This window comes from Pseudomonas sp. MWU15-20650, assembly GCF_023242475.1.
Taxonomy (GTDB): Bacteria; Pseudomonadota; Gammaproteobacteria; order Pseudomonadales; family Pseudomonadaceae; genus Aquipseudomonas.
Genome location: NZ_JALJFG010000023.1, coordinates 1 through 94,613 on the forward strand (window position 1 = coordinate 1; position 94,613 = coordinate 94,613).

88 protein-coding genes are annotated in these 94,613 nt (G+C 60.1%); 52 read left to right on the forward strand and 36 right to left on the reverse strand.

The window, feature by feature from the left end; translation table 11 throughout:
- The first annotated feature begins 30 nt into the window (after positions 1-30).
- Positions 31-951, forward strand: a complete 921-nt coding sequence (locus M5B43_RS17480; protein WP_248751261.1) for an LD-carboxypeptidase — start codon at positions 31-33, stop codon at positions 949-951.
- A 98-nt stretch (positions 952-1,049) separates the two neighbouring features.
- On the opposite strand, the gene M5B43_RS17485 is transcribed toward M5B43_RS17480, so the two are convergent.
- From M5B43_RS17485 to leuS, 5 genes are all read right to left on the reverse strand, one after another.
- Entirely contained in the window at positions 1,050-2,372 is a 1,323-nt protein-coding gene (locus M5B43_RS17485) for a lytic murein transglycosylase (protein WP_248751262.1), read from the reverse strand.
- Between the two features lie 61 nt (positions 2,373-2,433).
- The gene (gene arfA / locus M5B43_RS17490) at positions 2,434-2,598 is read right to left on the reverse strand and encodes an alternative ribosome rescue factor ArfA (RefSeq protein WP_003176285.1); all 165 of its coding nucleotides are present in this window, start codon (positions 2,596-2,598) and stop codon (positions 2,434-2,436) included.
- Positions 2,599-2,721: 123 nt separating this feature from the next.
- Positions 2,722-3,759 carry a DNA polymerase III subunit delta gene (gene holA, locus M5B43_RS17495; RefSeq protein WP_248751263.1) on the reverse strand — a complete coding sequence of 346 codons (1,038 nt, stop codon included), beginning with the start codon at positions 3,757-3,759 and terminating at the stop codon, positions 2,722-2,724.
- A gap of 39 nt (positions 3,760-3,798) precedes the next feature.
- Positions 3,799-4,404 (reverse strand): LPS assembly lipoprotein LptE, encoded by a 606-nt coding sequence (gene lptE, locus M5B43_RS17500; RefSeq protein ID WP_248751264.1) that lies wholly within the window; start codon positions 4,402-4,404, stop codon positions 3,799-3,801.
- Positions 4,405-4,492: 88 nt separating this feature from the next.
- The gene (leuS, locus tag M5B43_RS17505; RefSeq protein WP_248751265.1) at positions 4,493-7,099 is read right to left on the reverse strand and encodes a leucine--tRNA ligase; all 2,607 of its coding nucleotides are present in this window, start codon (positions 7,097-7,099) and stop codon (positions 4,493-4,495) included.
- A gap of 262 nt (positions 7,100-7,361) precedes the next feature.
- Here leuS and M5B43_RS17510 point away from each other — a divergent pair, with 262 nt between their 5' ends.
- The gene (locus M5B43_RS17510) at positions 7,362-7,679 is read left to right on the forward strand and encodes a hypothetical protein (RefSeq protein ID WP_248751266.1); all 318 of its coding nucleotides are present in this window, start codon (positions 7,362-7,364) and stop codon (positions 7,677-7,679) included.
- Positions 7,680-7,776: 97 nt separating this feature from the next.
- Positions 7,777-8,538: a YdcF family protein gene (locus M5B43_RS17515; RefSeq protein ID WP_248751267.1), complete on the forward strand. Its 762-nt coding sequence runs from the start codon at positions 7,777-7,779 to the stop codon at positions 8,536-8,538.
- Positions 8,539-8,937: 399 nt separating this feature from the next.
- Here the strand turns inward: M5B43_RS17515 and lnt are convergent, their stop codons facing one another.
- From lnt to miaB, 5 genes are all read right to left on the reverse strand, one after another.
- Positions 8,938-10,461, reverse strand: a complete 1,524-nt coding sequence (gene lnt, locus M5B43_RS17520; RefSeq protein ID WP_248751268.1) for an apolipoprotein N-acyltransferase — start codon at positions 10,459-10,461, stop codon at positions 8,938-8,940.
- Between the two features lie 8 nt (positions 10,462-10,469).
- Positions 10,470-11,309 (reverse strand): HlyC/CorC family transporter, encoded by an 840-nt coding sequence (locus M5B43_RS17525; RefSeq protein WP_015373027.1) that lies wholly within the window; start codon positions 11,307-11,309, stop codon positions 10,470-10,472.
- A 42-nt stretch (positions 11,310-11,351) separates the two neighbouring features.
- Positions 11,352-11,810: an rRNA maturation RNase YbeY gene (ybeY, locus tag M5B43_RS17530; protein ID WP_248751269.1), complete on the reverse strand. Its 459-nt coding sequence runs from the start codon at positions 11,808-11,810 to the stop codon at positions 11,352-11,354.
- Entirely contained in the window at positions 11,803-12,807 is a 1,005-nt protein-coding gene (locus tag M5B43_RS17535; protein WP_248751270.1) for a PhoH family protein, read from the reverse strand. The genes ybeY and M5B43_RS17535 overlap by 8 nt, the downstream gene beginning before the upstream one ends.
- 215 nt (positions 12,808-13,022) lie before the next feature.
- Entirely contained in the window at positions 13,023-14,351 is a 1,329-nt protein-coding gene (gene miaB, locus M5B43_RS17540; protein WP_248751271.1) for a tRNA (N6-isopentenyl adenosine(37)-C2)-methylthiotransferase MiaB, read from the reverse strand.
- A 131-nt stretch (positions 14,352-14,482) separates the two neighbouring features.
- Here miaB and M5B43_RS17545 point away from each other — a divergent pair, with 131 nt between their 5' ends.
- The 6 genes from M5B43_RS17545 to M5B43_RS17570 all read left to right on the forward strand — a co-directional run bounded on the left by M5B43_RS17545 (position 14,483) and on the right by M5B43_RS17570 (position 20,455).
- On the forward strand, positions 14,483-14,809 hold the full coding sequence (locus M5B43_RS17545) for a DUF1820 family protein (protein WP_003194436.1): 327 nt from the start codon (positions 14,483-14,485) through the stop codon (positions 14,807-14,809).
- A 217-nt stretch (positions 14,810-15,026) separates the two neighbouring features.
- Entirely contained in the window at positions 15,027-17,084 is a 2,058-nt protein-coding gene (locus M5B43_RS17550) for an FAD-dependent oxidoreductase (protein ID WP_248751272.1), read from the forward strand.
- Between the two features lie 35 nt (positions 17,085-17,119).
- Positions 17,120-17,878: a transporter substrate-binding domain-containing protein gene (locus M5B43_RS17555; RefSeq protein ID WP_248751273.1), complete on the forward strand. Its 759-nt coding sequence runs from the start codon at positions 17,120-17,122 to the stop codon at positions 17,876-17,878.
- A gap of 31 nt (positions 17,879-17,909) precedes the next feature.
- The gene (locus M5B43_RS17560) at positions 17,910-18,620 is read left to right on the forward strand and encodes an ABC transporter permease subunit (protein ID WP_248751274.1); all 711 of its coding nucleotides are present in this window, start codon (positions 17,910-17,912) and stop codon (positions 18,618-18,620) included.
- Between the two features lie 2 nt (positions 18,621-18,622).
- Positions 18,623-19,333: an ABC transporter permease gene (locus M5B43_RS17565; RefSeq protein WP_248751275.1), complete on the forward strand. Its 711-nt coding sequence runs from the start codon at positions 18,623-18,625 to the stop codon at positions 19,331-19,333.
- Between the two features lie 9 nt (positions 19,334-19,342).
- Positions 19,343-20,455 (forward strand): succinylglutamate desuccinylase/aspartoacylase family protein, encoded by a 1,113-nt coding sequence (locus M5B43_RS17570; RefSeq protein WP_248751276.1) that lies wholly within the window; start codon positions 19,343-19,345, stop codon positions 20,453-20,455.
- Here M5B43_RS17570 and M5B43_RS17575 read toward each other — a convergent pair.
- From M5B43_RS17575 to M5B43_RS17590, 4 genes are all read right to left on the reverse strand, one after another.
- The gene (locus tag M5B43_RS17575) at positions 20,437-21,021 is read right to left on the reverse strand and encodes a tetratricopeptide repeat protein (protein WP_248751277.1); all 585 of its coding nucleotides are present in this window, start codon (positions 21,019-21,021) and stop codon (positions 20,437-20,439) included. The two genes, M5B43_RS17570 and M5B43_RS17575, sit on opposite strands and share 19 nt — an antisense overlap.
- Before the next feature lie 226 nt (positions 21,022-21,247).
- Entirely contained in the window at positions 21,248-22,531 is a 1,284-nt protein-coding gene (gene hemL, locus M5B43_RS17580; protein WP_248751278.1) for a glutamate-1-semialdehyde 2,1-aminomutase, read from the reverse strand.
- An 11-nt stretch (positions 22,532-22,542) separates the two neighbouring features.
- The gene (thiE, locus tag M5B43_RS17585) at positions 22,543-23,172 is read right to left on the reverse strand and encodes a thiamine phosphate synthase (RefSeq protein ID WP_248751279.1); all 630 of its coding nucleotides are present in this window, start codon (positions 23,170-23,172) and stop codon (positions 22,543-22,545) included.
- 31 nt (positions 23,173-23,203) lie between these two features.
- Positions 23,204-24,001, reverse strand: coding sequence for a hydroxymethylpyrimidine/phosphomethylpyrimidine kinase (locus tag M5B43_RS17590; protein WP_248751280.1), 798 nt, complete (start codon positions 23,999-24,001; stop codon positions 23,204-23,206).
- Between the two features lie 276 nt (positions 24,002-24,277).
- Between M5B43_RS17590 and M5B43_RS17595 the strand changes: the two genes are divergently transcribed.
- The 4 genes from M5B43_RS17595 to M5B43_RS17610 all read left to right on the forward strand — a co-directional run bounded on the left by M5B43_RS17595 (position 24,278) and on the right by M5B43_RS17610 (position 30,696).
- A complete protein-coding gene (locus M5B43_RS17595; RefSeq protein ID WP_248751281.1) occupies positions 24,278-26,674 on the forward strand; it encodes a hybrid sensor histidine kinase/response regulator in 2,397 nt (798 codons plus the stop codon).
- A 69-nt stretch (positions 26,675-26,743) separates the two neighbouring features.
- A complete protein-coding gene (locus M5B43_RS17600; protein ID WP_248751282.1) occupies positions 26,744-28,399 on the forward strand; it encodes an acyl-CoA dehydrogenase family protein in 1,656 nt (551 codons plus the stop codon).
- A gap of 117 nt (positions 28,400-28,516) precedes the next feature.
- Complete coding sequence (amn, locus tag M5B43_RS17605) at positions 28,517-29,989, forward strand: AMP nucleosidase (protein ID WP_248751283.1); 1,473 nt, start codon at positions 28,517-28,519, stop codon at positions 29,987-29,989.
- Positions 29,990-30,060: 71 nt separating this feature from the next.
- Positions 30,061-30,696 (forward strand): pseudouridine synthase, encoded by a 636-nt coding sequence (locus M5B43_RS17610; protein ID WP_248751284.1) that lies wholly within the window; start codon positions 30,061-30,063, stop codon positions 30,694-30,696.
- On the opposite strand, the gene M5B43_RS17615 is transcribed toward M5B43_RS17610, so the two are convergent.
- On the reverse strand, positions 30,691-30,900 hold the full coding sequence (locus M5B43_RS17615; RefSeq protein WP_025858220.1) for a DUF2788 domain-containing protein: 210 nt from the start codon (positions 30,898-30,900) through the stop codon (positions 30,691-30,693). The two genes, M5B43_RS17610 and M5B43_RS17615, sit on opposite strands and share 6 nt — an antisense overlap.
- A 346-nt stretch (positions 30,901-31,246) precedes the next feature.
- Positions 31,247-31,726, reverse strand: coding sequence for an Lrp/AsnC family transcriptional regulator (locus M5B43_RS17620; RefSeq protein WP_003194418.1), 480 nt, complete (start codon positions 31,724-31,726; stop codon positions 31,247-31,249).
- A gap of 431 nt (positions 31,727-32,157) precedes the next feature.
- Here M5B43_RS17620 and M5B43_RS17625 point away from each other — a divergent pair, with 431 nt between their 5' ends.
- Positions 32,158-33,207 carry a DUF6515 family protein gene (locus M5B43_RS17625; protein ID WP_248751285.1) on the forward strand — a complete coding sequence of 350 codons (1,050 nt, stop codon included), beginning with the start codon at positions 32,158-32,160 and terminating at the stop codon, positions 33,205-33,207.
- Here M5B43_RS17625 and M5B43_RS17630 read toward each other — a convergent pair.
- Together M5B43_RS17630 and M5B43_RS17635 are read right to left on the reverse strand one after the other, a co-directional pair.
- The gene (locus tag M5B43_RS17630) at positions 33,204-34,097 is read right to left on the reverse strand and encodes a cation diffusion facilitator family transporter (protein WP_248751286.1); all 894 of its coding nucleotides are present in this window, start codon (positions 34,095-34,097) and stop codon (positions 33,204-33,206) included. The genes M5B43_RS17625 and M5B43_RS17630 overlap by 4 nt on opposite strands.
- 14 nt (positions 34,098-34,111) lie before the next feature.
- Positions 34,112-34,531: a polyribonucleotide nucleotidyltransferase gene (locus tag M5B43_RS17635; RefSeq protein ID WP_248751287.1), complete on the reverse strand. Its 420-nt coding sequence runs from the start codon at positions 34,529-34,531 to the stop codon at positions 34,112-34,114.
- 935 nt (positions 34,532-35,466) lie between these two features.
- Here M5B43_RS17635 and M5B43_RS17640 point away from each other — a divergent pair.
- The 16 genes from M5B43_RS17640 to hrpB all read left to right on the forward strand — a co-directional run bounded on the left by M5B43_RS17640 (position 35,467) and on the right by hrpB (position 54,408).
- Complete coding sequence (locus tag M5B43_RS17640) at positions 35,467-36,276, forward strand: ThiF family adenylyltransferase (protein WP_248751288.1); 810 nt, start codon at positions 35,467-35,469, stop codon at positions 36,274-36,276.
- On the forward strand, positions 36,273-37,556 hold the full coding sequence (locus tag M5B43_RS17645; RefSeq protein ID WP_248751289.1) for a beta-eliminating lyase-related protein: 1,284 nt from the start codon (positions 36,273-36,275) through the stop codon (positions 37,554-37,556). Before M5B43_RS17640 ends, M5B43_RS17645 begins: the two co-directional genes overlap by 4 nt.
- Positions 37,553-38,395, forward strand: coding sequence for an outer membrane lipoprotein-sorting protein (locus tag M5B43_RS17650; protein WP_248751290.1), 843 nt, complete (start codon positions 37,553-37,555; stop codon positions 38,393-38,395). Before M5B43_RS17645 ends, M5B43_RS17650 begins: the two co-directional genes overlap by 4 nt.
- Positions 38,392-39,744 carry a DUF1302 family protein gene (locus tag M5B43_RS17655; protein ID WP_248751291.1) on the forward strand — a complete coding sequence of 451 codons (1,353 nt, stop codon included), beginning with the start codon at positions 38,392-38,394 and terminating at the stop codon, positions 39,742-39,744. The genes M5B43_RS17650 and M5B43_RS17655 overlap by 4 nt, the downstream gene beginning before the upstream one ends.
- Before the next feature lie 159 nt (positions 39,745-39,903).
- Positions 39,904-40,680, forward strand: coding sequence for a hypothetical protein (locus M5B43_RS17660; protein WP_248751292.1), 777 nt, complete (start codon positions 39,904-39,906; stop codon positions 40,678-40,680).
- A 50-nt stretch (positions 40,681-40,730) separates the two neighbouring features.
- On the forward strand, positions 40,731-41,846 hold the full coding sequence (locus M5B43_RS17665) for a hypothetical protein (protein ID WP_248751293.1): 1,116 nt from the start codon (positions 40,731-40,733) through the stop codon (positions 41,844-41,846).
- 31 nt (positions 41,847-41,877) lie between these two features.
- Positions 41,878-42,717, forward strand: a complete 840-nt coding sequence (locus M5B43_RS17670; RefSeq protein ID WP_248751294.1) for a dienelactone hydrolase family protein — start codon at positions 41,878-41,880, stop codon at positions 42,715-42,717.
- On the forward strand, positions 42,704-43,606 hold the full coding sequence (locus M5B43_RS17675; RefSeq protein ID WP_248751295.1) for a bile acid:sodium symporter family protein: 903 nt from the start codon (positions 42,704-42,706) through the stop codon (positions 43,604-43,606). Before M5B43_RS17670 ends, M5B43_RS17675 begins: the two co-directional genes overlap by 14 nt.
- Positions 43,607-43,688: 82 nt before the next feature.
- Positions 43,689-44,984 carry a cation:proton antiporter gene (locus M5B43_RS17680; RefSeq protein ID WP_248751296.1) on the forward strand — a complete coding sequence of 432 codons (1,296 nt, stop codon included), beginning with the start codon at positions 43,689-43,691 and terminating at the stop codon, positions 44,982-44,984.
- A 68-nt stretch (positions 44,985-45,052) separates the two neighbouring features.
- The gene (locus M5B43_RS17685) at positions 45,053-46,198 is read left to right on the forward strand and encodes a hypothetical protein (RefSeq protein ID WP_248751297.1); all 1,146 of its coding nucleotides are present in this window, start codon (positions 45,053-45,055) and stop codon (positions 46,196-46,198) included.
- A gap of 53 nt (positions 46,199-46,251) precedes the next feature.
- Positions 46,252-47,397: a cupin-like domain-containing protein gene (locus tag M5B43_RS17690; RefSeq protein ID WP_248751298.1), complete on the forward strand. Its 1,146-nt coding sequence runs from the start codon at positions 46,252-46,254 to the stop codon at positions 47,395-47,397.
- A gap of 112 nt (positions 47,398-47,509) precedes the next feature.
- The gene (locus M5B43_RS17695; RefSeq protein WP_248751299.1) at positions 47,510-47,944 is read left to right on the forward strand and encodes an MAPEG family protein; all 435 of its coding nucleotides are present in this window, start codon (positions 47,510-47,512) and stop codon (positions 47,942-47,944) included.
- A gap of 49 nt (positions 47,945-47,993) precedes the next feature.
- Positions 47,994-50,288: an MMPL family transporter gene (locus M5B43_RS17700; protein ID WP_248751300.1), complete on the forward strand. Its 2,295-nt coding sequence runs from the start codon at positions 47,994-47,996 to the stop codon at positions 50,286-50,288.
- A 42-nt stretch (positions 50,289-50,330) separates the two neighbouring features.
- A complete protein-coding gene (locus M5B43_RS17705) occupies positions 50,331-51,038 on the forward strand; it encodes a glutathione S-transferase N-terminal domain-containing protein (protein ID WP_248751301.1) in 708 nt (235 codons plus the stop codon).
- A 125-nt stretch (positions 51,039-51,163) separates the two neighbouring features.
- Positions 51,164-51,844 (forward strand): TetR/AcrR family transcriptional regulator, encoded by a 681-nt coding sequence (locus M5B43_RS17710; protein WP_248751302.1) that lies wholly within the window; start codon positions 51,164-51,166, stop codon positions 51,842-51,844.
- Positions 51,845-51,900: 56 nt separating this feature from the next.
- Positions 51,901-54,408 carry an ATP-dependent helicase HrpB gene (gene hrpB / locus M5B43_RS17715; RefSeq protein ID WP_248751303.1) on the forward strand — a complete coding sequence of 836 codons (2,508 nt, stop codon included), beginning with the start codon at positions 51,901-51,903 and terminating at the stop codon, positions 54,406-54,408.
- On the opposite strand, the gene M5B43_RS17720 is transcribed toward hrpB, so the two are convergent.
- Together M5B43_RS17720 and M5B43_RS17725 are read right to left on the reverse strand one after the other, a co-directional pair.
- A complete protein-coding gene (locus tag M5B43_RS17720; protein ID WP_248751304.1) occupies positions 54,409-55,497 on the reverse strand; it encodes an endonuclease/exonuclease/phosphatase family protein in 1,089 nt (362 codons plus the stop codon).
- 39 nt (positions 55,498-55,536) lie between these two features.
- Positions 55,537-56,196: a YciC family protein gene (locus tag M5B43_RS17725; RefSeq protein ID WP_248751305.1), complete on the reverse strand. Its 660-nt coding sequence runs from the start codon at positions 56,194-56,196 to the stop codon at positions 55,537-55,539.
- Positions 56,197-56,391: 195 nt separating this feature from the next.
- Between M5B43_RS17725 and M5B43_RS17730 the strand changes: the two genes are divergently transcribed.
- The 3 genes from M5B43_RS17730 to M5B43_RS17740 all read left to right on the forward strand — a co-directional run bounded on the left by M5B43_RS17730 (position 56,392) and on the right by M5B43_RS17740 (position 58,397).
- Entirely contained in the window at positions 56,392-57,138 is a 747-nt protein-coding gene (locus M5B43_RS17730) for a DUF2076 domain-containing protein (RefSeq protein ID WP_248751306.1), read from the forward strand.
- Between the two features lie 128 nt (positions 57,139-57,266).
- Entirely contained in the window at positions 57,267-57,743 is a 477-nt protein-coding gene (locus M5B43_RS17735; RefSeq protein ID WP_024077544.1) for an NYN domain-containing protein, read from the forward strand.
- Between the two features lie 42 nt (positions 57,744-57,785).
- Entirely contained in the window at positions 57,786-58,397 is a 612-nt protein-coding gene (locus tag M5B43_RS17740; RefSeq protein ID WP_248751307.1) for a 3'-5' exonuclease, read from the forward strand.
- A gap of 343 nt (positions 58,398-58,740) precedes the next feature.
- Here M5B43_RS17740 and M5B43_RS17745 read toward each other — a convergent pair whose 3' ends face one another.
- Positions 58,741-59,202 carry an Lrp/AsnC family transcriptional regulator gene (locus tag M5B43_RS17745; protein ID WP_248751308.1) on the reverse strand — a complete coding sequence of 154 codons (462 nt, stop codon included), beginning with the start codon at positions 59,200-59,202 and terminating at the stop codon, positions 58,741-58,743.
- Between the two features lie 161 nt (positions 59,203-59,363).
- Between M5B43_RS17745 and yedA the strand changes: the two genes are divergently transcribed.
- Together yedA and M5B43_RS17755 are read left to right on the forward strand one after the other, a co-directional pair.
- The gene (gene yedA, locus M5B43_RS17750; protein WP_248751309.1) at positions 59,364-60,260 is read left to right on the forward strand and encodes a drug/metabolite exporter YedA; all 897 of its coding nucleotides are present in this window, start codon (positions 59,364-59,366) and stop codon (positions 60,258-60,260) included.
- 48 nt (positions 60,261-60,308) lie between these two features.
- Positions 60,309-61,643 carry a DEAD/DEAH box helicase gene (locus M5B43_RS17755; protein WP_248751310.1) on the forward strand — a complete coding sequence of 445 codons (1,335 nt, stop codon included), beginning with the start codon at positions 60,309-60,311 and terminating at the stop codon, positions 61,641-61,643.
- A gap of 119 nt (positions 61,644-61,762) precedes the next feature.
- On the opposite strand, the gene M5B43_RS17760 is transcribed toward M5B43_RS17755, so the two are convergent.
- Positions 61,763-62,989, reverse strand: coding sequence for a TIGR03862 family flavoprotein (locus M5B43_RS17760; protein WP_248751311.1), 1,227 nt, complete (start codon positions 62,987-62,989; stop codon positions 61,763-61,765).
- Positions 62,990-63,160: 171 nt separating this feature from the next.
- Positions 63,161-64,081 carry a histone deacetylase gene (locus M5B43_RS17765; RefSeq protein ID WP_248751312.1) on the reverse strand — a complete coding sequence of 307 codons (921 nt, stop codon included), beginning with the start codon at positions 64,079-64,081 and terminating at the stop codon, positions 63,161-63,163.
- A gap of 76 nt (positions 64,082-64,157) precedes the next feature.
- On the opposite strand from M5B43_RS17765, the gene M5B43_RS17770 reads away from it, so the two are divergent.
- From M5B43_RS17770 to M5B43_RS17780, 3 genes are read left to right on the forward strand one after another with little or no spacing between them, the layout of a single operon-like run.
- Positions 64,158-64,727, forward strand: a complete 570-nt coding sequence (locus tag M5B43_RS17770; RefSeq protein WP_248751313.1) for a GNAT family N-acetyltransferase — start codon at positions 64,158-64,160, stop codon at positions 64,725-64,727.
- A gap of 38 nt (positions 64,728-64,765) precedes the next feature.
- Positions 64,766-65,635 (forward strand): acyl-CoA thioesterase II, encoded by an 870-nt coding sequence (gene tesB, locus M5B43_RS17775; protein ID WP_248751314.1) that lies wholly within the window; start codon positions 64,766-64,768, stop codon positions 65,633-65,635.
- Positions 65,632-66,219, forward strand: a complete 588-nt coding sequence (locus M5B43_RS17780; protein WP_248751315.1) for an HAD family hydrolase — start codon at positions 65,632-65,634, stop codon at positions 66,217-66,219. Before tesB ends, M5B43_RS17780 begins: the two co-directional genes overlap by 4 nt.
- 63 nt (positions 66,220-66,282) lie before the next feature.
- On the opposite strand, the gene M5B43_RS17785 is transcribed toward M5B43_RS17780, so the two are convergent.
- From M5B43_RS17785 to M5B43_RS17795, 3 genes are read right to left on the reverse strand one after another with little or no spacing between them, the layout of a single operon-like run.
- Positions 66,283-67,269, reverse strand: coding sequence for an alpha/beta hydrolase (locus M5B43_RS17785; protein ID WP_248751316.1), 987 nt, complete (start codon positions 67,267-67,269; stop codon positions 66,283-66,285).
- Positions 67,270-68,157 (reverse strand): neutral zinc metallopeptidase, encoded by an 888-nt coding sequence (locus M5B43_RS17790; protein WP_248751317.1) that lies wholly within the window; start codon positions 68,155-68,157, stop codon positions 67,270-67,272. It abuts the gene before it with no gap.
- A gap of 45 nt (positions 68,158-68,202) precedes the next feature.
- Positions 68,203-68,616, reverse strand: a complete 414-nt coding sequence (locus tag M5B43_RS17795; protein WP_248751318.1) for a lipoprotein — start codon at positions 68,614-68,616, stop codon at positions 68,203-68,205.
- A gap of 198 nt (positions 68,617-68,814) precedes the next feature.
- Here M5B43_RS17795 and M5B43_RS17800 point away from each other — a divergent pair, with 198 nt between their 5' ends.
- Positions 68,815-69,693 (forward strand): DMT family transporter, encoded by an 879-nt coding sequence (locus tag M5B43_RS17800; RefSeq protein ID WP_248751319.1) that lies wholly within the window; start codon positions 68,815-68,817, stop codon positions 69,691-69,693.
- A gap of 1 nt (position 69,694) precedes the next feature.
- Here M5B43_RS17800 and M5B43_RS17805 read toward each other — a convergent pair whose 3' ends face one another.
- The gene (locus M5B43_RS17805) at positions 69,695-71,029 is read right to left on the reverse strand and encodes an MFS transporter (RefSeq protein ID WP_248751320.1); all 1,335 of its coding nucleotides are present in this window, start codon (positions 71,027-71,029) and stop codon (positions 69,695-69,697) included.
- 225 nt (positions 71,030-71,254) lie between these two features.
- On the opposite strand from M5B43_RS17805, the gene quiC reads away from it, so the two are divergent.
- Both quiC and M5B43_RS17815 read left to right on the forward strand, forming a co-directional pair.
- Positions 71,255-73,156, forward strand: coding sequence for a 3-dehydroshikimate dehydratase QuiC (gene quiC, locus M5B43_RS17810; protein WP_248751321.1), 1,902 nt, complete (start codon positions 71,255-71,257; stop codon positions 73,154-73,156).
- 76 nt (positions 73,157-73,232) lie between these two features.
- Positions 73,233-73,898: a TetR/AcrR family transcriptional regulator gene (locus M5B43_RS17815; RefSeq protein ID WP_248751322.1), complete on the forward strand. Its 666-nt coding sequence runs from the start codon at positions 73,233-73,235 to the stop codon at positions 73,896-73,898.
- 526 nt (positions 73,899-74,424) lie between these two features.
- On the opposite strand, the gene M5B43_RS17820 is transcribed toward M5B43_RS17815, so the two are convergent.
- The 4 genes from M5B43_RS17820 to M5B43_RS17835 form a co-directional block, all read right to left on the reverse strand.
- Positions 74,425-75,282: a shikimate dehydrogenase gene (locus M5B43_RS17820; RefSeq protein ID WP_248751340.1), complete on the reverse strand. Its 858-nt coding sequence runs from the start codon at positions 75,280-75,282 to the stop codon at positions 74,425-74,427.
- Positions 75,283-75,284: 2 nt separating this feature from the next.
- Positions 75,285-75,725, reverse strand: a complete 441-nt coding sequence (aroQ, locus tag M5B43_RS17825; protein ID WP_248751323.1) for a type II 3-dehydroquinate dehydratase — start codon at positions 75,723-75,725, stop codon at positions 75,285-75,287.
- Positions 75,726-75,882: 157 nt separating this feature from the next.
- A complete protein-coding gene (trmA, locus tag M5B43_RS17830; RefSeq protein ID WP_248751324.1) occupies positions 75,883-76,962 on the reverse strand; it encodes a tRNA (uridine(54)-C5)-methyltransferase TrmA in 1,080 nt (359 codons plus the stop codon).
- Positions 76,959-78,254 (reverse strand): NCS2 family permease, encoded by a 1,296-nt coding sequence (locus M5B43_RS17835; RefSeq protein ID WP_248751325.1) that lies wholly within the window; start codon positions 78,252-78,254, stop codon positions 76,959-76,961. Before M5B43_RS17835 ends, trmA begins: the two co-directional genes overlap by 4 nt.
- A gap of 189 nt (positions 78,255-78,443) precedes the next feature.
- On the opposite strand from M5B43_RS17835, the gene M5B43_RS17840 reads away from it, so the two are divergent.
- Positions 78,444-78,890, forward strand: a complete 447-nt coding sequence (locus M5B43_RS17840) for a DUF4879 domain-containing protein (RefSeq protein WP_248751326.1) — start codon at positions 78,444-78,446, stop codon at positions 78,888-78,890.
- A 1-nt stretch (position 78,891) separates the two neighbouring features.
- On the opposite strand, the gene M5B43_RS17845 is transcribed toward M5B43_RS17840, so the two are convergent.
- Positions 78,892-80,130 carry an MFS transporter gene (locus M5B43_RS17845; protein WP_248751327.1) on the reverse strand — a complete coding sequence of 413 codons (1,239 nt, stop codon included), beginning with the start codon at positions 80,128-80,130 and terminating at the stop codon, positions 78,892-78,894.
- Positions 80,131-80,463: 333 nt separating this feature from the next.
- Here M5B43_RS17845 and M5B43_RS17850 point away from each other — a divergent pair, with 333 nt between their 5' ends.
- Genes M5B43_RS17850 through M5B43_RS17860 form a run of 3 tightly spaced genes read left to right on the forward strand, consistent with a single transcriptional unit; the run spans position 80,464 to position 83,092 of the window.
- On the forward strand, positions 80,464-81,903 hold the full coding sequence (locus tag M5B43_RS17850) for a cytochrome ubiquinol oxidase subunit I (RefSeq protein WP_248751328.1): 1,440 nt from the start codon (positions 80,464-80,466) through the stop codon (positions 81,901-81,903).
- 1 nt (position 81,904) lies between these two features.
- Positions 81,905-82,912 (forward strand): cytochrome d ubiquinol oxidase subunit II, encoded by a 1,008-nt coding sequence (gene cydB, locus M5B43_RS17855; protein ID WP_110621842.1) that lies wholly within the window; start codon positions 81,905-81,907, stop codon positions 82,910-82,912.
- A gap of 12 nt (positions 82,913-82,924) precedes the next feature.
- The gene (locus tag M5B43_RS17860; protein WP_248751329.1) at positions 82,925-83,092 is read left to right on the forward strand and encodes a DUF2474 domain-containing protein; all 168 of its coding nucleotides are present in this window, start codon (positions 82,925-82,927) and stop codon (positions 83,090-83,092) included.
- A 56-nt stretch (positions 83,093-83,148) separates the two neighbouring features.
- Here the strand turns inward: M5B43_RS17860 and M5B43_RS17865 are convergent, their stop codons facing one another.
- Entirely contained in the window at positions 83,149-84,273 is a 1,125-nt protein-coding gene (locus tag M5B43_RS17865; protein ID WP_248751330.1) for a class I SAM-dependent methyltransferase, read from the reverse strand.
- A gap of 142 nt (positions 84,274-84,415) precedes the next feature.
- Positions 84,416-85,126: a LuxR family transcriptional regulator gene (locus M5B43_RS17870; protein WP_248751331.1), complete on the reverse strand. Its 711-nt coding sequence runs from the start codon at positions 85,124-85,126 to the stop codon at positions 84,416-84,418.
- Positions 85,127-85,571: 445 nt separating this feature from the next.
- Here M5B43_RS17870 and M5B43_RS17875 point away from each other — a divergent pair, with 445 nt between their 5' ends.
- Positions 85,572-86,348, forward strand: coding sequence for a ferredoxin--NADP reductase (locus M5B43_RS17875; protein WP_248751332.1), 777 nt, complete (start codon positions 85,572-85,574; stop codon positions 86,346-86,348).
- A gap of 40 nt (positions 86,349-86,388) precedes the next feature.
- Here M5B43_RS17875 and mscL read toward each other — a convergent pair whose 3' ends face one another.
- Positions 86,389-86,805: a large-conductance mechanosensitive channel protein MscL gene (gene mscL / locus M5B43_RS17880; RefSeq protein ID WP_248751333.1), complete on the reverse strand. Its 417-nt coding sequence runs from the start codon at positions 86,803-86,805 to the stop codon at positions 86,389-86,391.
- Between the two features lie 286 nt (positions 86,806-87,091).
- Here mscL and katB point away from each other — a divergent pair, with 286 nt between their 5' ends.
- From katB to radA, 3 genes are read left to right on the forward strand one after another with little or no spacing between them, the layout of a single operon-like run.
- Positions 87,092-88,633, forward strand: coding sequence for a catalase KatB (katB, locus tag M5B43_RS17885; RefSeq protein ID WP_248751334.1), 1,542 nt, complete (start codon positions 87,092-87,094; stop codon positions 88,631-88,633).
- A 60-nt stretch (positions 88,634-88,693) separates the two neighbouring features.
- Positions 88,694-89,233: an ankyrin repeat domain-containing protein gene (locus M5B43_RS17890; RefSeq protein ID WP_248751335.1), complete on the forward strand. Its 540-nt coding sequence runs from the start codon at positions 88,694-88,696 to the stop codon at positions 89,231-89,233.
- 35 nt (positions 89,234-89,268) lie between these two features.
- Positions 89,269-90,636, forward strand: coding sequence for a DNA repair protein RadA (gene radA / locus M5B43_RS17895; protein ID WP_248751336.1), 1,368 nt, complete (start codon positions 89,269-89,271; stop codon positions 90,634-90,636).
- A 48-nt stretch (positions 90,637-90,684) separates the two neighbouring features.
- Here radA and M5B43_RS17900 read toward each other — a convergent pair whose 3' ends face one another.
- On the reverse strand, positions 90,685-91,053 hold the full coding sequence (locus M5B43_RS17900) for a PilZ domain-containing protein (RefSeq protein ID WP_248751337.1): 369 nt from the start codon (positions 91,051-91,053) through the stop codon (positions 90,685-90,687).
- 173 nt (positions 91,054-91,226) lie between these two features.
- On the opposite strand from M5B43_RS17900, the gene M5B43_RS17905 reads away from it, so the two are divergent.
- The 3 genes from M5B43_RS17905 (at position 91,227) to yjiA (ending at position 94,547) form a co-directional block, all read left to right on the forward strand.
- On the forward strand, positions 91,227-93,293 hold the full coding sequence (locus M5B43_RS17905; RefSeq protein WP_248751338.1) for a carbon starvation CstA family protein: 2,067 nt from the start codon (positions 91,227-91,229) through the stop codon (positions 93,291-93,293).
- Between the two features lie 15 nt (positions 93,294-93,308).
- A complete protein-coding gene (locus M5B43_RS17910; RefSeq protein ID WP_003194308.1) occupies positions 93,309-93,506 on the forward strand; it encodes a YbdD/YjiX family protein in 198 nt (65 codons plus the stop codon).
- Between the two features lie 81 nt (positions 93,507-93,587).
- A complete protein-coding gene (yjiA, locus tag M5B43_RS17915; RefSeq protein ID WP_248751339.1) occupies positions 93,588-94,547 on the forward strand; it encodes a GTPase in 960 nt (319 codons plus the stop codon).
- The last annotated feature ends 66 nt before the right edge of the window (positions 94,548-94,613 follow it).

Consider the following 94,613-nt stretch of genomic DNA (forward strand, 5'->3'; position numbering starts at 1 on the left):
TCGTTGCGCGTTAATTAGGGAGAGTCGTGGATGACTGCCGCCGTACCTGCATTGCGCCTTGAAGGCACCATCGGCCTGATCGCACCCGCCGGCCCTGCCGCACTGGATGTTGAAAAGGCAGGGCAATGGATGCGTGCCCGTGGCTATGAGCTGCGGATCTTTCCAGGAGTGTACGAGCGCGACGGCTACCTGGCCGGCAGCGATGATGTGCGCCTGCGTGACCTGCATGCGGCGTTTGCCGACCCCGAGATCGATGCCATCTTCTGCCTGCGTGGTGGTTACGGCTCACCGCGTTTATTGGATCGACTCGATTTCGACCTGATTCGCGCCAATCCCAAACCGTTTGTGGGTTACAGCGATATCACGGCGCTGCACCTTGCCATCAACCGTTACGTCGGTTTCGTGACCTTTCACGGGCCGATGTTCAATGCCGACCTGCTCGGTGACAAGCAGCAGCCCACCGAGTCATCCTTGTTCAGCATGCTGCGGGGCCAACTGAGCACCGGTAGCGTCTTGGCGCACCCGGTGGCTTACCCGTTGACTACGATCGAGCCTGGTATCGCTTGTGGGCGTTTGCTGGGGGGCAACCTGTCGATGATCGCCGCAGTGATGGGCACGCCATACGACATCGATGCCGAAGGCATCATCCTGTTTATCGAAGACGTCAACGAGCCGATCTACCGTATCGACCGTCTGCTGACGCATCTGCGCCTGGCAGGCAAGCTGGCCCAGGTCGCGGGTGTGTTGGTGGGGGATGTGGCAGGGGTGGATAACGCTGTGCTGGAGCGGCTGCTCAAGCAAACCTTCGAGCCTCTGCGCATTCCCGTGTTGTGCGGCTGGCGCAGCGGGCATTGCGATCCGAACCTGACGCTGCCAATGGGCGCAAGGGTGCGCCTGGATGCGGGGGAGCAGCGGGTGGTGTTGGAGCAGGATGTGGTGTTCAAGCCCTGAATTTGTTGGCGTCTGCTGAGCCGCTATCGGGAGCAAGCCCCCTCTCAGATTTGACTGCACGCGCGGTCAAAGTGTGGGAGGGGGCCATAACAGATCTATCAGTTCTGCAGTGACTCGAGCAACTTCACCGTCGGATACCCATCCGCCGGCCACCCCAACGACTGCTGCGCCGCTCGAATCGCCTTGCGCGTGTTGGCGCCGATAATCCCGTCCGGGTTGCCAGCGTCATAACCCTTGGCACTGAGCGCTGTCTGCAGGTCGATACGTTGTGAGCGGCTCAACGGCAGTTCATCTTTTGGCCAGCTTCCCCGAATCACGCCACCGCCAGCAAACCGCTCCGACAGCAGGCCAACGGCCAATGCGTAGGACGATGAGTTGTTGTATTTAAGGATGGCGCGGAAGTTATCCAGCACCAGGAACGCCGGGCCACGGTAGCCGGCCGGCAGCAGCAACGCGGCGGACAGTTGGTCGACGTTGGCCGGCATGCTCGCGCCGGGCGGCAACTGGATACCCAGTTTCAGCCATTCGGCGACGGTCTTGCGGGTGCCACCGTCGGCGAGGGTGTAATCGAAGTTGGCCGGCAGTTGTTTCACTTCCAGGCCCCACGGCTGGCCTCTCTGCCAACCGGAGCTTTGCAGGTAGTGTGCGGTGGAGGCGAGGGCGTCAGCCGGGCTGTTCCAGATGTCACGACGACCATCACCGTCGAAGTCCACGGCATGAGTGTTGTAGGTGGTCGGGATGAACTGGGTCTGGCCCATCGCGCCGGCCCAGGAGCCTTTCATCTGGTCGGCGGAAATATCGCCATGCTGGATGATCTGCAGCGCCGCCAGCAACTGTGCCTGTGCAAATGCAGGGCGACGGCCCTCATAAGCCAGGGTTGCCAGGGAGCGGATCACCGAGTTATTGCCCTGGAACTGGCCAAAGTTGCTTTCCATGCCCCACACCGAGACCAGTGCTTGGCGATCAACGCCATAACGGTCCTCGATGCGTTGCAGGGTATCGGCGTACTTGACCAGCAACGCCTGGCCATTGCGCACGCGCAGCGGCGACAGGGCGCCATCGAGGTATTCCCAAACCGGGCGGGAAAACTCCGGCTGGCTGCGGTCGGCGCGAATCACCGCCATATCAGGGGTGACACCGGCAAAGGCGTTGTCGAAGACGGCAGGTGTGATCCCGGCTTTCAGGGCTTCGGCGCGAAAGCCAGCCATCCATTCGGCAAAGGTCTGGGTAGGTTGGATATCAAGATTGTCCACTGCCAATGGGGCAACCACGGCGGGCGCGACGGCCGGTGCGGTCTGGAGTTTAGGCAGGGGTTGAGCGTCCGCGGCGGTAGGTTTTTCCGCGCAGGCGACGAGCAGAATGAGGCTGGAGGCAGCGATCAATTGGCGAAGGTGCCAACGACGAGAAAGACTAGAGGGCATGCACAGGTCCAGGGATTACAAATCAGGTGCAGACCTTATCATGCCAGAGGGGCGCTTGCCTTCAGGCAGCCAGAAAGTAAGAAGCCTCCCAGCTATTAGACTGGAAGGCTTCGCGGCGGTAGCTGCCTTTGCCCTTGCCGGCGCGTTCCTGACGGCTGCGGAACAGTGGCTGGGCGATGATGGATTTGGCCTTGTTGGGGCCATGCTTGGATGGCTTTTTGCTCATGATCGGTTCTCTCGTCGGATGAAGTGGAGCGGGGCAAATCATCGGCCTATGTAACGGCGCTGTAAAGCCTGAGAATTGTAAACACGATCAACGTGTGGGAAGGGGGGCTTGCCCCCTCCCACATTATTCGGCAGGCAACGCCAGGCGCTGGCCAGCCATCAGCAGTGACAAACGGCTCAGGCTCATCCATGGCGAACCCGCCGCCTGGCCCTTGATCTGTGCATCGATGCGCTGCGCTTCCAGCAACAGCTGCGCCCAGCGTTGCGCCGAGTGCCGTTGCAGGGCTTTGCTCATCAAGGGTTTGCGTTTGTCCCACACCGGTGGCCTGGCTTGGCTGAAACATTTGTCCAGTGGAATGCCTTGGCTGTATTGCAGGGCAATGTTCGCCAGTACCCGCAGTTCTCGGGCCAGGGCCCAGAGAATCACCGGCGGCTCCACACCTTCACCGCGCAGCCCTTCGAGCATGCGCAGGGCGTGGGCGGGTTCACCGTTGAGGATCGCGTCTACCAATCCGAACACATCAAAGCGAGCGCTATCGGCCACGGCGCCTTGTACGGTTTCGACGGTGATCTGCCCGTCTTCGGCCATCAGCTTGAGCTTTTCGATCTCCTGGGCGGCGGCAAGCAGGTTGCCCTCGACCCGGGCGGCGATCAGCTCTACGGCATCTTGTGTCGCCGACAGCCCCGACTGCGACAGGCGTTGGCGAATCCATTGCGGCAACTGACTGCTGTCCACTGGCCAGATCTGGATGAACTGGGTTTGCGGGCCCTCTACCAGTGCCTTGCCCCACTTGGTTTTCTGCGCGCTGCCGTCAAGCTTGGGCAGGCTGACCAGCAAAATCGTGTCTTCGGCAGGTCGCGAGCAGTATTCCATCAAGGCTGCCGCCCCCTTGTCGCCGGGCTTGCCCGACGGCAGGCGCAGTTCCAACAGGCGTTTTTCGGCAAACAGCGACATGCTCGCACCGGCTTGCAACAGCGTGCCCCAGTCGAAACTGGCGTCGGCGCTGAAAACCTGGCGTTCATCGAAACCTTGCTGGCGCGCAGCCGTGCGAATGGCGTCGGCCGCCTCCTGGCAAAGCAACGGGTCATCGCCGCTGACAATGTAGACAGGCGCGAGGCCACCTTGCAGGTGTTTGGCGAGTTGGGCGGGGGCGAGTTTCATAGGCGGGTCGAACGGGGCGCCAGGGGCGCCCCGTCTGGCTTACTCGGCAGGGACTTCAACAGGCGATTGTTTCGGCGTGTTGTTTTCATACTCCTGCGCCGCTTTCAGGGCATCGGCGTCAGCCTTGGCCTTGTTGTCGGCGGTTTGTTGCAGGGCGGCCAGTTTTTCCGGCGTCAGCTGCTGCAGGCGCACCATCAAGCGCTGGATCAGCTCACGACGCATTTCCTTGCGAACCTGGATGGACTCCGAATCCGAACCCACCAGGTTGTTGCCATCGTGGCTCACGATCTTTTGGACCTGGATCTTGTCGCCCATCAATGGCAAATGGTCACGGCCTTGCATTTCGAAGTTGAGCGCGGTGTTCAACTCGATATCGGACGCGCGGCCGGCGCTGGCGTAGCTGATATTACGCTGGGTTTCTTTCTCGTCCACCAGCACCAGCTTGTAGGTCGCGCCGGTGTAGACGTGCACGCCGCTGTTTTCCAGGGTCTGGCGCAGCTGGGTCACGGTATCGCCATAGGCGTCACGGGCGCTGACGTCGAGCTCTTTGAGCGCCAGTTCATTGGTGCCGGTACCGCGCAGCTGGAAGCCGCAAGCGCTTAACAGCACAGCAAGGCCCATAACCAGCAGATTGCGTTTGATCATTTTGTTGCTCCCCTTGAAACCATGCGGGCCTTATCGAGGCCCTAAAGGTTTAGTTCGACGCAGGGCTCGAGCCCTGCGCCCAATCCGATTAGCTCGCGACGATGTTGACCAGTTTACCGGGCACCACGATCACTTTGCGGATCGTCAAGCCTTCGGTAAAGCGCAGCACGTTCTCGTTGATACGGGCCGCCGCTTCGACCTCTTCACGGCTGGCGCTGGCCGGCATGTCGATCTGGCCGCGCAGTTTGCCGTTGACCTGGATCACCAGTTGCAATGTGTCCTGTACCAGGGCGCTGTCATCCTGAACCGGCCAGCGGGCATTAATGACCGCACCGCTGTGGCCCAAGCGGCTCCACAGCTCGTGGCTGATGTGCGGCGTGATCGGAGCCAGCAACAGGGTCACCGTCTCCAGGCCTTCCTGGATCAGGGCACGGTCTTGCTCGGTGGCCTGCGGTGCTTTTTCCAGAACGTTCATCAGCGTCATCACTTGAGCGATCGCGGTGTTGAACTTGTGGTTCTGCCCTACGTCCTGGCCGGCTTGGCGGATGGCCAGGTGGGTGCTGCGGCGAATGGCTTTTTGCTCGTCGTTCAAGGCCGCGACGTCCAGCTTGCCCGGCAAGCCCTGGCTGACATGGGCATGCGCCAGGCGCCAGACACGCTTGAGGAAGCGGTGCGAACCTTCGACACCCGCGTCGGACCATTCCGCGCTCATGTCAGGCGGCGAAGCGAACATCATGAACAGGCGGCAGGTATCGGCACCGAACTGGTCGATCATCGATTGAGGGTCGACGCCGTTGTTCTTCGACTTGGCCATCTTCTCGGTGCCACCGATTTCCACCGGCAGGCCGTCGGATTTCAGTTTGGCGCTGATGACCTTGGCTTTGCTGTCGCGCTCGAGCTCAACGTCGGCTGGGTTGAACCAGGTATAGGCGCCATTGGCCTCGCGGCGATAATACGTGTCGGCGATGACCATGCCCTGGGTCAGCAGGTTCTTGAACGGCTCATCGGAACTCACCAGGCCCTCGTCGCGCATCAGCTTGTGGAAGAAGCGCGCATACAGCAGGTGAAGGATGGCGTGCTCGATACCGCCGATGTACTGGTCCACCGGCAACCAGTGGTCGGCCGCGGATTTCTCGACCAGGCCACCTTCATAGTGTGGCGAGGCGTAACGGGCGTAGTACCACGAGGACTCGACGAAGGTGTCCATGGTGTCGGTTTCACGCTTGGCCGGAGCACCGCATTTCGGGCAGCTGCAGGTGTAGAACTCGGGCATGCGGGCCAATGGCGAACCGGCGCCGTCCGGGACGACATCTTCCGGCAGTACGACGGGCAGCTGCTCTTCCGGCACCGGTACGTCACCGCAGGTGTCGCAGTGGATGATCGGGATCGGGCAGCCCCAGTAACGCTGGCGGCTGATGCCCCAGTCGCGCAGGCGGAACTGGGTGCGTGAGGCACCGAGGTTTTTCTTGATCAGGGCAACTTCGATGGCGTCGAAGGCGCCCTGGAAGTCGAGGCCGTCGAACTCGCCGGAGTTGATCAACTCACCGTGCTCGCCGTAGGCGTCTTGCCACGGGGCCGGGTTGGTGTCGCCCGAGCGGGTGCGTACCACGGATTTGATCGGCAGGCTGTACTTGGTGGCGAATTCAAAATCGCGCTCGTCGTGCGCCGGTACAGCCATGACTGCGCCGTCGCCGTAGTGCATCAGCACGTAGTTGGCGACCCATACCGGCAGTTTCTCGCCGGTCAGTGGGTGCTCGACGAACAGGCCGGTCGGCAGGCCTTTCTTCTCCTGGGTGGCGACGTCGGCTTCAGCCACGCTGCCGCCTTTGCATTCGGCGATGAACGCCGAAAGCTCCGGGTTGTTCTGTGCGGCCTGGGTAGCCAGCGGGTGTTCAGCGGCCACGGCGACATAGGTCGCGCCCATCAGGGTGTCGGGGCGGGTGGTGAAGACTTTGAGTGCGCCCGCTTCGCCAATCGAGTCGACGTTGTACGGGAACTGTACTTCCATGCCCTTGGATTTACCGATCCAGTTGCGCTGCATGGTCTTGACCTGTTCAGGCCAGCCCGGCAGGTCGTCGAGGCTCGACAAGAGTTCATCCGCGTAGGCAGTGATCTTGAAGTAGTACATCGGGATTTCGCGCTTTTCGATCAGCGCGCCGGAACGCCAGCCGCGACCGTCGATGACCTGCTCGTTGGCCAGTACGGTCTGGTCGATCGGGTCCCAGTTCACGGTGCCGCTCTTTTTGTAGATCACCCCTTTTTCGAACAGGCGAGTGAACAGCCATTGTTCCCAGCGGTAGTAGTCCGGCTTGCAGGTGGTCACTTCGCGGGACCAGTCCACCGCCAGGCCCAGGCTGCGCAGCTGGTTCTTCATGTAGGCGATGTTTTCGTAGGTCCACTTGGCGGGCGCTACGTTGTTCTTCATCGCGGCGTTTTCTGCCGGCATGCCGAAGGCGTCCCAACCCATGGGTTGCAGGACGTTCTTGCCGAGCATGCGCTGGTAGCGCGAGATGACGTCGCCGATGGTGTAGTTGCGCACGTGCCCCATGTGTAGCTTGCCGCTGGGGTAAGGGAACATCGATAGGCAGTAGTAAGTCTCCTTGCCTGGCTGTTCACTGACTTCAAAGGACTTTTGCTCGTCCCAGAAGGTTTGGGCGGCATTTTCTATTTCACGGGGCTGATATTGTTCGTGCATGGCTACTTTTGAACTGAATAGGGGTGGCCTAATCCTCTTCGGTGCAATGTTCAGGTTGATCGACACCCAAAAGCGGCGCGTCCGTGCCCAAACCCTGCGGGAAGTGGAGTTACAGGAAGCGCCGTAGCATACATGACCCCACTCTATCGAGGGAAACCCTGATTGCGCAGGCAGGGCCGTCTGTCGCGGCGCCGGGCAGGCGTAGCCACGGGGACTACGCTGTTTATTGGGGAGTGAGTCATATCTTCAATGAGGTGAGGGGATGGTTGAATCGCAGCTGACTTTAACGAAACCGCAGTTATATGAAGGACTGATCGACCGTTTGGGTCGAGCATTGGATGCCGCTAGCACTGCAGGCCGATTGCGTGATGAACGGCCTCTGGAGTTGGAGTTGCGAGGCTTGAGCCAGGCAGAGCTTGAGTTGATCAAGGGCTATCTGGAACTGAATCACCGACGTGCCTCTCGTGGACAGGCTTCCCCGCCGGCCCAGGAGCCCTTGCGTTCGGCCAAGGTCATTTGGCTGAAGGATGTATTTGCCGGTCGCGGCCCTGAAAAACTTCGGGTCGTACGGTGCAAGTGAAGCACAGCGTTATCCGCTAGCCTTCTCGAAATGTGCTGGTAAAGATTGTCGTTAAACCCCGTTGGATCTAGGCTTCGGGCATCTTTGGAGATGCCCGATGCCTTTTCGTTATTTCATTAAACAATTGCTGTTGCCGCCCGGCATTTTTTTGCTGTTGCTGGCGTTTGCCTGGTGGCTTCGCCGCAGTCGCCCGCGCCTGGCCGGGTTCTGTTTTGCCCTGGGCTTGGGAGGGATGTGGCTGATCAGCTTGCCGGTGGTGGTGCAGTGGGGTGCTCACACCCTGGAGACCGAGCCGCCGTTGGCCCGTGAAGACTGGGCAACGCTGGCCCAGCGAGCCGATGCGATTGTGGTGTTGGGTTCTGGGCGTGAGCGCGGCGATCTTGCGTGGGGGACGGACCAGCCCACCGGTATCGGGTTGGAACGTGAGCGTTACGCGGCGCGACTGGCCAAGGCGTCCGGGTTACCGGTGCTGACCACTGGCGGTTTGCACTACGGCACGCCGCCCAGTGAAGCCGAACTGATGGCCGTGTCGATGCAGGACGACTTTGGCGTCACCGTGCGCTGGAAGGAAGAGCGCAGCCGCACGACCTGGGAAAACGCCCAGATGAGCGCCGAGGTGCTATTACCCCAAGGCATCAAGCGTGTAGTGGTGGTGACCCAGGCTTGGCATATGCCGCGTTCGGTCTGGAGCTTTGAGAAAGCCGGCTTCACCGTTGTGCCGGGGCCGGTAGGCTTTTTGGGGGTGGACAACGCCCGTCCGCTGGGCGGCTGGATGCCGGAGTTCAAGTCGGTGTGGCAGAGCGGACAATTGATCAACGAAGCGGTGGGGCAGGTGGGGTATCGGTTGTTTTATCGGTAACACCGCAGGATAAAAATGTGGGAGTGTGTTTTAGAGATCGCGCACGACGCCAAAGCCAATCCAATCCCGCCGGGCAGATCGTGCATGCCTGATGCACGGGATTCCAGTGTGGGAGGGGGCTTGCTCCCGATGGCGGTGGGGCAGTCGCAGAGGTATTGACTGACACTCCCTCATCGGGAGCAAGCCCCCTCCCACATTTTGAGCGAGTGTGTTTTAGAGATCGCGCACGACGCCAAAGCCAATCCAATCCCGCCGGGCAGATCGTGCATGCCTGATGTACGGGATTCCAATGTGGGAGGGGGCTTGCTCCCGATAGCCGTATGTCAGTCAGTACATTTGAGACTGATACGCCGCCATCGGGAGCAAGCCCCCTCCCTCATTTGTTTTGTGTTTGTCCGGTTAGACGGTTTTGGACATCCGGCCAGCCAGCAGCGCCCAGCCAAACAACCCCAGGCACACAATGATCAGCGGCCACGACCGCCATTGCAGGTACGGCGTGAGGTTATGCATCGGCACCACCTCCCCATAGAGGATGCCGCGCTCGAACTGCGGGATCTGCACGGTGATCTGCCCAAACGGGTTGATCAGGCCGGTCACGCCATTGTTAGTGGCGCGGATCATCCAGCGGCCAGCCTCCAGCGCGCGCATTTGCGCCATTTGCAGGTGCTGCAACGGGCCAATGGAGCGGCCGAACCAGGTGTCGTTGCTGATGGTCAGCAGCAGGTCGCTCTGGGCGGACAGGCCGGCGGCGAATTCCGGGTACACCACTTCATAGCAAATGAAGGGGGCAATATGGTAACCCTTGGCCTGCAGCATGGGTTGGTCGGATGGGCCGCGGGCGAAGTCCGACATCGGCAGGTCGAAGAAGGCAATAAGCCCGCGCAGCATGTCTTGCAGCGGTACATATTCGCCAAAGGGCACCAGTTTTTGTTTCAAGTAAGTGCCGTCGCCTTCGCCCAGCACGGTGATGCCATTGAAGTAGCGCTTCTCATGGCGCACTTCCTGGCGAATCGGTACGCCGGTAATCAGTGCGCTGTGCCGGTCGGCGGCAAACTTGCCCATCATGTCCAGGTAGCCTTCGGCGGACTCCTTGAGCACCGGCACTGCGGTTTCCGGCCACACCAGCAAGTCGACGCGCTTGGAACTGAAGCTCATGTCACGGTACAGCGCCAACTGTGCATTGAGCTGTTTGGGGTCCCACTTCATGCTTTGTTCGACGTTGCCCTGGATCGCGGCCACGCTTAGTGGCGCGCCGGAAGGCGAGGTCCAGGCGTGATGCTTGAGGGCCTGGCCGATCGCCCATGGTGCGACCAACAACACCAGGCCCGCGCCGATAAAGCTGTTGCGCTTGCTCGCCAACAGGCGTGGCAGGTTGCACAGCAGTGCGGCGGTCAGGGCCAGGGCGAAGGAAATCAGCCACATGCCGCCCAGCGGCGCGAGGCCGGTCAGCGGGCCGTCGAGTTGGCTGTAGCCGGAATAAAGCCAGGGGAAACCGGTCAGGAACCAGCCACGAAAGGCTTCTTGGCCGACCCATAACGCTGCAAACGTCAGGGCATCGGCCAAGGGCGCTTCATTGCGGCGCAGCCACCGCGCCCATAGCCAGGCGGGCAGGGCGAAGAACCAGGCGATGGCGGCCGTAAACAGCAGCATCAGGAAACCCGCCAGCAGCACCGAAGCGCCGCCGAAGTGGTGGATGCTGTAGTAGATCCAGCTGGTGCCGGCACCAAACAGGCCGAAGCCGAAACACCAGCCACGGCCCAGGGCCTGGCGGGGTGTCAGTTCCCGTAGGCCGATATAGAACAGCCCGACTGCCACCAGCGCAAATGGCCACAGGTCGAACGGCGCCAGCGCCAAGGTAGTGATGGCGCCGGCCACCACGGCCAGCAAGTTACCGGGCCAGCCGGGGCGGGTCAGACGGTACATATCAATCCTTAGCGGGCAATAGGTGTCAAACGGATCAGATGGATACGACGACTATCGGCATTCAGGATACGGAAGCGATACGCGCCGATCTCGGTGGTCTCGTTACGCTTGGGCAAATGCCCGAACGCACTCATCACCAGGCCGCCGACCGTGTCGAACTCATCATCGGAGAATTCGCTGTCGAAGAACTCGTTGAAGTTCTCGATGGGCGTCAGCGCCTTGACCAGGAAATCACCGCTGGGCAGCGGCTTGATGTAGCTGTCTTCTTCGACGTCGTGTTCGTCTTCGATGTCGCCGACGATCTGTTCCAGCACGTCTTCGATGGTCACCAAGCCTGCCACGCCGCCGTATTCGTCGATCACAATAGCCATGTGGTTGTGGTTGGCGCGGAACTCGCGCAGCAGCACATTCAGGCGCTTGGATTCGGGCACGAAGGTGGCCGGGCGCAGCAGATCCTTGATGTTGAAGTTGTCGCCGTTCTCCTTGAGGATCAGCGGCAACAGGTCCTTGGCCAGCAGGACACCCATGACGTCGTCATGGCTTTCACCGATCACCGGGTAGCGCGAGTGCGCCGAGTCGATCACGGCCGGGAGGAATTCCCGTGGGGTCTGGGTCGCCTTGATGCTGATCATCTGCGAACGCGGGACCATGATGTCCCGGACTTGCAGGTCAGCCACCTGGATGGCGCCTTCGACGATGGCCAGCGCTTCGCTGTCCAGCAACTTGTTCTGGTGGGCCTCGCGCAGCAGCTCCAGCAGCTCCTGGCGGTTTTTCGGCTCGTGGGCAAAAGCCTGGGTCAGTTTACCCAGCCATGACTTCTGCCCGTTGCTCGATCGGTCTTCGCTCATAGCGATTACTCTAAATCCTTTGATATGACAGTTGAGTGTTGATCAGTTTTCGTCGTCTGCGTAGGGGTCGCGGTGACCCAATTCTGCAAGCAACGTTCGTTCCAGTGCTTCCATTTCTTCGGCTTCGTCATCGTCTATATGGTCGTAACCCAAGAGATGCAAGCAGCCGTGGATGACCAGATGGGCCCAATGGGCCTCAAGTTCCTTGCCTTGTTCCTTCGCTTCGCGCTCGACCACTTCGACACAGATCACCAGGTCGCCCAGCAAAGGGATATCCAGTAACTCATCCGGTACGTCGGCGGGGAAGGACAGCACGTTGGTCGCGTAATCCTTTTGGCGCCAGGTGTGATTCAGTTCACGGCCTTCGGGCTCGTCTACCAGGCGAATGGTCAGTTCCGAGTCGGCGGTGCGCTGGCGCAGGGCCAGGGCGCACCATTGGCGGAACTGGGCTTCGCTGGGGGCGGGCGCTTCGGTGGCCAGCTGCAGGTCAAGCTCAAGCATCGTGGCGAACGTCCTTGGCCGGTGCGTCGTCGCGATGCTCGAAGCGCTCGTAGGCCTCGACAATGCGCTGTACCAGCGGGTGGCGCACCACGTCCTTGGGCATGAAGTGCGTGAAACTGATGCCCGGCACGTCCTTGAGCACTTCGATCACCTGCGCCAGCCCGGACTTGGTGCCCTTGGGCAGGTCGACCTGGGTGACGTCGCCGGTGATCACGGCGGTGGAGCCAAAGCCGATACGGGTGAGGAACATCTTCATTTGCTCGACGGTGGTGTTCTGGCTTTCGTCGAGGATGATGAAGCTGTTATTGAGCGTACGGCCCCGCATGTAGGCCAGTGGGGCAATCTCGATGACTTGGCGCTCGATCAGCTTGGCCACGTATTCAAAGCCGAGCATCTCATAGAGTGCGTCGTAAAGCGGGCGCAGGTACGGGTCGATCTTCTGGGCCAGGTCGCCGGGCAGGAAGCCGAGTTTCTCGCCGGCCTCGACCGCCGGGCGCACCAGCAGGATGCGCCGCACTTGCTCGCGCTCCAGGGCGTCCACCGCACAGGCCACGGCCAGGTAGGTCTTGCCGGTGCCGGCTGGGCCGATGCCGAAATTGATGTCGTTGCCGAGGATTTCCTTGACGTACTTCTGCTGATTCAAGCCGCGTGGGCGAATCATGCCTTTCTTGGTCCGCAGGGCCACGCTGGCTTCGGCCACCGGGTTATTGGCCAGGTCTTCCACGGCGGATTCCTGCAGGTACAGGTGCACCGTTTCCGGCGACAGCTCACTACCCTTGGTTTCGCGGTAGAGGCGGCGCAGCAGGTTTTCTGCAGACGTGGTGTGCTGGGGTTCACCAATGAGCTCGAACTGATTGCCGCGGTTGCGGATCTCGATGCTCAGGCGTTGTTCGATCAGGCGCAGGTGCTCGTCGAACTGTCCGCACAGGTTGGCGAAACGGCGAGCCTCAAAAGGCTCGAGGAGAAAACGATGGGGTTCTGCTATAGGTGCGTTCAAGGTTGCTTTTAGCCGCCCTTTGGCTGTTGAGGTGAAAGAGAGGATAACGCCAGCCGCCGGTGTGCGAAAGCACTTATATAACCCGAATTCGGCGTAATCCCAGTGTGGGAGGGGGCTTGCTCCCGATAACGGAGTGTCAGGCAGCTTATGTGCTGTAGATGTACCGCTATCGGGAGCAAGCCCCCTCCCACAATGGATCGGTGCTGATCAGGACGTTACGGCAATAACGACCCGCGCAACGAGTGCGGTTGTGCTGCATCGATGTGCACATCGGCGAACTGGCCGATCAGGGTCGGTGTGTCGCAGCGGAAGTTGACGATTCGGTTGTTCTCGGTACGGCCTTGCAGTTCACCCGGGTCCTTTTTCGAGTAGTCGGTCACCAGGATGCGCTGGATCGAGCCGACCATTTGTCGGCTGATCTCGAACCCTTGCTGGTTCAGGCGGTGCTGCAATGCGTTCAAGCGCTCTTTTTTCAGCGCCTCGGGCGTGTCATCCGCCAGGTCGGCGGCTGGGGTGCCCGGGCGTTGGCTGTAGACGAACGAATAAGAGAAGTCGAAACCCACGTCTTCGATCAGCTTCATGGTCTGCTCGAAGTCTTTCTCGGTCTCGCCGGGGAAACCCACGATAAAGTCCGAACTGATGCAAATACCGGGCACTGCCGCGCGCAGTTTGCGCAGCTTGGATTTGTATTCCAGGGCCGTATGGTTGCGCTTCATGGCCGACAGAATGCGGTCCGAACCCGACTGCACGGGCAGATGCAGGTGCTTGACCAGCTCTGGCACTTCGGCGTGGGCCTGGATCAGGCTGTCCGAGAACTCCAGCGGGTGCGAGGTGGTGTAGCGGATGCGCTCGATGCCATCGACGGCGGCGACCACGCGGATCAACTCGGCCAGGTCGGCCAGGCGGCCATCGTGGGTCAGGCCACGGTAGCCGTTGACGTTCTGGCCCAGCAGGGTCACTTCGCGCACACCGTTTTCGGCCAGGTGGATGATTTCCGACAGCACATCATCAAACGGCCGGCTGACTTCTTCGCCACGGGTGTAAGGCACCACGCAGAAGGTGCAGTACTTGCTGCACCCTTCCATCACCGACACATAGGCACTCGGCCCGTCGATGCGTGGCTCGGGCAAATGGTCGAATTTTTCGATTTCCGGGAACGACACGTCCACCTGCGGCAGCTTGGTCATGCGTGCAGCGTCGATCATTTCCGGCAGGCGGTGCAGGGTCTGCGGGCCGAAGACCACGTCGACATACGGCGCGCGGTCGCGGATCGCGGCGCCTTCCTGGCTAGCCACGCAGCCGCCGACGGCGATGACCATCTCCGGGTTGGCCAGTTTCAATTCACGCCAGCGGCCCAGCTGGGAGTACACACGGTCCTGGGCCCGCTCGCGGATCGAGCAGGTATTGAGCAGGATCACGTCGGCATCTTCGGCGCGGGCGGTGACTTCCAGGGCCTGGTGTTCGCCCAGCAGATCGACCATGCGCGAGCTGTCGTACTCGTTCATCTGGCAACCGTGGGTTTCGATGTAAAGCTTCTTGGCCATGGGAATCATCAACTGGTGGTAAAGAACCGCGCATTATAGGGGGCATGCCCATTGGTTCCTAGCGCTGTGCATCGGGTGCCATGCTATAGTTCGCGCCCTCTTTTATATCCCCGATGTGTTGCTCGCCCACCATGACCAAACGTGAAGCTCCAATCTACAAGGTGATTTTCCTTAACCAGGGCCAGGTGTTCGAAATGTACGCCAAGCAGATCTATCAAAGTGATCTGTGGGGCTTCCTGGAAGTGGAAGAGTTCGTCTTTGGCGAGCGCACCCAGTTGGTCGTCGACCCGGGCGAAGAAAAGCTCAAGGCCCAGTTCGAAGGCGTGGTGCGCAGTTTTGTGCCGATGCATTCGATCGTGCGCATCGACGAGGTCGAGCGCCTGGGCACGCCGAAGATCAGCGAAGCCCGTGGCACGAGCAATGTCATGCCGTTTCCGATGCCGATGCCTGAGAAGTGATCTGCAATTAGTTTGTAGGGCGTTTCCGAAACTGCCTTCTCATGGATAGACATTTTGTTTGAAAGATAGCAAATTTTGTTTATTCAGAGAGGGCGCTATGAACACATCAACAATAATAAAGCCTCAAAATTTAAACACTCCTGAATCGCCTCATTAGTTAACGTCGAGTTTCTTATCACGCCGTCATTAACGAACTTATCTGTTCGGGAGTAGCCCTGTGCGCGATCCTCGCTATGACATTCTGTTCGAGCCGGTACAAATAGGCCCGGTCCGTACCCGCAATCGTTTTTATCAAGTACCCCACTGTAATGGCATGGGCCATGTGCATCCCTCGGCCATGGCGCAGATGCGCGGGTTAAAAGCCGAGGGCGGCTGGGGCGTGGTATGCACCGAAGAGTGTGAAATCAGCCCGCTGAGCGAATTTTCTCCGTATATAGAGGCGCGCTTATGGGACGAACGCGACATTCCTGCACTGGCTCGCATGTGTGAGGCGGTCCACCACCACGGTTCGTTGGCCGGCGTCGAGCTGGCATTCAATGGTTACTCTGCGCCGAATCGCTACAGCCGCGAAATTCCCTGGGCACCTTCCAATACGCCGGTGCGCAGTTACGACCCGGTACAGGCCCGTGCCATGAGCCGTGCCGATATCCAGCAATTGCGTGCCCTGCACCGGGCGGCCGCATTGCGTGCGCGGCAGTCGGGTTTTGACATCATCTATGTGTACGCCGGGCATGACTTGAGCCTGCCGTTTCATTTCCTCACGCCCCGTAATAACCGTCGCACCGATGAGTACGGCGGCGTGCTGGAAAATCGCGTGCGTCTGTTGCGCGAATTGATTGAAGACACCCGCGATGCGGTGGGGGATCGCTGCGCCGTGGCGGTACGCCTTGCGGTGGATGAGCAGGTGGCCGGTGGCCTGTGTCGTGAGGGGGAAGGCGCTGAAGTCTTCTCGATGCTGGCGGACTTGCCGGACTTATGGGATGTCAATGTCGCGGATTGGGCCAATGACAGTGTGACGGCGCGCTTTGCCGCCGAAGGGTATCAAGAGGCTTTTCTGTTGGGGTTGAAGGCACTGACCCGCAAGCCCGTGGTGGGCGTTGGGCGCTTTACCTCGCCTGACACCATGGTGTCCTTGGTTCGCCGTGGCGTGTTGGACCTGATTGGCGCGGCCCGTCCTTCGATTGCCGATCCTTTCTTGCCGAAGAAAATTGAGCAAGGTCGCGCGGACGAGATCCGTGAGTGCATTGGCTGCAATGTCTGTGTCAGCGGTGATCACACCAGTACGCCTTTACGCTGTACGCAGAACCCCACCATGGGCGAGGAGTGGCGGCGCGGCTGGCACCCTGAGTCGGTAAAACCTGCGCATCACCCGGGCAGGGCGCTGGTGGTCGGCGCCGGGCCGGCAGGGCTTGAATGTGCGCGGATACTGGGCGCGCGGGGCATGGACGTGGCGCTGGTCGACAGCCAGCGAACGCTCGGCGGGCGCGTGGCACTAGAGTCCCGGCTGCCGGGGCTCGCGAGTTGGGCGCGGGTCATCGACTATCGGCTGGACGCCTTGAGCCGTCTGGCGTCGGTGGAGATTTATCGGGAAAGTCCATTGCAGGCCGAGGATGTGCTGGATTTCGCCGCCGAGCATGTATTCATCGCAACAGGCGCCCATTGGCGGCGGGACGGGTTGGGGCGAGCCTTGCGTCGAGCGCTACCGGGATTGGAGTGCCTGCCCGTCCTGACGCCGGACGATGTAATGGCCGGTGTCGTGCCGCCTTCGCCCGTGCTGTTGTTCGACGACGATCACTATTACATGGGCAGTGTGTTGGCCGAGCGTTTGGTCGCACAGGGGGTGGAGGTGATATTCGTCACCCCGGCGTCGGATGTCGCGGCCTGGACCCATAACACCCTTGAGCAACATCGCATCCAGCGCCGCCTGCTGGAGCTGAACGTCACGATCGTCGCGTCCCATACCCTGGTCCGGGGTATGCCGGAAGGGGTGGTGGCAGGGTGCGTCTATACCGAACGGACACGCTTTCTCCCCGCTGCGTGCTTGTTACTGGTCACTTCCCGAGAGCCCGAGCAGGTGCTGTATCAGGCGTTGACTAACGTCCCCGAACGACTGCACGCGGCCGGCATCGGCACGGTGGCGTTGATCGGCGACTGCGTGGCGCCCGGCACCATTGCCGCAGCTGTGTATTCGGGGCATCGAATAGCACGAGAGTTTGATGCGCCTGAGGGTGAGTTAGTTGTACGTCGAGAAATTCCGTTTATCGAGGTGCAGTAAGTCCCACTGTTTTATCAATAACGAGGAATACAATAATGAAAAAAATAATCCTGATGTTATTCGCCACGTTCTTTTTAAGTGCCCCCCTGTTTGCCAAAGACTATACGGTGATCCGCTTCGCGGCCGACCCCAACTACGCACCGTTTGCCTATAAGGATAAGACGGGCACTTTGACGGGGTTCGAAGTGGATATCGGCAACGCTATCTGCACCCATTTGAATGTTCGCTGCCAATGGGTTGAAAGCGATTTTGACGGGATGATTCCCAGCCTGAATGCCGGCAAGATTGACGCCATTCTGGCCTCAATGACGGTGACTGCCGCACGGCAAAAGGTGATCGATTTCTCCTCGGAGGTGTTTTCCAGCCCCACCGCCATGGTATGGCGCCCCGGCACAGAGCTTTCCAAGGGCATGGCCGTTGGCTATTTGCAGGGCAGTATCCAGGAGGTCTACGCCCGGCAAGTGCTCGCCACGCAGGGCATGAAGGTCGTGGCTTATGCCGATCAGGAGCAGGTCTATGCCGACCTGGTGGCGGGCCGCTTGCACGCCTCACTGCAGGATGCGCAGCAAGCGCAGAGCGGATTTTTGCGCTCAGCCCAAGGAGAGGGTTTTGTCCTGGGGCCGTTGATTGAAAGCGAACTGATGCCATCCAGAAGTGCCATTGGTATCGCCAAGGGCAACGGGGCCTTGAAAGCCCTGCTGGATAAAGGGCTGGCTGCACTGCACGCCGATGGCACCTACGACCGGTTGCAAGAACAGTACTTCCCGGGTGTGAACATGTTCAGCGGCCAATAGTCGCCCTTCAATGGCCTGCGAGGGTGCGAGCATGTTCCCCACCTTTACTCAATTTACCTCTGCCCTGGACGGTTTTGCGCCGCTGTTGTTGCGCGGTGTCTGGGTAACTCTGCAATTGGCGCTGTTGTCGCTGCTGCTGGGGCTGGTCTTCGGCCTGCTCGGTGCCGGTGCCAAGCTTTCCAGGGGCAGGGCTTGGCGTCTTTGCGCGCAGCTCTACACCACGTTGATTCGCGGGGTGCCGGACCTGTTGTTGATGTTATTGATCTTCTACGGGTTGCAAACAGGCTTGAGTCGTCTGACAACCGAACTGGGATGGGCCTACATCGATATCGACCCCTTCAGCGCGGGGGTGCTCACCCTGGGGTTTATCTACGGAGCCTATTTCACTGAGACATTTCGGGGGGCATTGCTCGCTGTGCCCCGGGGGCAGTTCCAAGCCGCCAAAGCCCTTGGCATGACCTTCAGCCAGGGGTTTGTGCACGTGATATTCCCGCAAATGATGCGGTTCGCGCTGCCGGGGTTGGGTAATAACTGGCTGGTCTTGCTCAAGGCCACTGCTTTGGTGTCGATCATCGGCTTGGCGGACTTGGTGAAAGTCGCCCAGGTGGCGGGCAAAAGCAGCCAGCAGTTATTGGCCTTTTTACTGGTGGCGGCGTTGGTCTACCTGCTGCTCAGTAGCGTTTCGAACCTTGTATTGCGCTGGTTGGCGCGCCGCTACGGCGGCGGTGTGCAGGAGTCATGACGATGATCGAGCTGATCCAGGAATATTGGCAGCCATTTATCTATTCTGACGGCCAGCAACTGACCGGCCTGGCCATGACCTTATGGCTGACCAGTGCTTCGCTGTGTCTCGGCCTGCTGTTGGCGCTGCCGCTGTCTATTGCCAGGGCATCTTCTCGGTGTTGGCTGCGTTGGCCGGTGCAAGGTTTTACTTACTTGTTTCGCGGTACGCCGTTGTATATCCAGTTGCTGATCTTCTACACCGGTATCTACAGCATTGCCGCGGTGCGTGAACAACCCTTGCTGGATGGTTTTTTCCGTGAGGCGCTGAACTGCACACTATTGGCGTTCGCCCTGAATACCGGGGCCTACACTACGGAAATACTGGCGGGCGCGATTCGCGCGATGCCCCGCGGTGAAATCGAGGCCGCTCGGTCCCTGGGGTTCGACGGTTGGAAGTTGTATGTCCACCTGATCATGCCCTCGGTCTTGCGTCGCTCATTGCCCTACTACAGCAATGAAGTGATTTTCATGCTGCATTCCACCACGTTGGCGTTCACGGCCACGGTACCGGACATCCTCAAAGTCGCACGGGATGCCAACGCCGCGACCTTCCTGACCTTCCAATCATTCGGCTTCGCGGCACTCCTTTACCTCTGTATTACCTTTGCCCTGGTCGGCCTGTTTCGCCTGGCCGAGCGGCGTTGGCTCCGTTTTCTTGATGCTGGCCGATAGGAGGCTGATATGCAGACGCACGTGCATGAGTTGTTGGCGGTTGTGCCGGGGACGACGCGGCAGATACATAGCTTTCATTACGGCCCGGCCCATGCGGCGAGCAAGGTTTATATCCAGGCGTCCCTGCACGCCGATGAGCTGCCGGGGATGCTGGTTTTATGGCATCTGAAGCAGCGACTGGCACACCTGGAGTCGGTAGGGCTACTGCGATGGCGGGTTGTGCTGGTGCCGGTAGCCAACCCGCTGGGCTTGGAGCAGATATTGATGGATGTGCCGCAGGGGCGTTTCGATAACGACAGTCGGGAGAACTTCAATCGTTTTTTCCTCGACGTCAGCCAGCAGGTTGGCGATCGCGTCCAAGACGTATTGGCCGATGACCCTGCTAACAACCTGCAACTGATTCGCTCGACCCTGCTGCAAACGCTGGCCGGCCAGGTTCCGGCGACGCAGCTGCAATCCCTGCGGTTGATCTTGCAAACGCTGGCCTGTGACGCCGATATGGTGCTGGACCTCCATTGTGATTTCGAGGCCGTGCAACACCTGTACCTTTCGCCGGACTATTGGCCACAGGTAGAACCTTTGGCGCGCTACTTGGGCGCCAGAGCCTGCTTTTTGGCAAGAGAGGCGGGAGGCCGATCGTTTGATGAGTGCTTTACGCTGTTCTGGGCGCAAATGGAATCACGGTTTGCCGGCCGCTTTTCACCGTCGTGCTTCGCGGTGACCGTTGAGTTACGCGGAGTCGCCGATGTGGGGCACGACCTGGCTCGGCGGGACTGTCAGGCGTTGCTTGATTACCTGTCTCACGTCGGCGCCATCGATAGCCTCGCACCGCCTTTGCCACCGTTACTCGCGCCGCCGACTCCGTTGGCAGGTGTGGAGCCAGTCGTGAGTCCGATGGGAGGCTTGATCGTATTTTGTGTGCAGGTGGGTGATTACCTGGAGGCCGGGACAGTTGTCGCCGAGATCATCGACCCCGTGACCGACCGTGTGATGCCGGTGACCTGTGCTCGAGAAGGGCTGCTGTATGTGCGGTCACTGCGGCGCATGGCAACTGCGGGTATGACCATTGCCCATGTCGCGGGCTTGCAGGCGTATCGGCAAGGCTACCTGTTGTCACCCTGAGGGAGGACGGGATCAGGCAGCGGTGAGAACGGCGAGCGCCCATCGGCACTCTGCAGTTCCAGCAGATAGTTGCGGAAGATTTGCCCCAGCACTTGGGTGGCCACTTCCAGTTCATCGCGCTGCATGTGCTCGGCGACTTCGTCGGCGGTGTCCAGCGCGTCTTCGGCGCCGTTGACGGCCGCCATTTTCAGCACGATGTACGCCTGGACGTTATTGGCCGGTACGCCTTCGCCGTGGAAGAACATGTTGCCCAACTGGAACTGCGCCTGGGCGTGGCCTTGCAACGAGGCTTTTTCGAAGTAGCTCAAGGCCAGGTTGAGGTCGCGGGCAGGGTTTTTGCTGTCGTGGTAGTACTCACCCAACTCGTATTGCGCCTGCGCATTCCCGCTCTCGGCCTGTTTCTGGCACGCGCTCAAGGCTTCGGCCTGGCTGTCTGGCTGGGTATTGAGGGTGCAACGACCCATCGCTGGGATTAACAACGAGTTGCCGCCTGCTTGGGCATGTGCCAGCAGCGGCTGAAGGAGCAACAGGCAGCCCAGAACCAGGGTGCGGCCGGTGCGTTTCATGGGAATCGACTTACCTCTGACGGGGCGCGCGGACCCTCGGGGAGTCCAATAAGCGCGCATTATGAAATAAGCAGGCCCCTGCTTACAAAGTCTTTACTCGTTTTTCTGCTGCGTGGGCAGGTTATCTGCCGGATTGCAGAAGAATTCTCTGAAAATGTAGGAAATCTCTGTGGGCAAGGTAGCAAATCTGACGCTGCCCAGGGCAACGCCAGAGGGTTGCCGTCACTTATTTCAGGGCCGCGAAAGCGCGCTCGGCAGCATCCAGGGTCAGTTTCAGCTCGGCTTCGCCATGGGCGATCGACGTAAAGCCAGCCTCAAAAGCACTCGGCGCCAGGTACACGCCACCTTCGAGCATCAGGTGGAAGAAGCGCTTGAACAGGTTGGCATCGCTGCCCATCACATCATCAAAGGTGACGATATCGTCGGCGCCGCTGAAGTACAGGCCGAACATGCCACCGGCTTGGGTCGTGACAAACGGAATGCCGGCCGCATCGGCACGCTGTTGCAGGCCGTCCAGCAGGCGCGTGGTGTAGTCGGTCAGCTCGGCGTGGAAGCCCGGGCGGCTGATCAGGCGCAGGGTGGTCAAGCCGGCCGCCATCGCCAGCGGGTTACCGGACAATGTGCCGGCCTGGTACACCGGGCCCAGCGGTGCAATGTGCTGCATGATTTCGCGTTTGCCGCCAAAGCAGCCCACCGGCATGCCACCGCCGATGATTTTGCCGAAGGTGCTCAGGTCCGGTGTAACGCCGTAGTAAGCCTGGGCGCCACCCAGGGCAACACGGAAGCCGGTCATCACTTCGTCGAAGATCAGCACCACGCCGTGCTTGTCGCACTGCTCGCGCAGACCTTCGAGGAAACCCGGGGCCGGTGGTACGCAGTTCATGTTGCCGGCCACCGGCTCGACGATGATGCACGCCACGTCCTGGCCCACTTCATTGAGCATCTGCTCGACGGCGGCGATGTCGTTGAATGGCAGGGTCAAGGTGTGTTTGGCGAACGCCGCCGGTACGCCGGCCGAGCTCGGTACGCCCTGGGTCAGCAGGCCGGAACCGGCTTTCACCAGCAGGCTGTCGGAGTGGCCGTGGTAGCAGCCTTCGAACTTGATGATGCTGTCGCGGCCAGTGAAACCACGGGCCAGACGGATCGCGCTCATGGTGGCTTCGGTGCCGGAGCTGACCATGCGCACCATTTCCATCGATGGCACGATGCTGCACACCAGGTCAGCCATCTCGGTTTCCATGGCCGTCGGGGCACCGTAGGACAGGCCGTGTTGCAATTGCTGGCGCACCGCGTCCAGCACGTCCGGGTGGCTGTGGCCGAGGATCATCGGGCCCCAGGAGCCAACGTAGTCAACGTAGCGCTTGTCATCTTCGTCGATGACGTAGGCACCTTCGGCGTGCTTGAAGAACAACGGTGTACCGCCCACGCTCTTGAACGCACGCACGGGGGAGTTCACACCGCCGGGGATGTGTTTCTGGGCACTGGCAAACAGCGTTTCGGAACGGGACATGAGCGGGCTCTCTAAACTGAACATTTAAGAAGATCGTTGAAGGCGCGGGCACGGCGCGTGACTTCCTGGGCGCTGTCGGCACCGAACAGGCCGTGCACCACCGCCAGCAGGTCGGCGCCGTGGGCCACCAACGGCTCGGCGTTTTCCAGGGTGATGCCACCGATCACACAGATTGGCAACGGCAAGCGCGCGCGGGCCTGGGCCAGCATCTCGACGGTGGCGGCGGGTGCGCCAGGCTTGGTGTTGGAGTTGAAGAAGCGGCCGAAGGCGACGTAGCTGGCGCCTTCCTTCGCGGCTTGCTCGGCCAGCTCGATCTGGCTGTGGCAGGTGGCGCCGATGATCGCCTTGGAGCCGAGCAACGCACGCGCCGGGGTCAGCGGGCCGTCGGTCTGGCCCAGGTGTACGCCGACGCCGAGCCGCGCGGCCAATTCGGCATCGTCGTTGATAATCAGCTGGGTCTTGTAGCGCGAGCACAGTTCCCGCAGCTTTTCGGCTTCACGCAGGCGGCGCGCGTCGTCGCTGCTTTTGTCACGGTACTGCAACAGGGTCACACCGCCGTCCAACGCCGCCTCGACGTAGGCGAGGAATTTGCCAGCCAGGAGTTGGCTGTCGGTGATGGCGTAAAGGCCACGTAGTTTCATCGGGCAGGTCCCTTGATGTGACAAGCAGGGTTTACGAGCAGAAATCCAACGGCAGCCGGCGTGGCACGAACTGGCCCTGACCGAGTTGTTCGGCGTCACGCAGGGTGCGCCAAGTGTAGTTGAGGGCAGACTGCACGGCGCTGGCCAAGCCTTCGCCCTGGGCGATCCGGCCGGCCAATGCGCTGGCCAGGGTGCACCCCGAGCCGTGATAACTGCCGGGCAACCGTTGGCAGGTATAGGTCTGGCGCGTGCCGTCGCGGCTGTACAGGCGGTTGTGCACTTCGTGTTCGTCGCCATGGCCGCCGGTAATCAGCAGGTGCTTGATATAGGGCAGCAGCTTCTCGGCGCATTCGTCCGCCGTGCCGTTGGGCAATTCGGCCAGGATGCGGGCTTCAGGCAGGTTGGGCGTCGCGATCAGTGACAGCGGCAACAAGCGCTCACGCATCGCATAGCCGACTTCGTCCTTGCCCAGGCTACCGCCGCCGCCGGCGCGCAGCACCGGGTCGCAGACGACGGGCAAGTGCGGGTGCGCCTGCAGCAGTTCGACCACGGTGTCGACCATCGCGGTGGAGCCAAGCATGCCCAGCTTGACCGCTGCGACCTCGGAGTCGCTGAGCACGGCATTGGCCTGGGCCAGTACCCACTCACGGTCGAGCACGCGGAAGTCACTGACATTGACGGTGTTCTGCACAGTCAGTGCGGTGACGGCCGGAGCGGCGTGGCAGCCCTGGGCGAGCAGGGCTTCGATATCTGCCTGCAAGCCGGCGCCACCACTGGGATCATGGCCGGAGAGACAGAGGACAACGGGGCGAGAGCTGTAGATATTCATGGTGCGCGAGCTTACCACCAAACGCTTTTTGCGTGGCCGTCTGGCGATGGTTGAATTTTGCCGCAGTCATGGCGTTTTTTGGGCGGAGAATGGATCGATGAAAGCATGCTGAAAGCACCGTTCTAGAGCCTTTCAAAAATTTATTTCAATGGTGTCCAATGGCCTTTACTGGCTATGCTAGAGTGGTTTCAAACAATTCACTGTATTGCCGGTGTACGTCTACTCAAAAGGAATGGGGGGCTTTTGACATAACCGGACAGGCCACGCTGGGGCTTTATGCGCTATTTGCTGATCTTATTGTTGTGCGGGCTACCGATGCTTGCCGGCGCCGTCGAGTTCAACCAAGACACTCGCAGCCTGCCGTTGGGCCGGGTCATGCAAGTACTGGAAGATCCAACCGACACCCTTACCATCGCCGATGTCAGTTCCCCTGCCTACGCCACCCAATTCAAGACCCATGACAAAGCCACCCTCAACGCCGGCTATTCGCGCTCGGTGTTCTGGCTCAAGATCGACCTGCACTACATCGCCATTGACCCCCATGCACCGCGCACTTGGTTCCTGGAACTGGCTTACCCACCGCTGAATCATCTGGACCTCTACCAGAACGACGGCACCGGCAACTACCTCACCACCCGCACCGGCAGCGCATTGCCTTTTTCCAGCCGCGAGGTGCGCCAGAGCAACTACCTGTTCAAGCTCGACTTCTTGCCTGACCAGCAGCAAACCTTCTACCTGCGCCTGCAAAGCGAAGGCTCGATCCAAGCGCCATTGACGCTCTGGGCAGGCACCGCGTACCTGGAACAGCAACCGTTGCGGTTGTATGTATTGGGTGCGATCTACGGTGTGTTGCTGGGCATGTTGATCTACAACCTGTTCATCTACCTGAGCGTGCGCGACACCAGTTATCTCTATTACATCTTCTATATTGCCTCGTTCGGGCTGTACCAGCTTTCGGTCAATGGCGTGGCCGTGGAGTACTTCTGGCCGAACAACCCGTGGTGGGCGAATGCTGCGGTGCCGTTCCTGATCGGTTCGGCGGCGTTGTTCGGTAGCTTGTTTGCCCGCAGTTTCCTGCACACTTCACAGCACAGTCGCTGGCTCAACCGGATCCTGCTCGCGTTGGCGGCCTGCGGCGGTGTGGTGATGGCACTGGCGCTGTCGACCAGTTACGCCGTGGCCCTGCGCCTGGCCACCGGCTTGGCGCTGGTGTTTACCGTGGCCATCTTCATCGCTGCGATCAAGGCGTGGTATTGCGGCCAGCGCATGGCGCGCTATTTTATCTTCGCCTGGACGGCATTCCTGCTGGGTGGAGTGGTCAACACGCTGATGGTGCTGGGCTACCTGCCCAACGTGTTCCTCACCATGTATGCCAGCCAGCTCGGCTCGGCCATCGAAGTGGCGTTGCTGTCCCTGGCCCTGGCGGACCGCATCAACGGCATGCGCGAACAACAGGCGCAAATCCTCTCCGATGCCAGCCAGAAGCTCGAAGTGCTCAACCAGCAATTGGCGCGCAGTAATCGGCTCAAGGATGAGTTCCTCGCCACCCTGACCCACGAACTGCGCACGCCGATGAACGGTGTGATCGGCTCCCTCGAACTGATGCAAACCGTGCCTCTGGGCGATGACCTGGCGCAGTACCAACAAACCGCTGCGGGTTCGGCACGGGACATGATGCGCATGGTCAACGGCATCCTCACCTTGACCGAGTTGCAGGCCGGTCGCCTGGTCGCCCAGCCGCAGGTATTCAGCTTGCGTGGCGCGCTGGATACCTTGCGCCAGCAGTTCAGCGCCAGCGCCCAGGGCAAGGGCCTGGCCTTTTCCATCGACGTCGCGGACGCACTGCCGGACCGGGTGATTGGCGATGCCGGCAAGCTGACCCAGTGCCTGGACTGCCTTCTGGACAACGCGTTCAAATTTACCCACGAAGGCGTTGTGCGCCTGCGGGTGGTCGGTGTTCCTCAAGCCGATGGCGGATTGCGCTTGAGTTTTATCGTGACCGACACCGGTATCGGCTTCGCCTTTCTCGACGAGGCCACGCTGTACCAGCGTTTCTTCCAACTCGACGGTTCGACGACCCGCGAATACGGTGGCCTGGGCATTGGCTTGGCGATTTGCCGTCAGTTGATCGAGTTGTTGGGTGGGCGCCTGACCCATCATTCGGAGCCGCGCAAGGGCAGCCGCTTTCAACTGGAGCTGGATGTCAGCCCGGTACCGCAGGAGCCCAAGCCGGTCGGCCAGGTGCCCCCTGCGCAACGGGCGCCTCAGGACTGCACGGTGCTGCTGGTGGACGACAACAGCGTGGGCCAGCTGGCGGTGCGTGGCATGCTGCTCAAGCTGGGGTTCAAGGTCAAAACCGTGGGCAACGGCCCGGCCGCACTGGCGGTGTTGCAAGGTGAGACCTTCGAGGCGGTGCTGCTGGACGTACCTGAGGGTGGTTTCTCGTTGTGCTGCCAGATTCGCGCACTGCCCGGCTGCGGTGAATTGCCGGTGATCGCCCTGAGTTCGTCACTCAATGAGCCGGACCGTGAACGGTGCCACGGCATTGGTATGACCGATCGCCTGGCCAAGCCCGTACGTTTCGAAGCCTTGCAGGCGGTGTTGGAGCGACGTGTACTCTGCCCGCTAGAGGGCGAAAGCGCCGAACATTCGGCACGTATGCCACTTTTTTAAGCCGGGAGACGGTGCTTAACTGAAATTCAGGCCCAGATGACACGTGGCCTTTTTCCAGGAGGCCCGTCCATGAACCTGCACGCATTCGCTGAAACCCACGACGTTACCAACCAGCCACCGTCCCTGGACGGCACCAACCTGTACCGTATCGATCTGCCCCTGCAAGAGTGGGCGCGCCGCTTTGGCGCCGGTTGGGCGCAGGCGCGTATCGATGCCTATGGCGCGTTGGCCGGCGGGCCGCTGATGGCGGCCGGGTTCCTGGCGAACCAGAACAAACCGGTGTTCAGCAGCCATGATCGATATGGCCATCGGATCGATCTGGTGGAGTTTCACCCGGCCTACCACGAACTGATGCGCACCGCCGTCGAGCATGGCCTGCCGTCGCTGCCGTGGGCCCATCCACAGCCCGGTGCGCATGTGGCCCGCGCCGCCATGACCTATTTGCATAGCCAGGCCGAAGCCGGCTCCGGTTGCCCGCTGACCATGACCTTTGCCTGCGTGCCGGCCCTGCGCCTGCAACCTGACCTGGCGCAGACCTGGTTGCCGAAAGTCCTCAGCACCGTATACGACCCGCGCAACGTCGGCATCGCCCACAAGGCGGGTGTCACCATCGGCATGGCCATGACCGAGAAACAGGGCGGTACCGATGTGCGTGCCAACACCACGCGCGCATACCCCGTGGGGGCGGGTGGCCCGGGGCAAGCCTATGAACTGGTGGGGCACAAATGGTTCTGCTCGGCGCCGATGTGCGATGGGTTCCTGACCCTGGCCCAGACCGACAAGGGCCTGACCTGTTTCCTGCTGCCTCGGCATCGCCCCGATGACACGCGTAACGAGTTCTATATCCAGCGCCTGAAAAACAAGCTCGGCAACTGCTCCAACGCGTCCAGCGAAGTGGAGTTTCGCGGCGCCCTGGCCTGGATGGTCGGTGAAGAGGGGCGCGGCGTGCCGACCATTATCGAGATGGTCGCCATGACCCGCTTCGATTGCATGGTCGGTTCCAGCGCCTTGATGCGGCAGGCGTTGACCCAGGCCAGTCATCATTGTGCCCATCGCTCGGTCGGTGGTCGTGTGCTCAGCGAGCAGCCGTTGATGCAAAACGTGCTGGCCGACCTGGCCCTGGAAAGCGAAGCCTCGCTGGCGTTAAGCATGCGCATGGGGCGAGCGCTGGACCACCTTGAGAGTGAGCAGGAAGCCAAGTTCGCCCGGCTGGTGACGGCGGTGGGCAAGTATTGGATCTGCAAGCGAGCGCCGGCGATGATCAATGAGGCGGCTGAGTGCATGGGCGGTGCCGGGTATGTCGAGGACAGCATCCTGCCGCGCCTGTACCGTGAGGCGCCGGTGAATTCAACGTGGGAAGGTTCCGGCAATGTGCAATGCCTGGACGTGCTGCGCGCACTGTCGAAAGAGCCCGGGGTGCTGGAGGCGCTGTTTATTGAGCTGGGGACTGGGCATGGCGAGAAGCGACTGGCGCGGCATATCGAGCAATTGAAGTCGGCCTTCATGGATACCCAGGATATTCAGTACCGTGCACGGCAACTGACGGAGGACATTGCCGTGGCCTTGCAGGCCAAGTTGCTGCTGGAAGCGGGGAATGCGGCGGTCAGTGACGGGTTTATTGCCAGCCGCCTGGGTGACGCGTCGGGACGCGTGTATGGCACCTTGCCGCGCGGCGTTGATGTGGACGCTATCGTCGCCCGTTCTACACCCAATGTTGCGGAATAAACACGGTTCAAAAGGCGGGGTGGGGCTTGCTCCCACATTATTGAGCTCATTCCAATTCCACTGTTTCGGTGAAGCCGGGATACAGGCAAGATAAAGGTCTGCAAGTCAGAACACAGGATGCTTACCGTGACCGAAGCTTTTGTTGTCGTTCAAACCGCTGAAGAAGCCGTGGATCGGCTGGCGGCTCTGCATGAGCGTGCCACTGGCGCGCTCAATCAAGCCCTCAAGCAATACCTCAAGGACCGCGTCGAGCCCGACGCCGCACAACGCGCGCTGTTTCGTTACCCGGAGCTGCGCCTGACCTACCACTGCCATGGCGAAGTCCCACAGACCACACGGGCCTATGCCAAGGTGCAGTTGCCGGGCACCTACAGCGTCACGGTCACCCATCCGGCGGCGTTTCGTAAGTATTTGCTGGAGCAACTGGTACCGCTGATGCACGACTTCACCGTGACGGTCGAAGTGGGTGTCAGCCAACAGAACATTCCGTATCCGTACGTGGTGGAGCAGGGCGATGAGTTGGCCGGCTCCGGCGTGACCGCCGCGACCCTGGCCCGTGTATTCCCCAGCACCGATCTGTCCGCTGCCACCGATGGCATTGCCGACGGCCTCTACGATTGGGAAAACACCGACCCGCTGCCCTTGGCGCTGTTCGATGCCGCCCGCGTGGACTTCTCCCTGCGTCGCCTGGTGCACTACACCGGCAGCGACTGGCGTCATGTGCAGCCGTGGATTCTGCTGACCAACTACCACCGCTACGTTGACCAGTTCATCCTGCATGGCCTGGAGCAACTGCGCAGCGACCCGCGTTTTATCCGCATGGTGCTGCCGGGCAATGTGGTGATCGACAAGAGCATGGACCACGGCGAAGCGTCCGCCATTGCCGCAGGCGTGGTCTGGCATCGTTACCAGATGCCGGCCTACCACTTGCAGGCCAGCGACGGCCACGGCGTCACTTTGGTGAACATCGGCGTCGGTCCATCCAACGCGAAGAACATCACTGACCACCTGGCCGTGCTGCGTCCGCATTGCTGGCTGATGATCGGCCACTGTGGCGGCCTGCGCCAATCCCAGACCATCGGTGACTACGTACTGGCTCACGCTTATATGCGTCGCGATGGGATTCTCGACCGTGTGGTGCCGCCGAACATCCCGATCCCGGCCCTGGCCGAAGTGCAGCTGGCCTTGCAGCAAGCTGCGGCCAATGTCACCGGCGAGAAAGGCGAAGAGCTGAAAAAGCGCCTGCGTACCGGCACGGTGCTGACCTACGACGACCGCAATTGGGAACTGCGTTGGGCCCAGGAGCGTCCGCTGATCAACCTGTCCCGCGCCGTGGCCGTGGACATGGAAAGCGGCACCATCGCCGCTCAGGGTTACCGCCTGCGGGTTCCGTACGGCACCTTGTTGTGCGTGTCGGACAAACCGCTGCACAGCGAGATCAAGCTGCCGGGTTCGGCCAACGCGTTCTATGAGCGTGCAGTGAGCCAGCACTTGAAGATCGGCATCGAGGCGGTGGACCTGCTGCGCACCGAGCTCAACTCGTTGCACTCGCGCAAACTGCGCAGCTTCGACGAACCGCCCTTCCGCTAAGCCGTTGGGATGGTCATTTAGCGGTCAGGCCACTAGCATTGTCGGCCCTGACCGTTAGATGTTCCTTTGCCATGTCCCGTCCCACCCGCCCCGATTCGCGCCGCCCAGGCGTGAAACCCCCGTATTCCGCCACGCGTCGCGTCGCCAAGGCGCCACCGGCCGAGCCGAAACTGATCCTGTTCAATAAACCGTTCGACGTACTGACGCAGTTCAGCGACGAAGGCGGGCGCGCGACCCTCAAGGATTTTATCGACATCCCCGGGATCTACCCGGCGGGTCGCCTGGACCGTGACAGCGAGGGCCTGTTGCTGCTGACCAATGATGGCCAATTACAGGCGCGGATTGCCGACCCCAAGCACAAGCTGGCAAAAACCTACTGGGTACAGGTGGAAGGCGAGCCGACCGAAGAACAGCTGCAACGTCTGCGTGACGGTGTGGAGCTCAACGACGGTATGACCTTGCCCGCCGAAGCCCGGCAATTGGACGAGCCTCAATTATGGCCACGCAACCCGCCGGTACGCTTTCGTAAAAGCGTGCCGACCCACTGGTTGGAGCTGGTGATTCGTGAAGGGCGTAACCGCCAGGTACGGCGCATGACCGCCGCGGTGGGCTTGCCGACGTTGCGCCTGGTGCGTGTGCGCATTGGCGATTGGTCGATTGATGGCCTGGATCAAGGCCAATGGAAGGAAGTACCGGCGCGCTTATAACGCGCCGGATTCGATCAGGCCAATCACAACGCTCTTGATGATGAACGCGGCCACGCCCAGGCCCAGCACGAAAAACAGGATGAACGAGCCAAAGCGCCCGGCCTTGGATTTCTTCGCCAGGTCCCAGACGATAAACCCCATGAAGATGATCAGGAGGGTGACCAGGCCGGTCATCATCCATTCTTCGAATAGGGCGGGGTCGATGTTGTTCATGGGGGACTCTTCCGGCAGGGCAGGCGGGCAGTATAAAGCAGGGGCACAGGCGCAGTATTGACCTGGGTCCAAATGTGGGAGGGGGCAAGCCCCAATGCCAGTCAGTTAAGCGCTAGAACGAGCAACCGGTAACCTGTGGCGAGCGGGCTTGTCCCGCGTTGGGGCGCGTAGCGCCCCCAAAGAGGGACGAATGCGGTGTACCCGATACTCCGCAGAGACCGTTTTGGGCTGCTGCGCACCCCAACGCGGGACAAGCCCGCTCGCCACAGTGATCGTGTTCCTTCTTAACTGACTGGCATTGGGGCAAGCCCTCTCCCACATTTGGACCCCAGTGCTCTCAGGTACGCAGGTGAGTCAGCGGGAGTTCGGTGCTGTTCAATACCTGATTGAGCACAAAGCTGGAACGCACGCTGGTCACGCCTTCAATGCGAGTCAGGTGCCCCAGCAGCAGCTTCTGGTAGTGATCCATGTCCGGCACCACCACTTTCAACTGATAGTCGGCATCCATCCCGGTCACCAGGCTGCACTCCAGCACTTGCGGCAGGGTGCGGATGGCCGCCTCGAAATTCTCGAAACGCTCCGGTGTGTGGCGGTCCATGCCGATCAGCACATAGGCCGTAAGGCTCAGGCCAAGCATCTTGCGATCGAGCAAGGCAACCTGGCGAGCGATGTAGCCGTCGTCCTCCAACTGCTTGACCCGGCGTGAGCAGGGCGAAGGCGACAGGCCGATGCGTTCGGCCAACTCCTGGTTGGAGATCCTCGCGTCGCGCTGCAATTCCGCCAAAATACTCAGGTCGTATCGGTCAAGCTTGCTCATCGGGTTGGCCTTTGTCGTAAGTATTGCGGTGAATTATCTATGAAGGGTTAAAAATTGCGCAAGCACTGTTTATTGACGCAATCTTCGCAATCATCTGTCGGTGCTTGGCGGGTATCGTTATCAACAGAATCACCGCCTGGACAACAGTCCACTGCAGCTCGCCCAATCAGGCCCGCTGCGGCCGCCACCCCAGCAGGGTTGAGCCGGCCTCCAGGCTGCACACTGTCCACAAGACGGCGTGAGGTGAGCCAACGTCATAAGCGTTGAGCCAGGACGAAATTCTCAAGGGGCGGCCGACGGGTCGCCCCTTTTCTTTTGCCTGCGAAAATAGTTCTCGTGACTGATAACCTGTCCCCGAACCGGGTGAGGCTTTTCCAGTCTCATACTAAGAGGCCGGACACGCTAGGCCCTAATCCGCAGTGAGGAATAGCATGAAGCGCATCTGGCGTATGGCAGGTGTAGGTTTGCTGATGGTTACCGTCGGCACGCAAGTGATGGCAGACGACCCGCGCTCTGAAGGCGGCGGTCAGCATGAAAGAGGCCCGGAGGGTGGACGGCAAGGTAACGAGCCGCCGCGCCCGCAGAATAACCAGCCACGTCCGCAAAACAACCCACCGCGCCCGGAAAATAATCAGCCTCGGCCACAGAACCAGCATTTTGATCGTGGTGAGCCACAGCAACAGGGTGGCGGGCAATGGCAAGGTCGACCGCAAGGCGCCGAACAGCCCCGGCCGGCGAATAACCTGCCGATTCAGGGGCGCCCGGACACCGTACGGCAAACCCAGGAACCGCGCCAGGGCAACTATCAGGACATCCCGCGTCGCAACGACGGCAACCCGCATTGGCAGCCCGGCAATGGCCCTGGCCCGCGCCCGGGTGGCGGCTTCAACAATGGCCACCCCGATGAGCACCGCTGGCCGGGCCGCCCTTCCGGTCATGGCAATGGCTGGGGCCCCGGCCCGCAATATCGTCCGGGCTATACCGTCGACCGTTTCCCCGACCGCAACTACCGTGTGCCCTATCGTGGCCAGGACTACTTCTTCTCCGGTGGCTACTGGTATCGCCCGCAAGGTCCGCGTTATGTGGTGGTAACGCCACCGTACGGTATTCGCGTGCAATACCTGCCGGATTACGCCCGGGAAGTGTGGGTGGGCAGTGCGCTGTTTTTCCTGGCGGCGGGCGCCTATTACACCTATGAGAGCAGCACCCAGCAGTACGTAGTGGTACAGCCACCGACAGAGGTGCCAACGCCACAGCCTGCACCGCAAGGCAACGGTTATGACGTGATCGCCTACCCTGCCAATGGCCAGTCACCGGCCCAGGTACAGCAGGACGGTTACGACTGTTATCGCTGGGCAGTCCAACAAAGCGGCTTCGACCCGCAGGCCGTCACCTACGCCCCCGCGCCAGCGGTGGTACAAACCTACCGCCAGGCGCAGGGTAACTGCCTGAGCAGTCGTGGTTATCAGGTGCAGTACTAGGTCTTGTTGCCTGTGACCACTTCCCGCGGGTCGGCGTGCACCAGCACTTCGGCACGCGGGTAGGCTTGGTGAATGGCGTCAGCGGCCTGGTCGCTGATGCCGTGGGCCACTGACAGCGTCAATTCCCCCGGCAACTCCAGGTGCAGTTGCACAAACCAGTGGCTGCCGGAAATCCGCGTGCGCAAGTCATGGGCACCCAGCACGCCAGGAACGCTGCGGGCCAATTCCAGCATGTGCTGGCTGACATCCGGCGGCAGTTCCTCATCCATCAACACCGCGAAGCTTTCTCGGGCGATCTGGATCGCACTCCACAAGATATAGGCGGAGATGCCCAGGCCGAACCAGGCATCCACCTGATGGTAGCCAAAGCCTGCCAGGACCAAGGCCACCAGGATGCTGCCGTTGAGCATCAAGTCCGAGCGGTAGTGCAACGAGTCCGCGCGTACGGCGTTGGAGCCGGTTTCGCGGATCACCCGGTGTTGCAGTATCAGCAGGGCCACGGTCATGACCAGGGAAAATACAATCACCCCGATGCTCAGCCAGGGTGCGCCGACAGGTTCCGGGTGTTGCAAGCGCTGATACGCCTGGAAGGCGATCAGCACCGCACTGCCACCGATAAACAGCGCTTGGGCCATGCCCGACAGTGACTCCGCCTTGCCATGCCCGTAACGGTGGTCTTCATCGGCCGGCCGCAGGGCGTAATGCACCGCCAGCAAATTCAACAGCGACGTCACGCCGTCGAGCAGCGAGTCGGTCAACCCGGCGAGCATGCTCACCGAACCACTGAACCACCAGGCGATGGCTTTGGTGATAATCAGCGTACAGGCCACGGCCACCGAGGCGCGGGTGGCCAGGCGCAAAAGCCTTGCGTGTTCTGGACTGCTGGTCATGGGCAGGTCGAGTCCTAAGCGGCGGGTTGCAGGCCGAGGGCGGCGAGTTGTTGCACGCTGCCCTTGAACTGGATCATGCGCGGGTCATCCAGGGGCAGGGTGCGGCCGGTTTCTTTCTGGATGATGGTTTGCAGCTTGGCCGTATCGACCTTGCCGTCGGCGCCGATGGCTTCGTGCAATTTTTCGGGGGCGACTTGGGCGGTCTTGCCCGGTTCGAAGTAGATCGCACCCGTGGCGAAGTCGACGCCGAACGCGATCAGGCCGGGGATCACGTAGAACAGCAAACCGACCGCATCGAGCACCGCAATGGCCGGGTCGATCTTGCCGTCGATCTGGCCGCGGCGGTCGGGGTAGAAAATCGAACCGCAGGCGGTGAGTTGGCTCAGCAGGGTGACGGCGAGGACACCGCCGATGACACGGGAAGCGATACGCATGGGGGCTCTCCTGAACGGTTGAAAACGCGACTATATAGGAACCGCCATCTACAAACCTCTCCCACGGCGGCGGTGGCAGGAAATCTCCAGGGCCATGCCATCGCCGTCCTACCCATAGAGCACCAAGTGATTTTTTACATTTTGTAATATTTGCTTTAGTTCAGGGCGGTGAGTTAACAGGCCATGAATAGAGCGGTTGCTGGCGGCGGCAATAGTCTTTATGTGCGTGTTTGTTCTCTATTTGCCCGTGCCTGGCAAGAATGTTTATTCCATTTGTTGAATATGTTTAAAAGTATGTTTAATATCTTCGTCGCAAATACTGGCATAACGATATTCCTGGGCAAGCCAGGGGTTTCCCATGGAAGGGCTGAACTGTTTCTATACTATAAAGTTCTGTTTTGATGGCATCGCCGAGAGATTGATCTCTTGTGCGAGCGTGTATGGCAGTGCGTACTTTTTTTGATGGGTGGGTGGCAAGGCTTAGGCTGCTGCGAGGGTGATAGTGGCCGCTTGCAGTCCGTAATAAACACACTAAAAAATCATAAACATATGTTTTGTAAGGCTATTCTTGTTGTGTCTGGCATCGCTTCGTACTTGGCTTTTTTAAATGTACTCTTTGGTGTAGTTAGTATTACTGAACTCCTAAGTTTGTTTTTCTGATGGGGTTCCAGCGGCCTTTTAGTGTTTTTTTGTTTTTGTACTTTTGAGTGTTGTTTGTATTTCTGGTATCGCCAGTTTAGTTAGTGGTGTTGCTGGGTTTCTCAGTTATTAGCGTTGTGTCTGAATGTTTTCAGCGATGGGCTGTGGTGATGCAGCGCGTGCGTGCTGTGCAGGTGCGTGGCTATTAAGTGTCGGCAGTAGCTGCCTGTTTATACAGTGGAGCAATGCACAGATGTTTCTGACTTCTATGGAAAATAACAACAGGGAGTATGAGCGTGAGCAAAGACGAGATGTTGAACAGGTCGATGCCGTTGCTGACCGCAGCAGGCATTGAAACGCTCGCGGGCTGCAGTGTGGTGATCGCCGGCTGCGGTGGGGTGGGGGGCGCCATGGCCTTGACGCTGTGCCGCATGGGCGTACAGACCTTCAGGCTCGCCGACCCCGGTGTTTTCGACCCGCCGGACATGAACCGTCAGTGGGCCGCGACCGGAAGCTCGATGGGGCGTAACAAAGCCTTGGTCTACCGAGAGCTCATCCTCGACCTGAACCCGCTTGCCAAAGTCGAGATCTACGTCGAAGGCGTTACCGACCATAACCAGGCTGAGTTCCTGTCCGGCGCCGATATCATGGTTGACTGTCTGGACGCCAATGTTCCCCACTCGCTACGCGAGTCGCTGCACCGTAAGGCTCGGCAGTTGGGCATTTTCAGCGTGGTCGGTCCCATCATGGGGTTTGGTTGTTTTGCGCTGTGCTCGTCTCCACAGGGCCTGGCTATGGATTACTGGCTCCAGACCCTCAAGGCGGCCAAGGAGCAGGGCACATTGCCGCCGATCTTTGACCAGATCTTCGTGCCGCAGCACATGCAGGCCATCGTAAAAAGCCTGGAGATCGGCAAGGTGCCCACCGTTGCCGTAGGGCCTCTGATTGCGACGTCGTTGCTGGCCACTGAATGCGTGAACTACTTGCTGCACGGTACCACCCCTGGGTTCCGCGCCCCCATCGTGCTGCCGAACGTGATGTTTTTCGACCTGAACCGGATGAATTACAAAGTCATTGATATTTCCGCCCTGGACGCCAGCGCATGAGTGTCGTCGGTGCAGGTTCCGCGTCATTGCGGCGCGACATCCTCGCGCAGGCCGGATTCAACCTGGACCTGGTGCCGGCTGGCTGTGTGGTCGACGATTATCAGACCGACAGCCTGATGAATACCGTGGGCCTCTCGTTTGCCCCGAGCGGTGATGCCGATGAGCACACTGACCTCTGGTTGTCGAAGTGCTTTGCGCAATTGTTCGGGCTGCCCCTGGCCATTCCCGTTGCACAGGGGCGGCTGGCGGAAGCAATGCTCAGCAATGTGCTGGCTGCGCCAGGTGACTGTGTGCCGGGCAGCCTGCCGTTTCCAACCGCCGCCGTGCACTTGGCGCGAAACGGCGCAGTCTCTATGCCCATGCCGTCTGCGCGATCCGAGGCTTGCGAGCCTCTGTTTCTTGGGGACATCGACACCGTAGCCCTGGAGCGCTTCCTTGAAAACAGCGGCCGTGCCAGGGTTCCCTACCTGATGCTGGAGGCTTGCACCAACGCGATTGGTGGGCACCCACTGTCTATTGAAAACCTGCGCGCGGTGCGCTCAGTGGCTGAGCGTTATGGCATTGCGGTCTATCTCGACGCCACCCGGATCTTCAGCAACGCCTATCTGATTGAGCAACGTCATCATGCAGAAAGCGCCAACCGCATTGCGGCCATTGTGCTGGAGCTGTGTGCCTTGGTGGACGGGGTCTGGCTGAGCGCGAGCAAAGAGTTTCCGGTGCCCATTGGTGGCGTTCTGGCTCTGCGCAATCGTCAGGTATTCGAGCAATGCAGGGACCAGGCACTGCTTTTCGGTACTGGCCTCGACGTCACTGCCAAGCACCGGTTGGCAACGGTGATGGCGGATGTGCCGGCGTTGGTTGAACGGGTCGTCGAGCGGGCGCATCGGGTCGAGCGGTTCCAGGCCCTGTTGGAGCCTCACTGCGAGGTGGTCACGCCGGGTTGTGCTCATGCGGTGTTCCTGAAGGCAGCGGCCGTGTCCAGCCACATCGGGCCCGACCAACACCCACACCGTGCCTTCTTGAATCATCTGTATGTGAAGTATGGCGTCAGAGGCGCGCTCAACCCGGGAGCCTCGCAAGAGACGGGCGAAGCGGTGATCCGTTTTGCCGTACCCATTTTGGGCAAGGACGATCACGCCATCGAGTTTGCCGCAGCGAGCATTCGCGCGGCCTTGTCCGAGACGCATGAGTTTATTGCACTTGAGGAAGTCAACCGGCCCGCAGGTTTTAGCGGCGCGTTGTTGGCGACTTATCGACCCGTTGAGAGTATCGGCCTGTGAAACGTTTATTCCTGGGAGCGTGCCTCCTGTTCCCGTCCCTCGTCTTGGCGAGCAACCCGCCGGCTGCAGTCCCCGATCCCAAGGAGGTGATTCTGCGCTCGGAAGAACGCCCCACCGGCAAGGACTCGACCTCGCTGTTGGTGATTACATTGACCGACAAAGAAGGCGTCAGCCGCAAACGCGGGTTTGTCTGGTATCACCTGAGCGGCGAAAAAGGTGCGCTCGACCTGCAAAAATTCTTCTTTCCCAGAAGTATCCGGAACATCGCGACATTTAACGAGGAGGTCAAAGGCTCGGAGGATTTGCAGTACCTCTATCTGCCAGCCGCCAGCCGCGTGCGACGTGTTTCCTCAAAACATCAGACGTGGGTGGGGTCGGATCTGATCTACGAGGACCTGCAGAAGCTGAAGTTGGAGGATTGGGCGTTTCGCTTTGCGCCGTCTTCGGTCCAGGCCCCTGCCGGGGTTTATGTGGTCGATTGCACCGCCAAGCCCTCGTCGAACTCGGCCTACGCCAAGCGCCGCTACTTTATTCGCGACGATGGGACGTACTTTCCGGACCAGATCGACTTCTTCGATGCCAGCGATACGCTGATCAAGCGGGTAGAGCGAGCGCAGGTCAGCGCCTATGGCGATGCCCTGTACGAGCGCTTCGTGAACGTGACCGACTACCGCAATGGGCACCGTACCTCGCTGGAGCGCAAATGGGTTCGGGTCAATACGGGGCTGGATATGCCTACTGTGTCTATCCGCCAGATGGAGCGCAATATCGAGCACTTTGCGCAGCCTTCGGACCTGATGCAATTGGTCAATGCTGAAATGAGCGGGATGTCGGAATGAGCCTGGCGCTTGTCAAGCGACTACTCGGCCCTCTGGCGATAGTGGCCAGTTCCGCCGCCGGCGCTTCGGACGATAACGGCATTCGGGAGACTGCGTTGTGGGGAGGTTATACCACCACCACCGGCTTTCTCGACCTGCGCTCTGCCGTTGGGCTTGGCAGTCGTAATCAAGCGTCGGGCGCGGGTGGGCTCAAGTCAGCGGTCGATACGGGCTATAAAGGCCGGGGCCGCTTCGAGCTGGACCATCAGTGGGAGGCCAATCGTCTCGTGGTCTCCGCGGACCTTGAACTTCAGCGTCAGAAAATGCGCGGAGCTGGCGAGGAGAACGATCAGGCGGCACGCCTCTGGGAAGGCTACCTGGAAGTGGAGACGGATGCCGTGGTGTGGCGTCTCGGGCGGCAGGTCATCCAGTGGGGGGTGGCCGACGAAGTCAGCGTGATCGACAGTTTTACCCCGCAGGATTTTCGCCATTTCCTGGTTCAGTCCAGGTTTGAACGCAAATGGCCGGTGACGGCCGTGAGCGGTAAATATGCCTTGAATGCCAAGGACTTTATCGAGGTCGTCTGGTTACCAAGGTTCAGGGAAGACCTGCTGGCCCGGCCAGGCGATGAATGGAGTTTGTTCGTCGAGAACAACTACGTGCGAGGCCTCGGGCTGCGCGAGCGCTCCTCGGCGACTGAGGATGGACGGCTGGGCGACAGCGTGTTTGCCGTACGCAGTGTGACGCGCCGGGATACCTTCGATTTCTCGCTCAATTACGCCTATCAATTCGAACAGTTGGCAGCCTTTGAGGCGGATATCGAAGGGGTGGATAGCAACGGTCGCTACGTGGGCACCGTGCAGCCTTATCACGCCCGCCAGCAAACCTTCTCGATGGCGTTCGAGACGGGGCGTGAAGGGATTGGTCTGCGCGGCGAACTGGCCTATGTGACGGATTCGGGGTATGTCACCTATGACATGAGCGTTCCGGGGTTGGTGGAGCGTCGCGATACCGTCAGGGCTGTTGCCGGGGTCGACTACACCTTCGCCTCACGGACGTACATCAATGTTCAATACACCGCAGACTACATTGAAAACCACAATGCACTGATGCAACCCGATAAGTTGCGTTCCAGTCTCACGTGGCGACTTAACGTTCCCTTGGTGGGCGAAGATGTATGGCTGGAGTTCCAGGGCCGAGAGTTTTTAAACATGACTGATCGGTTCATGCGCTTGCAAGTACGCTGGCGGGTCACCGATGACTGGGAAGTTCGTGGAGGCGGCCTGCACTTTGCCGGCGCCGACGAAGGGATCTTCGGGCAGTTTCGGGATAATGACCAGTTGTACGCCGGGGTTCATTATTTCTTTTAACGATTAACGAAGTTTTTATCTCGTTGGTCATGTAGTTGGCATTGGATAAACGCCTTGCGTGGGACTCGGCCACTCTTGTGGCTGCGCACGCCTCGGTTTTTTCAAACGTATTAAGTGAACGTTGCAGCGATTGATCAATTACCCCTAGGAGCGTGAATAATGAATGATCTCAAAGGAAACATTGAATCCAACGAATACCAACTTCGGATGGACAATGCCAGGGCCCTGTTTGCCAAGCGCCAGGATGTCCAGCAGCTATTCAATGCGCCCATGGAGGCACCACTTCTTAACCTGTTCATGATTCATTGGTGTGCCTTGAGTGCCGCGCTGACCACCCCGATTCCCGAGTTCCTGGCCACCGCCGGCGTTCGCTGCGAGGCCTTGGGGTTAACGGCGCTGGCGGAGTTTTTCAAGGAGCACACCGAGGAAGAAGACGGCCATCACGAATGGGCCGCGGCGGATACGCATAAGTTAGTGGCCCTGTGGAACGCACAATATCCGGATACGCCGCTGGATGCCGGGAAGTTGCTCGCGTCCAATATGACGCCCTCGGTAAAGCACTACCACACGCTGCACAAAGATGTGGTTTCCGGGGCCGCCCCCTGGGCTGAGTTGGCCATTGATGTCGAGATCGAATTGATCACCACGCAGTATGGGCCGCCGCTGATGAAAGCCTGTGCGCAGGCATTGTGCGAAGAGGGGCGCCAAAGTATTTCGTTCCTGAGCGAACACGTCCACTTTGACTTCGGGCATACCGATACCAACTTTCAAGTGGTGGCGGAGCTTATCGCGCTTAAACCTGAATTTACTGAACACCTGGTGAAAATTGGCGAGCAGGCCCTGAATGCTTATGGCGACTTCTTGGGCGAGGCATTGCACATGGCTAAACAGTCTTATGGCCTGTTGAAGCGTAACAGTGCCGCACTCAGCGCCTAAGTTGATTCGCGTCGCAATGGATATGGGTAGGTAATAAGGAGTCGTTCGGTATGGCGAAAAAAGTATGTGGCGAGTGCTTACTGACTGACGATGTCGAGGGCGTAGCACTGGACTCGGACGGTATCTGCAACCTGTGTCGTATATGGGGTGGCGGAGGCAGGCAACGCCAGGAGGCGCAACGTGTGCTCTTCGAGCAAGACCTGGAGCGTACGCTTCGGGCTGCGAAGGGGAAGGGCAAGGTTTACGACTGTGTGGTCTCTTTCAGTGGGGGCAAAGACAGTTGCTACCTGTTGCACCGCCTGGTGGTCGACTACGGCTTGAAAGTGTTGGCCTACACGAGCGACTACGACATACCGCCCAGAACCTGGGAAAACATCCGGCGAACCATCGGTGCGCTGGGTGTCGACCATTACGTTCATACACCCAGCCCAAGCCTCTACAAGCGCTTCATCCGCCACCTGCTGATGAATCAGAAGCCGGGCGGCGCCGTGCAGACGGTGTGTTATTTCTGGTTGGATATCCGCGAGGGGGACCTCCTGCGCTTCGCGATTGAACGTGACATCCCGCTGATTGTTACTGGCTATTCGCCGGGGCAACCCGCTCCCGAGCGGATGCTGTATGAAATGTCGCCGGCGCGTATTGCGCAGGACTGGACGCCCCATGAGCTGTTCGCCAGCGGGCTGTTCAAGGCGCATGAACTGGAGCTGTTCTGGGACCCCGAACGCGATGCCGCCGGGCGGGCATTACCTCGGGTTCTTGCACCCTTCCATGCTTGGGAATACGACCAGGCGAAGGTCATCCGCGCGGTCATCGACTTGAAGTTGGTGCAGAGCAAAATCCACGCTAACCCGGTACTGAGCAACTTCACCCTGAACTGGTTGCTGATGTACTCGGACCTCAAGAACCTTGGATACAACCCCTATAAACCGGAATTCGCCCAACTGGTGCGTGAGGGCAAGGCCGGTCGCCTGAAGTGGCGGATCATTTTTGCACTGATGGATTTCATGGTGCGAAAGCAAATCCTGATGGGGCGCTACATCCAGAAGTCGCTGGATGACCTGGAGCTTCAACTGGCCGATTTGAAGCTGGCCGCACCTGGCCAGCCGGCCCATTGCGCCAATCGACAAGCGTCCCCGGTTGCCGGCCAATCGCGAGATTGCGCATGAACGTCGACAGGCAGGGGGCTGGGGCATCCACATGAAAAATGATCGCCGATTGGACGCGTTGTTTGATGGCTTCACCCATTTCGAATTTGCCTATGCCGGCGTCGCACGCCAGGTGTACCGCATTGGCGAAGGTCCTGGGGTGGTGCTCATGCACGAAGTGCCAGGGCTCCACGCCGGTGTGGTGCGGTTGGCCAGGCAGCTGGCGGGGGCAGGTTTGAGCGTGTGGCTGCCGGTGCTGTTTGGCGAGCCTGGGGTGGTCGTCACGCCGGCATCGGTCGTGGGGTGCATGGGCAAGGTCTGCGTATCCCGAGAGTTCCACGTGCTCGCCAAGCGTAAGACCAGCCCGATCACGGAATGGCTTAGAGCGCTCGCCCGTCATGCGCATCAGGTGTGCGGCGGCAAGGGCGTGGGCGTGATCGGTATGTGCCTGACCGGTGGCTTTGGGTTGGCGATGATGGCCGATGCATCGGTTATCGCGCCTGTGTTGGCCAACCCATCCTTGCCCTTTGCGTTATCGGCGGCGCAGGGCGCTGCGCTGGGGATAGACGAGCCCACGCTTGTGCAGGTTAAAGAGCGCGCAAACCAGGGCGGCGTGGAAATCCTGGGCCTGCGTTTTACCGGTGACCCGGCGGTGCCGGACAGTCGCTTCGAACGGCTCAGGGCGGAGTTCGGCAACCAGTTCCACGCCTATGAAATCGACTCATCGCCGCACAATCCCCATGGCATAGGCCGTTGGGCGCATTCGGTGCTGGGGGTCAGTTATGTCGACGAAGAGCACCACCCGACAAAGTTGGCAGAGCAACGGGTGATCGCATTTTTAAAACATCAACTTTCATCATCCCGGGAAGAGCATCGCTATGGAAACCATTGAACTGGCCAGAGTGATCGCACCGGCCATCTTGTTTGTCATGATGATGGGAATGGGCCTCGGATTGAGGCGCCAGGATTTTGTAAACCTGGTGAACACACCGACGGCGGCCATCGTTGGCCTGCTGGGGCAAGTTGTGGTTTTGCCACTACTGGGTGTAGCCGTGGCGCTCCTGTTCAAGTTAGAGCCGGCATTGGCGTTGGGCGTGGTTATTTTGTCGTTATGCCCTGGCGGAGTTGCCTCTAATACGATTTCGTTTTTAATCAAAGGCGATGTGGCACTGTCCATTTCGCTGACCATTGTTTCAAGTTGCATTGCCTTTGTGTCGGTGCCGCTGTTGTCGGGCATGGCCTTGTCTTACTGGCAGGCAGGTCATGAGGGGCTGCAATTGCCCATGACCGATACGGTGGTCAAGTTATTCGTGATCACCCTCATTCCGCTGGCACTGGGTATGGCCTTGGCGAAACGGTTGCCGCAGGCCGCCCAGCGCCTGGAGGGCCCGCTGAGAATATTGGGCTTCAGCTTTCTGATGCTGATGGTACTGAGTGTCCTGGCCAGAGAGTTCCAGTTGATTTATGGATTTATCGAGCGTGTTGGCCTGGCGTTGTTGGTGCTATTCGGCAGTTGCATGGGGCTGGCCTACGCCGTCGCAAAGTTGACCCGGTTAAACACCGCGCAAGTGCGAGCGATTACCGTGGAAATCGGGATTCAGAACAGTGCGTTGGCCTTGGTTATCGCCAGCCTGTTAGGCAGTGTCGATATGGCCGTGCCGGCCATTTTATACAGCGTGGTGGTGTGTCTTTGTGCGGTGCTGGGGGTTTGCGTGTTCTGGCTGACAGGCCATCGGCGTGGCGTTAAACAGCCTGGGCATTTACCAATGCCGGAACGTTGAATTAACGCAGGTTGGGCCTTTTTCATAACGCCGGACTTTCATTTTGAACAGTCTTCAATTACTCGTGCAGGAAGAGTCGAACATGGACGTTGCCAGCATCTTTATCCAGCTGTTGTTAATACTTTTTGTGGCTCATGTTCTGGGGCGCGTTGCTGTTTGGTTGGGGCAACCCACGGTGATCGGGCATCTGCTCACGGGCATCATCATCGGGCCCATGGTGTTGGGCGCGTATGACCCCGAACTCAAGCGTTACTTTTTTTCCAATGTGATTGGCCTGATGGCACTCAGCAAAATCGGGCTGGTTTTCATCATGTTCGGTCTTGGGCTGGAGGCAGGTAAAACGCCTGCGGTGACCCATACGGTCAAGCGCCAGAGTGCCGCTGGTATTGCGGTTGCCGGGTTCCTGGGGGCCGGGGTGGCGGGTGTCATATTGGCTTACTTCACCCACGGTGTGTTTGCACAAGGCACCGAGCGTATGCCCTATATGCTGTTCTTCGGGGTCGCCATGGCCGCTACGGCGGTGCCGGTACTGGCCAGTATTCTTGACGACAAACGTTTCTTGCATCGCCGCCTCTGCGCCTTGGTGCTGAACGCTGCGGTGATCACCGACATTCTTGCGTGGTTCGCCTTGTCGGTGGTGCTGATGCTGGTGTCCAGCAGCGCCGGGCACGGCATTCTGTACTCCTGCCTTGCCCTGTTGCTGCTGGTGGTGGTGGCGGAATGCTTGGTGAGCCGTATCTATGTTTCATCCGAACCGGTCGGGCAGGGTGCAATTGGCGCGAGTGTGATCATCGTGCCGTTGGTGGTGCTGTTCGCCTTTTGTGTGGTCAGCGACCTGGCCAATGCCCATGTCACGATCGGTGCCTTTGTCGCGGGCCTGGCGTTTCGTAAACACGCTGTACTGCGTACGTATTGGGACAAAGGCCCGCACGCACTCGTGAGTATGTTTTTCACGCCGTTGTTCTTCGGCACGGCCGCCATGAACGTGGCGATTGAGGCGGACGACGTCGTTTATCTGCTGATGTGGGGCGGCCTTTTCTTTGGGGTCGGCGCTGTTGGCAAAGTGGGCTTGTCTTACCTGGCAGCCCGATTGACCGGCCTGTCACGGCCCGACTCATTCGTCGTTGCTTCGCTGATGAATACCAAGGGCGTGATGGAAATCATCCTGCTCACGGTGGGGTTGGAAGTGGGCGTTATTTCCGCACAGTTGTACGGCATCTTAATGGTGGTCGCATTGTTTGCCACCGTTATTACGCTGCCGATCGTACGCCTGGTGCCGGTCAGTCCCATGCCCGCATTGGCGCGGGCGCCCATTCATGAGCGAGACAGCGTCAGACATAACAATAAGCCAGTCGTTAATTCGTTAAACGCACACTGACAGTCAGTGGCGATGATGAAAGTGGCAACCACCTGAAGAGCGAGGGATAGCGGATGACATCTATAACAATGCCTCTGTTGAGTGCCGACAGAGCCGGTCGCAGCGAGCAACTTGACGCCGGTTATTTTGACAGTCACGAATATTTAGTTTGCCCGATAGCGGCGCACATTAATGTGTCCGGTGACTGCACCCGCGATGCGCAAGTTACGCAACTGAGCGAATACGCATTGGTGATCGTGACTGCCCGGGAGCTGACGCCTGGGCGTAGTGTTCAAGTGAGTTTGCACGATGACATTGCCGATAAGGATGTGGTGTTCAACGTGCACGTTATCCGCGTCACCTGCGCATCGACGGATGCACGCTGGACCGCTCAATGCAGTGCGCCACTTATTGATGGACAGCCCGCGTGGCCGCGTGGCGTGAGGAATCTATATCAACGGCTGCGCGTAGATCGGGAGATGTGGAAAGAAAACCGTCGCCCGGGGGATCAACTTAGACGCTCGCTGGGTCGGCACGCCATGGCCCAGGACGTTCATTTGAGCCATGCCGCCACTGTGGCTGATCGAGAGTCGGCCTATCGTCTGGTCTATAACGCCTATTTTCGTAAGGGGCTGGCTGAGCCCAAGCAGAATGGGCTGTTCACCAATGCGTTTTTGCTGAACCCGCAGACCGTGACATTTGTCGGCAAAGTCTCGGGAGAGGTGGCAATGACCGTCACGTCCATACCGGACTCGGACGATAAGCTGCCGATGGACGCGGTATTCGAAGATTGCCTTGCGCCCTTGCGTAAAGAGGGGCGGGTATTGGCCGAGTTCGGAATGCTGGCGGTAGATCCGGCGTTTTTTGGTGCCATTGCCTATACCGTGCACGACCCCGAAAAGATGGTAAATGTTTATTCGCTTTTCAGAGTTGCATTGCAACATGCGAAGTTTTGTAAAGGGTACACAGACATTATGTTTGCGATCCCGCCCAAACATCAGGCGCTTTACCGGTTTATGGGGGTCAGTGCGATTTCCGAAACGCGTTACTACAGCAAGTACAACACCCCCGCCGTGGCGATGCGTATTGATCTGCTCTCCTTGGATTTGCGTGCGCATGTTCAAGAGTTTTTATTCGGAACCCCTATTGCGCAACTCAGTGCCATCGGCAGCACCGAGTGGCCGGAGGACGCCTTGATAAGAATATTCGGCGACGCCGTTGCTGTGAGTGCGTAGCCGCAACCGTAAGTCTGACCACACAACACCAAGAAGGTGACAGGGAGATAAGTATGGACAAGGTGATGAAAGCGGTACCTGCCAGTGCGGAATTTGATTTTCCAACCATTGATTTAACCCATGACCCTAAAATCGATCGGGTGACCAGAGCCCAGTACTGGGCCGATTTTCTGCGGCGCTATTACTTTGTCGGGCGCAAGGATCATGGTCCCTATGGCTCGCCCGCGTGCATCAAGCGCACCCAGAGCATCGAAGCAAAAATCCGCGAGCAGTCCCGTGCTTATGGTGACGGTCCGACCTTGCCGGTGCCGGAGGTATCGATCAAGGACTTGTCACCGGAGAACTTCCACAAGATCTTCCTGGAGCCCAACACGCCGGTGGTGTTTCGAGGCGCGGCCAAAGACTGGGAAGCGGTCAAGAAATGGACCCCTGAATTCTTCGCCGAACACTATGGCGATGTGAAGGTTGCCACCCGCGTCCGTGGCACCGAGCTAAACGAAAAGGCCCTGCAGTACATCGACTTGCCTTTGTCGGAAGTCGTCGAGAACATCCGTCAGGGCGGCTCCTATTACCCTGGCCATACCGAGGATCTGTTCAATAAACACCCGGAACTCAGGAAAGAACTGGACCTGGACACCCTGGGTAAATATTTGAGTACGCGTGACAAACGCATCATGTCGACTCAACTGTTTCTCTCGGCAGGAGGTGTGATTTCCGGTTGGCATTGCACCGGCGGCCCCAACTTGTTCACGATGGTCAACGGGGTGAAAAAGTGGACATTCGTCCATCCAAAACACTCGATGTGGATGCATCCGATCACGCGCAAGGATATGTTCTACGCCGCCACCATGCTGGACTGGCGCAAGAGCCACGACGAAATTGAGGCTGACGGTTACCCGCTCTACCGGTACATTCCCAAATACACGACGACGTTGGAGGCTGGGGACGTGCTGTTCTCGCCGCACTGGTGGTGGCATTGTGTCGAGACCCCCGTACCATCGATTGCAATTGCTTCACGGGCAATCAACAAACTGGTGATGGGAAACAAGATGTTCTCATTGATGTGGATTACCTCCCCGCGCTTCCGCCAGACCGTGCTCACCGTGCTTAAAGAAGGCTGGGGCTCGGACAAGGCCACGGGGGCCAAACTGGCCTTTGAGTTCGACACGGAAGAGTTTGTACGTCGCGTATCGCGTTAAGCGAGGCGTTTGAAAAATAAGAATGGCGTACCCGGCCCGGGCAGTCTGTTTGATGCCCGGCGACCTGAAACGCTATGTAAGAACGGATTGCCCTGACTCTAAAGGAGTAGACATGAGCGCTGTTTTGTTTAGCTATGCACTGTGTGTGGTTGTGTTGTTTGTGAAGATGTTTGCCATTTCTTTGTATCAAGGTATTTATAGAATTGGCTGTCTGACATTCAAGAATGCAGAGGATGCAAAGTTTGTCGGGCGCCCCGCCAGCCCGGAAGAATTACCCCAGGTCGCGCGTGCCGCACAGGCATGGATGAACGACCTTGAAAACATCCCACTCTTTTTTGCCTTGGGCGCGCTGTACGTCATGGTTGGCGCACCTGCCGAACCGGCTATCTGGTTGTTCTATACATTCACGGCAGCGCGCGTGCTGCACACCGTGACTTACCTGGCGCGCTGGCAGCCGTGGCGCACGCTCTCCTACGTCGTTGGCATCGTCTGCTTGTTCGGCCTGGCCGTGAACATCGTTTCAACCCTGATGACCTGGACGATCTGAGCATCGATCAATGTGGATCGGGTGTGATGTGGCTGAGTGAGGTGTTTGCATGCGTACTGCTTCGTTGGTTCGCTATCTGGTCAAGTGGCGCACGTTTAATGCGCTATTGGTAATTGTGTGCGTGTTGGGCCTTTCTCCGGGTTTGTTGGAGACCCGCTTCGATGCCTCGATCGAGTCATTTCTTCCGCAGGGTAATGTGGAGCGCCTACGTTACGACAGTTTCAAAAAGGTGTTCGGCGACGACCGCATGGTGGTCGTGGCCCTGCCGCGCCAGATGGTTTTCAGCCCTGAAGTCATGGCGCGGCTGAAGGCCGTCACCGAGCAAATCGAGAAGATGGCAGATGTCGCCAGAGCCACGAGCATTGCCACGGTCAACATCATTTATGGCCAGGATCAGTCCATTGATATCCTGCCCGCGGCACAAGCGCTGGCGCAGCCAGGCTCGTATGATGTACGGCGGATCACTGAAAAGCTGCTCAACAGCCCCTTGTACCAGCGTGATCTGATCTCACTGGATGGGCAAATCCCCGCGCTGCTTATTGAAGCCCGAACCGACAGTGGCGACGGAAAGTTCGAGCGCATTCTGTCGGCACTCGACGCGCAGATGATCAAGGCCGGTTTTCCGGTGTTCTATGTCGCCGGCGAGCCGGTGGTGGAGCACCGGGTGACCAGCGACATGTGGTCGGACCTTAAAACCTTCATCCCGCTGACGTCCCTGGTCTTGTTTGTCTTGTTGATGGTGCTGCTGCGTAACCTGGGCGATGTGTTGGTGGTCTTGGCGGTGGTGACCCTATGCGTGGTGCTGTTGCTCGGTGCCATGGGCATGCTGGGGATTGCGGTCAACGCTGTCACTGTCGGGCTACCGTCGGTGCTGATGTGCATCGCTGTGCTCGACTGCTTGCACATTCTGGATACCTACCGCCAGGCGCTGAGCCATGCGGCCACGAAAGTGCAGGCCATCGAGCACTCGCTGAGCATCAACCTCATGCCGTGTTTTCTGACCTCAGCGACCACGGCCATCGGCTTTTTAAGCCTCGCCGCCAGCGAAGTCGCGCCGATCCGGTCGTTTGGCGTCATTGCTGCGCTGGCGGCTATTGCCGCCTATGTCATATCGCTGATGGTCATGCCCAGCCTGTTGGAGCTCATGCCGGCAAGGCTGGCGCGCAAAGTGCCCGACCATCGATACGCCACCTGGGTGCGACGTCTTGAGCCCTTGTATCGCTCGCGCCTTGCGTTGCCGGTGCTGACGGCGGTGGTGCTGCTGGTGGTACTGGTGCCGCTGGGGCGGCTGCATGTGGAAGCGTCGTTTTTGAATTTCATTGACGAGGCCACGCCTGTCAGGTCTTCGACGGACTACATCGAGCGGCAACTGGGGGGCGTGGCGAGTCTGGAAGTCAGCCTGCGTACCGCCGAAAAAGGCGGTGTGCTGGAGCCGGCGGTGCTCAGCGAAATTGTGCAGTTGCAGGCGTTCATCGCCCGCCTCAACGGTGTGGACAAAAGTGTTTCGGTCGTCGATTTCCTCAAGGACATACACCGTGAGATGAATGGAGGAGACCCGCGTTACTACGCCTTGCCGCAAAGCCGCGAAGCCGCAGAGCAGTACGTGTTCACCTACTCGTTGGCCGGCCCTGACAACGAGCTCGAGAGTTTTCTGGACTATGACAATCAGACCACCCGTATACGCATCCGCATGCAACAGTTGCCCTACGCGCAAATGCAACAGGTCATCGAGGCGCTGCAAGCCTACACGGAGCAACACAGTTCGCCAGCATTCACCTACAGCCTCACCTCCTATTCGGTGATTCAGGCGGCGATGGTGCAGAAAATGGTGCAAGGCATGTGGTGGGGCATTGGCTTTGCCATCGTGAGCATGTTCGTGGCGTTCTTCATGCTGACGCGTTCACTGTGGGTATCTGGCATCGCCGTAATCGCCAATACGATGCCGCTGATCGTGGCCTTCGGCTTGATGGGCGCATTGGGGCTGTCGATCAATATCGGTACGTCGATGATCGCCTGCATCATCTTCGGCCTGGTGGTGGACGCTTCGCTTCACTGCTTCTACCACGTCAAGGATTTCCCCCCCAGTGCAACGCCCGAGGAGATGACCCGCTCCATTTTCGAGGATGTCGGGGAAGCCTTGCTAACCGGCGGCTTGGTGTTGTGTTCGGGCTTTCTCGTGCTGGTCATGGGCGAGTCGTACTTCACGCGCCTGTTTGGCGCCTTCTGTGCCCTGGCGATTCTTATCTCGGTGTTCTGCAATGCCGTGGGGATTCCCTACCTCCTCTATCACTTCTACGGCCGACGCCAACCGGATACCCCAGCCACCCAGGTGCTGGGCACCTGAAACCGCACATGCATCACTCGACGCACTTTCAAGGATGAAGACATGATCGATTTATATACCTATGCCACGCCCAATGGCTGGAAGGCCTCGGTAATGCTGGAGGAGCTCGCCGTCCCCTACACGGTCAAGCTGGTGGACCTGCAGCGCAGACAGCAACAATTGCCTGACTTTACGGCGCTTAATCCCAATGGGCGCATTCCGGTAATTGTCGATCGCAGCGCAGACGACTTCTGCGTGTTCGAGTCCGGCGCGATCCTCATTTACCTGGCGCAAAAACATGGCCGCTTGCTGCCAGTCGACGCGAAACAGCAGTCACTGGTGATGCAGTGGCTGATGTTCCAGATGGGCGGACTGGGGCCGATGATGGGCCAGGCCAATGTGTTCAACCGCTACTTTCCGGAAAAAATCCCCAGTGTCATTGCGCGCTACCAAAACGAGTCCAAACGCCTGTTGAGCGTGCTGGACCAGCGCCTGTCCGCGCATGAGTACCTGGCGGGCGATTACAGCATCGCCGACATCGCCAACTGGTGCTGGGCGCGGGGCCATGAATGGTCAGGCATCGATATTGACGAGTTGCCCCACCTGCAACGATGGCTGAGCACCATAGAGCAACGGCCCGCCGCCCAGCGCGGGGTGAAGGTGCCTTTTGACATCAGCGATGTGATTGGGGCCGGGCGCAAGGAGGCTTCTGCCCAGGACTATGCAAACGCCGGCCAGTCGCTGTTCAAGCCCCTCTCTTCGGGTGGATGAACAACGTTTGCCGGCGACGGCAGACCCGAATGAACACGTATTTCAATGTCTGAACCCACTTAATCCGCCGATGAGCGTGAGGGGGGGACAGTCTCAAACCAAAATTAACCGTATGGGGAAGCCCGATGTCCGAGCCTTTAGTGCTGATAAACAAAATAGGCCGTCCGAAAGATCAAACCAAACGCAAGGCCATTCTTGAGGCCGCCAAGGAGCTCTTTCTACGCAAGGGGTATGAAGGCAGCAGCATGGACGCCATTGCGACCGAGGCGGGTGTGTCAAAGTTGACGGTCTACAGCCACTACTGTGACAAGGCGACGCTGTTCTCGGCGGCAATCACCGCCAAGTGCGACGAGCAGTTGCCAGAGCGGTTGTTCGAGTTTTCACCGCAAGCGAGCATTGAAAGCGTCCTGCTGAAAATCGGCGGGCATTTTCACGAACTGATCAGCAGCCGCGAAGCGGTGCAGTTGCAACGCATCGTGGTGTCCATGGCGACCCAGGAGCCCAGGCTCGCCCGGATGTTCTATGAAGCGGGCGCACAGCACATGCTCAACGAGATGAGCCGATTACTGGCCCTGGCCGCCCTCACTGGGCGATTACGCGTCGAAGACCCGCAGAAAGCCGCCGAACGCTTTTTTTGTCTGCTCAAAGGCGGGGAGTACTTCCGCGTCCTGATTGGTTTTTGCGCACCGATGGTCGGTGAGGAGGCTCGCCAGCATGTCAAGGACGTGGTGGCGCTGTTCATGCACATCTACCAGCCGGTGGCTGGCGCTGCAGCGCTACCCGAGGCTTTGATCGCATCGGGTTAAGGTTGTGGAACAAGGCCGGTTCGCCGTTACAATCGGCGACCAGCCTTGGAGCCGTCATGAACTCGTTGCCCATAGATTCCATTTTGCCAGCTCTGCGCAATGCTCTGAATGCCCGTGATAACGCCGTACTTGAAGCTCCGCCAGGGGCCGGTAAAACCACCCGTGTCCCCCTTGCGCTGCTCAATGAGCCCTGGCTGGCCGGGCAAACCATCCTGATGCTCGAGCCCCGGCGGCTGGCCGCACGTGCCGCCGCCGAGCGGCTGGCCAGCGAGCTGGGCGAGAAGGTCGGTGAGACCGTCGGCTACCGTATCCGCCTCGACAGTAAGGTTGGCCCCAACACGCGTATCGAAGTGGTCACCGAAGGTATTCTCACCCGTCGGTTGCAGGACGACCCCGCATTGGAAGGCGTGGGCCTGTTGATCTTCGACGAATTCCACGAACGCAGCCTCGATGCCGACCTGGCGTTGGCCCTGAGCCTCAACGGGCGCGAGCTGTTTCGCGATGAACAACCGCTGAAAATCCTGCTGATGTCCGCCACCCTTGAAGGCGAGCGCCTGGCCAGCCTGCTGGAGGATGCGCCGATCCTGCGCAGCGAAGGGCGCATGTTCCCGGTGCAGATGCGTTGGGGGCGGCCGTACCAGACCGGAGAGTTTATCGAGCCGCGTGTGCTGCAGACGGTGCTCGAAGCCCTGCATGACGAAACCGGCAGCGTGCTGGTGTTCTTGCCGGGGCAGGCCGAGATTCGCCGGGTCCACCAGCAACTGGCCGACGCCTTGGGCGAGCGCGACGATGTGCTGCTGTGCCCACTGCATGGCGAACTGGACCTCAACGCCCAGCGCGCCGCCATCGACCCGGCACCCGCCGGCAAACGCAAAGTGGTGCTGGCGACCAACATCGCTGAGACCAGCTTGACCATCAACGGCGTGCGTGTGGTGATCGACGCAGGGTTGGCGCGGGTGCCGCGTTTCGATCCCGGCAGCGGTATGACCCGCCTCGACACCCAGCGTATCTCCCGCGCCAGTGCCACCCAGCGCGCGGGCCGGGCAGGGCGCCTGGAGCCGGGGGTGTGTTATCGCTTGTGGTCTGAAGACCAGCATGAAGGGCTGGCGGCCTATGGCAGTGCAGAGATCCTGGCGGCTGACTTGGCCGGTTTGGCCTTGCAACTGGCACGCTGGGGTGTCACGCCCGCGCAGTTGGTTTGGTTGGACGTGCCACCGAGTGCCGCCTATGCCCAGGCTCAGGATCTGCTGCAACGCCTCGGCGCCTTGAGTGACGACACACTGACCGCCCATGGCCAGAAAATGGCGGCGCTGCCGGCCCACCCGCGTATTGCTCATCTGTTGCTGCGTGGCCAGGACCTGGGGCTCGCCGCGACGGCCTGTGATGTCGCGGCGCTGTTGGGCGAGCGTGATATTTTGCGTGGCGGCGGCGCCGATTTGCATAGCCGCCTGGCGCTGATGTCCGGTGAAGAACGCGCGCGCGGCAGCCAAGGCGGCGTGCAACGTGCCAAGCAACTCGCCCGCCAATACCGGGGCTACTTGCGAGGCAAGCCCACTGTGCCAGTCACCGACCCCGACCACCCACGCTGGCTCGGCGCCTTGCTGGCGCTGGCTTACCCGGACCGCGTCGCCCAGCAGCGCCGCCCCGGTGGCGCTGAATATCGCTTGGCCAACGGCCGCGCGGCGTTGTTCGCCGAGGCCGACAGCTTGATGAAACAACCCTGGCTGGTGATTGCCGACCTGGGCAGCCGCCAGGGCCAGCGCGAAGAACGCATCTACCTCGCGGCGGACTTTGATCCGGCACTGTTCGACACCGTGCTTGCCGAGCAAGTGCGCAACGTCGATCAACTGGACTGGGACGAGCGCGAGGGCGTGTTGCGCGCCGAGCGCCAGCGCAAAGTCGGTGAACTGGTGCTGAGCCGTGAACCCCTGACCGGCCTTGATGAAAGCGCCCGCAGCCAGGCATTGGTCAACCTGGTTCGCCGCAAAGGCTTGGAGTTGCTGCCATGGACGCCTGAACTGCGCCAATGGCAAGCGCGCGTCCTACTGCTGCGCCATCTGGATGCGGGTAAAACCAGCGAATGGCCGGATGTCAGTGACCGTGCGTTGTTGGCCAGCCTGGAACACTGGCTCATGCCCTACCTGGGCAAAGTCTCGCGCCTGAGCCATTTCGCCAACCTGGATATCTCCAGCTTCCTGCATAACCTGTTGCCGTGGCCGTTGCCCCAGCGTCTCGACGAATGGGCGCCGCAGCATGTGAAAGTGCCATCGGGTTCGTCGGTGCGTTTGGATTACAGCGAACAGCCGCCGATTCTGGCGGTGCGCCTGCAGGAACTGTTTGGGTTGGCAGATACGCCACGCATTGCCGGTGGGCGCCAGGTGGTGAAGTTGCACTTGCTGTCCCCGGCACGGCGCCCGGTGCAAGTGACCCAGGACCTGGCGAACTTCTGGCGCAGCACTTACGCCGAGGTGAAGAAGGATTTGAAGGGCCGCTATCCCAAGCATTACTGGCCGGATGATCCGTTGGTGGCCGAAGCGACTGCGCGGATCAAACCTCGGAAATAACTACTGCGCAGCCGGCAACAGAAACCGCGCAATCACTGGCAAATGGTTGGAAATACGCAAGGTATCCTCTTGCCGCACCTTCGCCTCCAACCGTTTGATGCGCGGGCTGTAGAACAGGTAATCGACGGTGCGATCCGGGCCATCGAGGCTCGGGTCATTCGGGAAGTGCGTCAGCCATTGTTCACGGTCAATCCCACTGGACTCACTGTTGCTCGGGATCATCGGGTATTTGTCCCACAGCAGATGCAGCTCACTGTCTGGCGAATACTGCCCGCGCTTATCGGCATCCAGGCGCAGGAACTGCCCCAATGGCAGCAAGTTGAAATCGCCGCCGATCAGCCATGGTGTGCCACGGCTTTCGAGCTTATCCAACAACTTCACCGTCGCTTGGGTTTGCTCCTGCACCGCTGAGCGCCCTGGCGCAGCGTCATCCAGGCGCGTATTGAGCACAGCCAGTTGGCCGCCGTCGCTCAAGGGCAGGTACGTCAACAGCAAGGCCGGTTTGGGCTGGAACTGCCGGCTGATGACGTTGGCCGCAGAGACGGGCAGTTGCAGGCGTTCGGCATGTTCGATCTGGTAGCGGCTGAGGGTGACCAGTTTGCGGCCGACGCTGCCGAAGATATGCAGGCTGGGGACAAAATCGGCTTTCCAGTCGAAGGCTTGCGCGCTGCACGGGTAAAGGTCGACGAGACGCTCCTGGAGCAGTGCCATCTGGTCCTGATAGTGAGAAGGCTTGGCGCCTTCGTCGAGTTCCTGCAACAGCAGGATGTCGGGCTGTTCGTCGCGAATCACCCGGGACACTTCATCCAGGCTTGAAGCCATGTCTTCGAGGGTCGGCCGGTCATCCGGGCCGCTGCCGTCGGCAGTGTCGTACCAGAACACGTAGTTTTTGCCGGCCAGGTATTGCACGTTCCAGGTCATGACCTTGAGCGCTTGCCCCGGCAGCAGGGTCGGCGCACGGGGCGCGACGCAACTGACGGGCAGGATTTCTTTGTCGGCAGGGCGCCAGGTCAGGCTGTAGATCAGGGCCGCCAGCAGGCTGGCAATGATCAACAGGCTCAACAGGGTGATGCGCAATAAACGGGTCATCGGCTCGGCTTATAGCGTTTCAGGGTGGCACGGAGCATATCACCGCGCGTCGGCATCGCCACCGATCAACATGAATAAACGGAACAGCACCACGCTGGTAAACAGTTGCAGGAAACTGTGGGCACTGTCGATCAGCAGCCCCAGCAGCGGTGCGGGATGGGGGTAGGCCGACACGCTGGCGCCCTTGAGCAGCCACAGCGGCGTCATCACGCACAGCAGGCACACCAGGATTCGCCAGAAATGCCCACGGGTCAGGCGAAAACTTTCCTTCATGGCCGCCAAGGCCGGCATGCCGCGCAGCACCAGCAGGTATTCGGCAAACGCCAGCACCACCATCAACCACAGGCCCGGCAGGAAATACAGCGACAGTCCCAGCAATATCAGCAAGGTGCTCATGGCCGTCAGCAAGGCGAAGCGCGGCCACAGGGTCAGGGCCATCGCCCATACATCCCGGGTGCGCGGCGACTCGCCACGGGTGCGGGCGTCGAGAAACAGGATCAAGGCACCGGTGTACAGCGGATACACCAGCAAGCCCACCACCACGCTGTAGCCGGGGAAGGCATCCGGGCCCAGCGTGTGGTCGAGCACCTGTTGCAGCAGGGCTTCGAGGACCACCAACGGCAGGCAGAGCTGGACGATGGCGCCCAGGTTGCGTTGGGTAAAACGAAAGGAGTCGCGCAGCACGTCTAACGGATTCATCAGGTTCATCGCAGGCCGAAAAGCAAGGACGACACTTTAACCGATCATGACGAGAGGTAAGCAAACGTAAACCTTTCGTAAAGACCATTGAAACGTCTAGTAACACCCCCATAACTAGTGCGTACCTATTCGTACAATGCCCAGCCTGAATACAGGCGGGCCTATGATTTCTACCGGCAATCTAACGAGGTCGCCATGAACAGCGAAGAGCAAACCCTGATCGATGGACTGTTTTCACGGTTGCAACAAGCCGAAACGGACTCAGCCCCCCGCGACGCCCTGGCCGAAGCGCGGATCAAGGAGCACATGACGCGTCAACCGGCCGCCGGGTACTACATGACCCAGTCGATCCTGGTGCAAGAGCACGCGATCAAGAGTCTCGACGCGCAGAACAAGCAGCAGGCACAACAGATCCAGCAACTGCAGGACGAGTTGCAACAAGCCCGCTCGCAAACGGCACAACCGGCGCCGAGCAGCGGCGGCTTTCTGTCAAGCATCTTCGGTGGCGGTTCCCGTGAGCCCCAACCGACGCAGAGTGCTCCACCCGCTTCCAGCGGCGGCTGGCGTGAGCCGGCGCGGCCGTCTTTCGGGCAGCCTGTACCGCAACAAAACTACGCTGCCCCGCAACAGAACTATCAGCAGCCGCCCGCGCCCGCAGCACCTATCGGCAGTGGCTTCCTCGGTGGTGCGCTGAAAACCGCTGCGGGCGTGGCCGGTGGTGTGATGCTGGCAGAAGGCATCAGCAGCCTGTTCAACCACAACTCGCAACAGCCGCAAGTCGTGGAAGAAATCATCCGCGAAGAGCCGGCGCCTGCCAGCGATACCAGCAACTGGGGCAACGACGACCAGAAATTTGCCGGCAACGACAGCTGGGGCAGCGATAATGCCGACAGTTTTGCCGACGACGACTCCTCCTTCGGCGACGACGACTCCTTCGTCTGACCCACACTCAACCGGGGCGCTTCGTCGCCCCGGGCTGATTTTTCTCGGAAACCTTCCCGTGGCTGGCATACTGGCGCCTTTGCGGACCTGCGCGTTCGAGGTCCAAGCGGCAGCCATGGGGAAGTGCGGTGAAGAAAATTGCAGTGTTCGCCGATGTACAAAACCTCTACTACACCGTGCGCCAAGCCTATGGTTGCCACTTCAACTATGCCGCCCTGTGGGCTGACATCAGCTCGCGCGGCCAGATCGTCGAGGCATACGCCTATGCCATCGACCGGGGCGACAGCAAGCAGCAGCAATTCCAGCAGATCCTGCGCAACCTGGGCTTTACGGTAAAACTCAAACCCTATATCCAGCGCAGCGACGGCTCGGCCAAGGGCGACTGGGACGTGGGCATTACCATCGACATCATGGACGCCGCCGACCATGTCGACGAAATCGTCCTGGCCTCCGGCGACGGTGACTTCGACATGCTGCTCGACCGCATCATCCACAAGCATGGCGTGGAAGCCGTGGCCTACGGTGTGCCGGGGCTGACGGCCAACTCATTGATACGTGCCGCCAGCCGCTACGTACCGATCGAAGGCGCGCTGTTACTCAAATAAGCGCTGCGGCGCAATAAATGGTTAGACGGAGTTGAAACAGGTTTGGAACGTATAGCTGTCATCGACTTTGAAACCACCGGCATCACCCCCAGCAGCCACTGCCGGGCCACGGAAATCGCGGTGGTCATCCTCGAACGTGGTCAGATCGTGGACCGCTACCAGAGCCTGATGAATGCAGGCGTGCGCGTACCGGGTTTCATCGAGCAACTCACCGGCATCAGCAACGCCATGCTGCGCACGGCGCCACCTGCCGAGCGGGTGATGAACGAGGTGAATGAATTCGTCGGCACCACGCCGTTGATGGCGCACAACGCCGCGTTCGACCAGAAGTTCTGGGACTTTGAGCTCGGCCTGATCCGCCGCACCCGCCTGCAAAAATTTGCCTGCTCCCTGTTGCTGGCCCGCCGCTTGATGCCGGCTGCGCCGAACCACAAGCTCGGCACCCTCAACAGCTACGCCCAACTGCCCCACACCGGCCAGGCCCACCGGGCGCTGGCGGATGCGGAGATGGCCGCCAACCTGACGGCCCACCTGGCCCAGGAACTGCGGAGCAAGCACGGGCTGCGTGAGCTGTCCCACGACCTGCTGTGCACCTTGCAGAAAGTACCGGCGGCGAAGATCAATGAGCACCTTAAGAAACATCGCGGGTTCTGACCCAGAGCGCCTTTTCAAGACCAATGAAACTCCACATTTAGTGATGCGTCGCTTATCGAGGCTGTGCGCACACCAACGCCTGGTCCACCACCCTCTTCGCCATCTCCACCGCGCAATAGGCATTTAATATCCGACGCGTTGTCGGCGAAAAGGAAATTGATCTGATGAGAATCGAAATCAGCGAAAAGGTGATTCAGCTGTTCGTCGATCTGATCGTTGAGCGCTCAACTATGCAGCGCGGCCGCTGACGCGATCGCAGGCAAGCCAGCTCCCACAGGTGAACGCGTGTAGCTCAGGCAACGCGGACTACTGTGGGAGGGGGCTTGCCCCCGATAGCGGCGGGTCAGCCAGCGTTTTTTCCATTCCCCTCCAGCTGCCCCAACGGCACCCGCCGCTCTATGGCGCTCGACAAAATGATCGAGGTTTTGCTGAACCCGAACTTGGCCACGCGATTGATCAAGTTCTCCAGCTCTGGCATCGAACCCACCGCCGCTTGCATGATCACGCACGGGTCGCCCGTGACCCGGTGGCATTCAGTCAGTTCGGGAATTTCCGCCAGGGCGTCGTAGACCTTCTGGCTACCATGATTGGTCAGGCGCAGTTCGATCGTGCACTGGATCGGCAGGCCGATTTTGGACAGGTCTACCTTGGCCTGGTAACCGGTGATCACGCCGCTGGCTTCGAGCTTGGCCACACGTTCGGCCACGGCAGGGGCTGAGAGGTTTACGATGCGGGCCAGTTGCGCGTAGGAAGCACGGCCGTCTTCGAGCAGGGCACTGAGGAGCATGCGGTCGTATTTGTCCATGGTAAGGCTCCTGGCGCGGGTGGCTTTCGAAAGCATGGGTTATAGCCTTCACAACCATGCTTTGAAAAGTGTATTGGCGTTTTAAACAGGTTTTGTAACTTATGTTTAAGTACCTGCCTTTTTAGAATAAGCCTCCCCTCTCCAGCCTTTAGAGCCTCCCAATGCCTGGCCCACGTCGCTTTTCCTTACCGTTGATCGCCGCCTTTTTTGCGTTGTATGTGATCTGGGGCTCCACCTACCTGGTGATTCGAATCGGCGTTGAATACTGGCCACCGTTTATGCTGGGCGGGATTCGTTTCTTGGTGGCAGGGGCGGCGATGTATGGCTTTTTGCGCTGGCGCGGGGTGCCTGCGCCGACGTGGGTGCAGTGGAAAGCCGCCGGCAAGATTGGCATTTTGCTGTTGACCTTCGGCAATGGTGCCGTGACCGTGGCCGAACACACGGGCGTGGCGTCTGGTGTGGCGGCACTGGCGGTGGCGACGGTGCCGTTGTTTACCTTGTTGTGCGGGTATTTCTGGGGGGCGCGTAATACCCGCCTGGAGTGGGCCGGGGTGATCCTGGGGATTATCGGCATCGCCATGCTCAACATGGGCTCCAACCTGCAATCAAGCCCGACCGGTGCGGCCTTGCTGCTGTTTGCCGCTGCTTCGTGGGCGTTCGGTTCGGTGTGGAGCCGGCATTTGCCGCTGCCTGCCGGGGCCATGGCCAGTGCGGCGGAAATGCTGATTGCCGGTGTCTTGTTGCTGGTCGGCAGCGCACTGACGGGTGAACGCCTGCATGCCATGCCGCCGGTTGAAGGGTGGCTGGCCCTGGCGTACCTGGCGGTGTTCGGCTCGATCATCGCCTTCAATGCCTACATGTACCTGCTTAAGCATGTGCGCCCGGCGGCGGCGACCAGCTATGCCTATGTGAACCCGGCGGTGGCGGTGTTGCTGGGGATTGTGTTCGTTGGTGAAACCATCGGCAAGGAAGAGGCGTTGGCGATGTTGGTGATTATCAGCGCTGTGCTGCTGATCAGCCTGCCCCAGTGGCGCAAGCCCAAGCCGGAAATAAGGTAAACTGCCGCGCATTACGCCCTTGCGCTGAATTTTTCCTACGGTAAACACATGACTTTCGCCACCCTTGGCCTGATCGAACCCTTGCTGCGCGCCCTTGAGACGCTTGGCTACCAGACCCCGACGCCGGTACAGGCGCAAGCCATTCCGGCGGTGCTGGCCGGTCGCGACCTGATGGCTGCGGCCCAGACCGGCACCGGCAAGACCGCCGGTTTCGCCGTGCCGCTCCTGCAATTGCTGACCCTGGAAGGGCCGAAAGTCGCCGCCAACTCCGCACGTGCGCTGATTCTGTGCCCAACTCGCGAGTTGGCCGAGCAGGTTCACGCCAGCGTCGCCGAGTACGCCCAACACCTGCCGTTGACCACTTACGCGGTGTACGGTGGCGTGAGCATCAACCCGCAGATGATGAAGCTGCGCAAGGGCGTTGACGTGCTGGTCGCCACGCCTGGCCGCCTGATCGACCTGTTCCGCCAGAACGCGCTGAAACTCAACCAGTTGCAAACCCTGGTGCTGGATGAAGCCGACCGCATGCTCGACCTGGGCTTCTCCGAAGAACTGGCGAACATCTACCGCATGCTGCCGAAAAAGCGCCAGACCTTGCTGTTCTCCGCGACCTTCTCCGACGACATCCGCACGCTCGCCGGGCAGATGCTCAACGACCCGCTGAGCATTGAAGTCAGCCCGCGCAACGTCGCCGCCAACACCGTCAAGCAATGGGTGGTGCCGGTGGACAAGAAGCGCAAGCCGGAACTGTTTGTGCACCTGATGCGCAAAGGCCGCTGGAAGCAGGTGCTGGTGTTCGCCAAGACCCGTAACGGCGTGGATGCGCTGGTGGATAAGCTGCAGGGCCTGGGCATCAATGCCGACGGCATCCATGGTGATAAGCCGCAAGCCACGCGCCAACGCGCGCTGGATCGCTTCAAATCCAGCGACGTGCAGATCCTGGTGGCCACCGACGTGGCGGCTCGTGGCCTGGATATTGAAGACTTGCCCCTGGTGGTCAACTTTGACCTGCCGATTGTGGCCGAGGACTACATCCACCGGATCGGCCGTACGGGCCGGGCGGGCAATACCGGTGAGGCGATTTCCCTGGTGTGTGCCGATGAAGTGAACATGCTGTCGGCCATCGAGATGCTGACGCGTCAGACCTTGACCCGCAAGATGGAGCCGGACTTCGAACCGGAGCACCGCGTGCCGGATACCGATGCCAGTGGGCAGGTGGTCAAGAAGCCGAAAAAGCCGAAGAAGCCTAAGGCGTCGGGCGGCGGCGGTAAGCGCAACCTGGGCAAATGGGTGGACAGTGGCGAAGTGGCACCGGCAGAGCCGTCGATCAAGCCGGTGCGCAAGGTGCCGGTATTCAATACCGGGCCGCGTAAGAAAAAGTAAGCTTTTAGGGGGCTTTGATGGCCCCTTCGTGAGCAAGCCCCCACATTTTGATCTGTGAATACATTCAACCTGTGGGAGGGGGCTTGCTCCCGATAGCAGACTCAAACCCAGCGCAGATCTCAGCGGTTAAGCCACTCCAGCATGCCGCGCCCAGCCGCTCGGCCACTGGCAAAACAGCCGGTCAGCAAATACCCACCCGTCGGCGCCTCCCAATCCAGCATTTCCCCCGCGCAAAACACCCCAGGCAATGGCTTGAGCATCAGCCGCTCATCCAACGCCTCAAACGGCACGCCGCCTGCGGTGCTGATGGCTTCGTCCATGGGCCGCGTCTTTACCAATTTCAGCGGCAACGCCTTGATAGCCGCCGCCAACTGCAGCGGATCGTTGAAGTGATCAGCCGGTGCCAACTCGCGCAAAAGTGCAGCCTTGACCCCATCCAACCCCAACTGGCTGTGCAAATGCTTGCTCATCGACCGCGAGCCACGCGGCTTGGCCAAGGCCGCCTGGACCTTATCCAGCGCCTTGCTCGGCAGTAAATCGATATGCACAGTGGCTGAGCCGTCGCGGTTGATTGCCTCGCGAATCGGCGCCGACAGCGCGTAGATCAAGCTGCCCTCGATCCCCGTGGCGGTGACCACACATTCCCCCAGCCGAGGTTTGTCGTCCGCCAGGCCGATGGCGACGTTTTTCAACGGTGCCCCAGCGAATTTGCTGACCATCAATTCGCTCCAACCCGACACCTCGAAACCGCAGTTGCTGGGTTGCAGCGGGGCGCAGGGTACGCCTTTGTCTTCCAGCCGCTTGAGCCAGCTGCCATCGGAGCCCAGGCGTGACCAACTGCCCCCACCGAGGGCCAGCAGCACAGCCTCGCTGCGGATGGTTTTTTCGCCATCGGGGCTGTGGATAAGTAGATCGCCATTCGTGTTCCAGCCCAACCAACGATGCCGGGTGTGGATAACCACGCCTTGGTCCCGCAGGCGCTTGAGCCACGCGCGCAGCAGCGGGGCAGCTTTCATGTCCGTAGGAAAGACGCGCCCGGAAGTGCCGACAAAGGTTTCAATGCCCAGGCCGTGGATCCATTCGCACAACGCTTCGGCACCAAACGCCCGCAACAACGGCGCCATATGCGGCGCGCGTTCGGCATAGCGTGAGAGGAAAGCCGGGTATGCCTCGGAATGGGTGATGTTCATGCCACCCACACCCGCGAGCAGGAATTTGCGCCCCACTGACGGCATGCCGTCATACAGGTCCACCCGCACGCCCGCCTGGCTCAAGACTTCGGCAGCCATCAGCCCGGCAGGGCCGCCGCCGATAACGGTAACGTGTTGAGGAGGGGTCTGGGGCATGGGTAGGGCCACGGTCGCTTGAATAGGCCGAGCATTCTACCCGACGACAGCGTGGCTGCCTGATCAAAAAATGTACACTTTCCTACAAGCCATACGGCTGCTCGGTTTCAGCCCCTTACACTCAAGTTATCCACAGGCCGTTCCACAGGCATTGTGGGTAACGCTCACGCTTCAATGACAACCTGATGACGTCCACACCCGCTGGGCGCTGTGGTGCAGGATACCGTGGCGGCGGGCCAAGGCTGGGCGGTCCTTGCTGTAGCCGCCGCCGATCACGCCCATCACGGGGATGTCGCGACCCAGGCAGTGGCGCATGACGCTTTCATCGCGGGCGGCGGCGCCTGCGTCGGTCAGTTTGAGGTAACCGAGGGCATCATCCTTATGCACATCCACGCCGGCGTCGTAGAGCACCAGGTCGGGCTGGTAGAGCGGCAGCAAATAGTTGAGTGCGTCGTCCACCACCTTGAGGTAATCGGCGTCGCCCATGCCCATGGGCAAGGGAATGTCCCAGTCACTCTGGGCTTTGCGTGCGGGGAAGTTCTTTTCGCAGTGCAGCGAAACAGTGATGGCATCTGCCGTGTCGTGCAGGATACGCGCGGTGCCGTCGCCCTGATGCACGTCGCAGTCGAAGATCAGTACGCGGTTGACCCGGCCGCTGGCCAGCAGGTAATGGCTGATCACCGCCAAGTCATTAAAGATGCAAAAGCCCGCCGGGTAATCGTAGTGGGCGTGATGGGTGCCACCCGCCAGGTGGCAGGCCAGCCCATGTTCGAGGGCTTGTTCCGCCGCCAGTATCGAACCGCCCACCGCACGCACGGTGCGCTGGGCCAGTGCTTCGCTCCAGGGCAGGCCGAGGCGCCGTTGGTCTTCGCGGGATAATTCGCCGCTCATGTAGCGCGCGATATACCCAGGTTCATGGGCAAGGGCCAGAATCTCTGCTGGGCACAACGACGGGCGTAGCAGTTGGCTGTCCTGGGTCAGGCCGCTGTCCACCAGGTGGTCACGCAACAGGCGAAACTTGTCCATCGGGAACCGGTGGTCTCCCGGGAACTCAGGGCTGTAGTCATCGTGGTAGATCAATGGCAAAGGCATGGGATTTTCTGACGGGAATCTGCGAAGGATCTTACCAGCGCTGTACACTCACGCACATGGCAAGGCAGGGGGACCCATGGAGCCGATATTGGAATTGGAAAGCGCACGTCTGGTACTGCGCCAATGGCGCGACAGCGATCTGCCGGAATTTGCGCGCATGTGCGCAGACTCACAGGTCATGCGCTATTTCCCGGCCAAGTTGAGCCATTTGGAAAGCGCCGCGTTGATCGGCCGTATTCGCGGGCATTTCGCCGAATATGGCTTTGGCTTTTGGGCCTTGCAGCGCAAGGATACCGGCGAATTTATCGGCCTGACCGGGCTGCAGAATGTCAATTTTGAAGCAGGCTTTACCCCGGCGGTGGAAATCGGCTGGCGCCTGGCCCGCGAACATTGGGGCCTGGGTTATGCCAGTGAAGCCGCCTGGACCGCCCTGCGTTGTGGTTTCGACCGCCTGCAGCTGGATGAGATGCTCGCCTTTACCACCGAAACCAATCTGCCATCACAAAAAGTCATGCAAGCCATCGGTATGCATTACGATCCGCTGGCAGATTTTGAACACCCCAAGGTCGCAGCCGATGATCCGCTGCGCCATCATGTTTTGTACCGCATCACCCGCGCCCAATGGTTGGACACGCTGCACGGATAAGCAGCCCGGAATGCCCTATTGATTGTAGGAGTTGCTTTATGAGCCAAGTATTGGAAGATCTGGTGGACTTGCTGACCCTGGAACCGATTGAGGAAAACCTCTTTCGCGGCCGCAGCCAGGACCTGGGTTTTCGCCAACTGTTCGGCGGGCAGGTGCTCGGCCAGTCGTTGTCGGCGGCCAGCCAGACGGTAGAAGAAGCGCGGCACGTCCATTCCTTGCACGGCTATTTCCTGCGCCCTGGTGATGCGGCCTTGCCGGTGGTGTATTCGGTAGACCGCGTGCGCGACGGCGGCAGTTTCAGCACGCGCCGGGTGACGGCGATCCAGAAGGGCAACCCGATCTTTACCTGCAGCGCCTCGTTCCAGTACGACGAAGCGGGCTTTGAACACCAGACCACCATGCCCGTGGTGGTCGGCCCGGAAAACCTGCCGTCGGAGCTGGAACTGACGAAACAGCGTGCGCACCTGATCCCCGAGCACATGCGCGACAAGTTGCTGTGCCCCAAGCCCATCGAAGTTCGCCCGGTCACCGAAAAAGACCCGTTCAACCCGCAGCCGTCCGACCCGGTCAAGTACGTATGGTTTCGTGCCGACGGCGCCCTGGCTGAAACGCCGGCGCTGCATAAATACCTGCTGGCCTATGCCTCGGACTTTGGCCTGCTGACCACCTCGTTGCTGCCCCATGGCAAGACGGTTTGGCAAAAAGACATGCAGGTCGCCAGTCTCGACCACGCGTTGTGGTTCCACGCCGATCTGCGCGCCGACGACTGGCTGCTCTATGCCATGGACAGCCCGTGGGCCGGCAACTCCCGAGGGTTCTCCCGAGGCAGCGTGTACAACCGTGCCGGGCAGTTGGTGGCGTCGGTGACCCAGGAAGGCTTGATTCGCCACCGCAAGGATTGGGCATGAGCCTGGCGGACGTTAAGCACTGGGTATTCGACATGGACGGCACCCTCACGGTGGCCGTCCACGACTTTGCCGCGATTCGCGTGGCGCTGGAAATTCCGCCTGAGGATGACATCCTCACGCATCTCGCGGCGTTGCCGGCGCCGGTTGCGGCGGCCAAGCATGCCTGGTTGCTGGAGCACGAGCGCGAGCTGGCGCTGGGTTCGATTGCGGCCGACGGCGCGGTGCAGCTAGTGCGTGAGCTGGCCGGGCGTGGTTATCGCCTGGGGATTCTGACCCGCAATGCGCGTGAGTTGGCGCACGTGACGTTGGAGGCGATTGGCCTGGCGGACTGCTTTGCCGTCGAGGATGTACTGGGCCGTGACGACGCGCCGCCCAAGCCGGATCCAGGGGGGTTGCTGAAGCTGGCAGCCGCTTGGGGTGTAGCGCCGAGCGAGATGGTGATGGTCGGCGATTACCGCTTTGATCTGGACTGCGGCCGGGCAGCGGGGACCAAGACCGTGTTGGTCAACTTGCCGGAAAACCCGTGGCCGGAATTGGCGGATTGGCACGCGGCAGATTGCGCTGTGCTGCGCCAAATGATCTAGCCCAGGCAATAGAGGGCAAATGTGGGAGGGTTTTTGCCCTCAAGGTTGACCCGGTGTTGTCAGTTATTGCGTGAACAACACCTTCTCTCCCTGCGGCGAGGTGAACATCTTATCCCCGTCATGCCCAACCCCCGGCACTTCCACCAGCTTATGGCTCAACTGCGGATGGCGTTGCTTGAGGTAGTCAAAGTAGTTGTGCCCGCGAATCAGGCGATACGCGCCCTGGGTTTGGGCTTCGCAGCTTTTATCCAGCGCCGGGTGGTTGGGGTCGGTGTCTTGCTGGCCCAGCAGGTAGGTGATGTTGCGTGACACGTAGGTCTGCTCAAGCTGCTCGGCACTCTGGCCCTTGGCGTACGCCGGCAGGTTTTGCATGCCGTATTTCCAGTCGTTGAAGCCAGGGCAGCTGGCGACCTCGAACTTCACCGGCCGCTGTGGACTGAAGTAGGCGTAGGACGATGGGTTGGCCACCACGTAACGCAAGCTGATGCCGGCCGTTTGCAGCATCGGCTGGTCATGGCCGGTGAGGGCGAAGCGCTGCACCACCTGGCCACCGCCGGAATGGCCGGCGACCACGATTTCTTTCAGTGCCGGGAACAGCGTGCGGTTGCCCAAGTGCTTGATGATCTCGTCGAGGGCGCCGTAGGAGCTGATCTGGCCTGGGCCGGTCGAGGGTGTGCCGGCCATCCAGTCATCGCCCTTCCAGCGCAGCACTTGGTCGCCCAAGTGGTTGGGCTGGATGTCGGAAGTGTTGAGAAACTGCGGCGCGATGACTAGCGTGTTGGCGGCAACCCCTGCGTGTTCGGCGGCGTCTTCGCCGCTTTTGAGGTAAGTCTGCGCATTGCGCAGGCGCCCGTGCACGACGATCAACGCCCGGGTGACGTTGGGCAGCGGCTGGTTCCAGTCCTGGCTCAACCCCAGGCTGAGGTCACCGGCCTCCAGGTGAAAGCGATCAGGGCTGACCACGTTGATGGCATGCGCTTTCTCGGCGGCCCACGTGTTGGCGCAGAAGGTGGCTAACGCCCCCAGTACGAACCCCAATCGTCTGTTCATTTAGAGATTCTTCGCGGTAAAGGTATCGCATTGAGCGATCTGGCCCTGGGCGAAGCCGGTCTTGAACCAGCGAACCCGCTGCGCCGAGGTACCGTGGGTAAACGAGTCCGGCACGACGCGCCCTTGACCCTGTTGTTGCAAACGGTCATCGCCAATGGCGTTGGCCGCATTCAGTGCGGCTTCAATATCACCGGGCTCCAGCCAGTTCAGGCGTTTTTGCGCGCGGTTGGCCCAGACGCCGGCGAAGCAGTCGGCTTGCAGTTCTTGACGTACCAGCAGGCCACCATCGCCTTGCATCTGCATGCCTTGCTGGCGCGCAGCTTGAATCTTGGCCGAGATGCCCAGCAGCGTTTGTACGTGGTGCCCGACCTCGTGGGCGATCACATAAGCCTGGGCGAATTCACCGGAAGCCTGGAAGCGTTGGGACATTTCCCGGAAGAAATCCAGGTCCAGGTACACCTGTTGGTCGGCCGGGCAATAGAACGGGCCGCTGGCCGAGGTCGCGCCACCGCAGGCGGAGTTCACCCGGCCGCGGAACAGGATCAGTTTCGGGTTCTTGTAAACCAGGCCGTTTTCCTGGAACACCTGGGCCCAGGTGTCTTCGGTGTCGCCCAGGACGGCGCGTACGAAATCGGCTTGTTGGTCGTTGGCCGGCGGCGCCTGGCGCGACTGTGTGCTGACCGACGGTGCCTGCTCCATCTGGCCGCTCAACTGGCCGAGGATCTGCATCGGGTCCTGGCCGGTCAGCCAGCCAATGCCCACGATCAGCACAATCGCTGTCAGGCTCAGGCCCTTGCCGCCACCAAAGCGCATGCCACCACCGCCACCGCCACTGTCATCGCGGGCATCCACCACGTTGTCGCTGCGTCGGCCTTTTTTCCATAGCATGGGAGCAATCCTCTGTGTGCAAACCGTGATTGATTATGGTCGTTATTAACGGCAATAGCCTTCGCCGGTGGCGACGATCAGGCAGTCTTTTTTATCCGCCAGCCATTTCAGGCCAGTGGCCTCGCCGTCGCCGGCGCGCAGCAATTGCGGGCCGTCCGGGCGGGTGAAGGCGATACCGTCTTCGGCCGCTTCGCCCTTGAAGGTGCCGGAGTCGTCGGCGTCGAGGCCGTATCGCATGGTAAGAAGGTAGTGGCCCCGCCCAATGCTGTCATCCTTGGCGATGGTCAGGTTCAAGCCTTCGACGCCGATCCACTGGCCGACCCATTTGTCGGTAGGTGGGGTTTGCGGCACCAGGGTTGCTTGCACGGACGGTGGCGCGGGCTTGGGCGCTTCTTTCGCCTCTTTATTGCAGGCGGTCAGCAGTACGAGGGTAGAAAGAACAAAGAGTGTTTTTTTCATAACGGCAAAGCCTTGGTTAAAAAGTGTGCAACGCGTGGGCAAACGTGCAGCGTTGGACTCGGATCCCGTGATTTAGTGCGCTGTTCGCACGGTGTTTGGTTATGCTTTGGGGGCAGACTCCAGCCCGGCTGCTAGATTACCGGGTTGAGCGCTACCTTGTTCAGTGCTCAGCGTTCAGCTCGCCATGCAGAGAATTCAATGACTGTCAGTACCCCGCTCTCAGGTGTCAACCGCCCCTTCAAAGGCATCGTGCTGATTGTGGTGGCGACGTTTCTGTTCTCCAGCCACGATGCCTTGTCCAAATACCTGGCCGGGTTCTACCCCATCGTGATGGTGGTGTGGGCGCGGTACATGGTGCACACCTTGCTGATGGCCGGGATTTTCCTGCCGCAATCGGGCTTGCGCGTGTTGCGCAGCAAGCGGCCGGGAATGCAGGTGGTACGGGCGTTGTGCCTGTTGGGAACCAGCCTGTTTTTCACCTCGGCCTTGCATTACATCCCGTTGGCGGAAGCTACGGCGGTGAACTTTCTCGCGCCGATTCTGGTGACCGCCCTTTCGGTGCCGCTGCTCGGTGAGCATGTGACACGTGGCCAGTGGCTGGCGGTAATCTGCGGGTTTATCGGCGTGCTGGTGATCATCCATCCGGGCGGTGAGTTGTTCACCCCGGCGGTGTTGCTGCCGTTGTGCTCAGCGCTGTTCTTCTGTTTCTACCAACTGCTCACACGCATCCTCAGCCAATACGACACGCCGACCACCAGCAATTTTTTTGCCGGCCTGTGCAACACCTTGGTGATGAGTGCGCTGGTGCCGTTCTTTTGGCAGGTGCCAACCCTGTGGCACGGGGTAATGATGCTGGCGCTGGGCACCTGTGGGATGACGGCGCACTTGATGCTTACCCAGGCGTTCCGTTTCGCCGCCCCGGCGTTGCTGGCGCCGTTCGGTTATTGCCAGATCGTGTTCGCGGGGTTGTTGGGCTGGTTGGTGTTTGCCCATACCCCCGACGTGACCACGGTGATCGGCATCGGGGTGATTTGCATGAGCGGGTTGGCCGCTGCCTGGCAGCAGCGGCGGCGTTGAGTTACCGGTCGACGGTAGGAATCTTGCGCGGTGCCATGAAGTACATCCAGATCAGCGCAATGAAGTACATCGCGGGGATCAGGGTGAACAACACGGTGTAGTTGTTGTGGGTCACCGTGAGGATATGGCCCACGATCTGGGTCATGAACATGCCACCGATGGCCGCGCACATCCCGCCGAAACCGAACACCGTGCTCATCATGTGCTTGGGCGTGTAGTCCATCACCAGGCTCCAGATATTGGCGGTCCATGCCTGGTGGGCGCCGATGGCCAGGGAGATGGCGAACACCGCGACCCACAGCTGGCTGGAGCCGGCCGCCATGATCACCCCGACGATGCAGCAGGCAAACAACAGCATCGACAGCAGTCGCGCCTTGATCGAGTTCATCCCGCGGCCGATCAGGAACGACGACAGAATGCCCCCACCCACGCTGCCGAAATCGGCGGTCAGGTAAATGATGATCAGCGGGATGCCCATCTGAGTCACGTTAATGCCCAGGTTGTATTGCTGGTTCAGAAACGGCGGCAACCAGTACAGGTAGAACCAGAACACCGGTGCGGTCAGCGAATAGGCGAGGGCGAAGGCCCACGTGCCACGCATGCGCAGGATACGGCTGAACGGAACGCGGGGTTGTTCCGGCTCGACTTCCTGTTGCACGTAGTCCAGTTCGGATTGTTTGACGGTGGGGTGCTCTTCCGGGTTGTAGTACTTCAAGCCCCAGCACACCAGCCAGATACCGCCGAGCGCCGACATGCACAGGAACGCCGCCTGCCAGCCCCAGACGTGGAGGATCAACGGCAGCAGCATCGGCGTCATCATCGCCCCGACGTTGGTGCCGGCATTGAAGATACCGGTGGCCACTGCGCGCTCGCCGGCGGGGAACCACAGGCGGGTGGTCTTGACGCAGGCCGGGTAGTTGGCCGCTTCGGTCAGCCCGAGGATAAAGCGGCAGACCATAAAGCCCACGGCCGACGTGGCCAGGCCATGGGCGCCAGTGGCCAGGCTCCACAACAAAACGGCACAGAAGAACACGCGCTTGACGCCTACCCGGTCGATCAAGCGGCCTTGCAGCACAAAGCCGATGGCGTAGCCGACCTGGAACCAGAAGTTGATGTTGGCGTAGTCCATCGCCGTCCAACTCATTTCCTTGGCGAGGATCGGCTGCATTACGCCCAGGGCGGCGCGGTCGATGTAGTTCAGGGTGGTGGCGAAGAACACCAGGGCCAGCATGCCCCAGCGGGTTTTACCCACGGCCAGGGCGCCGCGGATCTTGTCGCCGATGCCGGCGTGCGGGTTGCCCGGGCGCTCGGCCAGGACGGAGTTTTGCGAAGGCATGAGGTCGTACCCGTTTTTTGAATTTTTTATGGTGTGTTCTGGGTCTTTTTTTCTATAAGGCTTGCGTGGTCGATGGTGCGCAGTGGTTAAAAAGTCGTCAATTCGCCAAAGGGGCATAGTGTTCGATAATCGCACCAAAAACTAACCGGTTCGTACATTTTAATTGCTGCCTGTAGGCTGGGGGCGAATAATTTGGTGCAAACAACAATGGCCGGGAGTCGCCCCATGCAACGTTCCATCGCTACCGTTTCCTTGAGCGGCACTTTGCCGGAAAAGCTGGAGGCCATCGCCGCCGCTGGGTTTGATGGCGTGGAAATCTTTGAGAACGACTTGTTGTATTACGATGGCAGCCCCCGGGAAGTTAGGCAGATGTGCGCTGACCTCGGTATTGCCATCACGTTGTTCCAGCCGTTTCGCGACTTTGAAGGTTGCCGCCGCGACCGCCTGGCGCGCAACCTGGAGCGCGCCGAGCGAAAGTTCGACCTGATGCAGGAGCTGGGTACCGACCTGGTGTTGGTGTGCAGCAACGCCTCGGCCGATTCGGTAGGCGATGAGCGTATCCTGCTCGACGATTTGAGCCTGCTGGCCGAACATGCCGGCCGCCGTGGCTTGCGCATCGGCTATGAGGCGCTGGCCTGGGGCAGGCATGTGAACACTTGGCAGCAGGTGTGGAACCTGGTGCGTCAGGTCGACCACCCAAGCCTTGGCGTGTTGCTCGACAGCTTCCATACCCTGTCGCTCAAGGGCGACCCCAGCGCCATCGCTGACATCCCTGGCGATAAGATCTTCTTTGTGCAAATGGCCGACGCACCGATCTTGGCCATGGATGTGCTGGAGTGGAGCCGGCATTTCCGTTGCTTCCCGGGCCAGGGCGAATTCGACCTCCCAGGCTTTCTGGCGCCGATCATCAAGAGTGGCTACACCGGGCCCTTGTCCCTGGAAATCTTCAACGACGGCTTTCGCGCGGCACCTACCCGGGCCAACGCGGCGGACGGCCTGCGCTCGTTGCTGTACCTGGAAGAGAAAACACGCCAGCGCCTGGCCGAGCAATCGTCCATCAAGCCCGCCGACATTCTGTTTGAAACCCCTGCGGCCAGTGAGTACGACGGTATCGAATTCCTGGAGTTCGCCGTGGATGAAAACCTCGCGGCCAAGCTCACGCAATGGCTGGAGCGCCTGGGCTTCGTCAAGGCCGGGCAACATCGTTCCAAGAGCGTCAGCCTGTTGCGCCAGGGTGATATCAACCTGATCCTCAATTGCGAACCCTATTCCTTTGCCCACAACTTTTTCGAGGCGCATGGCGCGTCGTTGTGCGCCACGGCGATTCGAGTCAAAGACAGTGCCAAGGCATTGGAGCGGGCGGTGGCCTACAAGGGCCAGCCTTATCGCGGCCTGGTGGGGCCCAACGAGCTGGAGTTGGCGGCGGTACGTGCGCCGGATGGCAGCCTGATTTATCTGGTCGACCAAAACAACGGCGGGCTGTACGACACCGACTTCAACCTGCAACCGGCCACCGCTTCCAGCGGCGGCTTGCTGCGCATCGACCATATGGCCATGGCCTTGCCTGCCGACAGCCTCGACAGTTGGGTGCTGTTCTACAAGAGCCTGCTGGACTTCGAGGCCGATGACGAAGTGGTACTGCCCGATCCTTATGGCCTGGTGAAAAGCCGTGCGTTGCGCAGCCGCTGCAGCTCGATTCGCTTGCCGCTGAATATTTCCGAGAACCGCAACACCGCCATTTCCCACGCACTGTCGAGTTATCGTGGCTCGGGTGTGCACCATATTGCTTTCGACTGTGCAGACATCTTTGCCGAAGTGCGCCGGGCCAAGGAAGCCGGCGTGCCGCTGCTGGATATCCCGCTCAACTACTATGACGACTTGGCCGCGCGTTTCGATTTTGACGATGAGTTCCTCAGCGAGTTGGCGTACTACAACGTGCTGTACGACCGAGACGCCCAGGGTGGTGAGTTGTTTCACGTGTACACCGAGGCGTTCGAAGGGCGGTTTTTCTTCGAGATCATCCAGCGCAAGAACGGTTATGCCGGCTACGGCGCAGCCAACGTGGCCGTGCGCCTGGCGGCTATGGCCAAATCCCGCAGCGGCGCGGCACGTCAGGCGCGATTGTAGCGACGGAGAGATGCTTCCTTCGCAGAGCGCCGCAGCCCATAATCACTGCCTGCATAACAATGGCCGTGAGCGCACCATGACCTCAAGTCCCGATCTCCCCGCGGTGTCAGACGCACCGCGCAAGAGTCGTAAGAACAATCCGGAAAAGACCCGCGAGAATATTCTCCAGGAAGCCATTGTCGAGTTTGTTCAGCAGGGCCTGTCCGGCGCTCGCGTGGACGCCATCGCCGAGCGCATCCATACCTCCAAGCGCATGATCTATTACTACTTCGGCAGCAAGGAGCAGTTGTACGTCGAAGTGCTGGAGAAGCTTTACGGCGATATCCGCAACACTGAAACGCGCATGAACCTCACGGCCCTGGAACCGCGCGAAGCGATTCGCCGGCTGGTGGAGTTCACCTTTGATCACCACGACCAGAATGTGGATTTCGTGCGTATTGTCAGCATCGAAAATATCCACAACGCCGAGTATGTGAAACGTTCTGATGCGATCAAGGCGATGAACAGCAACATCCTTGAAGGGCTGGGCGCCACCTTGCGCCGCGGTGCTGAAATGGGCTTGTTTCGCGAAGGGCTGGAGCCGTTGGACGTGCACTTGCTGATCAACTCGTTCAGCTTTTACCGAGTGTCCAACCGCCATACCTTCAGCGAGATTTTTCAGATCGAACTGTCGGATGAGGCGGTTAAACAACGGCATCGCGAGATGATTTGCGAGTCGGTGCTGCGCTACCTGCAAGCCTGAGAGCAGGTAACTCTCAAGGTAGAAAGGCAATCCATGTGGGAGGGGGCTTGCTCCCGATTGCGGTCTGTCGGCTAAGCATCTGCTGACTGATACACCGCCATCGGGAGCAAGCCCCCTCCCACATTTTTGGTTGGGTTTCTACAGTGAGATATTCATGCTCTGGTTTGCGAGTCGGTGCTGCGCTACCTGCAAGCCTGAGAGCAGGTAATTCTCAAGGTAGAAAGGCAATCCATGTGGGAGGGGGCTTGCTCCCGATTGCGGTCTGTCGGCTAAGCATCTGCTGACTGATACACCGCCATCGGGAGCAAGCCCCTCCCACATTTTTGGTTCGGTTTCTACAGTGAGATATTCATGCTCTGGTTTGCGAGTCGGTGCTGCGCTACCTGCAAGCCTGAGAGCAGGTAACTCTCAAGGTAGAAAGGCAATCCATGTGGGAGGGGGCTTGCTCCCGATTGCGGTCTGTCGGCTAAGCATCTGCTGGCTGAACACCGCCATCGGGAGCAAGCCCACATTTCTGGTTGGGTTTCTACAGTGAGTTATTCATGCTCTGGAAGTGCGCCAGCATTCGCTGCGTATCCGCCACCTCGCCACTGAACAACTCAAACGCCTTCACGGCCTGAAACACCGCCATATTCCCGCCGTCCAACGTACGGCAACCCAAAGCGCGGGCGTCGCGCAGCAGTTCGGTTTCCAGGGGGAAATACACGATTTCCGCGACCCACAGGTCAGCCCGCAATAACCCCGCGGGTACCGGCGTGCCCGGCAGTTTGGCCATGCCCATGGGGGTCGTGTTCACCAAACCATCGGCTTCGGCCATGGCGTTTTCCAGGTGGTGGCCGATGCGGGCGCGGCCGGCGCCGAAACGCTGGGTGAGGTTATCCACAAGGTCCCGGGCGCGGGCAATGTCTAGGTCGAAAACACTCAGTTGTTCCACACCCTCGGCCAGCAGGGCGTGGGCCACCGCAGCACCTGCGCCCCCGGCGCCCATCTGCACCACGCACTGGCGCGGCACATCATTGAAGTGGCGGCGAAAGCCCTCGGCAAACCCCAGGCAGTCGGTGTTATGGCCGATGCGCTTGCCGTCCTTGAACACCACCGTGTTGACTGCCCCAATGCCCCGGGCTTCGTCAGACAGCTCATCGAGTAACGGCAGGATCGCTTGTTTGCACGGGTAGGTAATGTTCAACCCGGTGAAGTGCATGTGTTCGGCGGCTCGTAGCAGGTCGGGCAGGGCGTTGGTGGTCAGTTGCAGCGGTTCAAGGTCGATCAGGCGATACAGGTAGCGCAAGCCCTGGGCGTCACCTTCCTGTTCATGCAGGGCGGGGGTGCGGGAAGCCTGGATACCGGCGCCGATCAGGCCGGCGAGAATACGCGGTTTCATCAGGTTCATCCCTTCAGCGCGTGGCTGAAATGTTCCAGGGCCAAGTGGTAGCCATGGCTGCCAAACCCGGCTAGCACGGCCTTGGCGACAGGTGACACAAACGAGTGATGACGAAACGCTTCACGTGCATGCACGTTGGATAAATGCACTTCGATCACTGGCACTTCACTGGCGACCAACGCATCACGAATCGCCACCGAGGTGTGGGTCCAGGCGGCCGGGTTAATCACGATACCGGCGCAGCGAGCACGGGCGCCGTGAATCCAGTCGAGCAGTTCGCCTTCATGGTTGGTCTGGCGAAACTCGATTTTCAGCCCGAGCTTGTCAGCACTGCGGCCACACAGGGCGGCGATGTCGGCCAGGGTTTCATGGCCATAAGTGGCAGGCTCGCGGGTGCCGAGCAAGTTGAGGTTGGGGCCGTTGAGCACCAGCACGATGGGCGGCATAAGAGGGGATCTCCACAGTTCTTATTGGTTGTGGAGATAAAATGTACTGAATGGTTAATTCGGTCAATTGATGGCAGGGGATGTGTTCGATTATCGAACGCTTAATCGAAAATCGGCAAACCAGCAGCTCCCCCACGGGAGCTGCGTGCCCCTGGGCTTATCGCCGAGTCAGCAAGACGCCGGATTCCATATGGTGCGTCCACGGGAACTGGTCAAACATTGCACACTGGGTGATACGGTGCGTGTCGTGCAGTTGCGCAATGTTTGCCGCCAGCGTTTCCGGGTTGCAGGAGATGTACAGGATGTTGTCGAAACGCCGCGTCAGTTCACAGGTGTCCGGGTCCATGCCCGCGCGGGGCGGGTCGACGAACACGCTACCGAACTCGTAGCTTTTCAGGTCGATGCCATGCAGGCGGCGGAACGGGCGCACTTCATTGAGGGCTTCGGTGAGTTCCTCGGCCGAGAGGCGCACCAGGGTAACGTTACCCACCGCGTTTTCATCGAGGTTGCTCAAGGCCGCATTGACAGAGGTCTTGCTGATCTCGGTCGCCAGCACCTTGCGCACGCGAGTGGCCAACGGCAGGGTGAAGTTGCCATTGCCGCAGTACAGCTCCAGTAAATCGTCCGGGCGATCGCCCAGCGCGTCGTAAGCCCAATTGAGCATCTTCTGGTTCACCGTACCGTTAGGCTGGGTGAAGGCGCCTTCGGGTTGGCGGTAGCTGAAGGTACGGCCACCGACGTCGAGTTTTTCCACCACATAGTCATGGCCGATGACGTCGCGCTTGCCCTTGGAGCGGCCGATGATGCTGACGTTCAAGTCGGCGGCCAATTGGTTCGCAGCGGCATGCCAGTGCGCGTCCAGCGGGCGGTGATAGCACAGCGTGATCATCGCGTCGCCGGCCAGCGTAGTGAGGAACTCCACCTGAAACAGTTTGTGGCTCAGGGCGGCGCTGGCTTGCCAGGCAGCCTTGAGTTGCGGCATCAACTGGTTGATGCGCTGGCTGGCAATGGGGAATGCTTCGATCAGGATCGGCGTGCGCTTGTCATCCTGGGAGAACATCGCGTAGTGGCGTTCACCGCCTTCGCGCCACAGGCGGAACTCCGCGCGCAGGCGGAAGTTCTGCAGGGGCGAATCGAAGACCTGCGGCTCGGGCGCATCGAACGGTGCCAGCAGGTCACGCAAGCGCGTGACCTTGTCTTGCAGTTGAGCGGTGTAGCTTGCGGCGTCAAAAGTCATGCGTTGAACCAGCCCAGCTTGATCACAAACAGAATCGACAGGATCACCAGTGCCGGGTTCAGCTCACGGTAGCGGCCCGAAAGCAGCTTGATGGCGGTCCAGGCGATGAAACCGAAGGCGATGCCGTTGGCGATGGAGTAAGTGAAGGGCATCGCCAGGGCGGTGATCACCACCGGCGCTGCAACGGTAATGTCGTCCCAGTCGATTTCGGCCAGGCCAGACGTCATCAGCACGGCCACGAACAGCAGGGCCGGAGCGGTGGCGAAGGCCGGCACGCTGGCGGCCAATGGCGAGAAGAACAGCGCCAGCAGGAACAGGATCGCGACCACGATGGCGGTCAAGCCGGTACGGCCGCCGGCACTCACACCGGCAGCGGACTCGATGTAGCTGGTGGTGGTCGAGGTGCCCAGCAAGGAGCCGGCCATCGCGGCAGTACTGTCAGCGATCAGCGCGCGGCCCATTTTCGGCATGTGGCCATCCTTGCCCATCAGGCCGGCGCGCTTGGCGACGCCGATCAGGGTGCCGGAGTTATCGAACAGGTCAACGAAGAGGAAGGCGAAGATCACGCTGACCAGGCCGATATCCCGCGCACCTTTGATGTCCAGCTGCAAAAAGGTCGGGGCCAGGGAGGGTGGCATCGACGTCACGCCGCCGAACGGGGTGACGCCCAGCAGGATGGAGACGATGGTCACTGCCAGGATGCCGATCAACACGGCGCCGCGTACCGCCAGGGCTTCCAGCGCGACGATCAGCATGAAGCCGAGCGTGGCGAGGATGGGCGCGGGTTGTTTCAGGTCGCCCAGGCCCACCAGGGTGGCCGGGTTGGCCACCACGATACCGGCGTTGTGCAGGGCGATCAGGGCCAGGAACAGGCCGATGCCGGCGGCAATCGCCGAGCGCAGGGGTAGGGGGATGCTGTTGATGATCCACTCACGGATGCGGAAGATCGACAGCAGGAAGAACAGCACCGCCGAAATGAACACCGCACCCAGGGCAACCTGCCAGGTATGGCCCATGTGCAGGACCACGGTGTAGGTAAAGAAGGCGTTCAGGCCCATGCCGGGTGCCAGGGCGATCGGGTAGTTGGCGATCAGGCCCATCACGGTCGAGCCGATGGCGGCGGCCAGGCAGGTCGCGACGAAGACCGCGCCCTTGTCCATGCCGGTCTCGCCGAGGATGCTCGGGTTCACGAACAGGATGTAGGCCATGGCCAGGAATGTCGTGATCCCCGCGAGTATCTCGGTGCGCACGTTGGTGTTGTGTGCTTTGAGTTGAAACAGCTTTTCCAGCATGCCGGCTCCCTGTGACGCTATTTTGCGTCGTTATTTGTTGACCTCTAAGTCAAAGCACAAACTGCGCCAAGCGCCTGTGGTTTCAGAGAGGATCGGAAAAAGCGGCGCATCATACCAGCAGCCGAAGGCTGTGTGGCGCATGGCCTTAAGGCATACTGCGCCGACGTTTAATACAGGGTCGTTAACAGCATGAAAAAAGCCAACGCGTGGAGCCTAGCCCTGATCGCCTGTATCAGCCTGTGGTTGGGCTCGGCACCGGCGTGGGGCGCAGCTGCACCGGCCTTGAGCGAGGTGAGGGTGTTCAAGGTCGAATCGGCGCGTTGCAGTGAAACCATTCCCGAGCGGGCGCAAAGCACCCAGATGTGCGAGCACCGCGGGCCCACCAAGGTATCGGTGATGGAGGTCGGCCTGGGCAACAACCCGATGGGCCGTTTCGATGGTGCGCAGTTGAATGGGCAACGCACGCCGGTGTGCCAGGTCGGCAACATCAGTCAAACCTGTAACGGCGCCGGTACGCTGATGGGCTACATCTATGTGTTCGACCTGAATGTCGAAGCCCAGGGTTGGTTTGAATTCAGCAATACCTCGATCAACGGCCCGCAAAACACCCTGAAGACGATGCTCAATATCCGCTGACTCACACCTTGGCCTCGTCCACCGGCACATGCATGCGGTCGCGGTTGGCCAGGCTCGGGAACAGTTTGATCCATACCCCAGTGACCAGCAGCGTACCGATCCCGCCCATGACCACCGCGGGCACGGTGCCGAACCAGTGGGCGGTGATGCCGGACTCGAATTCACCCAATTGATTGGACGCGCCGATAAACAGGCCATTGACCGCACTGACCCTGCCGCGCATTTCATCCGGTGTTTCCAGCTGCACGAACGATGCACGGATCACCATGCTGATCATGTCAGCCGCACCCAAGACCACCAGCACCGCCAGGGAAAACCAGAACGAGGTCGACAGGCCGAACGCGATGGTCGCCACGCCGAAGACGCCGACGGCAGTGAACATCACGCGGCCCACCTGACGGTCCACCGAGCACCGCGCCAGCCACAATGACATCAGCAACGCCCCCACCGCCGGTGCCGAACGCAGCAGGCCCAGGCCCCAGGCGCCGGTCAGCAGGATGTCCTTGGCGAACACTGGCAACAACGCGGTCGCGCCGCCCAACAGCACGGCAAACAAGTCCAGGGAGATGGCACCGAGGATGTCCGGGCGGCTACGGATAAAGCGAATGCCGGCCAGCAGTGAATCCAGGGTGGCCTTGGCTTTGTTCAGCGGGGTCTGGCGGGCCGGCAGGTTCAGCGTCAGCACGCAGGCGATCAGGTACAGCGCCACGGTCGGGCCGTAAACCCACACACTGCCAAACGCGTAGAGCAAACCGCCGAGGGCCGGTGCGACAATGGTTGCCAACTGCTGGGCCGACTGCGACGAGGCCACGGCCCGCGGGAACAGCGCGCTGGGCACGATGCTTGGCAGCAGCGCCTGGGTGGTGGGCATTTCAAACGAACGCGCGGCACCCAGCAGGAAGGCCAGGATAAAGATCATCTCGCGGGTCACATTGCCGGTCAGGCCGCCGATGGCCAGGGCCAAGGCGATCAGCGCTTGTACGGTCTGGCAGATGGCAGCGACCTTGCGCCGCTCATAACGATCGGCCACGTGCCCGGTGTGCAGCATGAACAGCACGCGTGGCACGAATTCGACCAGGCCAACCAAACCCAGGTCCAGCACATTGCCGGTCAGTTGGTAGAGGTTCCAGCCGATGGCCACGGTGAGCATCTGGAAGCCGCTGGCGGTGAAGATCCGCGCCAGCCAGAACGCGATGAAAGGGCGGTGGTGACGTAACAGCAACGCGGGTTCACTAGGCATCTGGAATTCAGGTCGGGACCGGGGGGAACGGCGAGATTAGCATCAAGCCGTAACAAAGAGTTGCCAGGTTTTAACGGGCAAGCGCCGGGCTGAGGCAAGCTGTCACGCGGCAAAAGACCACACAGTTCATTTTTGAAAATGCGACTACTCTTTCATCAATGCTTGATCCAGATCAAAACCAGCCCCGGGATTGTTCTGGCGGCCGAAGGGCCAGATTCCCTGCGTGTTTGGTAAAAAAAGAAACGAATTGAAGTTCGCCACACTCCATAACCGTGGGGGCAGTGGGTGCAGGCTCCCAGCCAGCAGCCGGTATTACCTGACAGAGGAAGACTTATGTTCGGTTTGGAGGCGCTAGATCTCGCCCGAATTCAATTCGCGTTCACCATCTCGTTTCACATCCTGTTCCCGGCGATCACCATCGGCCTGGCCAGTTACCTTGCGGTCCTGGAGGGCTTGTGGCTCAAGACCCACAACGATACCTACCGTGACCTCTACCATTTCTGGTCGAAAATCTTTGCCGTCAACTTCGGCATGGGTGTGGTCTCCGGCTTGGTCATGGCCTACCAGTTCGGCACCAACTGGAGCCGCTTCTCGGACTTCGCCGGCGCCGTCACCGGGCCGTTGCTGACGTACGAGGTGCTTACGGCCTTCTTCCTCGAAGCCGGTTTCCTCGGAGTGATGCTCTTCGGCTGGAACAAGGTGGGGCGCAAGCTGCACTTCTTCGCCACGGTGATGGTGGCCGTGGGTACGCTGATCTCCACGTTCTGGATTCTCTCGTCCAACAGCTGGATGCAGACGCCTCAAGGCTTTGAAATCGTCGACGGCCGCGTGATTCCTACCGATTGGCTGGCCGTTGTCTTCAACCCGTCCTTCCCCTACCGCCTGGCGCATATGGCGACTGCGGCGTTTGTGGCCACCGCGTTCTTCGTCGGCTCTTCGGCGGCCTGGCACTTGCTGCGGGGCAAGGACAACCCGGCGATCCGCACCATGTTGTCGATGGCGATGTGGATGGCTTTGATCGTCGCGCCTATCCAGGCGGTGATCGGTGACTTCCATGGCCTCAATACGCTCAAGCACCAGCCGGCGAAAATCGCCGCGATTGAAGGCCATTGGGAAAATATCGGCAACGAGCCAACGCCGCTGATCCTGTTCGGCTGGCCCGACATGAAGGCCGAGAAAACCAAATACGCCGTCGAGATCCCATATCTGGGCAGCCTGATCCTGACGCACTCCCTGGATAAGCAGGTGCCGGCCCTCAAGGAGTTCCCGCCTGAAGACCGCCCTAACTCGACCATCGTATTCTGGTCGTTCCGGGTCATGGTTGGCCTGGGTTTCCTGATGATTTTCACCGGCCTGTTCAGCCTCTGGTTGCGCAAGGGCGACAAGATGTACACGTCCAAGCCGTTCCTGTACCTGGCGCTTTGGATGGGCCCGTCTGGCCTGATCGCGATTCTTGCCGGTTGGTTTACCACCGAAATCGGCCGTCAGCCGTGGGTGGTCTATGGGTTGATGCGCACGGCGGATGCTTCGTCCGGGCATAGCCTGGCGCAGATGACCATCACCCTGGTGTTGTTCGTGGTGGTGTACTTCGCGCTGTTTGGCGCAGGTTTGGGTTACATGATGCGCCTGGTGCGCAAAGGGCCCCAGACCCACGAAGGCAGCGAGCCAACCCACGGTGGCCCTGGGCAGAAACGTACACCGGCCCGTCCGTTGTCCGCGGCCGATGATGGCCACGATGACGACCACACCCACATCCAGCACAAGGGGAATTGAGATGGGTATTGATCTTCCGCTGATCTGGGCCGTGATCATCATCTTCGGCATCATGATGTACGTGGTCATGGACGGCTTCGACCTGGGTATCGGCATTCTCTTTCCGTTTATTCCGGGCAAAGTCGACCGTGATGTGATGATGAACACCGTGGCCCCGGTATGGGACGGTAACGAAACCTGGCTGGTATTGGGGGGCGCGGCGTTGTTCGGTGCGTTCCCGCTGGCCTATTCGGTGGTGTTGTCGGCGTTGTACCTGCCGCTGATCCTGATGCTGATCGGTTTGATCTTCCGGGGTGTGGCCTTCGAGTTTCGCTTCAAGGCCAAGGACGATAAGCGTCACCTGTGGGACAAGGCGTTTATCGGCGGCTCCCTTGCGGCGACCTTCTTCCAGGGCGTGGCGCTGGGAGCGTTTATCGACGGTATCCCGGTGGTCAACCGCCAGTTTGCCGGTGGTTCGCTGGATTGGCTGACGCCCTTCACGATGTTCTGTGGTGTCGCGTTGGTTGTTGCCTATGCACTGCTCGGTTGCACCTGGTTGATCATGAAGACCGAAGGCAAGTTGCAGGAGCAGATGCATAACCTGGCGCGGCCGTTGGCTTTCGTGGTGTTGGCGGTGATCGGCATCGTCAGCCTGTGGACGCCGCTGGCGCACCCGGAAATCGCCTCGCGCTGGTTTACCCTGCCGAACCTGTTCTGGTTCCTGCCCGTACCGATCCTGGTACTGGTGACCATGTACGGCTTGATCCGCGCCGTGGCCCGCAATGCACACTACACGCCGTTCCTGCTGACCCTGGTGCTGATCTTCCTCGGCTACAGCGGCCTGGGGATCAGCCTGTGGCCGAACATCATTCCGCCGTCAGTCTCTATCTGGGACGCCGCGGCGCCGCCGCAAAGCCAAGGTTTCATGCTGGTGGGCACGTTGTTCATCATCCCGTTCATCCTGGGCTACACCTTCTGGAGCTACTACGTGTTCCGCGGCAAGGTCACCCACGAAGACGGCTATCACTAGGAGGGGCGTGACATGTCCGGCAAGCCGTCGTTGCACGAGATTGAACAGGCCGAGAAACAGCCGTTATGGCGGCGCCTGGGGTGGCTGGCGATGATCTGGACCGGCAGTGTGCTGGCCCTGTTTATCGTGGCCAGCCTGATGCGCATGTTCATGAGTGCGGCCGGCCTGACCACTCACTGACATCCCGATCCGGGCCCGACGGCCCGGTTTCCAAGCCCTCTTCATGAGGGCTTTTTTTATTTGCGCGCCTTGAGAATGACGAACTTCGGCGTAGCGGCCACTTGCTCGACGCCGCGGAACAGTCGCGCCAACTTGCTGTGATAGCCCAAGTGACGGTTACCGACGATGTACAGGGCGCCACCCACTACCAGTGCCTCTCGCGCCTGCTGGAACATGCGCCAGGCGAGGAAGTCGCCCACCACTTGTTGTTGGTGGAACGGTGGGTTGCACAGCACCACATCCAACGATTGCGGTTCTTGGCCGGCCAGACCGTCGCCGGCGCGCACCACGACGTCGCGCTCACCCAGGGCGGCTTGCCAATTCTCGGCAGCGGACTGCACCGCCATGTAGGACTCATCCACCAGGGTGTAGTGCGCGTCGGGGTTTTGCAGGGCGCTGGCAATCGCCAATACGCCATTGCCGCAGCCCAGGTCCGCGACTCGGGCACTGCCCAGGTTGTTTGGCAGATGCGGCAGGAAGGCGCGCGTGCCGATGTCCAGGCTCTCGCGACAGAACACGTTGGCATGGTTGCGCAACTCGATGGCTGGCGTGTCCAGCGTGTAGCGAGTGGGGTAGGGCGAGACCGCTGCCGGGCGATCCCCAACGGTGGCGATCAGCAGCCGCGCTTTTTTTACCGCCAGTGAAGCGTGCATCGGCCCGATGTACTGCTCCAGCAACTCGCCGGCCGCTCGCGGCAGGTGCTTGACCATTGCCCCGGCAATGACTTCGGCGCCTGGTGCCAGTTGGCCCTGTAGGCGGATCAGTTGTTCTTCCAGCAACGCCAGGGTCTTCGGCACGCGGACCAGCACCCGGTCGAAAGGCCCGGTGGGGGCCTGGCTGGCAGGAACGAACGTCACCGCATCAAAGGCCCGGCCGTTGCGCACCAGGTTTTTTTCCAACCCCTGGGCGGCGAGGAACGAGTCTGTGCTGGATGTCACCTGCACCTGGCCTTCAAGGCTGGCCGCCAGGGCTCCGAAGCTGTCATTGAGGATCAGCACGCGGGTTGCCGCGTTCGGCTGCTGTGCGGCGAGGTGGCTGAGCAGGTATTCGTCAGCGGCATCGAACGCTTGCAGCGGATCATTGTGTTGCTCTGGCTGGCGAATCAGATCGAGCTGGGCGAAGGGGCTGTCGAGCAGGGGCATGTCGAGGGAGGCTCTGGGTAATCGGCGGGACCGTCTGAGTGAACGACGAAGCAAAGCCCGAAGGGGCTGCATCAACACTCAGAATTGGCCACAAATGTTACTTTTTTTTGAGCGCAATGACATGCGGTGTTTCTTGCGTCGGCTAAAACAACCCGGCTTTCGAGGCGCAGAGCACTGCGGCGATCTTATTATTGACCCCCAGTTTCTTGAACGTACTGCTGATATGAAAGCCCACCGTTCGCTCTGACAGGCAGAGGATCGTGGCGATATCCGATGCGGTCTTGCCCATGGCAGACCATTTGAGGATTTCTGTCTCCCGTGGGGTTAATTTGCTGGGGGAGTGGGCACTGGTTGTATCGGCATATTTTTGCGCCACCGCCGCGTGCATTGCATGGCATAGCCATAAGACCTGGCCCGCCTTTTCATACAGTTCCTGTGGGGTGACCTCGCCAGTGCTTCGGCCCAGGGTCAGCATGCTGTAGACACCTTGAAAATCATGCACCGGTTGCGTCCATGCTAAATGTACGCCAAACGATTGAGCCATCGACCACAAGCCAGGAGCGGTTTCGAACGCCTTTTGGTCCCAGACAATAGGCAATACGCAGCGCTTGCAGTGGGCAACAATCGGGTCAACGTCAAAGAAGTGTGCTTGTTGATAAAGTCTTGACCATTCGTTTGGGTAGTTATTGATTTGAATAGGTTTAGTTTGAAAATCATTGAGTTGAGAGCTCATCGTGAATGAACAGTATTGGAAGCCGAGTTCATAGGTATGGTTGACGACCATTTCAAACACGTTAGTGAGCTCGGTTTTACCTTCCAGCTTGGGGAGGCGAGTGTTGCGCCAGTTCACCATTTGCAAATCTCCATGTGTGGCTGTGTCGCTTGGGTACGTCCTGATCCCGAGGGTTAACGGAAATTAGTGTAGGGCATGGCCTACACTAAACAGTGAATAAAATGTCAGTTACAAGGCGAGGGCCGGTGCCTGAGTTGTACATTTGCATTTGACTTTGTATAGGAAATTTCGGGGCGTCATGACTTTTTGATTGAATTTAAGGGGTTATAGATAGTGTCAGAGTGATAGCGCTTAAATACACTGTGTCATCTAGCGTCAGGTCATTCATGCAGTTATAGCTAAATAGTTAGTCTCAAATAACGATTAACCGTTTAGTTCAGGGGCGGCGCCTTTGTGCAGGCTTGCTGGCAATCGCCTCGGCCGGTGGCAATGCCAGTACAAATCAGCGGTGTTTGCGCGACCTGCTTTGAGGGACACTAGGGGCCTGTGCAAAACGGAGCCCCCCATGACGGCCAGTGCTGAAAAATTTACCCGCCAGACCTTGCTCGACGTGCAATCGCTGACCCCCAGCCTCTTCACTCTGCGCACCACCCGCGACCCCGGCTTTCGTTTTACCGCCGGCCAGTTTGTGCGCCTGGGGGTGACCAAGGCGGATGGCAGCACCGTATGGCGCGCCTATTCCATTGTCTCTTCGCCGTTTGACGAGCACCTCGACTTCTTTTCCATTGTCGTTCCGGGTGGCGAGTTCACCAGCGAACTGAGCCACCTGAAGGTGGGCGATACCTTGATGGTCGAGCGCCAGGCCACGGGCTTCCTGACCCTGAACCGCTTTGTGGACGGGCGTGACTTGTGGCTGCTGGGCACCGGTACCGGTGTGGCACCGTTCCTGTCGATCCTGCAGGACTTCGAGGTCTGGGAGAAATTCGAGCGTATCGTTCTGGTATACAGCGCCCGGGAGGCCAAGGAGTTGGCGTACCAGTCGCTGATCAAGGAGCTGGGGACACGTGAGTACCTGGCTGAATACGCTCACAAGCTTACTTACCTCCCTATCGTCACCCGTGAGCAGCATCCGGGCACGTTGAATGGGCGCATCACTACGTTGATCGAGAATGGCGAACTGGAGCGTGTTGCGGGTGTTGAGTTGACGGCGCAACACTCCCGCGTGCTGATTTGCGGCAACCCGCAGATGGTCGATGACACCCGCCAACTGCTCAAGCAGCGCGACATGCAACTGAGCTTGAGCCGACGTCCAGGGCAGGTCGCGGTGGAAAACTACTGGTAGAAAAAAGGCGCCTCATGAGGCGCCTTTCTTGATCCGCTGGTTAAAGCGGTTTGTTGTTCTGGGCTTTGAGCAGGTCACGAATCTCCGTGAGCAGTTCTTCCTCTTTGGTCGGTGTCGGCGGCAGGGTCGGGGCCACAGCCTCTTCACGCTTGAGGCGGTTGATGGCCTTGACGCCCATGAAGATCGCAAATGCAATGATCACGAAGTCAATGATGCTCTGGATGAACTTGCCATAAGCCATGACCACAGCCGGCGCATTGCCTTGTGCCGCTTTGAGCGTCACGGCCAGGTCAGCGAAGTCCACACCACCGATCAGCAGACCGATGGGAGGCATCACCACGTCCCCTACAAATGAGGAAACAATTTTGCCGAAGGCGGCGCCGATGATAATACCGACGGCCATATCGACCACATTGCCTTTTACCGCGAAGGCCTTGAACTCACTGATCACGCCCATAGGTTATTCCTTGTTACAGATGAGAAGGGTGGAGGTCAGTGTAATTCAGTCATAGACGGCTTGCGCGACACAACTGTTAACACTGTCAATTTTTATCGACACATTAAATCGCAAATAGTTTGCAAAGTGCCATCAATCGCGCGCGAAATACTCGCCATTTCAGCGGGTTACCACATTATTTTCTTAATCGGGCCTGTGGTGTTTTTCTATTTATCTTCTGACCCGCAGGTCACTAGCCTCTGGCAAGCACAACTGAATGTGCACAAAAAAACCAGAGGAAACCTCGATGAACACTTCAATGAGCCGCGGGCCCGTTTCAGCGCGCTATGCGCTGGCGCTGGTGACCGCTAGCCTGCTGTCCTTCTCCGTACAAGCCGCCAACCTGACTCGTGATAATGGCGCTGCCGTGGGCGACAACCAGAACTCGCAAACGGCCGGGGCTAATGGCCCGGTGCTTCTGCAAGACGTGCAGCTCATTCAGAAGCTGCAGCGCTTTGACCGCGAACGTATCCCGGAGCGCGTGGTACATGCCCGGGGTACCGGCGCCCACGGTACGTTCACGGTCACCGACAACCTCAGCGACCTGACCAAGGCCAAAGTATTCGCAGCCGGCGAAGCGACACCCGTATTCGTGCGCTTCTCGGCGGTGGTCCACGGCAACCATTCCCCGGAAACCTTGCGTGACCCACGCGGCTTCGCCACCAAGTTCTACACCGCGGAAGGCAATTGGGACCTGGTCGGTAATAACTTCCCGACGTTCTTCATTCGGGACGCCATCAAGTTCCCGGACATGGTCCACGCCTTTAAGCCGGACCCGCGTACTAACCTGGACGACGATTCCCGTCGCTTCGACTTCTTTTCCCATGTTCCAGAGTCCACTCGTACACTGACCGAGTTGTACTCGGACTCCGGCACTCCGGCCAGTTATCGGGAAATGGACGGTAACGGCGTACATGCCTACAAGTTGATTAACGCCAAGGGCGAAGTGCACTACGTCAAGTTCCACTGGAAGAGCCTGCAGGGCATCAAGAACCTTGATCCAAAACAAGTCACCGACGTACAGGGTCGTGATTACAGCCATATGACCAACGACTTGGTCACCCATATCAATAAGGGCGATTTCCCCAAGTGGGACTTGTATGTGCAGGTGCTTAAGCCGCAAGACCTGGCCAAGTTTGATTTCGACCCGCTGGATGCCACCAAGATCTGGCCGAACGTGCCGGAGCGCAAAGTCGGGCAGATGGTGTTGAACCGCAACCCGGCCAACGTCTTCCAGGAGACCGAGCAAGTCGCCATGGCCCCGGCCAACCTGGTGCCGGGCATCGAGCCGTCGGAAGACCGCCTGCTGCAAGGCCGGGTGTTCTCCTACGCCGATACGCAGATGTACCGCTTGGGGGCCAATGCCCTGCAACTGCCGATCAACGCCCCACGGGTGGGCGTCAACAACGGCAACCAGGACGGTGCGATGAACTTCGGCAAAACCACGACCGGTGTGAACTACCAGCCAAGCCGCCTGTTGCCACGGGAAGAGCCGCAAGCCGCGCGCTACAGTCAGTCGGCGCTGTCGGGCAGCACCCAGCAGGCGAAGATTCAGCGTGAGCAGAACTTCAAGCAAGCGGGTGACTTGTACCGTTCCTACACCCAGAAAGAACGTCAGGACTTGATCGCCAACTTCGGCGGCTCGTTGGCGACTACCGATGATGAGAGCAAGCACATCATCCTGTCGTTCCTCTACAAGGCTGACCCGGAGTACGGCACCGGCGTGACCAAAGTCGCCAAGGGCGACCTGGCGCGCGTGAAAGCGCTGGCTGAAAAACTGACTGACTGATTCGTTGGTTGTGGTCGACGCCCTCGTGGGGGCGTCGACCTTTGGCAGGAGGAAACCCCCATGCGTATCTCTATCGGTTTACTGATGGCCATGCTGGCCTTTGTCGCGCATGCCGAGTCCCCCGACCCGGCGGCACTCAAGGCGCAGTTGCAGGACTACTATTTTGACGCCGCCCGCCGTGGTGACGTCGACATGCTCAACACGTTCATTGAGTCCGGCTATGGCCTCAACACCCAGGATGACAAAGGCTACACCGCGTTGATCCTCGCCGCGTATCACGGCCAGGGCCCTTATGTGGAGCGTCTGCTCAGCGCGGGTGCCGACGCCTGCGTGCAGGACAAGCGCGGCAACACTGCACTGATGGGCGCAATCTTCAAGGGTGAGCTGAAAATTGCCCAGCGCCTGCTGGCGACCGACTGTAACCCAGACCAACGCAACGGTGCCGGGCAGACCGCCGCCATGTACGCCGGGCTGTTCAAGCGTGTCGAGTTGTTGGGCGAGCTAAAAGCCAAAGGGGCCGACCTGAACGCCGAAGACCCGATTGGCAACAGTGCTTCACGCTTGGCCAACGGCGAAATCCGGACCTCGGCGCCGCGCTGAGCTATCATCGCGGTTTTTCGGTTGGAGGTTCTCAAATGGCAAAGGCCAAGCGCATGTACGGCTGCACGGAGTGCGGCGCGACCTTTCCCAAGTGGGCCGGCCAATGCACCGAGTGCGGTGCGTGGAACACCCTGACTGAGACCATGATCGAAAGCGGCGGCGCCGCAGCCCCCTCCGGCCGTGCCGGCTGGACCGGGCAACAGGCGCAGATCAAGACCCTGGCCGAAGTCAGCGTCGAAGAGATCCCGCGTTTCTCCACCGCTTCCGGTGAACTCGACCGCGTATTGGGCGGCGGGCTGGTGGACGGCTCGGTGGTGCTGATCGGCGGTGACCCGGGGATCGGCAAGTCGACCATCCTGTTGCAAACCCTGTGCAGCATCGCCAGCCGCATGCCGGCGCTGTACGTCACCGGTGAAGAGTCCCAACAACAAGTGGCCATGCGCGCCCGGCGCCTGGGGTTGCCCCAGGACCAACTGCGGGTCATGACCGAAACCTGCATCGAAAGCATCATCGCCACGGCGCGGATCGAAAAGCCCAAGGTCATGGTGATCGACTCGATCCAGACGATTTTTACCGAACAACTGCAATCGGCTCCAGGTGGCGTGTCCCAGGTGCGTGAAAGTGCGGCGCTGCTGGTGCGCTACGCCAAGCAGAGCGGTACGGCGATCTTTCTGGTCGGTCACGTGACCAAGGAAGGCGCGCTGGCCGGGCCACGGGTGTTGGAGCACATGGTTGACACCGTGTTGTATTTCGAAGGGGAATCCGATGGTCGCCTGCGCTTGCTGCGGGCGGTAAAGAACCGCTTCGGTGCGGTGAACGAGCTGGGTGTGTTCGCCATGACCGATCGCGGGCTGAAAGAAGTCTCCAACCCCTCGGCGATTTTTCTGACGCGTGCCCAAGAAGAAGTTCCGGGCAGTGTGGTGATGGCAACGTGGGAAGGCACCCGGCCGATGCTGGTGGAAGTCCAGGCGCTGGTCGATGACAGCCACTTGGCCAACCCACGCCGCGTCACGCTCGGCCTGGATCAGAACCGCCTGGCGATGTTGCTGGCGGTACTGCATCGCCATGGGGGTATTCCTACCCACGATCAGGATGTGTTTCTCAACGTCGTCGGTGGGGTCAAGGTGCTGGAAACCGCTTCCGACCTGGCGTTGATGGCGGCGGTGATGTCCAGCCTGCGCAATCGGCCGCTGCCCCATGACCTGCTGGTGTTTGGTGAAGTCGGTTTGTCGGGCGAAGTACGCCCGGTGCCTAGCGGTCAGGAGCGTTTGAAAGAAGCCGCCAAGCATGGCTTCAAGCGCGCCATTGTGCCTAAGGGCAATGCGCCGAAGGAAATGCCGCCGGGCTTGCAGGTGATCGGGGTGACGCGCCTGGAGCAGGCTTTGGATGCTCTGTTCGAGTAGCCAGCAACACTACAGAACCCGGGTGGAAGGGGCTTGCCCCTCCCACATTCAGCTTTCCAGCAACGCCGCCAACTCCCTGCGCAGTTCATCCTCATCGGCCAAATTCAACTCGATCAGCCGCCGCAAATGGCTGATCGACTCCAAGTCGATATGTTGGCACACGAAGCCCAGTTGATTCGGATCCTCGTGGGTCAGCCGCACTTGCATCTTTATATGGGCCTTCGGGTCAAGACGTATGTCCACGTCGAAGGGCAACGCTTTGTTGCCCTTCCAGCCCTCGGGGCGTCTCACCAGCAAGCCCTTTAGCGAGAGATCCACCAAAGTAACCGGCAATTCCCATCCGTTTTGCCGAAGTTCTGTTTTTGCATCTAAGGCGATCCGGCGAAAACGGCGACGCTCAGACGATTGTTCGGTCATGGTTAAGCCCTCTGTGGATAGAAGGATTGTAGCCCTGCGCCATCAGGGGAGATTTATTTCCGCTTTTTTGCCGGTTGAAGGCTCTAGACCAACGTAGGGGGCTGGTCTTTGAGGCCAGTAGCGCTAAACTCGGGCTGGCTGTCCTTTCTGTCCACCCTGGCTGGAATATAAAAATGAAAAATAATAATAGCCTGCTACGCCACCTGCCCTGGCTGGTGCTGGCAATCGTAGGCGCTTGCGCCCTAGGCGTAGTGGCCTTGCGCCGCGGCGAGGCGATCAACGCCTTGTGGATTGTGGTCGCTGCTGTGGCCATCTACCTGGTTGCGTACCGTTACTACAGTCTGTTCATCGCGAATAATGTGATGCAGCTCGATCCGCGGCGGGCCACCCCCGCAGTGGTCAACAACGACGGTCTGGACTATGTGCCGACCAATAAACACATCCTGTTCGGTCACCACTTTGCAGCGATTGCCGGTGCAGGCCCGTTGGTCGGCCCGGTACTGGCGGCGCAAATGGGCTACCTGCCGGGTACCCTCTGGCTGATTGCCGGGGTGGTGCTGGCCGGTGCGGTACAGGACTTCATGGTCCTGTTCCTGTCCACCCGTCGCAACGGCCGCTCCCTGGGTGACATGGTCCGCGAAGAGATGGGCCGTATTCCGGGGACCATCGCGCTGTTTGGCTGCTTCCTGATCATGATCATCATCCTCGCGGTGCTGGCGCTGATCGTGGTCAAGGCCCTGGCCGAGAGCCCATGGGGTATCTTCACGGTGATGGCGACCATCCCGATCGCGATGTTCATGGGTGTGTACATGCGCTACATCCGCCCGGGTCGCATCGGTGAAATCTCGGTGATCGGCGTGCTGTTGCTGCTCGGCTCGATCTGGCTGGGCGGGCAGATTGCCGCTGATCCGGTCTGGGCCAAAGCCTTTTCCTTCACGGGTATCCAGATCACCTGGATGCTGATCGGCTACGGTTTCGTCGCGGCGGTACTGCCGGTGTGGCTGATCCTGGCGCCGCGCGACTACCTCTCCACCTTCCTGAAAATCGGCACCATCATCGCCCTGGCGATCGGCATCCTGGTCACCATGCCTGTGCTGAAAATGCCGGCGTTGACCCAGTTCATCGACGGTACTGGCCCCGTATGGAAGGGCGGCCTGTTCCCGTTCCTGTTCATCACCATTGCGTGCGGTGCGGTCTCGGGGTTCCACGCGCTGATTTCATCGGGCACCACGCCCAAGCTGCTGGATAACGAAACCAACGCCCGTTACATCGGTTACGGCGCGATGTTGATGGAGTCGTTCGTGGCAATCATGGCCATGGTTGCCGCTTCGGTGATCGAGCCAGGCGTGTATTTCGCCATGAACAGCCCGGCCGCCGTGGTCGGCGGTGATGTGATGGCCGTGGCACAAACCGTCAGCAGTTGGGGCTTTGCGATTACGCCTGAAGCGCTGCAAGCCGTGGCCCATGACATTGGTGAAACCACCATCCTGGCGCGTGCCGGCGGTGCGCCGACCCTGGCGGTCGGTATCGCGCAGATCCTGCACAGTGTGCTGCCAGGTGAAAACACCATGGCCTTCTGGTACCACTTTGCGATCCTGTTCGAAGCCCTGTTCATTCTGACGGCGGTGGACGCCGGCACCCGCGCCGGTCGCTTCATGCTGCAGGACTTGCTGGGCTCCTTCGTACCGTCGCTCAAGCGCACCGAGTCCTGGACCGCCAACCTGATTGCTACGGCCGGCTGCGTGGCGATGTGGGGTTACCTGCTGTACCAAGGCGTGATCGATCCGTTGGGTGGCATCAACACCTTGTGGCCACTGTTTGGTATCTCCAACCAGATGCTCGCCGGTATCGCCCTGATGCTGGCCACGGTCGTGCTGATCAAAATGAAGCGTCAGCGCTACATCTGGGTCACCCTGTTGCCGGCGGTATGGCTGCTGATCTGCACCACCACGGCAGGCTTCATCAAGCTGTTCGACGCCAACCCGGCGATCGGCTTCCTGTCGCTGGCCAAGAAATACAGCGATGCCCTGGCCGGCGGCCAGATCATTGCGCCGGCCAAGAACATCGACCAGATGCAGCACGTGATCTGGAACGCCTACACCAACGCAACGCTGACGGCGCTGTTCCTGTTCGTGGTGTTCAGTATCCTGTTCTATGCGCTCAAGGTCGGCGTCGCCGCCTGGGGCAACAAAGAGCGTACGGATAAAGAAGCCCCGTTCCAGGCTGTACCGGACGCGTAAACGAGGATTGCGAACATGTTCAATGACATCAGTCGCCTTGGAAAATACCTCGGTCAGGCCGCGCGCCTGATGGTCGGCATGCCCGACTACGACACCTACGTCGAGCATATGCAAACCAAGCACCCGGACAAGCCGGTGATGGACTACAAGGCGTTCTTCCGGGAGCGCCAGGAAGCCCGTTACGGCGGCAAGGGTGGGCCCAAGTGCTGCTGATTTAACGAAGCTCCCCTGTGGGAGGGGGCAAGCCCCCTCCCACATTTGTTTTGTGTTTATGCAGTTATCAGGAGAATAGTTTTGTCCTCTCCCATTCCCGTCACCGTGCTCAGTGGTTTCCTCGGCGCCGGCAAGACCACCTTGCTGCGCCACCTGCTCAAAGCCGAGCACGGATTGAAAATAGCCGTGATCGAAAACGAATTCAGTGATGCCGGTATCGACACCCAGCTGTTGGGCGAGGAGCCGGTGCAAGTCATGACCCTGTCCAACGGGTGTGTGTGCTGCACCATCCACACCGACCTGACCAAAGCCCTGTACCTGCTGCTCGAACGCCTGGACAGCGGCGAGATCGCCTTCGACCGCCTGGTGATCGAGTGCACCGGCCTGGCCGACCCGGCACCGGTAGCCCAGACATTTTTCATTGACGAAGCATTGCGCGAACGCTACATCCTCGACGGCATCATTACCGTGGTCGACGCGGCGCATGCCGAGCACCACCTGACCCAGACCATCGCCCAGGCCCAGATCGGCTTTGCCGACCGCCTGCTGGTGAGCAAGCGTGACCTGGTGGACGACGCAACGTTCGACGCCCTCAGCCAGCGACTGACCCGCATCAACCGGCGTGCGCCGATTCGCGTGGTGGATCACGGCAAGATTGACCTGGCCGAGTTGCTGGATGTACGGGGTTTCAACCTCAATGCCGGCATGAGCCTGCGCCCGGTCAGTGCCGCGCCCTCCGTCGACCGTATCTCCAGCGTGGTGCTGCGCACCGACCAACCGCTGGATATCGATCGGCTCAGCGAGTTCATGAACGAATTATTGGAGGATCACGGTAGGCAACTGCTGCGCTACAAGGGCGTGCTCAACATCGCCGGGGAAGACCGACGCATGGTGTTCCAGGGCGTGCTCAAGCTCTACGGGTTCGACTGGGATACCGAATGGGCCGAAGGTGAGACGCGGGAGAGTGTGATTGTATTTATTGCCGATGAGTTGCCGCAGGACAAGATTCGCGAAGGCTTTGCCAAGGTCTACCAACCCTGAAAACAATGTGGGAGGGGGCTTGCCCCCTCCCACATTTGACCGCATTTCAAATTGAAATTCGGTACA

What these genes read in the sequence shown, in the direction of transcription:
- M5B43_RS17835 (WP_248751325.1), bottom strand. Translation starts at nt 78,254, where the DNA reads ATGCTGGAAAAGCTGTTTCAACTCAAAGCACACAACACCAACGTGCGC.
- M5B43_RS17840 (WP_248751326.1), top strand. Translation starts at nt 78,444, where the DNA reads ATGAAAAAAGCCAACGCGTGGAGCCTAGCCCTGATCGCCTGTATCAGC.
- M5B43_RS17565 (WP_248751275.1), top strand. Translation starts at nt 18,623, where the DNA reads ATGATCGAGCTGATCCAGGAATATTGGCAGCCATTTATCTATTCTGAC.
- M5B43_RS17555 (WP_248751273.1), top strand. Translation starts at nt 17,120, where the DNA reads ATGAAAAAAATAATCCTGATGTTATTCGCCACGTTCTTTTTAAGTGCC.
- M5B43_RS17630 (WP_248751286.1), bottom strand. Translation starts at nt 34,097, where the DNA reads ATGACCAGCAGTCCAGAACACGCAAGGCTTTTGCGCCTGGCCACCCGC.
- M5B43_RS17770 (WP_248751313.1), top strand. Translation starts at nt 64,158, where the DNA reads ATGGAGCCGATATTGGAATTGGAAAGCGCACGTCTGGTACTGCGCCAA.
- M5B43_RS17700 (WP_248751300.1), top strand. Translation starts at nt 47,994, where the DNA reads ATGCGTACTGCTTCGTTGGTTCGCTATCTGGTCAAGTGGCGCACGTTT.
- M5B43_RS17665 (WP_248751293.1), top strand. Translation starts at nt 40,731, where the DNA reads ATGGCGAAAAAAGTATGTGGCGAGTGCTTACTGACTGACGATGTCGAG.
- M5B43_RS17670 (WP_248751294.1), top strand. Translation starts at nt 41,878, where the DNA reads ATGAAAAATGATCGCCGATTGGACGCGTTGTTTGATGGCTTCACCCAT.
- M5B43_RS17860 (WP_248751329.1), top strand. Translation starts at nt 82,925, where the DNA reads ATGTCCGGCAAGCCGTCGTTGCACGAGATTGAACAGGCCGAGAAACAG.
- M5B43_RS17675 (WP_248751295.1), top strand. Translation starts at nt 42,704, where the DNA reads ATGGAAACCATTGAACTGGCCAGAGTGATCGCACCGGCCATCTTGTTT.
- M5B43_RS17645 (WP_248751289.1), top strand. Translation starts at nt 36,273, where the DNA reads ATGAGTGTCGTCGGTGCAGGTTCCGCGTCATTGCGGCGCGACATCCTC.
- M5B43_RS17900 (WP_248751337.1), bottom strand. Translation starts at nt 91,053, where the DNA reads ATGACCGAACAATCGTCTGAGCGTCGCCGTTTTCGCCGGATCGCCTTA.
- tesB (WP_248751314.1), top strand. Translation starts at nt 64,766, where the DNA reads ATGAGCCAAGTATTGGAAGATCTGGTGGACTTGCTGACCCTGGAACCG.
- M5B43_RS17655 (WP_248751291.1), top strand. Translation starts at nt 38,392, where the DNA reads ATGAGCCTGGCGCTTGTCAAGCGACTACTCGGCCCTCTGGCGATAGTG.
- quiC (WP_248751321.1), top strand. Translation starts at nt 71,255, where the DNA reads ATGCAACGTTCCATCGCTACCGTTTCCTTGAGCGGCACTTTGCCGGAA.
- M5B43_RS17695 (WP_248751299.1), top strand. Translation starts at nt 47,510, where the DNA reads ATGAGCGCTGTTTTGTTTAGCTATGCACTGTGTGTGGTTGTGTTGTTT.
- M5B43_RS17510 (WP_248751266.1), top strand. Translation starts at nt 7,362, where the DNA reads ATGGTTGAATCGCAGCTGACTTTAACGAAACCGCAGTTATATGAAGGA.
- M5B43_RS17870 (WP_248751331.1), bottom strand. Translation starts at nt 85,126, where the DNA reads ATGGTGAACTGGCGCAACACTCGCCTCCCCAAGCTGGAAGGTAAAACC.
- M5B43_RS17800 (WP_248751319.1), top strand. Translation starts at nt 68,815, where the DNA reads ATGACTGTCAGTACCCCGCTCTCAGGTGTCAACCGCCCCTTCAAAGGC.
- M5B43_RS17890 (WP_248751335.1), top strand. Translation starts at nt 88,694, where the DNA reads ATGCGTATCTCTATCGGTTTACTGATGGCCATGCTGGCCTTTGTCGCG.
- M5B43_RS17850 (WP_248751328.1), top strand. Translation starts at nt 80,464, where the DNA reads ATGTTCGGTTTGGAGGCGCTAGATCTCGCCCGAATTCAATTCGCGTTC.
- ybeY (WP_248751269.1), bottom strand. Translation starts at nt 11,810, where the DNA reads ATGCTTGAGCTTGACCTGCAGCTGGCCACCGAAGCGCCCGCCCCCAGC.
- M5B43_RS17780 (WP_248751315.1), top strand. Translation starts at nt 65,632, where the DNA reads ATGAGCCTGGCGGACGTTAAGCACTGGGTATTCGACATGGACGGCACC.
- M5B43_RS17710 (WP_248751302.1), top strand. Translation starts at nt 51,164, where the DNA reads ATGTCCGAGCCTTTAGTGCTGATAAACAAAATAGGCCGTCCGAAAGAT.
- M5B43_RS17610 (WP_248751284.1), top strand. Translation starts at nt 30,061, where the DNA reads ATGTCCCGTCCCACCCGCCCCGATTCGCGCCGCCCAGGCGTGAAACCC.
- M5B43_RS17590 (WP_248751280.1), bottom strand. Translation starts at nt 24,001, where the DNA reads ATGAATATCTACAGCTCTCGCCCCGTTGTCCTCTGTCTCTCCGGCCAT.
- leuS (WP_248751265.1), bottom strand. Translation starts at nt 7,099, where the DNA reads ATGCACGAACAATATCAGCCCCGTGAAATAGAAAATGCCGCCCAAACC.
- aroQ (WP_248751323.1), bottom strand. Translation starts at nt 75,725, where the DNA reads ATGCCGCCCATCGTGCTGGTGCTCAACGGCCCCAACCTCAACTTGCTC.
- M5B43_RS17845 (WP_248751327.1), bottom strand. Translation starts at nt 80,130, where the DNA reads ATGCCTAGTGAACCCGCGTTGCTGTTACGTCACCACCGCCCTTTCATC.
- M5B43_RS17760 (WP_248751311.1), bottom strand. Translation starts at nt 62,989, where the DNA reads ATGCCCCAGACCCCTCCTCAACACGTTACCGTTATCGGCGGCGGCCCT.
- M5B43_RS17730 (WP_248751306.1), top strand. Translation starts at nt 56,392, where the DNA reads ATGAACAGCGAAGAGCAAACCCTGATCGATGGACTGTTTTCACGGTTG.
- M5B43_RS17485 (WP_248751262.1), bottom strand. Translation starts at nt 2,372, where the DNA reads ATGCCCTCTAGTCTTTCTCGTCGTTGGCACCTTCGCCAATTGATCGCT.
- M5B43_RS17600 (WP_248751282.1), top strand. Translation starts at nt 26,744, where the DNA reads ATGAACCTGCACGCATTCGCTGAAACCCACGACGTTACCAACCAGCCA.
- thiE (WP_248751279.1), bottom strand. Translation starts at nt 23,172, where the DNA reads ATGAAACTACGTGGCCTTTACGCCATCACCGACAGCCAACTCCTGGCT.
- M5B43_RS17705 (WP_248751301.1), top strand. Translation starts at nt 50,331, where the DNA reads ATGATCGATTTATATACCTATGCCACGCCCAATGGCTGGAAGGCCTCG.
- M5B43_RS17905 (WP_248751338.1), top strand. Translation starts at nt 91,227, where the DNA reads ATGAAAAATAATAATAGCCTGCTACGCCACCTGCCCTGGCTGGTGCTG.
- M5B43_RS17690 (WP_248751298.1), top strand. Translation starts at nt 46,252, where the DNA reads ATGGACAAGGTGATGAAAGCGGTACCTGCCAGTGCGGAATTTGATTTT.
- hrpB (WP_248751303.1), top strand. Translation starts at nt 51,901, where the DNA reads ATGAACTCGTTGCCCATAGATTCCATTTTGCCAGCTCTGCGCAATGCT.
- M5B43_RS17815 (WP_248751322.1), top strand. Translation starts at nt 73,233, where the DNA reads ATGACCTCAAGTCCCGATCTCCCCGCGGTGTCAGACGCACCGCGCAAG.
- mscL (WP_248751333.1), bottom strand. Translation starts at nt 86,805, where the DNA reads ATGGGCGTGATCAGTGAGTTCAAGGCCTTCGCGGTAAAAGGCAATGTG.
- hemL (WP_248751278.1), bottom strand. Translation starts at nt 22,531, where the DNA reads ATGTCCCGTTCCGAAACGCTGTTTGCCAGTGCCCAGAAACACATCCCC.
- amn (WP_248751283.1), top strand. Translation starts at nt 28,517, where the DNA reads ATGCTTACCGTGACCGAAGCTTTTGTTGTCGTTCAAACCGCTGAAGAA.
- M5B43_RS17515 (WP_248751267.1), top strand. Translation starts at nt 7,777, where the DNA reads ATGCCTTTTCGTTATTTCATTAAACAATTGCTGTTGCCGCCCGGCATT.
- M5B43_RS17795 (WP_248751318.1), bottom strand. Translation starts at nt 68,616, where the DNA reads ATGAAAAAAACACTCTTTGTTCTTTCTACCCTCGTACTGCTGACCGCC.
- M5B43_RS17620 (WP_003194418.1), bottom strand. Translation starts at nt 31,726, where the DNA reads ATGAGCAAGCTTGACCGATACGACCTGAGTATTTTGGCGGAATTGCAG.
- M5B43_RS17755 (WP_248751310.1), top strand. Translation starts at nt 60,309, where the DNA reads ATGACTTTCGCCACCCTTGGCCTGATCGAACCCTTGCTGCGCGCCCTT.
- M5B43_RS17725 (WP_248751305.1), bottom strand. Translation starts at nt 56,196, where the DNA reads ATGAATCCGTTAGACGTGCTGCGCGACTCCTTTCGTTTTACCCAACGC.
- holA (WP_248751263.1), bottom strand. Translation starts at nt 3,759, where the DNA reads ATGAAACTCGCCCCCGCCCAACTCGCCAAACACCTGCAAGGTGGCCTC.
- M5B43_RS17685 (WP_248751297.1), top strand. Translation starts at nt 45,053, where the DNA reads ATGCCTCTGTTGAGTGCCGACAGAGCCGGTCGCAGCGAGCAACTTGAC.
- trmA (WP_248751324.1), bottom strand. Translation starts at nt 76,962, where the DNA reads ATGACTTTTGACGCCGCAAGCTACACCGCTCAACTGCAAGACAAGGTC.
- radA (WP_248751336.1), top strand. Translation starts at nt 89,269, where the DNA reads ATGGCAAAGGCCAAGCGCATGTACGGCTGCACGGAGTGCGGCGCGACC.
- lptE (WP_248751264.1), bottom strand. Translation starts at nt 4,404, where the DNA reads ATGATCAAACGCAATCTGCTGGTTATGGGCCTTGCTGTGCTGTTAAGC.
- M5B43_RS17625 (WP_248751285.1), top strand. Translation starts at nt 32,158, where the DNA reads ATGAAGCGCATCTGGCGTATGGCAGGTGTAGGTTTGCTGATGGTTACC.
- M5B43_RS17560 (WP_248751274.1), top strand. Translation starts at nt 17,910, where the DNA reads ATGTTCCCCACCTTTACTCAATTTACCTCTGCCCTGGACGGTTTTGCG.
- M5B43_RS17805 (WP_248751320.1), bottom strand. Translation starts at nt 71,029, where the DNA reads ATGCCTTCGCAAAACTCCGTCCTGGCCGAGCGCCCGGGCAACCCGCAC.
- M5B43_RS17910 (WP_003194308.1), top strand. Translation starts at nt 93,309, where the DNA reads ATGTTCAATGACATCAGTCGCCTTGGAAAATACCTCGGTCAGGCCGCG.
- M5B43_RS17480 (WP_248751261.1), top strand. Translation starts at nt 31, where the DNA reads ATGACTGCCGCCGTACCTGCATTGCGCCTTGAAGGCACCATCGGCCTG.
- M5B43_RS17865 (WP_248751330.1), bottom strand. Translation starts at nt 84,273, where the DNA reads ATGCCCCTGCTCGACAGCCCCTTCGCCCAGCTCGATCTGATTCGCCAG.
- M5B43_RS17720 (WP_248751304.1), bottom strand. Translation starts at nt 55,497, where the DNA reads ATGACCCGTTTATTGCGCATCACCCTGTTGAGCCTGTTGATCATTGCC.
- M5B43_RS17790 (WP_248751317.1), bottom strand. Translation starts at nt 68,157, where the DNA reads ATGCTATGGAAAAAAGGCCGACGCAGCGACAACGTGGTGGATGCCCGC.
- yedA (WP_248751309.1), top strand. Translation starts at nt 59,364, where the DNA reads ATGCCTGGCCCACGTCGCTTTTCCTTACCGTTGATCGCCGCCTTTTTT.
- M5B43_RS17570 (WP_248751276.1), top strand. Translation starts at nt 19,343, where the DNA reads ATGCAGACGCACGTGCATGAGTTGTTGGCGGTTGTGCCGGGGACGACG.
- M5B43_RS17785 (WP_248751316.1), bottom strand. Translation starts at nt 67,269, where the DNA reads ATGAACAGACGATTGGGGTTCGTACTGGGGGCGTTAGCCACCTTCTGC.
- katB (WP_248751334.1), top strand. Translation starts at nt 87,092, where the DNA reads ATGAACACTTCAATGAGCCGCGGGCCCGTTTCAGCGCGCTATGCGCTG.
- arfA (WP_003176285.1), bottom strand. Translation starts at nt 2,598, where the DNA reads ATGAGCAAAAAGCCATCCAAGCATGGCCCCAACAAGGCCAAATCCATC.
- lnt (WP_248751268.1), bottom strand. Translation starts at nt 10,461, where the DNA reads ATGTACCGTCTGACCCGCCCCGGCTGGCCCGGTAACTTGCTGGCCGTG.
- miaB (WP_248751271.1), bottom strand. Translation starts at nt 14,351, where the DNA reads ATGGCCAAGAAGCTTTACATCGAAACCCACGGTTGCCAGATGAACGAG.
- M5B43_RS17575 (WP_248751277.1), bottom strand. Translation starts at nt 21,021, where the DNA reads ATGAAACGCACCGGCCGCACCCTGGTTCTGGGCTGCCTGTTGCTCCTT.
- M5B43_RS17545 (WP_003194436.1), top strand. Translation starts at nt 14,483, where the DNA reads ATGACCAAACGTGAAGCTCCAATCTACAAGGTGATTTTCCTTAACCAG.
- M5B43_RS17680 (WP_248751296.1), top strand. Translation starts at nt 43,689, where the DNA reads ATGGACGTTGCCAGCATCTTTATCCAGCTGTTGTTAATACTTTTTGTG.
- M5B43_RS17660 (WP_248751292.1), top strand. Translation starts at nt 39,904, where the DNA reads ATGAATGATCTCAAAGGAAACATTGAATCCAACGAATACCAACTTCGG.
- M5B43_RS17635 (WP_248751287.1), bottom strand. Translation starts at nt 34,531, where the DNA reads ATGCGTATCGCTTCCCGTGTCATCGGCGGTGTCCTCGCCGTCACCCTG.
- M5B43_RS17525 (WP_015373027.1), bottom strand. Translation starts at nt 11,309, where the DNA reads ATGAGCGAAGACCGATCGAGCAACGGGCAGAAGTCATGGCTGGGTAAA.
- cydB (WP_110621842.1), top strand. Translation starts at nt 81,905, where the DNA reads ATGGGTATTGATCTTCCGCTGATCTGGGCCGTGATCATCATCTTCGGC.
- M5B43_RS17595 (WP_248751281.1), top strand. Translation starts at nt 24,278, where the DNA reads ATGCGCTATTTGCTGATCTTATTGTTGTGCGGGCTACCGATGCTTGCC.
- M5B43_RS17745 (WP_248751308.1), bottom strand. Translation starts at nt 59,202, where the DNA reads ATGGACAAATACGACCGCATGCTCCTCAGTGCCCTGCTCGAAGACGGC.
- M5B43_RS17875 (WP_248751332.1), top strand. Translation starts at nt 85,572, where the DNA reads ATGACGGCCAGTGCTGAAAAATTTACCCGCCAGACCTTGCTCGACGTG.
- M5B43_RS17765 (WP_248751312.1), bottom strand. Translation starts at nt 64,081, where the DNA reads ATGCCTTTGCCATTGATCTACCACGATGACTACAGCCCTGAGTTCCCG.